Annotated in this window: 80 protein-coding genes, 1 tRNA gene and 1 pseudogene (1 of these 82 cut by a window edge); 65 read left to right on the top strand and 17 right to left on the bottom strand. The window is 29.4% G+C overall.

All coding sequences use genetic code 11. From position 1 onward, the window contains the following. Positions 1-582 precede the first annotated feature (582 nt). From ltrA to F594_RS0106315, 16 genes are all read left to right on the top strand, one after another. Complete coding sequence (gene ltrA, locus F594_RS0106385) at positions 583-2,442, top strand: group II intron reverse transcriptase/maturase (protein WP_019034969.1); 1,860 nt, start codon at positions 583-585, stop codon at positions 2,440-2,442. A gap of 105 nt (positions 2,443-2,547) precedes the next feature. Next, complete coding sequence (locus F594_RS09525) at positions 2,548-2,694, top strand: Maff2 family mobile element protein (protein WP_000504426.1); 147 nt, start codon at positions 2,548-2,550, stop codon at positions 2,692-2,694. Between the two features lies 1 nt (position 2,695). Beyond that, positions 2,696-3,559: a VirB6/TrbL-like conjugal transfer protein, CD1112 family gene (locus F594_RS0106375; RefSeq protein ID WP_025194490.1), complete on the top strand. Its 864-nt coding sequence runs from the start codon at positions 2,696-2,698 to the stop codon at positions 3,557-3,559. Between the two features lie 17 nt (positions 3,560-3,576). Continuing rightward, complete coding sequence (locus tag F594_RS0106370; protein WP_019034968.1) at positions 3,577-3,834, top strand: hypothetical protein; 258 nt, start codon at positions 3,577-3,579, stop codon at positions 3,832-3,834. After that, positions 3,834-4,172 (top strand): PrgI family protein, encoded by a 339-nt coding sequence (locus F594_RS0106365; protein WP_004837294.1) that lies wholly within the window; start codon positions 3,834-3,836, stop codon positions 4,170-4,172. Before F594_RS0106370 ends, F594_RS0106365 begins: the two co-directional genes overlap by 1 nt. Beyond that, positions 4,169-6,664, top strand: coding sequence for a VirB4-like conjugal transfer ATPase, CD1110 family (locus F594_RS0106360; protein WP_019034967.1), 2,496 nt, complete (start codon positions 4,169-4,171; stop codon positions 6,662-6,664). Before F594_RS0106365 ends, F594_RS0106360 begins: the two co-directional genes overlap by 4 nt. Then, complete coding sequence (locus F594_RS0106355; RefSeq protein ID WP_004828995.1) at positions 6,636-7,601, top strand: DNA-methyltransferase; 966 nt, start codon at positions 6,636-6,638, stop codon at positions 7,599-7,601. The genes F594_RS0106360 and F594_RS0106355 overlap by 29 nt, the downstream gene beginning before the upstream one ends. A gap of 9 nt (positions 7,602-7,610) precedes the next feature. After that, entirely contained in the window at positions 7,611-10,577 is a 2,967-nt protein-coding gene (locus tag F594_RS0106350) for a C40 family peptidase (RefSeq protein ID WP_019034966.1), read from the top strand. 17 nt (positions 10,578-10,594) lie between these two features. Next, entirely contained in the window at positions 10,595-10,852 is a 258-nt protein-coding gene (locus F594_RS0106345) for a hypothetical protein (protein WP_019034965.1), read from the top strand. A gap of 29 nt (positions 10,853-10,881) precedes the next feature. Then, positions 10,882-13,203: a leucine-rich repeat protein gene (locus tag F594_RS0106340; RefSeq protein WP_407675532.1), complete on the top strand. Its 2,322-nt coding sequence runs from the start codon at positions 10,882-10,884 to the stop codon at positions 13,201-13,203. Positions 13,204-13,218: 15 nt separating this feature from the next. Then, positions 13,219-14,097, top strand: a complete 879-nt coding sequence (locus tag F594_RS0106335; protein WP_019034963.1) for a CD1107 family mobile element protein — start codon at positions 13,219-13,221, stop codon at positions 14,095-14,097. A gap of 416 nt (positions 14,098-14,513) precedes the next feature. Then, positions 14,514-16,220 (top strand): DNA topoisomerase 3, encoded by a 1,707-nt coding sequence (locus tag F594_RS0106330; protein ID WP_019034962.1) that lies wholly within the window; start codon positions 14,514-14,516, stop codon positions 16,218-16,220. 341 nt (positions 16,221-16,561) lie between these two features. Further along, a complete protein-coding gene (locus F594_RS09245) occupies positions 16,562-16,888 on the top strand; it encodes a type III toxin-antitoxin system ToxN/AbiQ family toxin (protein WP_019034960.1) in 327 nt (108 codons plus the stop codon). Between the two features lie 1,032 nt (positions 16,889-17,920). Beyond that, entirely contained in the window at positions 17,921-18,379 is a 459-nt protein-coding gene (locus F594_RS10050) for a TnpV protein (protein WP_407675525.1), read from the top strand. Next, entirely contained in the window at positions 18,265-28,041 is a 9,777-nt protein-coding gene (locus F594_RS0106320) for a helicase-related protein (RefSeq protein WP_407675524.1), read from the top strand. Before F594_RS10050 ends, F594_RS0106320 begins: the two co-directional genes overlap by 115 nt. A 33-nt stretch (positions 28,042-28,074) precedes the next feature. Then, a complete protein-coding gene (locus F594_RS0106315; protein WP_019034958.1) occupies positions 28,075-29,217 on the top strand; it encodes a transposase in 1,143 nt (380 codons plus the stop codon). Positions 29,218-29,408: 191 nt separating this feature from the next. On the opposite strand, the gene F594_RS0106310 is transcribed toward F594_RS0106315, so the two are convergent. Together F594_RS0106310 and F594_RS0106305 are read right to left on the bottom strand one after the other, a co-directional pair. Then, positions 29,409-30,779: a relaxase/mobilization nuclease domain-containing protein gene (locus tag F594_RS0106310; RefSeq protein ID WP_019034957.1), complete on the bottom strand. Its 1,371-nt coding sequence runs from the start codon at positions 30,777-30,779 to the stop codon at positions 29,409-29,411. After that, entirely contained in the window at positions 30,779-31,147 is a 369-nt protein-coding gene (locus F594_RS0106305) for a plasmid mobilization protein (protein ID WP_019034956.1), read from the bottom strand. Before F594_RS0106305 ends, F594_RS0106310 begins: the two co-directional genes overlap by 1 nt. A 500-nt stretch (positions 31,148-31,647) precedes the next feature. On the opposite strand from F594_RS0106305, the gene F594_RS0106300 reads away from it, so the two are divergent. The 27 genes and pseudogenes from F594_RS0106300 (at position 31,648) to F594_RS0106170 (ending at position 64,247) form a co-directional block, all read left to right on the top strand. Next, positions 31,648-31,896 carry a hypothetical protein gene (locus tag F594_RS0106300; protein ID WP_147285949.1) on the top strand — a complete coding sequence of 83 codons (249 nt, stop codon included), beginning with the start codon at positions 31,648-31,650 and terminating at the stop codon, positions 31,894-31,896. Between the two features lie 107 nt (positions 31,897-32,003). Further along, positions 32,004-32,642 (top strand): TetR/AcrR family transcriptional regulator, encoded by a 639-nt coding sequence (locus F594_RS0106295; protein ID WP_004830157.1) that lies wholly within the window; start codon positions 32,004-32,006, stop codon positions 32,640-32,642. Between the two features lie 141 nt (positions 32,643-32,783). Beyond that, positions 32,784-33,380 carry an MptD family putative ECF transporter S component gene (locus F594_RS0106290; RefSeq protein WP_004830159.1) on the top strand — a complete coding sequence of 199 codons (597 nt, stop codon included), beginning with the start codon at positions 32,784-32,786 and terminating at the stop codon, positions 33,378-33,380. Between the two features lie 2 nt (positions 33,381-33,382). After that, the gene (locus F594_RS0106285; protein WP_004837756.1) at positions 33,383-34,084 is read left to right on the top strand and encodes an energy-coupling factor transporter transmembrane component T family protein; all 702 of its coding nucleotides are present in this window, start codon (positions 33,383-33,385) and stop codon (positions 34,082-34,084) included. Beyond that, the gene (locus tag F594_RS0106280) at positions 34,069-35,535 is read left to right on the top strand and encodes an ABC transporter ATP-binding protein (protein WP_019034954.1); all 1,467 of its coding nucleotides are present in this window, start codon (positions 34,069-34,071) and stop codon (positions 35,533-35,535) included. The genes F594_RS0106285 and F594_RS0106280 overlap by 16 nt, the downstream gene beginning before the upstream one ends. Further along, entirely contained in the window at positions 35,525-37,315 is a 1,791-nt protein-coding gene (locus F594_RS0106275) for an ABC transporter ATP-binding protein (protein ID WP_019034953.1), read from the top strand. The genes F594_RS0106280 and F594_RS0106275 overlap by 11 nt, the downstream gene beginning before the upstream one ends. After that, positions 37,308-39,053: an ABC transporter ATP-binding protein gene (locus F594_RS0106270; protein ID WP_019034952.1), complete on the top strand. Its 1,746-nt coding sequence runs from the start codon at positions 37,308-37,310 to the stop codon at positions 39,051-39,053. The genes F594_RS0106275 and F594_RS0106270 overlap by 8 nt, the downstream gene beginning before the upstream one ends. Positions 39,054-39,084: 31 nt before the next feature. Continuing rightward, a complete protein-coding gene (locus tag F594_RS0106265; protein WP_019034951.1) occupies positions 39,085-40,428 on the top strand; it encodes an MATE family efflux transporter in 1,344 nt (447 codons plus the stop codon). An 810-nt stretch (positions 40,429-41,238) separates the two neighbouring features. Further along, entirely contained in the window at positions 41,239-41,643 is a 405-nt protein-coding gene (locus tag F594_RS0106255) for a sigma factor-like helix-turn-helix DNA-binding protein (RefSeq protein WP_072469600.1), read from the top strand. A 451-nt stretch (positions 41,644-42,094) separates the two neighbouring features. Then, positions 42,095-42,262 carry a hypothetical protein gene (locus tag F594_RS0106250; protein ID WP_000332792.1) on the top strand — a complete coding sequence of 56 codons (168 nt, stop codon included), beginning with the start codon at positions 42,095-42,097 and terminating at the stop codon, positions 42,260-42,262. Positions 42,263-42,360: 98 nt separating this feature from the next. Beyond that, complete coding sequence (locus tag F594_RS0106245) at positions 42,361-44,079, top strand: recombinase family protein (RefSeq protein ID WP_019034949.1); 1,719 nt, start codon at positions 42,361-42,363, stop codon at positions 44,077-44,079. Beyond that, positions 44,072-45,814: a recombinase family protein gene (locus F594_RS0106240; protein ID WP_019034948.1), complete on the top strand. Its 1,743-nt coding sequence runs from the start codon at positions 44,072-44,074 to the stop codon at positions 45,812-45,814. The genes F594_RS0106245 and F594_RS0106240 overlap by 8 nt, the downstream gene beginning before the upstream one ends. Continuing rightward, positions 45,807-47,327 (top strand): recombinase family protein, encoded by a 1,521-nt coding sequence (locus tag F594_RS0106235; RefSeq protein WP_019034947.1) that lies wholly within the window; start codon positions 45,807-45,809, stop codon positions 47,325-47,327. The genes F594_RS0106240 and F594_RS0106235 overlap by 8 nt, the downstream gene beginning before the upstream one ends. 189 nt (positions 47,328-47,516) lie before the next feature. Then, on the top strand, positions 47,517-48,320 hold the full coding sequence (locus F594_RS0106230; protein WP_019034946.1) for a KilA-N domain-containing protein: 804 nt from the start codon (positions 47,517-47,519) through the stop codon (positions 48,318-48,320). Positions 48,321-48,401: 81 nt separating this feature from the next. Further along, positions 48,402-48,764, top strand: a pseudogene (locus tag F594_RS09955) (ABC transporter ATP-binding protein); the annotation flags it as partial. A 33-nt stretch (positions 48,765-48,797) separates the two neighbouring features. Next, entirely contained in the window at positions 48,798-49,661 is an 864-nt protein-coding gene (locus tag F594_RS09950) for an ATP-binding cassette domain-containing protein (RefSeq protein ID WP_322785902.1), read from the top strand. Positions 49,662-50,048: 387 nt separating this feature from the next. Continuing rightward, on the top strand, positions 50,049-50,186 hold the full coding sequence (locus F594_RS09730) for a hypothetical protein (RefSeq protein ID WP_004838640.1): 138 nt from the start codon (positions 50,049-50,051) through the stop codon (positions 50,184-50,186). Positions 50,187-50,241: 55 nt separating this feature from the next. Further along, positions 50,242-52,107, top strand: coding sequence for a recombinase family protein (locus tag F594_RS0106215; protein WP_019034944.1), 1,866 nt, complete (start codon positions 50,242-50,244; stop codon positions 52,105-52,107). A gap of 591 nt (positions 52,108-52,698) precedes the next feature. Then, the gene (locus tag F594_RS0106210; protein WP_019034943.1) at positions 52,699-53,487 is read left to right on the top strand and encodes an alpha/beta fold hydrolase; all 789 of its coding nucleotides are present in this window, start codon (positions 52,699-52,701) and stop codon (positions 53,485-53,487) included. A gap of 110 nt (positions 53,488-53,597) precedes the next feature. Further along, the gene (locus F594_RS09240) at positions 53,598-53,912 is read left to right on the top strand and encodes a GNAT family N-acetyltransferase (RefSeq protein WP_211208582.1); all 315 of its coding nucleotides are present in this window, start codon (positions 53,598-53,600) and stop codon (positions 53,910-53,912) included. A 169-nt stretch (positions 53,913-54,081) separates the two neighbouring features. Next, on the top strand, positions 54,082-54,699 hold the full coding sequence (locus F594_RS0106200) for a DNA alkylation repair protein (protein ID WP_019034941.1): 618 nt from the start codon (positions 54,082-54,084) through the stop codon (positions 54,697-54,699). Positions 54,700-54,908: 209 nt separating this feature from the next. Next, on the top strand, positions 54,909-55,994 hold the full coding sequence (locus F594_RS0106195; protein WP_019034940.1) for an alpha/beta hydrolase family protein: 1,086 nt from the start codon (positions 54,909-54,911) through the stop codon (positions 55,992-55,994). A gap of 623 nt (positions 55,995-56,617) precedes the next feature. Next, positions 56,618-57,154, top strand: a complete 537-nt coding sequence (locus F594_RS0106190) for an LOG family protein (RefSeq protein ID WP_009344917.1) — start codon at positions 56,618-56,620, stop codon at positions 57,152-57,154. A 619-nt stretch (positions 57,155-57,773) separates the two neighbouring features. After that, a complete protein-coding gene (locus F594_RS09945; RefSeq protein ID WP_019034938.1) occupies positions 57,774-57,896 on the top strand; it encodes a hypothetical protein in 123 nt (40 codons plus the stop codon). A gap of 279 nt (positions 57,897-58,175) precedes the next feature. Then, positions 58,176-58,361: a DNA/RNA helicase domain-containing protein gene (locus tag F594_RS09940; RefSeq protein WP_232202567.1), complete on the top strand. Its 186-nt coding sequence runs from the start codon at positions 58,176-58,178 to the stop codon at positions 58,359-58,361. A gap of 103 nt (positions 58,362-58,464) precedes the next feature. Continuing rightward, complete coding sequence (locus F594_RS09230; protein ID WP_009344912.1) at positions 58,465-58,869, top strand: GIY-YIG nuclease family protein; 405 nt, start codon at positions 58,465-58,467, stop codon at positions 58,867-58,869. Positions 58,870-59,054: 185 nt separating this feature from the next. After that, positions 59,055-64,247 (top strand): S-layer homology domain-containing protein, encoded by a 5,193-nt coding sequence (locus F594_RS0106170; RefSeq protein WP_019034937.1) that lies wholly within the window; start codon positions 59,055-59,057, stop codon positions 64,245-64,247. Positions 64,248-64,701: 454 nt separating this feature from the next. Here the strand turns inward: F594_RS0106170 and F594_RS0106160 are convergent, their stop codons facing one another. Continuing rightward, the gene (locus tag F594_RS0106160; RefSeq protein WP_019034935.1) at positions 64,702-65,604 is read right to left on the bottom strand and encodes a DMT family transporter; all 903 of its coding nucleotides are present in this window, start codon (positions 65,602-65,604) and stop codon (positions 64,702-64,704) included. A 963-nt stretch (positions 65,605-66,567) separates the two neighbouring features. Between F594_RS0106160 and F594_RS0106155 the strand changes: the two genes are divergently transcribed. The 4 genes from F594_RS0106155 (at position 66,568) to F594_RS0106140 (ending at position 71,366) form a co-directional block, all read left to right on the top strand. After that, positions 66,568-68,271: a copper amine oxidase N-terminal domain-containing protein gene (locus F594_RS0106155; protein WP_019034934.1), complete on the top strand. Its 1,704-nt coding sequence runs from the start codon at positions 66,568-66,570 to the stop codon at positions 68,269-68,271. Positions 68,272-69,103: 832 nt separating this feature from the next. After that, a complete protein-coding gene (locus tag F594_RS0106150; protein ID WP_026302314.1) occupies positions 69,104-69,742 on the top strand; it encodes a DUF6796 family protein in 639 nt (212 codons plus the stop codon). A gap of 84 nt (positions 69,743-69,826) precedes the next feature. Beyond that, on the top strand, positions 69,827-70,654 hold the full coding sequence (locus F594_RS0106145; RefSeq protein ID WP_019034932.1) for a class I SAM-dependent methyltransferase: 828 nt from the start codon (positions 69,827-69,829) through the stop codon (positions 70,652-70,654). Between the two features lie 55 nt (positions 70,655-70,709). Next, complete coding sequence (locus tag F594_RS0106140; protein WP_019034931.1) at positions 70,710-71,366, top strand: L-2-amino-thiazoline-4-carboxylic acid hydrolase; 657 nt, start codon at positions 70,710-70,712, stop codon at positions 71,364-71,366. A gap of 157 nt (positions 71,367-71,523) precedes the next feature. On the opposite strand, the gene F594_RS0106135 is transcribed toward F594_RS0106140, so the two are convergent. From F594_RS0106135 to nadA, 4 genes are read right to left on the bottom strand one after another with little or no spacing between them, the layout of a single operon-like run. Beyond that, the gene (locus tag F594_RS0106135) at positions 71,524-72,036 is read right to left on the bottom strand and encodes a transcription repressor NadR (protein ID WP_019034930.1); all 513 of its coding nucleotides are present in this window, start codon (positions 72,034-72,036) and stop codon (positions 71,524-71,526) included. 7 nt (positions 72,037-72,043) lie between these two features. After that, a complete protein-coding gene (gene nadC, locus F594_RS0106130; RefSeq protein ID WP_019034929.1) occupies positions 72,044-72,889 on the bottom strand; it encodes a carboxylating nicotinate-nucleotide diphosphorylase in 846 nt (281 codons plus the stop codon). After that, the gene (locus F594_RS0106125) at positions 72,861-74,123 is read right to left on the bottom strand and encodes an L-aspartate oxidase (RefSeq protein ID WP_019034928.1); all 1,263 of its coding nucleotides are present in this window, start codon (positions 74,121-74,123) and stop codon (positions 72,861-72,863) included. The genes nadC and F594_RS0106125 overlap by 29 nt, the downstream gene beginning before the upstream one ends. 1 nt (position 74,124) lies before the next feature. Continuing rightward, positions 74,125-75,042, bottom strand: coding sequence for a quinolinate synthase NadA (gene nadA, locus F594_RS0106120; protein WP_019034927.1), 918 nt, complete (start codon positions 75,040-75,042; stop codon positions 74,125-74,127). A 534-nt stretch (positions 75,043-75,576) separates the two neighbouring features. Between nadA and ahpC the strand changes: the two genes are divergently transcribed. The 3 genes from ahpC (at position 75,577) to F594_RS0106105 (ending at position 78,875) form a co-directional block, all read left to right on the top strand. Next, on the top strand, positions 75,577-76,146 hold the full coding sequence (gene ahpC, locus F594_RS0106115) for an alkyl hydroperoxide reductase subunit C (protein ID WP_004824574.1): 570 nt from the start codon (positions 75,577-75,579) through the stop codon (positions 76,144-76,146). Beyond that, positions 76,146-77,663: an alkyl hydroperoxide reductase subunit F gene (ahpF, locus tag F594_RS0106110; RefSeq protein WP_019034926.1), complete on the top strand. Its 1,518-nt coding sequence runs from the start codon at positions 76,146-76,148 to the stop codon at positions 77,661-77,663. The genes ahpC and ahpF overlap by 1 nt, the downstream gene beginning before the upstream one ends. A 273-nt stretch (positions 77,664-77,936) precedes the next feature. Beyond that, positions 77,937-78,875, top strand: coding sequence for an alpha/beta hydrolase (locus F594_RS0106105; RefSeq protein ID WP_019034925.1), 939 nt, complete (start codon positions 77,937-77,939; stop codon positions 78,873-78,875). A gap of 132 nt (positions 78,876-79,007) precedes the next feature. On the opposite strand, the gene F594_RS0106100 is transcribed toward F594_RS0106105, so the two are convergent. Genes F594_RS0106100 through F594_RS0106090 form a run of 3 tightly spaced genes read right to left on the bottom strand, consistent with a single transcriptional unit; the run spans position 79,008 to position 81,368 of the window. Beyond that, positions 79,008-79,712: an ABC transporter permease gene (locus F594_RS0106100; RefSeq protein WP_019034924.1), complete on the bottom strand. Its 705-nt coding sequence runs from the start codon at positions 79,710-79,712 to the stop codon at positions 79,008-79,010. A gap of 8 nt (positions 79,713-79,720) precedes the next feature. Further along, positions 79,721-80,473 (bottom strand): ABC transporter permease, encoded by a 753-nt coding sequence (locus F594_RS0106095; protein ID WP_026302312.1) that lies wholly within the window; start codon positions 80,471-80,473, stop codon positions 79,721-79,723. Between the two features lies 1 nt (position 80,474). After that, positions 80,475-81,368, bottom strand: coding sequence for an ABC transporter ATP-binding protein (locus F594_RS0106090; protein WP_019034922.1), 894 nt, complete (start codon positions 81,366-81,368; stop codon positions 80,475-80,477). Between the two features lie 128 nt (positions 81,369-81,496). On the opposite strand from F594_RS0106090, the gene F594_RS0106085 reads away from it, so the two are divergent. Both F594_RS0106085 and F594_RS0106080 read left to right on the top strand, forming a co-directional pair. Continuing rightward, on the top strand, positions 81,497-82,195 hold the full coding sequence (locus F594_RS0106085) for a response regulator transcription factor (protein WP_009344928.1): 699 nt from the start codon (positions 81,497-81,499) through the stop codon (positions 82,193-82,195). Further along, the gene (locus tag F594_RS0106080; protein WP_019034921.1) at positions 82,195-83,490 is read left to right on the top strand and encodes a sensor histidine kinase; all 1,296 of its coding nucleotides are present in this window, start codon (positions 82,195-82,197) and stop codon (positions 83,488-83,490) included. Before F594_RS0106085 ends, F594_RS0106080 begins: the two co-directional genes overlap by 1 nt. Before the next feature lie 139 nt (positions 83,491-83,629). Here F594_RS0106080 and F594_RS0106075 read toward each other — a convergent pair whose 3' ends face one another. Further along, entirely contained in the window at positions 83,630-84,388 is a 759-nt protein-coding gene (locus tag F594_RS0106075) for a YfjL-like protein (RefSeq protein ID WP_019034920.1), read from the bottom strand. Between the two features lie 236 nt (positions 84,389-84,624). On the opposite strand from F594_RS0106075, the gene F594_RS0106070 reads away from it, so the two are divergent. Continuing rightward, entirely contained in the window at positions 84,625-84,882 is a 258-nt protein-coding gene (locus F594_RS0106070) for a DUF4177 domain-containing protein (protein ID WP_004824601.1), read from the top strand. An 83-nt stretch (positions 84,883-84,965) separates the two neighbouring features. On the opposite strand, the gene F594_RS0106065 is transcribed toward F594_RS0106070, so the two are convergent. Beyond that, positions 84,966-86,360, bottom strand: a complete 1,395-nt coding sequence (locus F594_RS0106065) for a sodium-dependent transporter (protein WP_019034919.1) — start codon at positions 86,358-86,360, stop codon at positions 84,966-84,968. A gap of 246 nt (positions 86,361-86,606) precedes the next feature. Here F594_RS0106065 and F594_RS0106060 point away from each other — a divergent pair, with 246 nt between their 5' ends. Together F594_RS0106060 and F594_RS0106055 are read left to right on the top strand one after the other, a co-directional pair. Further along, positions 86,607-87,176 (top strand): TetR/AcrR family transcriptional regulator, encoded by a 570-nt coding sequence (locus tag F594_RS0106060; RefSeq protein ID WP_019034918.1) that lies wholly within the window; start codon positions 86,607-86,609, stop codon positions 87,174-87,176. Then, a complete protein-coding gene (locus F594_RS0106055) occupies positions 87,169-88,236 on the top strand; it encodes a DUF2871 family protein (RefSeq protein WP_019034917.1) in 1,068 nt (355 codons plus the stop codon). Before F594_RS0106060 ends, F594_RS0106055 begins: the two co-directional genes overlap by 8 nt. Positions 88,237-88,457: 221 nt before the next feature. Here F594_RS0106055 and F594_RS0106045 read toward each other — a convergent pair whose 3' ends face one another. Together F594_RS0106045 and F594_RS0106040 are read right to left on the bottom strand one after the other, a co-directional pair. Continuing rightward, positions 88,458-89,015, bottom strand: a complete 558-nt coding sequence (locus F594_RS0106045) for a DNA-3-methyladenine glycosylase I (RefSeq protein WP_019034915.1) — start codon at positions 89,013-89,015, stop codon at positions 88,458-88,460. Next, complete coding sequence (locus F594_RS0106040; RefSeq protein WP_019034914.1) at positions 89,012-89,551, bottom strand: methylated-DNA--[protein]-cysteine S-methyltransferase; 540 nt, start codon at positions 89,549-89,551, stop codon at positions 89,012-89,014. Before F594_RS0106040 ends, F594_RS0106045 begins: the two co-directional genes overlap by 4 nt. A 270-nt stretch (positions 89,552-89,821) precedes the next feature. Here F594_RS0106040 and F594_RS0106035 point away from each other — a divergent pair, with 270 nt between their 5' ends. Further along, positions 89,822-90,325: a methyltransferase family protein gene (locus tag F594_RS0106035; RefSeq protein ID WP_009344925.1), complete on the top strand. Its 504-nt coding sequence runs from the start codon at positions 89,822-89,824 to the stop codon at positions 90,323-90,325. 118 nt (positions 90,326-90,443) lie between these two features. Continuing rightward, positions 90,444-90,929, top strand: a complete 486-nt coding sequence (locus tag F594_RS0106030) for a PaaI family thioesterase (protein WP_004824519.1) — start codon at positions 90,444-90,446, stop codon at positions 90,927-90,929. A gap of 310 nt (positions 90,930-91,239) precedes the next feature. Here the strand turns inward: F594_RS0106030 and F594_RS09805 are convergent, their stop codons facing one another. Then, entirely contained in the window at positions 91,240-91,398 is a 159-nt protein-coding gene (locus F594_RS09805; protein WP_211208581.1) for a hypothetical protein, read from the bottom strand. A 114-nt stretch (positions 91,399-91,512) separates the two neighbouring features. Further along, on the bottom strand, positions 91,513-92,181 hold the full coding sequence (locus tag F594_RS0106020) for a Crp/Fnr family transcriptional regulator (protein ID WP_019034912.1): 669 nt from the start codon (positions 92,179-92,181) through the stop codon (positions 91,513-91,515). Between the two features lie 134 nt (positions 92,182-92,315). Between F594_RS0106020 and F594_RS0106015 the strand changes: the two genes are divergently transcribed. Continuing rightward, the gene (locus F594_RS0106015) at positions 92,316-92,663 is read left to right on the top strand and encodes a Spx/MgsR family RNA polymerase-binding regulatory protein (RefSeq protein ID WP_019034911.1); all 348 of its coding nucleotides are present in this window, start codon (positions 92,316-92,318) and stop codon (positions 92,661-92,663) included. Between the two features lie 89 nt (positions 92,664-92,752). Here F594_RS0106015 and F594_RS0106010 read toward each other — a convergent pair. After that, positions 92,753-92,828, bottom strand: a tRNA-Trp gene (locus F594_RS0106010). Between the two features lie 149 nt (positions 92,829-92,977). On the opposite strand from F594_RS0106010, the gene F594_RS0106005 reads away from it, so the two are divergent. The 7 genes from F594_RS0106005 to F594_RS0105975 form a co-directional block, all read left to right on the top strand. Continuing rightward, the gene (locus F594_RS0106005; protein ID WP_019034910.1) at positions 92,978-93,679 is read left to right on the top strand and encodes a response regulator transcription factor; all 702 of its coding nucleotides are present in this window, start codon (positions 92,978-92,980) and stop codon (positions 93,677-93,679) included. Then, positions 93,679-95,790 carry a sensor histidine kinase gene (locus F594_RS0106000; RefSeq protein ID WP_019034909.1) on the top strand — a complete coding sequence of 704 codons (2,112 nt, stop codon included), beginning with the start codon at positions 93,679-93,681 and terminating at the stop codon, positions 95,788-95,790. Before F594_RS0106005 ends, F594_RS0106000 begins: the two co-directional genes overlap by 1 nt. Positions 95,791-95,884: 94 nt before the next feature. After that, positions 95,885-96,568 carry a response regulator transcription factor gene (locus F594_RS0105995; protein ID WP_009344938.1) on the top strand — a complete coding sequence of 228 codons (684 nt, stop codon included), beginning with the start codon at positions 95,885-95,887 and terminating at the stop codon, positions 96,566-96,568. 73 nt (positions 96,569-96,641) lie between these two features. Further along, the gene (locus F594_RS0105990; RefSeq protein ID WP_019034908.1) at positions 96,642-97,559 is read left to right on the top strand and encodes an ABC transporter ATP-binding protein; all 918 of its coding nucleotides are present in this window, start codon (positions 96,642-96,644) and stop codon (positions 97,557-97,559) included. After that, positions 97,552-98,376 (top strand): hypothetical protein, encoded by an 825-nt coding sequence (locus tag F594_RS0105985; RefSeq protein ID WP_019034907.1) that lies wholly within the window; start codon positions 97,552-97,554, stop codon positions 98,374-98,376. The genes F594_RS0105990 and F594_RS0105985 overlap by 8 nt, the downstream gene beginning before the upstream one ends. Beyond that, the gene (locus tag F594_RS0105980; protein WP_019034906.1) at positions 98,373-99,239 is read left to right on the top strand and encodes a sensor histidine kinase; all 867 of its coding nucleotides are present in this window, start codon (positions 98,373-98,375) and stop codon (positions 99,237-99,239) included. The genes F594_RS0105985 and F594_RS0105980 overlap by 4 nt, the downstream gene beginning before the upstream one ends. A gap of 184 nt (positions 99,240-99,423) precedes the next feature. Further along, positions 99,424-99,798 carry the 5' portion of a PhnD/SsuA/transferrin family substrate-binding protein gene (locus F594_RS0105975; protein WP_019034905.1) on the top strand. Its footprint extends 684 nt past the window's final position, so 375 of the gene's 1,059 nt are visible here — the first part of the coding sequence; it begins with the start codon at positions 99,424-99,426; the stop codon falls past the right edge of the window.

The raw sequence follows: 99,798 nt of genomic DNA, 5'->3' as shown, positions 1-99,798 counted from the left end.
ATTGTCAAAAGCTCGGTGAAGTCGGCAGAGAGTAGCCGTAAGACTGATATTAACATCAGACACGAAAGCTGTTCAGAGGTGGACGGTGCTACCTATATGTCGGGTGTCGAATACGCATGGTGAGAATGTGTATACCAAAGTACTGACGTACTTCCGAATGTAAGGGTCTAAACGTTTGAATTTGCCTAACGGCAATTCCCATCAAAGATGGGGTGTTTGTGGATGAGTAAGAATGGTTGTTATGAAAATCCATATATCGTTACAGGCGATATGGTGAAAACTAAACACAGGCTTAGAGGAAGAACCTAAACGTATTCAAAGATAAGATTGTCGGAACGTGGTAAGCCAAGAGCATGGAAGCAGTCTAATGCTAATGAAGTGTTGAATGGGAAAATGACTGAAAAAAACAGCATATAACCGTTCTTTATCTTGGTGAAAGCGGTGGCACAGTACCTATGAAGCGAAAATAATAAGTTCGTGGAGGGATAGCCACCAGTCACAGGAAAGTACAAGAACTGAAATTAAGACAAACACAGCTTCGAGTATGACAAAGAAAATCAAATCCGAAAGGAGATGGTGACTGTGTCCACTTCGAAACAAACACTGAAACAAAGCAAAATCCGTTATACGGAATACTATGACTTGCAAAAAGTCCTTGATGATTTATATGAAGATAGCAGTAAGAATAAAGTATTTTCAAATTTAATGGAGTTGATAACTTCAAGAGAAAATATAAAACTTGCCTATCGCAGTATCAAAGGGAACAAAGGAAGTCATACAGCCGGAGTAGATGGCAGAACAATAAAACATCTATCAAGGCTAAATGAAGAAGAATACATTTCTCTCATACAAAAACAGTTTCATTGGTATAAACCACGCCCTGTAAAGAGAGTGGAGATACTAAAGCCTAATGGGAAAATAAGACCTTTAGGAATACCGACTATTGTAGACAGAATTGTACAACAATGTATCTTGCAAATATTAGAGCCGATATGTGAAGCCAAGTTTCATGACAGCTCCTATGGGTTTCGACCTAACAGGAGTACGGAACACGCTATTGCAGAATGTGCGAGACTAATGCAGATACAGCACTTACACTATGTAGTTGATATTGATATACAAGGATTTTTCGACAATGTATATCATGCAAAGCTCATAAGGCAACTTTGGAATTTGGGTATCCAAGACAAAAAGCTACTTTGTATCATTAAGGAAATGCTGAAAGCAGACATAGTTATGCCCGATAAAAAGGTAATTACACCAACAAAGGGAACACCACAAGGCGGTATATTATCACCGCTACTATCTAATGTAGTCTTGAACGAATTAGATTGGTGGGTTTCTTCTCAATGGCTGACAATGCCCACGCATTATCCATATAAACAGAGAACGAACAGTCAAGGAACAGAGATAAAAAGCCATACCTACAGAGCTTTAAGAACAAGCAACCTAAAAGAAATATACATTGTAAGGTATGCTGATGATTTTAAGATATTTTGCCGTAATTACTACGATGCAAAAAGAACCTATCAGGCAGTTACAAAATGGTTGCAAGACAGATTAAAACTAAATGTAAGTGAAGAAAAATCTAAAATAACAAATCTAAAACAAAAGTATTCGGAGTTCTTAGGTTTCAAGCTGAAGGTTAAACCAAAAGGCAAAAAGTTTGTTGTACAGTCGCATATAAGTGATAAGGCACTGAAAAATGCAAAAGAAGATATTTCTAAATGTGTTGCGGATATAAAAAGACCTGCAAACAAAAAGGAACAGTACAAAGCAATAGCCAAGTATAATGCCACTGTTTCAGGCTTGCATAATTACTACCAAATAGCAACAAATGTAAGTTTGGACTTTGCTAAAATAGCCTTTCACATTAAAAAGCAGATGAACAACAGACTTGATATTAAAACCAGTGGAACGCTAAACAAAGGATTTATCAAAGAAAAATATGGAAAAAGTAAACAGCTTCGCTTCCTTAATGGACATCCGCTAATTCCAGTTGGATATATTAGGACAAAGGACGCAAAACACAAGAAAAAGGTTGTAAATAAATACACTGTAAAGGGCAGAGCTTTTATTCATAAAAATCTGCAAATTGATGTAGATACACTTGTTTGGTTGATGAGACATCCTGTGCTTGATAAAAGCATAGAGTTTGCAGACAACAGAATCTCGCTCTTTGCAGCTCAATATGGCAGATGTGGAGTAACAGGTGTAAAACTTATACCAAACGACATACATTGCCATCACAAGATACCGCTTGAACAAGGCGGTACAGATAGTTACAGCAACTTAATTCTTGTTACAGAAGCAGTTCATATACTCATCCATGCAACAAAAGTAGATACAATCCAAAAATATATAAAAGAGCTTGGGTTAACAGTCAAGCAGATTGAGAAATGTAATAAGCTTAGAAAAATGGCAGAACTGCCACTAATTTAGAGAAAAAAATAATTTGTTACGAAGTGTGTAAGTCTTAGTTAAAACGTGAAAATCTTTCTTGTGATGGAACGCCGTGTGCGGTGAAAGTCGCATGCACGGTGTGAAGTGGGGGAAAATCCGGAGATAACATCAAAGGATTACCTATCACTATCTGGTGCTAAATCTCAAGGTATTAAGCAGCTTATGGCTGGAGGGGGAATTGTACTCATAGGTTTAAAACTAATACCGCTATTAGCAAACGTGTTAAAATAAAATGTTTAATATAGTAGATAAGATCAAAGAGTTTTTTTCGGAGATACTTATTGATATGATCAAGGAAAATTTAAGCGGAATGCTCCTTGATATAAATGACAAAGTATCAACGATAGCAAATGAGGTAGGAAAGACTCCGAGTGGATGGAACTCGGAGGTTTTCCACTTCATAAAGTCTATTTCAGAAAATGTTATACTTCCCATAGCAGGTCTTATCATAACGGCTGTACTATGTATTGAATTAATTCAAATGGTAATGAACAAAAATAATATGCATGACACAGATACCTTTGATTTTTTTAAATATATGATAAAAATGTGGATAGCAGTATGGCTTGTATCTCATGCTTTTGACTTTTCTATGGCAGTATTTGATGTGGCACAGAATTTAATAGGAAAGGCAGCAGGTGTGGCAAATGCTAGTGCAAAAGTTTCTCCAGGTGATATAGCTAATATGGTAGATAGCCTAAAAGGAGAGTCAATAGGAAAATTAATGACTATAGTATTAGAGACAGCAATTGTAAAGATGATAATTCAAGGGATATCAATACTCATTACAGTTATTCTATACGGCAGGATGATAGAAATATATATTTATACTTCAGTTTGCGCCATACCTTTTGCCACAATGGGTAATAAAGAATGGGGAAGTATTGGAACAAACTATATAAGAGGGCTCTTCGCACTTGGCTTGCAAGGTTTATTCTTACTTATATGCGTAGGAATTTATGCCGTACTTGTTAAGACTTTAAATATATCAGACATACACAAAAGTATTTTTGAATTACTAGGATACACCTTAATACTTGGTATAACTATGATGAAATCAGGAAGTATTGCAAAATCAATTTTAAATGCTCATTAATAAAAAAGGAGAAGATGATGAAAATTAGAAGAAAAAAGGACAAAAAAATTAATCTAAAAACACTTGGAATAATAGGACTCCCAATACTTTTAATAGGGGGATATATTACAAGAGAAATACAAAATAGAATGATTATAAGAAAAATATCGGAAGTTTTAGATAATAGAGAAGAAACGAATGAAAAAGTCTTAGAAATAGCAGTGAATTTGGGAAAATCATTAGAAGATCTGAACAGAGAAAATATATATGGCTTTTACTTAGAGGGTTTAGAATAATGGCTTATGTAAATGTCCCAAAGGACTTAACGAAAGTAAAAACAAAGGTAGCTCTAAATCTAACAAAAAGACAATTAATTGGCTTTACAATTGCAGGTCTAATAGGATTTCCAGTATATTTAATGACAAAAAAAGTGCTGCCTAATGACCTATCTATGTTAATTATGATAGGTGTGTCTTTTCCTATAATATTTGCAACTCTTTATGAAAAGGACGGGATCTATTTTGAAAAATATTTAAAGTATATTATAGATAAGAAAAGACAGACAAGTATAAGGATATACAAGACAGAATGTATTTATGATATAAAGAAACAAAGAAAGGAAAGGAGTAAATGAATCAAATACAGAAAAAACAACAGAAAAAATTAAATCAAGAAAAAAGAAATTTAAAAAAACAAAAAGAAGATTTAAAAAGCATTAGTATAAGTCAAAAAAAGATGAAAAAAGCAAATATTTCTAAAGAAAAAGGAAAGCCCAAAAAGAAGCTTTCCTTTTTTGGTGGGAAGAAGAAAAAGAGCGTTCAGGAAACAATCCCTTATTTAAGAATGTTGAGAAATGGGATTTGCCAAGTTGAGAAGAACAAATTTAATAAAATGATACGTTTTTTAGATATTAACTACCAGCTTTCAACAGAAGAAGATAAGGAAAGTATATTTAATGAATTTTCAAGTTTTTTAAACTATTTTGATCCAAGTGTTGATATAGAACTTTCATATATTAATCGCATAGGAAAAAATGAAGAAGTAGAAAAAAACATCAATGTTCCGGATAGAAACGATTCATATAATGAAATACGAAAAGAGTACAGGGAAATGCTAAAAAATCAGAGTCAAAAAGGAAATAATGGACTTACTAAATATATGTATATCACCTTTAGCTTACAAGCACAAGATTTAAAAGAGGCAACTACAAGACTTGAAAGAATGGAAATGGATATATTAAATAACTTTAAGCAGATGGGAGTAAAAGCTTATGTATTAAGTGGATATGAAAGGTTAAAGGTTATTCACGATATCTTAAATCCAAATAAGAATTTTGTTTTTTCATTTGAAGACCTAAAATATAGTGGACTATCTACTAAGGATTATATAGTACCAGCATCATTTAACTTTTCATCTAACAATCAATTTAAAATTGGAGAATACTTTGGAGAAGTAAACTTTCTACAAATTCTAGCACCTGAATTATCAGATAGATTATTATCAGAATTTTTAGGAGTTGAAGAAAATATGATTGTAACATTTCATATAAATTCCATTGATCAAACAGAAGCTATAAAGATGATTAAAAGAAAAATAACGGACTTGGATAAAATGAAAATTGAAGAAAATAAGAAGGCTATAAGATCAGGATATGATATTGATATTCTTCCAAGCGATTTAATTACCTATGGTAATGATGCTAAGAAACTATTGGTAGAACTTCAAAATCATAATGAGAGAATGTTTGTCATAACTATTTTGTTTACAAATATGGAAAAAAGTAGAAAGAAATTGAGTAATATAATTTTTCAACTAAATTCAATAGCAGGTAGACATAATTGTGTATTGAAAAATCTTAACTATAGACAGGAACAAGGACTAATTTCCTCCCTGCCACTTGGAAAAAATGAAATCGAAATAAAAAGAGGACTTACAACTAGCTCTACAGCAGTCTTTATTCCTTTTACAACAGAAGAGCTGTGCTTAGAAGGAGAGAGCTTATACTACGGATTAAATGCTTTAAGTCGTAACATTATTATGACAGATAGAAAGCTTTTAAAGAATCCAAACGGTTTAATACTTGGAACGCCTGGTAGTGGTAAATCTTTTTCGGCTAAAAGAGAAATTACCAATGCTTTTTTAATCACACAAGATGACATCATTATATGTGATCCGGAAGGGGAGTATGGAAATTTAACTAATGCACTAGGTGGAGAAGTTATAAAAATATCGCCAACAAGTAAGGATTATATAAACCCGTTGGATATAAATGTAGACTATGCCGATGAAGACAATCCCTTATCTTTAAAGTCTGACTTTATTCTTTCACTGTTTGAACTTGTAGTAGGAAAGGAAGGGTTAAGTGCAGAAGAAACTTCAGTAATTGATAGATGCCTTCCAATATTATATAAGGATTACTTCGACAATCCTATTCCTGAAAATATGCCAATTTTAGAAGATTTATATAATTTACTTTTAAAACAAGAAGAAAAGGTAGGGAAAAAATTAGCAGTAGAAATGGAAATTTATGTCAAAGGTAGTCTTAATGTATTTAACCATAGGACTAATGTAGATACAGGCAATAGAATTCTTTGCTATGACATTAAGGAATTAGGAAAGCAACTTAGAAAAATAGGTATGTTAATTGTTCAAGATCAAGTATGGAACAGAGTAACTATTAATAGGAATAAGAAGGAAACCAGATATTACTGTGACGAATTCCATTTGCTTTTAAGAGAAGAACAAACAGCCTCATATTCCATAGAAATCTGGAAAAGATTTAGAAAATGGGGTGGGATTCCAACAGGATTAACACAAAATGTAAAGGACCTTTTAGCCAGTCCTGAAATAGAAAATATATTTGATAACACAGATTTTATCTTAATGCTTAATCAAGCTAGTGGTGATAGGGAAATTTTAGCGAACAAGTTAAATATATCTCTTTATCAGTTATCCTACGTAACAAATTCCAATGAGGGAGAGGGATTACTATTCTACGGAAACACAATAGTACCTTTTGTAGATAGATTCCCTAAAGATACCAAATTGTATAAGTTAATGACAACTAAACCAGAAGAATTAAAGGAAGGGATAGAAATTGATAGACAGAGAGAAGTTAAAAACTAACTATATTATTAATTTAGATGCAATTTCTGCTCTAAAGGAATTTCCAGATAAAACATTTGATTGCTGTATTACATCTCCTCCATATTATGGACTTAGAGATTATAAAGCAGAAGGACAAATTGGAAGAGAAGAAAGTCCGGAGGAATATTTAAATAAATTAATTGAAGTCTTTAGAGAAGTAAAAAGAGTATTAAAAAAAGAAGGAACACTTTGGATAGTTATTGGAGATTCTTATGCAGGCACAAGAAGCAAAAAAGAATATAAAGATCCTAAAAACATAGAAGGAAGAAGTGGTCAAAAAGAGTCTATTACAGAAAAACTCAGTGGCTACAAGGCAAAAGACTTAATGGGGATACCTTGGCAACTAGCTTTAAAATTAAGAGAGGACGGTTGGTATTTAAGAAGTGATATTATTTGGCATAAGGAAAATGCCATGCCTGAGTCTTGTAGAGATAGACCATCAAGATCCTATGAACATATCTTCCTACTATCAAAAGCAAGAAAGTATTTCTATAACTTTGACGCTATGAAAGAACCAATAAAAGAAATAAGCAAAAAAAGATATATGAGGGCAAGGGGAAATAATAATAAGTATTTACAAGAAGGCACAGGAGCTAAAAGACAGAGCATAAATGAAGCAAGAGAGTATGGAGAATATATAGGAGATAATGTCCCTAAGTTTAGAAACAATAGAGATATTTGGACTATTAACACCAGTGCGTTTAAAGGAAAACACTATGCGGTATTTCCACCAAAACTGGTAGAACTTTGTATAAAAGCAGGATGTCCTAAAAAAGGCTTAATTCTTGATCCTTTTATGGGTTCAGGAACTGTTGGAATGGTAGCTATTAGGATGGACAGAGAATATATTGGAATTGACATAAACAAAGACTACTGTCAAATAGCTAAAGAAAGGATAGAGAAAAATATGAAATAGGAGGTATATATGAAAAAGAAAGGGAAAGTAAACCCAAGAGATGTACCAAAGACCAAGCTTATATCAGAAAAGAAAGAAGAAAGCAATGAAAAATCCAGTAGTACAGAGAGACCATCAGATTTTTCAAAAAAAGAAATTAATAAAGAAAAAAGCAAGAACAACATAGACAATAATGCTGAAGACTCTAAATATTATTCATCTCATTTGCAAGAAAATAGTCAGGATTTACTCAACGAAAAAGATAAGTCAAATAGAGGAAGAAGACAAAGAAAAAACCATGAGGAAAAATTTTCAGAAACTTTCTATCATAATGAATATCAGCCAGAATATTCGCAACAGCAGCATAGAAAAATGGAAGAAAATGAGGAAAGTAGATATGGTGAATATTACGGGCAAGAAACAGAATACAGGCTAAGTAACTTTAAAGAAGATTTTAATGATAGACCAAATTCAACTAGCTCTAATTTAAAAAGTAGCACTTCTCCCCAAAAAAATTACAAGGGGAATAGTAATTTAAAATGGAAGAAAAACGTTGAGAGTGAAAGTTTTAATGGCGTGCAAGAGAAAAAAATAAGGAGATTTAGAAAAGAAGAAGATAAGAATTTTAATATAGAGGTAAGTTCAACATATGATCCCTTATCGCAGGACTCAGATAATGATGGTGTCATAGATCGCTATGACATGAACTTTAGTGATAGCAATGTATCATATAGGGACACAAGAGATGACTATAAGTATTTACCATCTTCTGATGTGCAAAGAAAAAATTGGGATGGTTCTTCTATTCTTGGTAATAAAGGGAAAGAAAGCTTTCAAAAAAACACCTTAAAAAAACTTTATCAATCTCAAAGTCAGTTTAAGGACAAAGGAGAAAAAGCAGAATTAAAATCTTTAAATGGGAAGTTTAGAAGAAAAGACTTATCATATAAGGCAAATGAAGAAGATAAAAAAATAATTCAAGATCTGAATACTAATAAAAAACAAAATAGCAAATATTTCAAAGGCAAAGTTAGAAATTTAGAAGAAAAAAATATGCTAATGGGTAGGGTTTCTAGTGGGAAATTTAGACAGGATAGCCTATCTGAAGGATTTAAAAGTGAATCTGAAAAAAATAAAGATAAATATAATATAAATAAAAAGAATCAAGAAAAAATAGGCACGAAAAAAGAAATCTTCAAACAGGAAAAAAACGTAATAAAAAATGAGAATCTTGAAGTAGATGAACTTGATTTAAATCATAGTGGAATTTCTAATAAAAACAAGGGAAAGAAAAGACAAATAAAAGACGCTTTTGATAATACTATAAAGAAAAGCAACTTTGATCCAAAGAAAGAATACACCAGGACAAAAAAAGAAGTACAGGATTCTAAAAATGTATCTGAAGAAAATAAGGTAGATACAAAAAATAAAACTAAATTCCATTCTAAAAAAGATAACAAAAGTGAAAAAGATAAGTTTTATAAAAAGGAAGATAAAATATCAAAACTATATGAGAAAAAGAATAAAAAGGAAAAAGAGTTAATTAAGGATAAGAAAAAGTCGAAAAAAGCGGGTATAGAAAAACCTATTATTTTTGCAAGTGCTATGACGGCAAACTATCTATATAGTGGGAAAGATGATAATGCAGGCGTTAACGCTGCTTATAAGCTTAGTAGAACTACCGAAGCTATTGGCAGAGAAATTAGCCATTTTAGAAGAAAAAAACCTTTAAAAACTCAAAGAAAAATAAAATCTTTAGAAGGAAAAATTTATAAGAAAGAAAGTAAACTCCTCTTTCAAAGAAATTTTGAAGAATTGAAGAAGACTAAAGATTATCAAAACTCTAATAAATTGAATCGATTTTTTATGAAAAAGAAGTTTCAGAGAGATTTTAGGAAGAAACACGGGGAAGGTTTAGTAAATAGAATAAAGAAATCTTTCGCTAATATTGGAAAGAAAACATTGGAAGTTTTAAAAAACAAAGGATATAAGCAAATTTTAATTGCCCTTTGTATTTTAGGACTTTTTTTTATGCTATTTCAAGGAATTAGCAATGTTGGCAGTCTTACTTCAGGATTAACAAGTAATGTTATAGCTACAAGCTATCTATCAAAAGAAGAAGTTTTAATGGATATTAATAATGAATTTACAAGTTATGAATATGCATTACAAGACGAAATAGATAGTATTAAAGAAAATTATCCAAATTATGATGAATATCATATAAAAGGAGATTCTGTTGGTCATGATCTACATGAGCTTTTTAGCTATTTAACAGCAAGATATGGAGAGATTAAGTCAGCTGAAGAGATACAAAAGGAATTAAAAAAACTATTTAATCAAATGTATGAGAAAAAATATACTTCAAAGTCTATTACAAAATATGACAGTGAAGGAAATCCATATACCTATAGAATTCTAACCTTAACTATAAAAAAGAAAAGCATTGATGAAATAGCAAGAGAAGAATTTGCAAACTATGAAACAAATATGGCTCATTATTTAGCATTACTTGATAGTCAGGGAAATATGAGTGGATATTTTGGATCAAGCTATGGGAACTTGGGAGAGATTATAGACAATCCAAACTTTGGAAATCCCGGTCTTGCTTTTGATTCTGAAACTGCCAAAGCCTTATTTAATGAAGCAGAAAAACACATAGGCAAAAGATATGTGTTTGGCGCAAGCGGACCTAGTAATTTTGACTGTTCAGGATTTGTATGTTGGTCTTATACAAAGTCTGGTGTAAAAAGAATGCCAAGGACAACAGCTTGGCAAATTTATAAAAATTATTGTAATCCAATATCTCCAAGCGAGGCAAAACCTGGGGATATTATTTTCTTTAAAGGCACATATAATTCTGGTACGCCAATTTCTCACGTAGGAATATATGCCGGAAATGGAATGATGCTCCATGCAGGAGATCCTATCCAATATACCAGTATAAACTCAAGGTATTGGAAAAATCACTTCTATTCCTTTGGTAGACCAAAATAAGAGGGGAGTAAAAATCTATGAATAAAAAATTAATCAGAAACATAGAAAAACAGAAGAATTTAAGAAAGAAAAAAGAAGAAATTGAAATAGAACTTCAGTTATTAGCAGAGGAACAAGAAGAAATAGAAAATTTAGAGATCATCAAGGAATTTCGAAGTAGAAAAATATCTCTTGATGAATTTTTATTTATTGTTAGAAAAAATAAGGAAGAAGAAAATAGAGAAAGACAAGAACTTAAAAGAAAAGATACAAATGAAAGTGAGGAAAATTTATGAAAAAAATAACCAGTGGGATTTTAGCTGTAATGATGCTACTTGTAAGTCTAGTGAATATAGTTGCTGTAAGTCCTGTATATGCAAAAACAGATGATAAGGTGGAGTGGACGGAAGATGATTTTATGTATTCCTCTGAGGGAAATATAATTGCCTTTAGTGATAAGGGCTTAGAAAAGAAAGAGAAGACAAATATTCTAGTATTTCCTGAAGGAACGAAGTCTGTAAATGGAAATTATTCTTTAAGTCATTCAAACGATGAATTTAGATTTAAAAGAGAATTTGGACGCGGTAAACATTGGGATAAAGTAATTATTCCTGATTCTGTTAATCATTTAGGCTATGCTGCCTTTTATGAAGCAAGTATAGACGAGGTAAAACTATCAAGTAGTCTAACTTATCTTGGTGGTTTAGCATTTTTCAATTGTGGACTTAGAGAAGTGACTTTACCTGATACTTTGGTAAATATTGAACATAATGCTTTTGAAAGAAATAATCTTCAAGAAATAACTATACCGAAGTCTGTGAAGACAATTGAACAATATGCTTTTTCAAGAAATAAATTGCACACTATAAAAGTTTTAGGCAATCCAAATATTAACAGTAAGGGAGTATTCCATAATCAAGAAGTTGAGTATAGACCAAAACAAAATCCATTTTACGAAAATCATTTTGGTTTCAACGGAAATCAAGGATTCAAATCTATTCCTAATGGATTAAGGTTTGAAAATGGAGAGCTTGTCTTTGATAAGAATGTAGATAGTGTAGAACTTGAATTTGATTATAACAATGATATGTATCAAGGAAAGATGACTATTTACAATCCAAATAAATATTCCATTGATACTCAAACAGATTTAACAGGACAAGATATTGATGAAAAGGACAATAAGATTGATGATTTAACTAAAAACATTAAGGACTTAGAAAATCAGATCAAAGACTTAAATGATAAGAAACAAGAAGACCAAACAAAGATAGATGAATTAAAAGAAAAGTTAGAATCTTGCAAAGATAATGGAGAGAACTTAAAACAAGAAAAATCTAAGTTAGAAGAAGAGATTAGAGATAAAGATAATAAGATTGCTCAATTGAATAAAGAAATTGAGGATCTTAAAAACTCCAATAATGATGAACTAATAGCAGAAATTACTCAGCTTAAAGATGAATTAAAAAGATTACAAGATGAAAATGCAAAACTAAAAGAAGATTATTCATCTACAAAATGGGAGTTAGAAGCTGAGAAAGAAAAGACCGACAAAAACGAAAATAAAATCAAAGAAATGCAAGAAAAGCTCGAGTCTTTAGAAGGGGAACTTGCAAAGAAGACTAAAGAAATTGAGGATAAAGATAATAGAATTAAGGACTTAGAAAAAGCTCTTGATAAAAAAGATACTAAGATAAAAGAACTAGAGTCTAAGAAGAAAGAAATAGAAAATTCTAAGTCAGAATGTTGTAAGAAAATTGAAGAGCTTCAAAAGGATATTGATAGTTTAAAAGAGTCTTCTGAAAATACAAAAAAAGAATTAGAAGAGAAGATTAATGAACTAGAAGAAAAACAAAAAGCTTCAGAAGAAGAAATTAAAAAGCTAAAAGAAGAATTAGATAAGAAAATTGAAGAAGCAAAGAAGTTAATCGAGGAAGCAAATAAAAAAGCGAAAGAAGAACTTGAAAAACAAGCTAAAAATGAAAAAGATAAAAATCTAAATCAAGACTTATCTAAAAAATTAGATGAACTTCTAAAACTCCAAAAAGAAAACAAAGAGAAGAAAGAAGATAAGAAATCTCAAGATAAGAAGTGGGACGAACTTTTGAAAGCTGATGACAAGAATATTCTAAATCAATTTGATCTTAACAAGATGAAAAAGCAAGAGGAACAACAAGGTAAAAAACAAGTTAAAGATGAAAAAGAATTTGCAGTTTTTCAAGTAGACAAAAACTTTTATAACATTATCAATAAAGATGGTAAGACAACAGTCTATATGGATGTAAAAGCATATATTAAGGATAATCGCATTATGTTACCTGTTAGATATGCAGCCTATACTCTTGGGTTTAATGTAGAATATGATGATAGTAAGAGAGAGGCTATCTTTTCAAATAAAGAAAATACAGCCTTACCTAAAAAAACTCTAAGATTAAATATAGATACTGGTGTTATGAAAGATAGTCAAGGAAACATTTATCATTCTGACACTAAACCTGTAATTATAAATGGAAGAATTCACGCATCTATTTCCAATATAGCTAAAGCTTTTAATGCAAGCTGTGGGGATATAAGAGATGAAAAAGATCAAAGTATAGAATGGGATAATAGCAGAAAGGCAGTTTATGTCTTTAAGAATATAAAGTAAGAAAAGGAGATAACTATGAAGAAAAAAAGATTAGGGGTAGCCTTAGTGCTACTCCTTTTACTATTAAGTATGCCAAGCATATCCATAGCTAAGAGCAATGATAATGAAATAAAAAATCAGTCAAATGATATTTATTTGCCAGAAAAAAGTAAAGAATTAGAAAGCTTATTTGATGAAGATATATATGAACCATCTAATGAGAGTCAAAAAATTCCTTATCAGGAAGTGCCCAAAATACAAGAAAATAACATAAAAAATGAGCAAGTAGATAAAAAAGAAAAGCCATCTAAACTTGTTAAAGGTGGCAATACTAAAGCAATTAATCCATTAGCTACAAAAGAAAATAAGGCAAGAGGAACAGTAATAGAAAATGTAGATAAAAATGGACAGGATATTACACCGAAAGTAGAAGATCAAACATCAAGAGATGAAAAAAAGGAAAATCCAATAGATGTTAGACAATTTTTAACCTTTCAAACAAAGAGTGGAAAAACTATGCACCTCATTGTAGATCATTCGGAAAATCAAGAAAATGTACAATTACTAACAGAAGTTGGAGAACAAGATCTACTAAATATGATTGAAGGAGAAAGTGAAGTAAAGCCAAAAGAAGAAGTAGTGAAAAAAGAAGAACCGGTGGAGGAAAAACCGAAGAAAGAGGAGAAAGAAGAAAAGAAATCAGGGATAGGACTCTATTTATTTATGGGTTTAATTATTGTTGGTGTAATGGGTGCAGGATATTACTTCAAAATCTATAAAAAAAATGAAGAGGCAAGTTTTGAAGATGAGCAAGATTATAATGAATTAGAAGATGATTATGAATCTGAAGGGGAGGATTATGATCTTGAAGATAAGGAAGATACAGAAATTATTCCAGATGAAGATGAATTTTAATCTTCTCAATGATTTAAGCAGTAGATTAAGGACAACAATAAACTCAATTATCGTGTAAATTTATAAAAAAAGTACAATTAGAATTCTGGAACTTTAATAAAAAACGATGAACAAAACGACAGCACAAACTTAATATATAAGTAAGGCTAAGTTGAAATGATTGATTGTATAATTAAGAATTTGATATAGATAAAATCATAAGTTTAATGAGAATGCTAAAAACGGATCAAGCTTTTTTATACAGATGGAATTCTTATTCGAAGAAAAATCTTTATGTTAGAGACATAAAGTTTTAAGATGTAATAGATAATGGAATAAATATTATAGAAAAAATAAAAAATCAGTAGAGCTATAAAAAGATGAGGGATTGAAAATTTAATCTCTCATTTTTTTATTAAAAAATTAAAGGAGGAAAAATGAAATTAGTAATCGCAGAAAAACCAAGTGTTGCAGCATCAATAGCAAAAGTTATAGGAGCAAAAAATAGAAATAATGGATATTATGAGGGGAATGGATACATTGTTTCATGGTGTGTTGGGCATTTAGTACAAATGGCAAATCCTGATGTGTATGATGAAAGATATAAGAAGTGGAGAATTGAAGATTTACCTATTATCCCAAAAGAATACAAGTATGAGGTAACGAAGACAACTAAAAAACAGTTTAATATTCTTAAAAGACTAATGAATAGTAATGAAGTTGACACCATTATTAATGCTTGTGATGCTGGTAGAGAAGGAGAAGCTATCTTTAGACTTGTATATATGATGGCAAATTGTAAGAAGAAAATGAAACGTCTTTGGATTTCCTCAATGGAAGACTCTTCCATAAAAGAAGGATTTAGCAACTTAAAAGATGGAAGTAATTATGATAATCTTTTTGATTCAGCTAAGGCTCGTGCCATAGCTGATTGGCTTGTTGGAATGAACATAAGTAGACTTTACTCCTGTCTATATAATGAAAATTATAGTGTAGGCAGAGTACAAACACCAACTTTATCAATGATTGTGAATAGAGATGATGAGATAAATAGTTTTAAAAAAGAAAAATATTATACAGTTGAGATTTATATGAATGGATTTACACTGTCGACAGATAGAATTGATGACAAGATAGTGGCAGAGCAGCTTAAAAATTTAATCGGAGAAAAAATTGAAATAACCGATGTAATTAAAAAAGAAAAGATTACAAAGCCTAATCTGCCCTTTGATCTAACAACACTTCAAAGAGAATGTAATAAGTATTTTGGATACAGTGCAAAACAAACCCTAGATTATGCCCAAAGCCTGTATGAAAAGAAGTATATTACCTATCCACGAACAGATTCAAGATATTTGACAGTAGACATGATAGAAAGCACTGTAAATAATATTATAGGGAAAAATTATTTTGATACAGAAAGAATTAAGGTTGTTTTTAATACTGAAAAAGTTACAGATCATCATGCAATAATTCCAACGATAAGTTCGTTAAATAAGGATATTTCAGATCTTCCGGAAAGTGAAGCCAAAGTATATAGACTTATAACAAATAAACTCTATGCAAGTTTTGGATACCCACTTGTAGAAAATACAACAAAGATAGTGGCTGAATTTGACGGGTTTGAATTTATAAACACTTATAAAATAATTGCTGAAGAAGGATTTACAAAATATTTAGAAGAATATAAATCAAAGAAGAAAGAAGATATACAACTTCCTGATGTAAAAATAGGAGATTTTTTATATATTGAAAATAAAGATACAAAAGAGAAGTATACAAATCCACCTAAACACTTCACTGAAGACACACTCTTAAAAGCAATGGAAATAGCTGGGAATGATGAATTAGTTAAGGATGTTGAAGTTGAGAGAAAAGGACTTGGTACTCCTGCTACAAGAGCGGGAATAATAGAAAATTTGATATACAAAGGTTATATAAAAAGAGAAAAGAAAAACCTAATATCAACTAGAAAGGGATTAAACCTAGTGACTATAGTTATAGATGAGTTTAAATCTCCAAAGACAACAGCAAAATGGGAAATGAGATTAAGTGATATAGCAAAGGGTAAGGAAGATAAAGAGAATTTTTTAAAGGAAATTGAAGAAGAAATAAAAAATACCATAGGTAAATACTATAAGTAAATTGATTATAAAAACTTGAATATAATTATAGGAATGAAGAAAGGAATGATTTATGAAAGAAATAGGGTATAATATAAGTGATAAAAGAGTAGGCATTAGGAAATTTGCTTATTTGACATTACTATAAATATACGTTATACTCTTATAAGATAAAGATGGTGTCCCGCTACCGTTAAAGGTGGAGCATTAAAGAAGGTGTATAACTACCTACATCCCAAAGGTAAAATATTAAAGCAAACAGAGAGGTTAAAACCTTTCTATTTTTTTATTCCAATTTCTTCTGCAAAGGAAAACGCAAAAAATGGAAGAATGTTTCTGATGAGCATTTTTTAATTTATGAAGTGATCGATAATAGTATTACTATAGATGGAGATATTTACAAATATTATTCTGATAAAGAAAAATTGCACATATTATCTATATTGGATATTAAGAAAATGATTCCTGTACCGACTGATTGTTATGAAAGAATTGATTTTAACGAACTTGAAGATATCAGATATAAAGACTTATTTCAAAAAGAATATGCTTTTTGTTTAAAAATAAAAACAAAGATCTTGATAAAGGTAGAAAAAATATACAAAAATCAAAAGAAAACAGGAATTATAAGAAGAGCAAATTGTAATTTTTCAAAGTTAGAAAAAGCAATGTTGGATTGGAAGCAATAGGATAAAGGCAGTTAAAGCGATTTGAAAAGTAAAAAATTCTAATCGTTTTTTTATTGCAATAAAAAGATAGAGTAAATGACATGCTAAAGTTATCTTTTGCTTACAGAAATTTAAAAAATAGAAAGAAATAAAGTTTAATAAATAAATATATAAAAATTTAGTTCATTTTTATCACTATAATGAGGAGGGATAAAATGCCAAGATATGATATAGTAGATTTAAGCAGAACAATCTATCTTGCAAAAGAAGAATTTAAGAAAGATATAAAAAAATATGAGGAATATTTAAAGGTATCAGGCAATAACTATAAGTATCCATATATACATCAAATATCTATATACAATATGGATCCAAAAGCAACAGCCTGTGCAGAATTTGATTATTGGAAAAGTATAGGTAGAAGCGTTAAAAGAGGTGAAAAAGGAATACCACTTTTAGATATAGATAGTGGAAGGATAAAATATATCTTCGACATAAGGCAAACAGTAAGTATTAATCATAATATTTCTGAGGTAAAGTTATGGAAATATGATAGCAAAAAGCATTTAAACTTACTAGATGACCTGATAGATAAGTTTAAAGAAAAAGATAGTAAGCTTCTATTAAGCCAAGAAGATAAAATTGATGCCTTAGTAGAAAGTAATGTTAGAGGAAAATTCAATAAAATTTTAGAAAGTCTATCTGATGAAAGTTTAAAAAGCATTCAAAAGGTAGACCTTTTTAATTTGTTAAAAGAATCCGTAAAAATTTCCATAAGCGAGAGAATGGAGGTCTCATATCAGCTAAAAGGAGAAAACTTATCTTTACTGTCTAAAATATCAAGTTCGGACATAGACAAAGTATTAAGTATAAGTGCTAATATAAGTAAAAATATCTTACTTGATTTGGGAAGGGAAATAAAAAGATTAGAAATTTTAGAGAAAATTCAAGAAAGAAAAGATTTGGAGCAGACAAAAGAGCTTAAGGAGCGTTATAATAAATTAAGTTCTGATATAAACGGTGAAATAAATTTAAAAAAAGGAGGCTTGGAAGATGAACGAGAAAGTAACATTGGCAGGCAAGGAATACCTCATGGAGGAGGGAATTTACACACCAATCGTCAAGGAGAATTCCTTCGAGAGACAGGGAGGGACATACAAGATGGAAGAATTGGAGGAAGGCATGGAAGTCCTAATACCCAATATGGCAATTCCCAAGGAAATAGATTTAAAGAAACTCAACAGATGGGGAAGGATGAGATTGAACTTTCTCAAGGAGAACAAAGAAGAGGATTATCAGATAATGTATTTGCAAGGGATATTGATGGATCATCTTCTATCAAAGGAAAAAGAGATAGAGGCCTTTATCACGAGGGAAGAAGTCAAAATGATGGAAACTTGGGGGCTGACAGAAGAACTGAAAGAAGAGGACTATCTGAAATATCTGAGATTGAAGAAGAACATGGATATGACCCTGCAAGAAATAGGGGAAAGGGAGATAATCTTAATCTAAAAAATGAGGAAGTAGAGTCTACTTCCTTTTTTTCTGCTAAAAATCAGGGAGAGCAAATATCCTTCTCAAATCCAATAAGTCAAAGAGAAATAGATACGTTTTTAATTCATGGAGGAAATCATGAAGATGGAAGATTGGCAGTAATAGCAGAATTTTCTAAGGGTAAATCTTTAGAAGAACAGGCAAACTTTTTGAAAGAAATATATAGGGGAGCCAATGGTCTTGAAATTGAAGGAAGAAAGATATCTGCATGGTTTGGAAAGGAAGGAGCAATTTTTAAAGATGGAGATGAGGCAAGATATAGAGAAGGGCAAATAGTTTCTTGGAAAGATTTAGCTAATAATATTAATAATTTATTAGATAGAGGAGAATTTGCTAGCAATGTTGAGATTGTAGAAAGTGCTGCATATGAAAGAGAAAAAATAGCAGAAAAATTATTGTATTTAAAGAGAGATCTTACTGATGAAACTGATGACAGATATCTAACCAGTCTTAATGATATAAAAGGAAGAGGCTTCCCAGATGAAAAAGAAAATCTCGGGAAAAAACTTGAAGATAAAAATTTTATAAATAAACTCAGAAAAGAATACGAGGTATTTTTAGAAGAATATAAGATTAATCCTGATATTTTAAGATTTCATCATTATAAATTATCTAGAATCTATAATGATATCAATGATTTAGAAATAGAAAGAAAATTATATAGGTCAAATTTAAAGGATATTGCACCTATTCAGAGTTTTATAACACAAGATGAAATAGATGAAAGCCTAAAAAGAGGAAGCGGGTTTTCTGATGGAAAGAAAAGAATATATGAATTTTTTACTGAAAAGCATGATTTAAAAGAACAAGCAGATTTCTTGAAAAATGAATATGGCGTAGGTGGAAGTTCTCATGCACTATCTGCTGCAAGAGGAAGTGGTGAGTGGCACGATGCGAAGGGAATAAAATATAATAAAGGTAATGCAAAAGAAATACTACTATCTTGGTCTAATGTTGCAAGAAGAATCAATGACCTTATTAAAAAGAATAGATATATAGATGAGGAAAGTTTTGAAGAAAATAGGGAGAAAAAAACAGATCAGGAAATAAATAAAACAGAAAAAGAAAGCCAGGAGTATATAAATTATCAAGATGATTTGCCTCCAACTGATAATGATGTATATATAGAAAGAACAAATAACAGTTCTATATATTATTATCAAGGACAGTCCGTAGCAAGTATAGGTGATGATGGAAAACTTATCATTTATGATGAATTTATACCAAACTTTTTAAAAGAAGAAATATATTCCATAGCCTTTGAAAAACAATTAGATATACCATTAGACCAGTTAGACGATGGAATTATTCTTGAGGGAATACATGACACTTTTTATATTAAAGAAAAGGAAGAAATAGAAGGAAGAGAATATTACCTTTTAGAAAGTCAAAGTCGATATGATGATATTCCAAATATTGTAGTTAATTCTAACAAAGAAGTTATAGATGATGATATAGTAAATGGTTTTGAAGAATTTAAGGAATTTTATACTAATAAAAATAAAGAGAATATAGATTTTGATATAGATAGCCATATAAAAGATGATTATTGGATAATTGAGTTTAATGAGGGTTCGAGTCTAATAGAAAAAGATTATGCAGGACAAAGGCTGACTAAAGAACTATTAGATGAAATAAGGGAAATAGATGAAAAGATAAGACTTCATAATAAGACCTTAGGAGAAGACGAATATGGGCAGATGACTGAAAAGTGGGAGGGGTATTCCAAATTCTATTTTAACCATATAGTAGATGGGAAAATAGTTGATCACTATAAGATAGACATAGGTGATGGAAACGAGATCAACCAAAGAGACTTTGAATTTCTTTATGAACAAATAGGAAAAAGTCAGATAGAACTTAATCAAACTATAGAAGAAAATAAGATAGAACTTAATCAAACTATAGAAGAAAATAAGATAGATGAAAAAATAATTTCCATAGACCAAATTGAAGATATACTTTTCGATGTATTAGTTAAGGATAAAGTTTTAGAAAATGAAATTATAAAGGCAAGAGATAACTTAGGAAATAATACCTTAGCAAGTTTTAATTCTGTATTTCAAAGAGAATATGCGAAAATCATGAGAGAAGTTGCCGATAAGCAGGGAAATCTTCCAGATGATATGAAGTCAATAGATAAGGTTAAAGAATTAGGCATTAGAATAGAACATAGATATAGAGAATATTTAAATAATTCACATGAAAACAATATAGAAGATGATAAGGAGATACTCTCTATAAAAGTGGGAGATATAGTTAAAACAGAGGATAATAAATATTTAAAAATAAAAAATATTTCCAGTGGATATGATAATAACCATAATCAAATAACATATTATTCATATGATGCCTATTTTGATAAGGACTTAAAACTATTCTCACATTCCTTTAAAGAAAGCGATTTAAAAGCTTTAGAAGTATTAAGAAATGAAGTAGAAGAAAAATTAACAAAAGATATTGTAGAAGATAAAATAGCAGTAAAAGTAGGAATTTATTACGCTTTAGTAGATAAAGAGAAAACAAAGGATATAGAACTAGAAGAGACAGGAATTAGAGTTTATCCAAGAAAGGAAAACTCACAAGGAAAGATCTATACTTTATATAAAGGGAAATCTTTTGAGGATAGCAGAAAAATAGACAGTTTGTTTGATGAAATTACTGTCAAAATGAAAGAAGTAAACCTTACAAATTTAAATGATGTATTAGAATTGGAAAGAGAAGGATTATTTGAAATTACTGATGATAAAGTTACAAAATTTGAGGAAGGCTATGATATAGATGTTCAAAGCTTTAATCAGCAATTTCCAGATTACTATAATGATATATATGTTTTTAATAAAAATCTTGAAATCAATGGAGCATATCAAAATTTAGCACATATAAATGAAAAAAATAAAATTACTTTTAATATAAATTTATCTCAAGAAGAAAAATCAAAAATTGAAGAAATAAGAGATAAAAAAGAAGTTCTTTCCAAGTTAATAGATAAAGATATCAAAGAAAAAGGGGAATACTATTTTGATCCTCAAAATGAAGAATACTTACTACTATCAAAGAAAATAGAAGATGGATTATTAAAAAAACCAGAAAATATTATAGATGGAAAAGAAGGGTATAAGGTAGAGCTAATCTTAGATGTTAAGGGGAAATCTCTTAAACAAAATTTACGATACAATGGGTATATTTTAAATTCTAATCAAGCTATAAAATATAAAAGTTATAAGGACATATTAAGTAACTTACCTTATTTACTTGATGACAAACATAGAGAAGTGCTTTTAAATGGATATTTAAATCAGCAAATAGAAAATGATAGAACAAGGCAAGAAGAAAATCCATTTAAAGAAGGTATGAGTGTTAGATACAAAGAAAAAGAATACACTATAACCGCCATTAACGATGCTACAAGTCCTAAAACTATAGAATTAGAAGATAGCACAGGACTAATGAATGGGTTTATTACCGGAAGTGAAACAATTCTTTTTAATGACTACAAAGATCTTGATTTAGAAGTTATAAAAAAAGAGGAATTAATTCCGTTAGAAATAGAAGATTATAGTCTTTTAGGATTACCAGTTCAATTTAGAAATAAGGAATATTTTATTAAAGAGAACGAATTTAATGAAGCTGGAATGGGTAGATTAGCTTTAAGTTCAATAGATAAGAGTGTTATTACTGAAGTAATATATAGTAGAGAAAGACCTGTTTCTAATATTTTTGTAAGAAAGGAAGATTTAGAAGAATATAAATCTAGTGAAAAAGATAAATTAAGTAAAAAACAATCTATCGATAAAGAGGAATTAATAGAACAAATTAGCTTTGAAGATATTGACAATAAAAACGAAGAAAAAGTTAAAAAAGACAATTCAGGGCTTTTACATAAAAGCCTTGATGTAATAAATAATAAATCTTCTCTTGTTGCTGATCAGTTTATAGTAAGAGTAGATAATGAAAATGAAGAATTTTTAGTATATAGTTCGTCTAATCCAAAAAATTATAGGGAATTTACTCTACCTTTTTCTTACCTCAAAGGAATTGACAAAATTGACGGAGATGGTAATTCATTAAAATTAACCACTCATAGAAAAGAAACTATTGATAAGAAGTTAGAAGAATATAAGGAATGGAAAGAAAATAATGATTTAATAAGGACTGATAGAGAAAATATAGAAGGGGTTTCTGAAGTTTCTTTAGAAAACTATAAAATTATTAATGAAGAAGAAAACCTACCACCTTCACAGAGATTAAAAAACAACATTGAAGCTATAAATGTCTTAAAAGCTTTAGAAAAAGAAAATAGAAGTGCAAGAAAAGATGAACAGGAAATTTTAGCAAAGTATATCGGCTGGGGAGGACTTTCTGATGTATTCGATGAAGAAAAGGAAGGTCAATGGCTTGATGCAAGAAATTTTTTAAAAGAAAATCTAACTGGGGAAGAATATAATAGGGCGAGAGAATCAACCTTAACGGCTTTTTATACGCCAAAAGTAGTTATAGACTCTATCTATGAAAGTCTTTCTAATCTTGGCTTTGAAAAAGGAAATATATTAGAACCAAGTGCTGGGACAGGGAGATTTATAGGAAATCTACCTGAAGAAATGAAAGAGTCAAACTTTTATGGAGTTGAATTAGATAGGATTAGTGGACAAATTGCTAAAGAACTTTACCCTAATGCCAATATACAAATAAAAGGATTTGAAGAAACCAATTTTTCTAATAACCTATTTGATGTGGCTATAGGAAATATTCCTTTTGGAGAATTTAAAGTAGCAGATCGTGAGTATGAAAGAAATAACTTTCTAATTCACGATTATTTTTTTGCTAAAACTTTAGATAAGGTTAGAGATGGCGGCATCATTGCCTTTATAACTTCATCTGGGACTATGGATAAAAAAAGTGAAGATGTTAGAAGATATATATCAGAAAGGGCGGAGTTTTTAGGCGCAATACGACTACCTAATAGAACATTTAAAGGAGTAGCAGGAACAGAAGTAACTTCAGATATAATCTTTTTAAAAAAGAGAGATAGGCTATTAAAGATAGATGAAGAATGGGTAAAGCTAGATGAAAACGAAAAAGGACTACTATATAATAAATACTTTGTAGATAACCCTCAGATGGTAATAGGGACTATGGAAGAAATATCGTCAAGATTTGGGACAAGCCTTGCATGTATTGAAAATAAAGATATTTCTTTAGAAGAAGGACTAAAAAAAGCCATTAAAAATATTCAAGGTAGGTATGAAGAAGCTCAAATAAATGATGATTTAGGAGAAGAAACAATACCAGCTGATGATAGTGTTAAAAACTATTCTTTTGCTTTAGTGGATGATGAAATATATTTTAGAGAAAATTCAATTATGCAAAGAATATCCTTAAACCAAAAGGATAAAGATAAGGTAAAAGAATATTTAAGATTAAATGAAAGTCTAAGGAAAGTTATAACCTATCAAAGAGAAGACTATTCAGATGAAGAGATAAAAAAAGAACAAGAAAATCTAAATAAATTCTACGATGATTTCAATAGCAAACATGGAAGATTAAATTCAAAAACCAATAAAAAGTTATTTAGAGAAGATGCCAATTTTTCTTTAATTTCAACTTTGGAAAAATTAGATAAAGAAGGCAACTTTATAGGAAAATCTGATATCTTTAACAAGAGAACTATAAAAAAAGCTGTCATAATAGATCATACAGATAGGGCAATAGATGCTCTGGTACTCTCTATTAGTCAAAAAGGGAAAATAAATTTTGATTATATGGAAGAATTGACAGGAAAAACAAGAGATAAATTAATAGAAGAATTAAAGGGAGAAATATTTTTAAATTTAGATTCCTTTGAACCTAATGATATAAATCCATTTAAGTCTGCTAAAGAGTTAGGAGATTTTTCAAGACCTTATGTAAGTGCTGATGAATATTTGTCAGGAAATATAAGAGATAAAATTAAAGTTGTAGACTCTTATATTAAAAATATTGAAAGAGAATTAGAAAAGGAAGAAAATTCAGCAGATAGAGAGGTGTTAGAAGAAGAGTTAAAGGAGTTACATTTTCAAAAAGCAAAACTAATGGAAGTTATGCCTAAAGCACTAGATGCAAGTGAAATTACAGTTAGAATGGGCGCAACATGGATACCAGAACAAGATTACAAAAAATTTATGTTTGACTTGTTGAAAACACCAGTTTCATCAAGGTGGAATATAGATATTAAGTATTCTGACTTTACAGGAGAGTATAGAGTTGAAGGAAAAAGCTCTGATAGGGACAATGACCTTGCTTCTTTTACCTATGGTACAAATAGGGTAAATGCCTACAAATTGATAGAAGATACTTTAAATTTAAGAGATACTAAGGTATTTGACCAAGTAGAAGACAGTGATGGAAAGAAAAAATCTGTGCTTAATCAAAAAGAAACAATGCTTGCAAGAAGTAAGCAAGAGATGATAAAAGAAGAATTTAAAAGCTGGATATTTGATGATGTGGAAAGAAGAAATAGATTAGTAGAAGATTATAACGAAAGATTCAATTCCATAAGACAAAGGGAATATGATGGATCTAATCTTACTTTTGAAGGAATGAATCCTGAAATAGAATTAAGAGCACATCAAAAAGATGCCATAGCAAGAGGTTTGTTTGGTGGAAATACTTTACTTGCTCATGAAGTAGGAGCAGGAAAAACCTTTGAAATGATAGGGATAGCCATGGAGTCAAAAAGACTTGGTATGAGTAATAAGTCAATGTTTGTTGTTCCTAACCACATCGTAGAGCAATTTGGAAGAGAATTTAATGAACTCTATCCAGGAGCTAATGTATTATGTGCTACAGAAAAAGACTTCACACCAGATAGACGAAAAAGATTTTGTAGTCGTATTGCTACAGGAAGTTTTGATGCTGTTATTATAGGGCACAGTCAATTTGAAAAAATTCCTATATCAAAAGAAAGACAAGAATATGAATTGCAAGGTCAAATTGATGAAATAATTGACTATATAGATGAATATAAAAGAGAAAGGGATCAAAGATTTACTGTAAAGCAATTAGAAAAAACAAAGAAAAAATTAGAGACAAAGTTAGAAAAACTAAATGCTGATTATAAGAAAGATGACGTTGTAACCTTTGAGGAACTGGGAGTAGATAAGTTATTTGTAGATGAAGCCCACGCATACAAAAACCTCTATCTATTTTCTAAAATGAGGAATGTAGCAGGAATTACTTCTACAGATTCACAAAAATCATCAGATATGCTTATGAAATGCCGCTATATGGATGAAATAACTAATGATAAAGGATTAGTATTTGCCACAGGTACACCAGTAAGCAACAGTATGGCTGAACTTTATACCATGCAGAGATATTTACAGTATGATGAATTAAAAAAGATGAAATTACAACATTTCGATTCTTGGGCGTCTACTTTTGGAGAAACAATAACGGCAATAGAATTAAATCCTGAGGGTAATGGTTATAGGAGCAAAACCAGATTTGCAAAATTTTATAATCTTCCTGAACTTATGAATACTGTAAAAGGATTTATGGATATTAAAACAGCTGATGTTTTAAATCTTCCTACACCAATTGCCCATTATGAAACTATAAAAACAAAGCCTACCGAAGAACAAAAAGAAATTCTTGAAACTTTTTCCGAGAGAGCAGATAAGGTTCGTGATAAGCAGGTAGATTCAAGTGTTGATAATATGCTATTAATAACAAATGATGGGAAGAAGATGGCATTAGATCAAAGATTAATCAATCCTTTACTTCCTGATGATCCTAATAGTAAGGTGAATACCTGTATAAAAAATGTGTTTAGCATTTGGGATAAATATAAAGATAAAAAATCTGCTCAATTAATATTTTGTGATATGTCTACACCAAGTAGTGATTTTAATATCTATGATGATATTAAAACAAAACTTATAGATATGGGAGTACCTGAAAATGAAATAGAATTTATTCATAAGGCAAAAAACAATATGGAAAAAGACGCTATCTTTGATAAGGTAAGAAAAGGAGAAATAAGAGTCTTACTTGGTTCAACACAGAAAATGGGAGCAGGTACTAATGCCCAAGACAAACTAATTGCAATTCACGATCTTGATATACCATGGAGACCTGCTGATCTTTCTCAAAGGGCAGGCAGGATTGTGAGGCAGGGAAATGAGAATAAGGAAGTCCATATATTTAGATATGTAACAGAAAATACTTTTGATGCCTACCTATTCCAAACCTTAGAGAATAAACAAAAATATATTTCCCAAATTATGACGTCAAAGACTCCTGTAAGAGTTGCAGAAGATGTAGACGAAGCCACATTAAACTATGCCGAAATCAAAGCTCTTGCAACAGGAAATCCATTAATAAAGGAGAAGATGGACCTTGATGTTGAAGTTTCTAAACTTAAAATGCTAGAGTCCAATTTTAAATCAAATCTTTACAAGCTGGAAGATAAAGTAGTTAAATTTTATCCAAAGGAAATAGAAAGATTAAAAGAAAGTATAGAGAACTTAAAGGAAGATATTAAAAATGTTGAGCCTTATAGAGAAGTAGATAAAAATTTAAAAGAAGATAATAAATTTACCTCTCTAATTATTGACGGAAAGAAGTATATAGATAAGAAAATAGCTGGAGAGTTTTTGTTGAACAAAATTAAGGGAGTTAAAATATATAGGGAAATGGATAAAGATGGAGAAAAAATAGGTGAATATAGAAATTTTGATTTATCCATAAAATATGATTCTTTTTTCAATAAATATAACTTTATATTAAAAGGTAAGGGAGAATATAGAGGAGAGTTTGGAACAGATGAAATAGGTAATATAACAAGAATGGATAATGTATTAGATAAATTACCAGAAAGATTAGAAAATACAATTTCAAAACTAAAAGATACAGAAGAGCAATTTCAAACAGCCAAAATTGAAATACAAAAGACATTTCCACAAGCTGAACTTTTAAAGGATAAGACACTAAGACTTGCAGAAGTTAATAATTTACTAGATATGGGAAAAAGTGAAGATATAAGCCAAGATAATCCATTACTAGAAGAAGTAAAGGAAGAATTGATAGACTTCCTTAACAGAGAATATGATGAAGAAAACAGGTTAGAGGACTTTGATACTATATTTCCTGACTTAACAGATATAGGAATAGCTTATACAACTACACCAGATGAAAAACATGAAATACAAGTAAGTTTAGATTTAATAAATTACAAGATGAACACCTATGTAGATAAGAACCTAATTGACAGCTTTCAATACACCTATGATCCCTTAGATGCAAGTGATTTAAAAGAGCTAGTACAGATAAAGACATCTATTGGCTTTTGGAATTTTAGTGAGCTTGTATCAGTAAATGAAGAAAAACTGAGAGAAGTAATGGGACTTGAAATAGATGATGATGGCAACTTCTATGATCCATTATCTAAAGATATGGATTTAGATGGAATAATAGATAGAAATGATGCTGATTTTAGAGATAGTAAAGTGCAGGAAATAGGAGATTTTGAAAGGAAAGAAAAAACATCTATTATGGATAAATTAAAGGAATATAAGGGAAATTTAGCAGTAAATAATAATATAAAAGAAATAAATAATAGTGAACCATGTGGCAGATAAAACTTTAAATGAGATTATTAGAGGACAAAGAATATGGAATTTGATAGAGATAGATTTAATGAATTTATTCGAGAAAATTTTTCTTTTGATGGTGCTACTCATAGAATAATTAACAATATAGTTGAATATGGAATTAAAAATTTTGCCACTTCAGAAGATAAATTAGTTGAATTTATTCAGACTACAATTGATGATCCAACAGTTGAAGAAATAAAACAATTTATTATTAGTGATGAGAAGGAAGAAGAAATAAAAGATTTCACAGATGAGATAGATAAAAAAATAAAAGGAGGAATAGCAATGAATATAAAAAAGGGAAATGTAATTGAAACTGAATTTGGAGACACTATGGTACTGGATGTGAAAGATAATCAAGCGACCTTATTTGACGGGAATCAATTTATTTTAGCCACAGGAGTGGAGTTTAATAAAGAAAGTGGAAAGTATGAATGGGATTCTGTTAGATACGCAAGTGATATAAAAACAATAGCAAACATGGAAAATACAAATTTTGAAAGCATGAAAAATACAATAGATTTTTTAGCAGAATATAATCATAAAGAATTTGTAAAAGGTATTATATCTCTTGAAACAGGAGTAGGAAATGAAAATGTTCTTAATAATGCCTATGATAATTATATGAACGATTCAGTTATGGGTCTTATTGATGAAAAGTTTATTGAATATATAGACGAAGAAGAGTTAAAAGAAAACTTAGAAGCTAATCAAGAACAAGGAGATAAAGAAATGAAAGATATAGATAATAAAGAGAAGGATACATTAAATATAGATGGAAATATAGCAACTGATATAGAAATTAAAGATTTAAAATCAAAAGATGGGAGGGACTTTAAAGTAGCCTCCTTATCTATTGCTGAAAATGACAAGGAAGGAAATGCAAAATTCATAAGCTGCTACGCCTATAATGACAAAATCAATCAAGTAAAAAATTTGAAAAAAGGAGATTTTGTACACCTATTTGGCAAAGAAAAGAAAAGTATGGGAAAGGATAATAAGGAATACACAAGTCTAAAAGTATACTCTGCAAAGTTATTAAAAGCTAAAGAGCATACTAAAGCAAAAGCATCAACAATAGGGAAATTAAAGGAATTTAAGGCTAAAGGGGATATGAAAGTGGATGAAAAGAAGAAAAAGGATAATAGCATAGAAAGGTAAAAGATTATAGGGGGCAGGTTTTAGTCTGCCTCCTGTATTTTTTTATTGGTTGTTTTTAAGGGAAAATGATGGGTTATATTGAAAAAATATCAGCCACAGCCTATCAGGAGGGCTGATACACAAAACTTTACACAGTCTCACAAAATTATTTACAGACCCCACACTACCGGAGAAGCTGATACACCAAATCCTTACTTATACAATTCATTATAAATATACTTATCAGTATTCTTTCTTAATTGGGTTAATTCATTTATCAATATATTCTCGTTGGCGTAGTCATCCATAAGAATATCTTTTTTATTTTTGTATTCATCATATAATTTTGACAACTCTTTTATACTTAGATTTTTATATTGACACTTTTCTAAAGTATTTATTGCTTTTTCATATGCGATAATTTGAGGCTTATATTCACTATAAAAATCTTTATCATTTGTGTTTTCTTTATAGGTTTTATAAATAACCTTATTTATTTTTATAGTGTTAATGTCTTCAATAACTGTGTAAATTTCACTCATAACTTTTTCAACATCTTTAATCTTATTTAAGATTTCTTGCCTATTAACAGCCTCTTCTTGGAGTTTAGTTTCCAAATCCATACTAGATGATAGACCGTATTTTCTAAGCTGATTTAAGGTCTTCGCCATAGTATTCATATTATGTTTTCTAGCCCATATTTCATAACCTTTAGAAGATTTAACCTTTTCATTGCTTTCTATGTCTATTATATTATCAAATTTCTTATAAGATTTCTTAGCATAATATACTTCACTATTTTTGTAATTTTCATTTACCTTATTTTCAATTCTTTCTTTTATTTTCTCTTTTGTATAATCTTTTCCAAGAGTAGTTTCCTTCGCACGAATGAATCGCCCCTTTTCTCCTTGTTTTTTATGTCTGAAAGAAAGATATTTTCCAAGTTTAATTTCATAGCCATATTCTTCCATAAGCTTTAAGAAATTCTCATAGCTATTTGCTTTATTAATAGCATGATCAATAGAAATTTGAAGTTTATGTTTCCAAGATTTTCCTTTATTAAATTCAATATATTCTTTGTAGGATTTACCATTGGTTTTATACTTTTCTTTAAATTTTACATAATCTTCATCTATAACAGAGAGCTTATATTTTCTACATAAATCATCACTATGATTTCTAATTTGGTGGTAAGTTTTTTTGTTACTTTGATATGCTTTACCAGTTTCAAAAGAAACATTATTAAATAGTATATGGTTGTGAATATGCCCCTTATCTATATGGGTAGTAAGAACATATTCATACTTTCCTTTTAAGATTTTATCGCATAGTTCTATGCCTATTTGATGAGCCTCTTCAGCAGTAGTTTCTCCAGGAAAAAAAGATTGAATTAAATGTCTTGCTAAAACTTTTGCTTTAGAATTACATTCTATTTTTGTTTGTTCAAATTCTAAATGAGCAGTTATAGGGTTACAGTTTAGGGAGGAAATTAGAATTTTTTCATCTGTTTTATCACTATTCATAATATAATCAAGTGCTACTTTTAAAGTGGATTTTATAGGATGAATTTTAGTAATTGCCATTATTCTTTCTCAGTATTTATGCTATTAGAATTAGTAAGAGAGTATATTTTTTTACGCATAGAGAAAATATCTTTTGCTTGATTTTCTAATAAGCTTTTTAAATCTACTACATCATCTTTATATATAATTGATGTAGTATTTACCCTTTTAGCAATTTGATTTATATTATTTGAAGTACGACTTATATTTGTTGACATTTCACGAAAGACATCCATATCTAATACATAAATATCTTTTTCTAAAATACATTTCATAATAAATTGCCTAAGAGTTTTACACTTAGATGCTTTATATTTTTCATTTAGCAATTCTAACTCCTCATCAGATAACATTAAATAGATTCCGTTATTTCTAAATCTACTTGTCATAATTTAACCTCCTCGTATATTGTAGTTGTAATAATAAATACTACATTTTGTTCTCAATCCCTATTTATTATGTGATAATAATTGTATATATAGAGCTCGTAGTAAACCTCATTGAAGTTCGTCTACCTAATAAATTTATTAATAGAAATAAAAAAGAAAAACCTGTAAATTCAAGTAGGATTACTTGACTTACAGGTTTAATTTATTCTATATATTTCGTATGGAAATCTCCTGATTTAATTTTTTATTGCTTATATTTTATCATTTTTTGAGATAATATTCAAGTTTACGTTGAAGCTATTATAAGCGTTTGTTGCTGAATTTAATTATTATAAATTTAGGGGTTTGGGGATATTCCCCAACAAGTAAAATGGAAAAAATAAGCGATATAATTGTAGCATTCTTATTCCATTTTTAGTAAGTGCATATGCACTTACTGTGCTTGCTATTTTTGCTATTTTTGCTATTTTTGCTATTTTTATATAAAGAACGGAACTGTATTGGAGAATGTGAGAGTAGGAGATTATGAATATGAATTGATAATGAAAGAAAAAAAACACATTAAAAAAAACAAGTTTCAATGGAAATTTCTGATTAATCTTAATAGAGATAAAATTTTACAAAGACAGATGGTATATACATTGGAATGGGAAAATATAGATAATGAATGTATTATTAATGAATTACATAAATTTGGAATTAAAGGGGTTCAGATATCAAATAATTACATTATAGCATATAGGAATTAAATTATTTATATTAAAGGTATAGTACCTACATGTATTAGCATTGAAATTAAAAGCAAGGTGTGTTATAATATAACTAAGTTATATTTGAAAGGAGAATGTAGTGAATAGTGGCTAATGGAGATTATGAGGTAACTCACTCAAAGATATTAGATTGTGGCAAAAAAATTTTCAAAGAAAAAGGATTTGAAAAAGCTAATCTAAGAGCAATATGTAAAGCTGCGGGCGTGACAACAGGTGCTTTTTATGGACATTTTGAAGATAAAGAAGATCTTTTCTGTAAATTGGTTGAACCTCTTATAGACCAAATAAACATATATTATACAATGTATGAAGACAAGAGTTTTGATGTTTATAAGAAAGAAAGCCCAATAAGTAGAGAAGCTATTCAGAATGTTTTGGAATCAAAAGCACAAGGTGCTATTGAAATGGTACTGTATTTCTTTGAACATAAAGATGTGTTTGAACTTTTAATATTCAGTTCTTATGGAACAAAACATAATAACTTTTTAGATAGTATCATTGAGAGAGAAGACAAAAATCATTTTAAAATTCTAAGTATGATTTATGGCGAAAATAATGTCAATGATGTAATAACTAATAGAGGAATACACTTGCTGAATCATGCATATTTTTATGCTTTGTCAGAAGTAGCAGTTCATTCGCAAAATAAAGAAGAAGTAAAATTAAATGCAAGTTTGATTTCACAGTTCTTTAATGAAGGATGGAGAAAAATTCGAGGATTATAAATAAATTTTAGCTAAATATAACTTAGTTATAATTGATTTTTAACTTAAATATAACTTAGTTATATTGGTCGTGGAGATTATGGAGTTAAAAATTAATATCTATGTATTAGACATAAATAAAATTTTAAGGAGGATTAACTTATGAATTTAAAAAGTGTTGTAAAAATAGCTGTTTTTTCAGTTATTGGATTTGTTTTGACAATGGGATTAGGATTTTTGACGGGATCCTTTGGAATGCTCCCAAGTTTATATTTATCGTCAGCCTTGCCAACAATTATTGTAGCACCGGTTTTTGTTATTATGTGTAAACAGGTTCAACAAAGAGGTACAGCATTTTTATATTTTCTATTGATGGGTGTTTTCTATGTTCTCATGGGAATGTGGCCAGTAATCGTTGTTTGTGCTATTGCAGGAATTTTAGCAGAACTTGTAATTGGTAAAAAGGAAAATTATGTGAATAAAAATATGAGGATTGGAACTGCGTTTGGAGCAGGTATGTTCATATATTCCTTACATGCTATGTATTTTATGTTTGTATTTGGTGTAGAAGGACTTGCAAAGCAATTTCCAAAAATGTTTACAAAAGATTATGCAACATTCCTTTATAATTTTTACACTCCTAGAAACATATTGATTTGTCTGTTGATTTCACTTGTAGCTTCAGTCATAGGTGCTTATTTTGGGACATACATTTATAATAAATTTTTTAGCAATAGGAAGAAAAAAAGTGTTTTGTAGAGATGAAAAAAAATAATAAAAACAAACACCAACTATCAGATAAAATCAACCCACTTACTATAGTTGGGTTGATTTTATTGTTTTCAGTTATTTTAACGGTAGGAGAACAATCGCAATACCTATTTTCCCTTATTTTTGTTTTAGGGTTATTATTTTTATTTTCTATCAAAAAAGCATTTAGAACGATATGTTCATTGCTTATAGTATGGGGACTTATTTATTTACTAAAACCTCATTTAGGAAATGTTTTGATTGGCTCTATATATACAATGCTACTTGTAGTGTTGAAGTTTGCTCCACTTTTCATATTGGGAAGAGTTCTGTCATCATATAGCTCCTCGCATCTAATTGCTGCATTTAGAAAAATTGGAGTTGATGGTGGAATAGGTATAGGAATCACAGTATTTTTTCGTTTTATTCCAGAAATCTCTATTAGGATGAAGGAAATAAACAACGGCATGAAAATTAGAGGATTTAAAGCAAGTATTTTCAAACCAATTAGAACATTTGAGTTATATTTTGTTCCTCTTATGTATAAGTGCATAGACATAAGCGACACCTTAACTTGTTCAATTATATCAAAAGGAATTGAATACGATGGGGAAAAAACAAGTTTTCATGAGGTGAAAATTACTTTTATTGATATCGCAATGATAGTCGGAGGGATGATTTTGTTGGGGGCGAGTTTATGGAAAAAATTTTAGAGGCAGAAATCAAATCTTTTCATTATGGAGAAGATTTGATATTAAAAAATTTAAAAATGTCCGTAAACAAAGGCGAAATTGTAGTCTTAACGGGTCTTTCCGGATGCGGAAAAACGACACTTTTAAGATTACTAAACGGGCTTATTCCATCCTTTTATGATGGTGATTTGGACGGAGAAATCAAGATTTTAGGGAAAGATATAACGGCATATAAAAAGGGAGAGTTAGCTAAATATATTGGCAATGTATTTCAAAATCCTAAAGATCAATTTTTTTGTGATGTTGTTGAAGATGAAATTGCTTTAGTGGGTGAAAATTTGGGCTTAGACAGGGATACATTAAAAGAAAAGGTTGAAGAAGCAATGGACTTATTAGGAATAAGCCATGTCAGCAAAAAATCCATTTTTGAATTATCAGGAGGAGAAAAGCAAAAAGTAGCTATAGCTGGAACTCTTATCTATGATACAGATATTATTTTTTTTGATGAGCCATCAAGTAGCCTCGATTACGATAGTATAAAACACTTCAGTGAAATACTTCTCAGATTGAAAGCGATGGGGAAGACAATAATTATAGCGGAACATAGACTCTATTATTTAAAAGAGATTTTTAACAGGTTGATTTATATAAAAGATGGTACAATATGTGGTATTTTTCCGAATGGGAGTCTTAGTAATGATAAATGTAAGGAACTTGAGTTAAGAACACTTAATGAAAGAGAATTGGTATCAGAAATAGAACCGATTGTAGCTGAAAGCTACATAAAACTAAATAACGCTTGTATCCATCAAGGGAAAAGAACCTTGATAAAAAATTTAACTTTTGAGCTTGGGAAAAGCGAAATAATGGGAGTTATTGGTCCTAATGGTATTGGGAAAAGTACTTTAGCAAAAGCATTATGCGGATTATCTGAAAAATATTTAGATGTAAACTATGGGCATAAACAAAAGGAAAGGCTCAGAAACTCATACTGTGTATTACAGGATGTAGATGCTCAGATTTTTTTAGACACAGTAGAAAATGAACTGATATTTTGCAAAGATAAAAATTCAGAAAGTGATTTAGAAGAAATCCGTAACTACTTAAAAGATACAGATTTGTGGAATAAGAAAACCAATCACCCACAGAAATTATCAGGGGGACAAAAACAACGATTGGCAATTATCACTTCATTTTTATCAGGTCGTAAGCTAATAATTTTGGATGAACCAACATCAGGGCTTGATTATAAAAGTATGAAAATTATGTCCGAATTAATGAAAGAAAAAGCAAAGGAGATTCCAATTATAATAATTACTCATGACTTAGAGCTGTTATTTAAAACCTGTCATTCCGTCTTAATGCTCGGTGATAAGGATTATAAAAAAATATCTGTAAAAGGAAATGAAGAGTTGATCATGGATTTTATGGATAAAAAAATTTTATGGAAGGAGATAAACTATGTTAAATAAGGTTTTCGAATATGCTGGTACGCATAAAAAATCAATTCACTTAGCAAGTTTTATTATGCTTATTAGTGTAATTATGGGTGTGTTACCCTTTCTATTTGTATATAAAATCATCAATCCACTTGTTTTAGGTAAACAATTGGAATTTGAAAGAATTGTTTTTTTATTGATAAGCATTTTAGTTTGTTTAGTATTACAAGCTGTCTTAGGTGGAGTAGGTCTTAATGTCTCACATAAAGCAGCATACAACACGTTACTTGGACTTCGAACATCTTTACAGAAAAAAATGGAAGCTCTTCCATTGGGTGTTGTTGAAGAAAAAGGGACGGGTACAATCAAAAAAATGTTCGTGGATGATATTGGTAGTTTAGAAGTGCTTTTAGCTCATTCGCTTCCTGAAGGAATAGCTAATTTAATTGTACCTATTATGGTTTATGTTTCAATGTTTTTTATTGACTGGAGATTAGCTTTAATGTCATTAGCTTCTATTCCGATTAGCGTTCTCGCAATGATGATTATGTACTCTGTAGGTATGAAACAAATGGGTCCATATTATATGGCAAGTGGAAAAATGAATAATACCATTATTGAGTATGTAAACGGTATGGAAGTTGTAAAAGTATTTAATAAGCAAACAGAGTCTTATGAACGCCTTTCTAAAGATATCAGTAATTACAGAGATTATGCACTTGCTTGGTATAAGACGGCATGGCCATGGATGGCGTTATACAGTGCCTTACTTCCATGCACAATTATTTTAACATTGCCGCTTGGTGGCTACTTTGTATATATGGGCTATGCAAGCCTTTCTAACTTAATATTAATATTATGCCTTTCTTTAAGTATAGGCTTACCACTACTGAAAGCTCTCGGATTTTTACCAACTATGCCGCAGTTAAATTATAAAATTTCTGCTTTAGAACAAGCCTTAAATATGGCTCCTTTAAAACAGGGAGAAAATGATTTTAAGGGAACAGGACAGACTATTTTATTTGACAATGTTACCTTTGGCTATCAGTTAAGCAAAATGGGAGAAAATGGGCAGCCTGAAACCTATATTAAGAATGTTATTCATAATGTTAGTTTTACGGCAAGAGCCGGCGAAAAGACAGCGATTGTTGGCGAATCCGGTTCAGGAAAAAGTACTTTGGCTAAACTTTTAATTCATTATTATGATGTTTTAGATGGAAGCATAAGTATTGGTGGACAAGACATACAGGATATAAGATTGGAATCACTCAACAAACAAATTTCTTATGTAGCACAAGACCAATATCTGTTTAATACCTCGCTTTTAGAAAATATTCGCATTGGTAATTTAGATGCCAGTGATGATGATGTTATAGAAGCAGCTAAAAAAGCCCAGTGCATGGAGTTCTTAAATAGACTTCCGAATGGCATTTATTCTTTAGCTGGAGAAGCAGGAAAGATGCTTTCAGGTGGAGAAAGGCAAAGAATATCATTAGCAAGAGCCATTTTGAAGAATGCTCCGATTGTTGTGCTTGATGAGGCAACAGCTTACGCAGATCCGGAAAATGAAGAAAAAATGGAAGCGGCTATTCGTGAACTTGTAAAAGACAAAACCTTAATTGTTATTGCACATAAGTTGCCGTCTATTGTAGATGCAGATCAGATATTGGTTATGGATCATGGTCGTTTAGTTGCGAATGGAAAGCATAAAGATTTATTAGAATCTTCGGTAGAATATCGCAAATTATGGGATGCGACACTATTTAGTAAAGATTGGAAAATCAGCAGAAAGAAAGGTGAAATGAATGTTTAGACTAATTTCAAGAATTTTAAATTTATCAGGTAAATACAAAAACAGAATAAAGTCCGCATTTATATTTGCCTTTGTTGAATCTATATTAAGTAAAATGCCTATATTTATTGCATTTACCGTTTTGATTGGATTTTATGAAAAAACGAATACCCCCAAAACTTTTCTATATGTCGGAGTAGGACTTGTTTTAGTGGTTTTATTACAAGCTGTGGTTCACTTCTTAAGCGATAAATTACAAAGTGCAGCTGGCTTTATGATTTTTGCTGATAAAAGAATGGAGCTTGGGAATCATCTTAGAAAGCTTCCAATGGGATATTTTACAGCAGGTAATTTAGGAAAAATAAATTCTGTTTTAAGTTCGGACATGGCTTTTATTGAAGAAGTTTCCATGAGTACGATTGCAAATATGATGAGCTATGTATTATCAACGCTTGTACTAACAATATTCATGTTTGTTTTAGATTACAGAATTGGACTGATTGCGATGTGTGTAACACTGGTTGCAACACTGCTTGCAAATAGCATGAACAAAATGTCTTTATCTGAATCGGTTATTAGACAAGAACAAAGTGAAAAACTAACAGATGCAGTTTTGTCATTTGCTGAGGGGATCAGTGTTATTAAAAGTTACAACCTTTTAGGTGAAAATTCTAAATCTCTTACAGATAATTTTATATCCTCAAAGGAGACATCTATAAAATTTGAAAATAAAATAACACCATGGACAACCGGTTTAAATATTATTTATGGGATTGGAATTACATTTATTTTGGCAGTGGCTTTATATCTTAATAGTAAAGGAACTTTGGGACTTCCATATATGTTGGGTCTTATTTTGTTTGTGTTTGACTTATTTAGCCCTTTAAAAACACTTTATGGTGAAGCTACAAGGCTTACTGTAATGAACGCTGCTTTAGATCGCATTGAAGAAGTGTTAAATGAAACCGAACTGCAAGATGTGGGCAAAAAACAAATTTCAAATTCTGATAACTCAGAACCTGATATTTGTTTTAATCATGTTAAATTTTCTTATGGTGAAAAAGAAGTCTTGCATGATATGAGTTTCAAAATGAATAAGAATACAATGACGGCTTTAGTTGGGCAGTCCGGTGGAGGGAAATCCACAGTGGCAAATCTTTTGGCAAGATTCTGGGATGTAGACTCTGGAGAAATTTTGATTAGAGGTGTGAATATAAAGGATGTTTCACTGTCTGAATTGATGTCAGAAATCAGTATGGTTTTCCAGAGAGTTTATTTATTCCAAGATACAATTTTTAATAATATTGCTATGGGAAAAGAAAATGTAACTAAGGAAGAAGTTATAGAAGCAGCCAAAAAAGCAAGATGTTATGATTTTATTATGGCACTTCCTGATGGATTTGACACAATGATCGGAGAGGGAGGTGCAACTCTATCTGGTGGTGAAAAACAAAGAATTTCTATTGCTCGCTGTATATTAAAAAATGCTCCTATTGTAATTCTTGACGAAGCAACAGCAAGTGTTGATGTGGATAATGAAAGCTATATACAGGAAGCAATCAGTGAATTGGTAAAGAATAAAACATTATTAGTTATCGCTCATAGATTAAATACTATTAGAGATGCCGATAATATTATTGTAATCAAGGAAGGCAATATTGTAGAACAAGGAACCCATAATGAACTAATTTCTTTAAATGGGATTTATAAAAATATGGTAGAGCTGCAAAATAAAAATAATGGCGTAAAAATACTGTGAGAAAATATTTATTATAAATGGAGGTAAGTACGTGAAACAGGATATGAAAGAACAACTTCTTACAAAAAGTCCATTATCTTTAATGTTTCAACTATCAATTCCGGCCGTAATCGGAATGATAGTTATAGGATTATATCCATTAATGGATGGAATTTTTGCAGGAAATATTATAGGACAAAGTGCAATGACCGCTTGTGGAGTTGCACTTCCACTTACATTTTTTAACAGTGGTACATCAACTTTACTTGGAGTGGGAAGTGCATCAATTTTATCTAGATCTCTTGGAAAAGGTGATAGAGAAACCGTAGATAAGATTATGGGAAATTTGATTTATTTTGTAATTTTATTTTCCGTAATAATTACAGTTGGAGGAATAATTTTAGCTCCACATTTTCTAGACTTAGTAGGTGCAAGTGGAGAGATTAAAGAACTTGGAGTTAGGTACTTAAGGGTAATATTTTTAGGCTCTATTTTTGTAAACTTCACACAATCAGCTAATATGGTTATGCGTGGCGAAGGTCTTATGAAAAGAGCCATGGGAATTATGGCAATGGGAGCCTTTATAAATATTATTCTTGATCCAATACTTATGAAAGCTATGGGAGAATATGCCATAGAAGGGGCTGCCATTGCAACCGTAGTTGCTCAAATTATTCAAGCTATTGTAACTTTATATTACTTTAAAAATAAAAGTGAAAATGTAAAAATAGGAAAAATTAGAAAGTATAAAGAAGTTTATAAAGAAATGTTTGGTGTAGGAGTTTCTGCAATGATTATGCAAGTTTTCTTTATGATTCAACAGACACTTTTATATAAACAAGCCTTTTTATACGGAGGAGAGACAAACGGCATATTAATGGCAGCAACTCTAAGAATTTATGCCTTTTCATTCATTCCACTTTGGGGAATGAGCCAAGGACTTCAACCGGTCGTTGGAACAAATTTTGGTGCTAAAAAATTTGATAGGGTAAGAGAAACTATGAAAGTATTTTCAATAGGCGGACTAGTTCTTGCTGCAATATTTTGGATACCTGTACAAATATTTACAAGAGAAATTCTATCAGGATTTAATGTAAGTGAAGAAATAATATCACAAGGATTGAATAATCTTAGATTATTTTACTCAGTATTTATTTTATACGGAGTAATGGTTATGACCATAACATTTTTCCAAGCTATTGGTGATGGCAAAAAGGCAGGAAAGATTGTAATGCTAAGACAACTTATTTTATTTGTTCCAGCTATGTTAATACTTCCTAAAATTTTTGGTAGTAGTGCAGTTTGGTGGGCAGAGCCGGCAGTTGATTTATTGATGATTATAGTTGGATTAATAATGCAAGGAAAAGCTCTTTCAAAAATGGTAAAAGGCAACTAAATAACATTTTAAAAAATAATATATTTAGACTTTGAAAGGAGAGATTTTCATTGTGAATGAAAATTCAAAAAGATAAAGATTATCCGTCAATCAAAAAAATTACAAATACAAAAAAATTGGGAAAAAAGTATTTATTTCCAAAAGGTTTAATAAGTCAACAATGATATATAAGCGGGAATAAGTACAGGATGCTTATATAGTTATTATAAAAGAAAAGAGGATATTTTATATGATTTAATTTCTGAAAAATTTAATTTTGTGAAATTCATAGAATTTGTATTAAAGGATGTAGACAGTATTATTAATACAAATATTATAGAAATATTAATAGATAAAATATTCAGTTGTGAAGAATTCAGATCTATATATGCTATTTTTTAGTTGAATCTAAGGATGATAAAAAATTTAAGAATTTGAAAGAACAAATAAAACTCAGATTTATAAATTATTTTAATAATAATTTAGATAATCACACAAGCATGGAAGCTGATAAATTTCATGACAAGCTTTAGTTATTAATACTTTTAATAAAATATTTAGATACTAAAAAAGATAATTATGCTCATATCAATATTTAGAAAGATATATGTGTAATGGAGGTAGATACTTTAATGATAAAAAATCTATATAAGGAAATAATAAGTTTATCTACCTATTTAAACATCATATTTATTTTTATTTTTTAGATTTAATAAAAAACTGCATTTAGTTTTTAAACTATTATTTTTTAGAGGACGCGGCATGTCTAAATGTCGCAGTCCTCCTTTTTTTATTTTCAAAAAAGAATTTGAAAAAGAAAAGGAGGACAAGATGTCTAAAGAAAAATATATTTATGTGGATGGAAAGAAAATATATGTAAGCGATGAAATTTATAGAGAATATAAGAAACTAAAGAATCGTGAAGAGTATCTATCAAGACTAGATAGAAAGTATAGAGATCTTTATTTTACAAGCGAAAATGATGCTATAGAAAATATAGTAGATAAAAGTGTAAATGTAGAAAAGATAATTGAGACTAAGCTTAGAATAGGGGATCTATATAAGGCACTTGATAACTTAAATGAGGAAGAAAGAAAGATAATCGATGCTTTATATTTTGAAGAAAAAACAATCCGAGATCTAGCAAAAGAAAAAGATGTATCTTCCAAAAAAATTTTCACATCAAGAAATAAAATATTACAAAAACTAAAAAAACTACTCGATGTAGAAGATTAGGGAATTACTAAGGATCTTCTTGTTTTATGGGAAATTAAAAAATACTTCAAAAAAATGGAAACAAGAGGCATAAAAATTAAGGTTTATATATAGAGGGACTTTTAAAACCTCGTTATATATAGATTTGAACCTTGACAACTGAATAGACCAAGACAGGACATTAACCATTTGTGGAGCTTTATAATTTCTTCGCCATGACTTTTCTGCTGATAAGAGTTTCGGTTTAAATAAATACTCTAGTTAAAAGAAGGATAAAAGAAAACGAGCGACAAAAAGAAATTATATATTCAGCCTAGGAAACTGATGCATTGAAGCAAATGGGGATAATGATACTTCTACAGTTGTTGCCGGCTCATCTTGAAAAGGGGCGGTGGTGAAATTCCAATGTCGTGACCTACACGCCTGTTAATGTCAAAAAACTTAAAAATATTGAAGATAAGGAGAAGGTATTATGTGTGATGAACATAATATAAATACAGAAATGAAAACAGATAAAAAAGATAAACAGATGATAAATCAAATTGATGGTTGGAATATAGAAGTTAAATTTAATGAGAATGGATTTAGTTTAGAAAATTTAGTAGAGGAATACATCAAAGAAAAATTTTCTGTCTATTAGGGGCTGACAAAAAATATAAGGAGCGTTATAATATTTTTGTGGAAGCCTAACCTTGGTTCGATTTATTGTATGTAAATTGAATTAAAGGAGGCTTTTTTATGTTTAAAAACAATTTAGCAAAAGAAAATTTGGCAGTTATGTATTTAAGATTATCAAAAGAAGATGGCGAAAAAACAGAAAGTAACTCTATATCCAATCAAAGAGAAATTATAAACTCTTATGCAAGAAAAAATCAAATTACAATGATCAAAGAGTATGTTGATGATGGATATTCAGGTGCAAATTTTGATCGTCCCAATTTTAAAGAAATGATAAAGGCTGCCTATGATAGAAAGTTCAATACAATTATTGTAAAGGACTTATCAAGATTCGGAAGAGATTATATAGAAGCTGGAAAATATATTCAAAGAATATTTCCGGAAAATGGTATAAGATTTATATCAGTAAATGACAATTACGATAGTAAAAGTGCAGATATAAACGATACACATCTTATACTTCCTATAAAAAACTTCATCAATGATAGTTATTGCCGAGATATTTCCAATAAGGTAAAAAGCTCTCAAAAGATAAAAAGAGAAAAAGGAGATTTTATCAGTGCTTTTGCACCTTATGGATATAAAAAGTCTGAGGAGAATAAAAACAAGTTAGTGATTGATAAAAAGATATCGGATATTATCAAAAATATATTTGATATGAAACTCTTGGGATATTCCTCAAAGGCAATTGCAGATGAACTAAATCATTTAGGAGTTTTAACTCCAAGAAAATATAAAGAAAGTCAAGGATTTAAGTGTAATGGATTTCAAAATACAAAAGGTGGAACTTGGTCAGCAAAGACAGTAAATAGAATTATAGAAAATGAAGTATATATTGGAAATACTTTACAAGGAAAGAGTGTTACTTTAAGTTATAAAAATAAAAAGCAGATAGAAAAAGAGAAAGAAGAATGGATAAGAGTAGAAAATACACATGAAGCAATTATAAGTAAAGAAGTTTTTACTATTGCAAATACAATGCTTAAAAGAGATTTGAATAACTCTCGTGGAAAGGACAAAATTGATATTTTTACAGGAATGCTTTTTTGTAAAGAATGTGGAAGTTCTTTGATTAGAAGGACTGTAAAGTATAAAAAAAGAGAAGAGATATTCTATATCTGTTCAAAGTACAACAAGGAAAAATCTTGCACAAGACACAGCATAAAAGAAAAAACCTTGATAAAAGCAGTATCTAAAATAATGAAGTCCTACATTGAATTTAATGAAAATCTATATTCTAAAGTTCAGCGTATAGATATAAATAAAAATTTGAAAGACAATCAAATTCCTATACTAAAACGAGAAAAAGCAATGACAGAAGAACTCTTATCTTCCCTATACCTTGATCTAAAAGAAGATGTTATTAGTAAAGAAGAATATCAACTTTTTAGAAAAAACTATACAGAGAAATTGACTAAATTAGATGAAAGTATCGAGTATAGATTAAAAAAACAGGAAGATACTAAGGAGAAGATTGACAAAAATAAGAGTTGGATCATTGACATTAACAAGTATAAAAATTTATCTAAAATAGATAGATTGTCTGTTGTGATGCTTATTGATAAAATTTTTATTTCTGAAGATAAGACGATAGATGTTAGGTTTAATCATACTGAAGAATTGTCTTTACTTGAAGAAATGACAAAAATGGATAAGTCTGACATTAAAGCCAACACTATAAAAAAGAAAAGTATCGATAAAAGCAGGAAGTCAAAAACTATACCCACTGTTATGAATAAAAGTCTTGTAAGCGCTGAAAGTGAGGTATGCTATGGCTAGAACAAAAAATAGGCATATATCACAATCAGAAACAGAAGTTGTAAAAGTGATTGAAAAAATATACATTGCCGGTATTTATGTTAGATTATCACAGGAAAGAAAGGAAGCTTACAGGGATAAAAGTAATTCACTTGAAATGCAGGAAGAACTTTGCATAAAAGCTGCAAACGAAAAAGATATAAAGATTTTAAGAGTGTACAAGGACTATGAGTATTCTGGAACAAATTTTAAAAGACCTGCATTTATTGAAATGATGGAAGATATTCGAACAGGCAGGATAAATTGTATCATAGTAAAAGATATGTCAAGGTTTGGTAGGGAGTATTTAGAAATCGCAAACTATATCGAAAAAGTATTTCCATTTTTGGGAGTTCGATTTATTTCCGTAAATGATAATTTGGATACTAAAGACGGTATAAAATCAGAACAGAGTTATGAAATAGCAATAAAAAATATCTTTAATGATTTATACGCAAAAGATATTTCAAAGAAAATAAAAGCCTCTAAAGAAGTAAAAATGAAACAAGGGTCTTTTATAGGAGCGATGGCTCCGTATGGCTATAAGGTTGATAAAATTGATGGAAAAAGAGTTCTGGTGATGGACGAAAAGGCATCAGATGTAGTAAGACTTATCTTTTATATGGCAGGTCAAGGTAAATCCAATATGCAAATAGCAAGAGAATTGACTAAAACATATACGACACCTGATGAATATAAAAGAACAGGTAAAATTTTTAAGGATAAAGAAGATACAAAACAATGGGATATTTCTTATATATCAAAAATGCTTTCTGATGAAGTATATATTGGGAATTTGATTCAAAGAGTATACTCAAATAGACATGATCCAAGTAGGAAAAGTAAGTTTCGTGATAAAGAAGAGTGGATTATAATAGAGAACACCCACGAAGGGTTAATAGACAAAACTACATTTGAAAATATCAGAGAGATAAAGGAGAAAAAACAAAACTATCTACCTTACCATTCACTGAAAAACATAATAAAAGACGGAAAAGAAAATGTTGGAGTAAAAATTCAAAGAGATTATAAAAAAGAAGGAAAGTATGACGACCTCATACAATGCAGTGTTTGTGGTAGAAATTTGAAAAAACAATATGGACCACGAGGACTGAAATATCATGATGAGATTTGCTATTGCTATTATTGTAAAGGTGGAGACAGATTAAAATTGGAAAAATCTCATGTCAGAATATATGAGACAGACCTCGACAAAATTTTAGTAGATACCTTAAAAAGACTGTTTTCAAGCTTTTATAAAAAGGATAAAAGATTACAACTAAAAATATATTTAGAAAATATAAGTGCTGAAAAGATAAATCAAGTTTTTATAAAAACAGATGTAAATAATAAAAAGATTGCTTCTCTTAGTATCAATCTACAAGAACAATATGAAAACTATGTTAAAGGAGATGTTCTTTTAAGTGATTTTAAAATAGAAAGTAAAAAAATAAATAATCAAATAAAAACCTTAAAAAATGAGTTAAAAGTTTTTGATGAAAGAATAAGAAATATAAAAAAGAAAAAAAGAGAAATTATAGAATTTATAGATGTACTATTTTGCTGCTTGGATGCTAAAAGCATAGAAGTTGATAAAGAATTGGTCGATACATTAATTAGCCATATAGAAATATCAGAGTATAAGCAGGTTACCATATATTTTAAGTTTAAACTTGATAAAGATGTGGGAAAGCAGTTGGAGGTAGAGCATGAATAAGATAGCTATATATTTAAGACTTTCTGAAGAAGATTATCACAAAGTAGATGAAAGTGAAAGTATAGCAAATCAAAGAGATTATATAAAAAGCTACATTGAAAATGAAACATCTTTAAAAAGTTGTGAAATAGAAGAATATGTAGATGATGGATATTCTGCCACTAATACAAATAAACCTTCATTTTTAAGGCTTATTGAGGATATAAAGAGTGGTAAAGTAGGAACTATAATTGTAAAAGATATGTCTAGGTTTTCAAGAGACTATATTTTGCTTGGGGATTACTTAAGCAATATATTACCATTTCTAAAAATACGATTTATTGCTATTAATGACAACTATGATTCTTTAAAAGAACAAGGTAATGGCTTAGATACAGATACACAGTTTAAGACATTGTATTATGATTTATTCAGTAAGGAATTATCTGAAAAGGTAAGAAGTTCTATTAGGCAAATTAAATCGCAGGGGAAAAATATAAATTGGGCAGCACCTTTTGGATATATTAAAGATCCAAAAGATAAACATAGTATCATCATTGATGAAAAAACAGCTTTTATAGTTAAAGAAGCTTTTGATTTATTGCTAAAAGGATATTCCTGTATTCAAGTAGCTAATATATTTAATGAAAAAGGTTATATTACACGCTCTGAACGAAAAGAAGAACTGAAACTTTCTGATTATACTGGAAATTTAATTACTGGAAGTGAGGTAAAGAAAAGAGTTTGGACAAATGCAGCTATCTCACAGATTACAAGGAACGAACTATATACAGGAGATTATGTATATAATAAATTCAAAGAAACAAAAATAGGTGGAAGAAAAAGAATTTTACTTCCTGAAGAGGAGTGGAAAATTCTTCCAAATACCCATGAAGCGATTATTTCAAGAGAAGTATTTGATGAGGTAAAGGAAATAAAAGAAAAAAGAAGTTTTGGAGGATATACAGGAAACAAAAATCGTTCTATTTTTTCTGATAAGATTTTTTGTAAAGAATGTGGTAGACATATGAGTTTTCGCAGTGATATTAGACAAAAGAAAAATTCGGATAAAATATACAAGTATAAAAGTTATTATTGTAATTTATGTAAAGCTGAGAAAAAACCAAACAATATCAAAGAGAAAGATATTATTGAACTTATAAAACCCAAATTAAAAGATTTTAAGATACAAAACACATTAAATGAAGAGAAAGTCATAGAACACAAGAATGTGAAAGAAGAGATTCTAATGGAAATATCCATATTAAACAGTAATTTACAAATCATCTATGAAAACTATAAAAAGAAAAATATTTCAAAAGATGACTATTTAAAGGAAAAAACTTTTATCCATGATAAAAAGGTATTACTGGAGAGTAGGTTGAAAGAATTAAAATCAGAGAAGATTGATTCAAGGAAAGAAACGGATATTACAGTCTTAGACGAAGAAAGTTTATTGAAGGCTTATTTAGACAATAAAATTGATAAAATAATTGTATCAAGAAGTGGAGAAATAGAAATTTTAGAAAAATAGATGAATAGCATTAAAAGTAACTCATAATCTCGCCAACTTTAATTTTAATACGCCAAAGTGAAAATAATGGCGAGGAAATTTGCGGAAATAAATAGTACTGTTTACTATGAGTTGATAGGGTAAATATTTAGGAACAAATAAAAAAATGATATAATTATAGTTAAAATGAGATATTGTGAGGTGATTTTTGTGTCTAAAATAAATGTAGAAGGATCAGAAATTAGCATTATTGCCATAGATAATAGAGATTATATTTCTTTAACCGAAATGGTTAGAAATGTTGAAAATGGTGTGGCACTAATAGAAAAATGGCTAAGGAATAAAAATACAATTGAATTTTTAGGAATATGGGAAGAAATGTATAATGCGAATTTTAATTCCACCGAATTCGAGGGAATTAAAAATGAAGCAGGTTTTAATCGTTTTATTTTATCGGTTAAACAATGGGTCAATAAGACGAATTCTATCGGAATTGTTGCCAAAGCAGGAAGATATGGTGGAACATATGCACATAAAGACATAGCTTTTGAATTTGCGTCGTGGGTATCACCTTATTTTAAGCTCTATCTTATTAAAGAGTTTGAGCGCTTAAAAGAAGAAGAACAAAAACAATTAGGTTGGGATATCAAGAGGAATTTAGCTAAGATAAATTACAAAATTCATACAGATGCAATTAAGAATAAACTTGTCCCTGAAAAATTATCAAAGGAAAGAATAAACTATATCTATGCAAGTGAAGCAGATATATTAAATGTAGCTTTGTTTGGAATGACAGCAAAAGAATGGCGTGAAAATAATCCGGAGTTAAAAGGAAATATGAGAGACTATGCTGATATATCACAATTAGTGTGTTTATCAAATCTTGAGAACTTAAATGCTGTTTTCATAAATGAGGGAATGGATGCAACTGAAAGGATAGAAAAATTAAATGCAATTGCTATTGAACAAATGAGGATTCTAACAGAAAGTGAACGTATAAAAAAGTTAAAATAAAAGTTTTATTTATAAATTAGGCGATAGAAATATCGTCTAATTTTATGTAACAATTGCTTGACATTGTAGGGAAAGTCGACTCTATTAAAGCTTATGAACGGTATAATACCTGAGTTTTATAATGGGGACATTTCTGGCAGTGTTATGGTCAATGGTATGAATACATTTACCACACCAATTTATAAATTATCTAAGGATGTAGGTTCAGTTTTTCAAAATCCTAAAACACAATTTTATACAACAAACACTACAGATGAGATTGCTTTTGGTTTAGAAAATTACGGAATAGAAAGAGACGTAATTAACAAAAGGGTTAAAGAGGTAGAAAAAGAGCTTCATCTTGAAAACTTGATGAATAAAAATATATTCAATCTTTCTGGAGGAGAAAAGCAGAAAATTGCTATAGCAAGCATTTACGCATTAAACCCTGAGATATTTATTCTTGATGAACCATCTTCAAGCTTAGACATAAAGTCAATGAAAGAACTATCGCTTACAATAAAAAAGCTTAAATCTTTAGGAAAAACTATTATTATTGCAGAACACAGGTTGTGGTATTTAAAAGACATTGTTGATAGAGCAATATACTTAGAGGATGGAAAAATCATCAGAGAATATAGTATGGACGAAATTGAAAATCTAAGTGAAGATGAACGAATGAGAACAGGACTTAGGCATTCTGATTATAAAGCTATTGAAAGATTTGATGATTTTGAAACTTCAAATGAAGGGACTTTATTAGAGTTAAAAAATCTGATATTCAAAAGAAATACCAAAATATTTTTGTCCATCAAGGATCTTAAATTTTGCTATGGGAATATTATTGGGATTGTTGGAGAAAATGGAATTGGGAAGTCTACATTAGCAAAAATCATATGTGGCTTATACAAAGCAAATAAAGGTAAAATTTTAAAAGATGATGAGAATTTAAATATAAAAAGTAGGCTAAATGAGAGCCTGCTTATTATGCAGGAAGTGAACTATCAGTTATTCACGGACACTGTCAAAGATGAAATAGTATTAACATCAAATATTAAAGATGATTATGTTTTAGATACTTGGCTAAAAGATATGGAGTTGAAAAATATCAGTGATAGGAATCCTCACACCTTGTCAGGAGGACAAAAACAGAGAGTAATTATCTTATCCGCTTTACTATCAGACAAGAAAATTCTATTTTTCGATGAACCAACCAGTGGATTGGACTATAGAAATATGAAAATAGTAGCTAAAAACATAAAGAAAGTAAAAGAAGAAGATAAGTTAATTTTAATAATATCCCATGATGTTGAGTTTTTAGAGTCAGTTTGTGATAAAGTGATTGATTTCACTTATTTATGAAAATGCATACATTAGTAAATTAGAAGAGGGACATATGATAAACACGCAAGAAAAACGAGAAGTTATGAATAGTATTTTTTTGAATACTCCATAATATAAACTTTATAATATTTTTTTATTTTTGAGGATTTATGCCCAATAGCATAAGTCCTCTTTTTATGTTCAAATTAATCATTAAAATTCAAAAATACTATAAAAAAATAAAAATTCTGGTTACCAAAGAGGACAAATTTCACTTTATAAGGTGAGGGGTATTTTGTCATCTTTCTATAAAAATCAAAATACTTTGAAGTACCAATATTATTGAGGTTGCTTAGGTGGGTTTAGCATATTTTAAATTTAAACAACTTACTAAGGTAAAAAAATTAACTTACATAGGAGGTAAAAATGCAAGCAATAAAGATTTATAGTATGAGAGTTGCTATGTTATGTAGACTTTATGATCTTAAATTAATTAATGATAAGGAATATACAAAAATAAAAAATAGAATAGAAAATGATTATAAGAAGAGAGATAGAAAGTAGTTAATTTTGTGATATAATAACACTGTAGAAAGATACAAAATGGGAAGGAGGTAAAATGAATACTAAAGTAAAATTAATAAAAGCTTCAAATACAGGAGCTAGAAATAGAAATGCACTACATTTAGATTTAAAACGAGTTGCAGCATATTGTCGAGTTAGCACTGATAGTAAAGACCAACTTGAATCATATAAATCGCAAGTTGATTATTACACAAATCTAATAAAAAATAATAAAAACTGGACTTTGGCTGGTATATATGCAGATGAAGCAACAACAGGAACAACTGCTACTAAAAGAGCAGATTTCATGAGACTAATAAGTGATTGCCAAAATGGAGATATAGACATGATAATTACTAAATCTATATCAAGATTTGCTAGAAATACATTAGATACCTTAAAATATGTAAGACTATTAAAGGAAAACAATGTTGGTGTAGTATTTGAAGAAGAAAATATAGATACTTTGACAATGGATGGAGAGTTACTATTAACAATATTAAGTTCAGTAGCTCAACAAGAAGTAGAAAATACCTCAGCCCATGTAAAAAAAGGACTGAAAATGAAAATGGAAAAGGGGGAGCTTATTGGCTTTCAAGGTTGCCTTGGATACGACTATGACCCTATAACAAAAAGTATCTCTATAAATGAAGAAGAAGCCAAAATTGTCAGATACATCTTTAAAAGATATTTAGAGGGCAATGGTGGCTCAGTCATTGGCAGGGAACTAGAAGAGCAAGGATATCTCACCCCGAGAGGTAAAACAAAATGGTCTGATACTACAGTGTTAGGAATAATTAAAAATGAAAAGTATATTGGAGATATACTAATGGGAAAGACCTTCACAGTTGATCCCATAACAAAAAGAAGACTAGCAAACTTTGGTGAATCTGATAAATACCACATTGAAAATCATCACGAGCCAATTATATCAAGAGAAGATTTTGAAAAGGCACAAGAGATTAGACTCAGGAGAGCACAAAATAGAAACACCATTGCTAATAAGGATAGAAAGAGAGAGAAACTATCAAGGCAATATGCTTTTTCAAGTATGCTAGAATGTGGATTTTGTGGTGAAATACTTTCAAGAAGAACATGGCACACTAGTTCAATTTATAAGAAAATTAACTGGCAATGTGTAAAGTCAACTAAAAAAGGTAAAAAATATTGCCCTCATTCAAAAGGAATACAAGAAGCAGCAATAGAAAAAGCATTTGTTGAAAGCTATAGGCAATTATGTAATGCAGATTCAACAGTAATAGATGACTTTTTAAAAATTGTAGAAGAAGAAATAAATGATAATACCTTAGTCAAAGATTTGAAAAAGATAGAAAACCAATTAAATAGAATTATTAGTCAAGAAAGAAAGTTAGTTGATCTTCATTTAGAAGACAGTATAGACGAAGAAGTTTATGCTAAAAAGTATAAAAAACTTACAAAACAAAAAGAAGAATTACTTGATGAAAAGAAAACACTGGAACTAACGATAAAAGATGAAAACTCTATTAAAGAAAGACTAAAGCAATTTAAAAAGATCTTAGAAAATAGAGAAATTATAGAAGAATTTAACAGAACAGTATTTGAAAGCATAGTTGATAAAGTCGTGGTTGGAAGAATTGACAAAGACGGAACAGTTCATCCTTATGACTTAACATTCTATTTCAAAACAGGAGTTAAAGATAGTCAAGATTCTAATAAATTCAAAGATAAAAGAAAAAATGCCAAAGACAATGACATTAATAAATTGTGCCCCTACAAGAATGACGAGGATAAAAAATTATGTTCCCAAGCAAAAGACAACGCATGTGGAGTGCATAGCGTTGATACAAAGAGTGAAATCGTGAAAATCCTGCATTTTAAGCAGTTTTACAAGCATTATGTCTTTAATGAAGATGGCGATGGAGGACGAAAAAAGTCCTGAAAAATTATATTGATGTTTATGTTTGTATTGATATGGTGTGTGGAGATACAAAGAACGATTTAGGAAGCGGGGAATAAGCAAAGCTGAAAAGCTCTACTATACAGCCCTTATAGGATATATCTGGTATGAAGCTCCATTTAATTTGATGTATAGCAGCAGTATGGGAAGTATACAAGCTGCTATAAAAAAATTGCTTAATTGTGGATATATTAAGTATGAAGAAGCTATTGAAAATGGGCGATATAAAAAAATTATTCAATAACGGATAGTGGAAAACAAAATTTCATTGAGTGGGTATCCGCTCCAATGGAAATACAGAACAGCAAAAATCCTGAATTGGCTAAATTATACTTTATGGGCTTTTCAACAAAAGAAAAACGTGAGTCGGGATTACAAGTGTATATTTTAAAGTTAAAAAACACTATGATATGTTGAATGCACTTTGTAAGGAAGCAGTAAAATTCAAAGTTTTGATGAAAATAAGGATATTCTTCATTATCAGTTTACTGCAACTCGATATGGAAAAGATCTTATGAAATTCAATATCGAGTGGTGGCAAAAACTTCTTGATGAAATGAAAGGAAGCAAGATATGAAATCAATAAAGTTAGTTAATTCACCAATCACATATTTTATCAGTGGAAGAGATTATACTGAATGGATACTTTTTATTCACGCTGCTTTTGTCAATCATAATATGTTCAAATCACAGTTTGAATACTTTCACAACAAATACAATATTTTGGCTGTTGACATTATTGGTCATGGGCAGTCAACGGATACCCAAAAAGGGGATGGCATAGATAAAATGTCAGAATGGATATTCGAAATCTTAAAGGTGGAAAATATTAAAAAAGTACATATTGTCGGTGTTTCATTAGGAGCAGTATTGGCACAGGATTTTGCGAATCATTATCCAAACTTAGTAAGTTCAATGGCTTGCTTTGGAGGATATGATATCAATAATGTTGATATTAAAATGCAAAAGCAAAATGGTGCGAAACAGAAGATTATGATGTTGAAAGCTCTCTTTTCGATTAAGTGGTTTGCAAAAGAGAACAAGAAAATTTCTGCATATACTTTACAGGCACAAGATGAGTTTTTTGATATGAACATACTTTTTCCTAAAAAATCATTTATATTTATGGCAAGGCTCAATAGTATGATAAATAAGTATAAAACTGGAAAACGAAATTACCCTTTGTTGATTGGATGTGGAAGCTTTGATATTCCAATGGAATTAGAGGCAGTAAAACAATGGAAAATAAGTGAGCCAAATTGTAGGGTAGCCATTTTTGAAAATTCAGGACACTGTGTCAATATGGATGTGCCACAAGAGTTTAATGAAACTGTAGAGGATTTTTGGACAAGTGCAGAATAAATAGACTGAAAGGATATTGTTTTTTATGAGAAAAATTGAATGCTGTGAGAAAACAAATCCCAGTTTTTCTAACTGAAAATATAAATTAAATAATACAATAGAATATTATTTTGAAAACAGTTAATGATCTAACGGAACTCTATAATCTACTTTCAGATGAAGATGTCATGGAATTTATAGAACCGCCTTTTTCATGGGAAAAAATAGCGGATTTTCTAAACAGTGTCGCACTGATTGACCCTCCTTTGATTTATGCGGTGGAAGATTTTAGTCAGAAGTTTATCGAATATGTAATATTTCATGAGTATGACAATGACTCCTTCGAATTTGGTTGGATACTAAATAAGATATACTGGGGGAAAGGATATGCTAATGAATTAACAAAAGCCTTTATAAAGCGTAATTCAAATATAGGGAAAACTTGATTATTGAATGTGCCCCGAACCAGGAAAATTCCAAACGAATTGCGATGAAAAATGATTTTGAATTTATTGGAGAAAATGATGGCTGCAGTGTATTCAAAAGAAAGCTGATTAATAAGATTTAAAAAGGTGGAAAAGTGAGAAATTGGAAGTTAGGAGGAGATGAAGCTGCATGAAAGAATATATCGTGAGTTTAGAAAAAGAATTTTCGTTGATAGAAAATGGCTTCAAAGAGGAGGAAAAAAGAGCCTTTGCAGATTATAAATCTAATGATAATGAGTATATAAGAAAATTAGCATTTTTAGCATATAAATCTGATGCCTATCAAGTTAGAATGTATGGTGTATTTCTTTTTGGATACTTATCAGAGCAAGATGATATTTTAGCATTTATGAGAGATGAAGTTTCCAAAGATGATAATTGGAGAGTTCAGGAAGTATTGGCGAAGGCATTTGATGAATTTTGCAAGAAAATAGGATATGAAAAAGCACTTCCAATAATTGATGAATGGTTAAAAAACAATAATCCTAATACAAGGAGAGCAGTTACAGAGGGACTTAGAATATGGACAAGTAGACCATATTTCAAAGATAATCCGAATGAAGCTATCAGACGAATTGCTGCATTAAAAGAAGATACGAGTGAATATGTTAGAAAATCGGTAGGGAATGCTTTAAGAGATATTAGTAAAAAATTTCCAGAGTTAATTAAAGCTGAACTCTGCAACTGGAAGTTAGAAAGCAAAGAAATAAATCAAGTATACAAATTAGCGAGTAAGCTTGTAGGCTGACAACTCCCAGTTTGTCGAGGTAATACCTTTTAACGATAACCTTAAGCTATAGTTAAAAAGTTCATGGATATATTCCCACATACGAGGCTTTTTAAAAAATTAAAATTTTATCCATACTGACCACTCAAGCCATGTTGAGACGGTGGTATTGCTTGAAAGGATATTATTGAAAAGCACATACTAAAAGGGAAAAAAGTAGGTGAATACTAATGAGAAACTCAAAAAAATCAAGAGTAAGAATGATTGTGCTCACTGTACTCGTACTAATCGTAGGTGCTTTGTGGGCTTTTTCAACAATGATATACAATGATAACATCAATCAGCGATTTGAAAGTTACAAGCCGCTAATGTATAAAGTTGAAGACTTTGAAAGGCTTAAATGCACAAATTATAAGTTTCCTTCAGATAAGGGGCAAATGCTCATGGGATACTGGTACAGTGCAGGTAGCAAGCAGCGAGGAATCATTATTCTCGCACATGGTTTTGGCGGCGGTGGTCACAATTCGTATATGGATTGTATCAATTACTTTGCGCAACATGGATACTATGTATTCGCCTACGATGCGACAGGAAATGATGAAAGCGATGGTGAAGGCGTAGGCGGATTTCCACAAGGTGTGATTGATTTGGATTATGCGATATCCTTTATCGAAGATAGTGGAAATTTCCCAAATTTACCGATCGGTTTGTTCGGACATAGCTGGGGCGGTTATTGCGTTTGTAGTGTACTTACGTATCACCCTGAGGTGAAAGCGGTGATCGCATGTTGTGGAACCAACAGTTCTTCGGATATTTTTGAGGTCGGAGGAAAAGAAGAAGCGGGCAATTTTATTGGCGTGATGATGCCTTTTGTAAAACTCCATGAGTGGATTAATTTTGGAAAGTACGCTACGAATACAGCGATGGATGGTTTTAAATCGAGTGATGCGGCAATCTTGGTCGCACACAGTGAGGATGACAAGACGGTTCCTATACAATATGGATACGATTTATACTATGAAAAGTATAAAGACGATCCGAGATTTACATTTCTTTGCTTCAAAAATAAAGGACACAGCGATTTCTTTGTTGATGGCGACAACACTTACAAAGAGGAGTTCAATGATGCATTCAAAAAATGGACCGCAAGCCTGGACTATGATTATAAGGCGGAGAAAAATAAAGAGCGCTTTATGAAAGATAAGGCCAAGTATATTGAGCTTCATCTTGATAGAAAGCGATGGAGCAACAGGCTGGATGTCGATCTGTTTGAACAGTTTGTCGACTTTTATGATGAGTCTATAAGCTCAAATTAAATTGACATTTCGAGATAATGATTTAATGAAGCCTTTTACAAAGAAAATGATAATATTAGTGATCTCCTATATGTCCTTGATATCAAATGCTAGTAGGAATTTAATTAATTAATTAATCTTATTTAATATGTTAGTATTGGTCTTGTTAATACTGGGGCAAATGAGAAAAATGACTAGTACTGATAAGAAATTTATCCATTTAAGAGCTTCAAATTAATAAATGGTTTGATATCAAAGAGAACTATGGATTTATTTCCACATACAAGGCTTTTGAAAATTTGTTAGTTTTATTCATACTGACCTCTCAAGGCATGTTGAGAGTGTGGTGTTGATGTAAATAAAAAATGGGTAATCATTAGAAAGTGGAGTATTTTGGAGTTTTTGGGAGCATATTTGTAGCCAAAATATTGAAAAGATTGGTTTTTTTATATAAAAACATATCTACGGCAAAGTATGTGTCAGCTATTAACCTAAGATTAGATGTAATTTATGGGGAGTGAGTTTTGAAAAAAGGAAAAGACTTACAATCAATCCAATAACTCGACAGTTTTAGGTTCTTGTAGGCAGTGAAATTGAAGCTAGTAGATATTAGATAATTCGGAATTTGAAGGAGAGAATTTTTAATGAATATTACAGTTTATCTTGGAGCAAACGAAGGAAGTGACCCATGTTTACGAAAAGCAGTTGAAGAATTAGGGGCATGGATTGGAAACAGTGGAAATGCACTAGTCTATGGCGGTTCAAAATCTGGTCTGATGGGTGCAATTGCTGATAGTGTTTTGAAAGTAGGAGGAGAAGTAACTGGTGTAGAGCCGGAATTTTTTATAGAAAACGAATTTGAGCATGACGGATTAACTAAGTTAATCGTGACTAAGGATATGGCGGAGCGTAAAAATAAAATGATTGAGTTGGGAGAAGTTTTTATTGCTTTTCCAGGGGGTACGGGAACACTAGAAGAAATTACAGAAGTAATATCAAAGGTGTCATTGAAACAGCTTGATGCACCGTGTATTATCTACAACCTGAACGGGTACTACAATGATTTGAAAGCACTTTTGAATCATATGATTGAAAAAGGATTATCTTCCAATGAGCGACAAGAGGGAATTTATTTTGCTGAAAATCTCAACAATATAAAACAAATTTTGGAATCGGTTTAAATTACCCCCAATAGAACGTTAAATCACAATTTGAAATAAAACTTGGTGGTGATAAATCATCGTTTGTGATGGTATTATGCAACAAAAAACCTTCTTCCTATAAAAGAAATGATGGCATTCGTAATACTTATTACTGCTTTAAGAGTATAATAATTTTAGAATTTATAAGTCTACTCCCACATACAAAGCTTTTGAGAAATATAAATATGATATTTATTTATATAAAAATTTTAATAACCTTCTTTTAAAAAACATGTGATGTTTTATGTAGGATAGTAGTAAATTTTTTATTAAAAAAGACCAAGGGGAAAATCATAGTACTTATAAAAAATCCGTAGAAAAGATAGATGGAGAGCTTGCTACAATTATGACTCTTGATAGACCTATAATGTGTGCTAATGATACAAGTGAACATGGTTATGAAGATAGAGGATTGATTGTTTTCTAACTTGGATACTTTTTATTAAAAGGAGAATATAATATGGAGATATTAAGAATAATATTACCTGTATTTTTAATATGCGTTCTTGCTGTTTATGCGGTTTTTAGTGCTAAGAAAAAAACGGGATAAAAATCTAATGAAGACAAACAAAAAAGTGAAAATAATATTTCTGAAGGTATGGCAATTGGTATGTGTCTAGGAACTGCTGTGGGAATAGCATTAGGTAAAGAAAATTTAGCCGTTGGGATGTCTATGGGGATGTTATTAGGTATGATAATAGGAATGAATAGCAAAAAATAGAAATAAATAATTATAATATTAATCGGTCTATTCTCAATCACTAGGCTTTTGACAAATATGAATTTTTATTCATACTATATCTTTAAGTCAAAGAAAAGCATTTTATTGATTTTAAGATTATTAAACAAAAGTAGCACACAAGTTTAGATTAAACTCATATTATGAAGATAATATTAATAAATTTGTAAACAGAGATATTGATAATATCCTTGGGATAATTAGTAGTAATAATTCATCTGCGAGACTAAGCTTCAACAAAAAAACACATGGATACAGTAGATTAATTTTTTAAAAAATGAAGATAAATTATTTCTTAAAAATACGTACAGAGTACTTCTCACAAGAGCAAGGCAAGGAATGATAATATTTATACCGAAAGGTTTTCGTGAAGATATTACTAGACAGCCTAAGTTTTATGATGGTACATATAATTATTTGAAACAAATAGGATTAGAGGAAATATAAAAATTTATTTATAGATATTTAAAACATGAAAGCTGGAATTTATACAGCTTAAGGTAAAAGATTGCTTTTATTGATGACAATAAAATATACAAGGAGCTAAATAATGAAAAATAGTAAAAATTTTAATCTTTTTTTAATGGATGGGGAAGTTACTGGAAGAATAAAGTGTACTTTATCAAATTGGACAGGTATTGCTTATAAAATTCCAAGAACCTATCTTGATAAATGTAAGGATAGACTAGATTTAAAGCAAAGTGGAGTATATTTTTTATTTGGCAAGAATGATGATGGGGATGACGAAGTATATATAGGTCAAGCTGGTATAAGAAAAAATGGTGAAGGTGTTTTATTTAGAGTAGCAGAACACTTAAAAGATGAAATTTATTTTTCTGATGCAGTTATGTTAACAACACAAAACAACTCATTTGGGCCTACAGAAATTTCTTATTTAGAGAATAAATTCACTAACATGGCTATCGATGTAGATAGATACAAAGTAAGAAACTAAAAAACTACTAAAAAGCATAGCAAACAAAATCTCTAGGGGTTTTGTGAAATTTTCTACTGTGAAATAATTAGTGCATAAAAATTTATTTTACAGTCTTTTATATGAACACTAAAAAAATATGTATATATAATTTTTTGTGTTATAATCAAATAACAAATACAATTAAGAAAGGGGTGTCCGTTTGTATGAGAAATAAAATTATTTCTTTATTTCTATCAATATTAATGCTTATAGGTATCATAGGACCATCTATAGAGGTGGTTTATGCTGAGGGTAATAATTTACCGATTAATAATGAAAATATAAGCACTAAATCGTTTGATGATTTTAATACTAAGGAAAGTAGTGCAAAGTTAGAAGAAGATAATATTATTAAACCTACTGATGAACTAAGTGAGAATAAAGATAAAGTTAATAAGAAAGATATTTTTTTAACTGAAAATCTAGAAAAAATGAGTGGTGCAGAAAAAGCACCTGGAGGAAATAATCTAACAGAAGTTTATTTAGATTCTGCAAAAGGCGATGATAATAATGACGGTTCAGTAGAACATCCGGTTAAAACTTTTGCTAAGGCAATGGAAGTAATCAATGATGGGGGAACTCTCAATGTTCTTAGCTTAGCTGAAAAAAATATAACAGTTAATAAAAAAATAACATTAAAATTTCTTGAAGATGTAACTATGCAAGGTAATGGAACTGGAATTGAATTAGTAGAAGGAAGTCATTTAACTGTTGCTGATGGAACAACATTAACAATGTCAGGCTATAAAACAGCAATTAATGTTAAAAAAGGAGCAGAGATAAACGACGGAAATTATGTTTTAGATAAAAATGAAATAGCTTTTAGTTTGGCTGACGGAGCTAAAATTAATGGTAAATCTAAAGATAAGTTACAAATTTCTGCTAAAGAACAAACTGGTAGAGGATTTTCTTATTCTTCTGATTCTTGGTTTATTGGTTGTACAGTTTATGTTGAAGGTAAGCTTAGATCAAGTGAGCAATATTCAGGACTTTATATGAAAGATGCTTCTCTTACAACTAAAGATGTGTGGTATTATTTTGATCCATGTAAACAAAAGGATGGAACATTAAAAGGAGGATTACATTTAGATAATTCTGAATTTTATGTGTATAAAGCGAAAGGAGTTTCAGGATATAAAAATTCATTTGCACTTCTAGGACCATCAGAAATAAAAAACAACTCGATAGTAACAGCAGATGGCTCAAGAGTTACGGTTTCAGAAAAATTAGTCGTTAAAGATTCAAAATTCATAATAAAAAACAGCACTGACGGTGGACTTAATATTAATTATAAGCCGGGAGAAGTTATTTTTGAAGATTCAACTTTTGAAACTACAAATATGCAATGGACACCATCTTATGGAACAGGCAGAACAAGTGGACCTTGTCATTTAACTTTTAAGGGAAATTCTGTTGTAAATACAGATGCAATAGATAAAAATGCTGATTGTGGTGGAGCAAATCGCGGAACTGGAAGTACCTATGTAGTAACAGGTGGATCATATTTAATAGCCTATGATTCTACTTACAACTATAATATTACAACTCCAACAAATGGTAAAGAAAATGGAGATGAATATTTATCTTATTTTACTCTTAAAGACAGTAATATAAATGAATTAAAACCAATAAATAAAAATGGTCAAGAATATATTTATCCAGTAGTTAATCCATCAAAGGATAATAAAAAACACGTTTTTGTACCAGGAGCTAAAGTAACTTTTAAATTAAATAATGCTGATGCAAGTTTTTCTGATAATACTAATGCAGACAAAGAATTTAAAACAATAAGAGGCTATAAACTTGATGATGTAGTAGGAAATGTTAAACCTGAAAATCCAACAGATAAAAATGGTGTTAAATTTTTAGGCTGGTTCTACAAGACAGCTAATGGTGAAGAAAAAGCATATAATTGGGACGAAAAACTAACTACTGACACAGAAGTTTATGCAAAATGGCAAAGAAAAACAGTTATTTACCATAATGGAGCCGGAAAAGACTATATTTCTTCTGCAGGTGAAGATGCACAAAATATAGAAGTTTTATCTTTTGAAGATATAGTAAAAGAAAAAGCCGACTTCAATGTAGAAGGTAAAAAATTTGCAGGCTGGACAACAGCTCCTGACGGAAGCGGAAAAGTTTATAATGCAAAAGAAAAAATAAACTTTACTGAAGGCCAAAGTCAAATAGATTTATACGCAAAATACACTGATAATGAATATAAAGTTTCTTTTTCAGCAAATGGGGGAACTTTTAGCGAAGGGTCAATCTTTAAAACTAAAACAGATGTCTTTACAATTGAAAAAGATGCAAATGGTGGCGAAGTTGCAGTATTAAATAAAAAGGCTAAATATAATGATAAGTTATTTGATTTATTAAACGGACTTGACCATAACGAATTAAAACCGGATAAAGATGCAACAAAAACAGGTTTTGTGATTTCAAATCTGGATTATTTTTCAGATAGAGCAGAAGCTGGCGGAAAAGCAATAAGATTTGATGATTATAAATTCTTTAGCTTTATTATGAAGGGTGAAAACCCACAAATAACTGCTGATACAACTTACTATTTGTCTTGGAAAGATGATCCGAATATTCCTAATGAAAATAAAATTTCTTCACAAGAAACAATTGACTCTGATATTTGGTCAGACAGCAAAGAAACAAGTAAAGATATAAAAATCATTTCTGAAAATGAAGAATTTGCTTTGACAGGTGGAGTGAATGTATCTTCTATTAAAAATAAAATGAATTTAATTGAAGGAATATTTAATAAAGAAGAAAAAGACTTTGATAAAATTTCTTTAACAGGAACAAAATCAACATTTACTGCCACTTTAACTTTGCCTAAAGAAGTAGAAGCTCCTAAAAATTTACAAGTAGAAGCTAAGGGACTTGGCAATTGTTTTGAAATTAGTGAAACAAAAGTAAAAGGACAAAAAATAACTGTAACATTTAAGCTTAAAGACGGAATGACTGATTATAAAAAATTAAAAGATGCAGTTTTTTCAACAGGTGATAAAGATAATACCCTTTCAGTAACAGTTAATGGACTAAAATTAAAAGATTTTGATAAAATAAAAGACGGTGAAAAATTCACGATTAAAGGAGAAGTTAAAGGGAATTTTTCTGCAGTAGCTAAAGATGGCAATACAATTAAAAAATTCGACTTTAAGTGGATTGGAAACCAATCAATAGAGGGAAAAGATTCAGAAGCAAAAGATGGTTCTTCTATCCAATATACAATAATGGTTTCAAAACCCGTTCAATTAACTCTTGGTGGAGATTTACTTGTTAAAAAGGCTAATGAAGACTATGACACAGAACATGATAGCATTTATCCAGTAGATAAAGAGGACCTTTTAACATTTGATGGAAGACTTGATGTTTCTTCAATTAAAAATCAAATACAATCTTTAAAAGATGACTTTGATAAAAACAATAATAATTCTTCAAATGAAATAACAACAAAAGATATAAAAAGTGAATTTATAGCAAAGCTTACAATTCCTGAAGGTTTAGAAATACCAAAAGACTTAAAAGCTACTTTAACAGAAAATAATCTTTTTAAAGTCGAAAGTACAGAGGTTAATGGAAATAAAATCATTGTTAAAATGACACTTAAAAAAGACTATACTAAATTTACTGACTTATATACAGATGTAACAAGTGTAAATGACAAATTAGACTTAGAAATTTCAAATATTAAAGTAAAAGACACAGCCCAAGGTAATTTAACAGTAAAAGGAGAAGTATCAGGGACATTTATAGGTGTTGCAACAAAAGATTTAAAAACAAAAGTATTTAATTATCAATGGACTGGAAAACAAACAGCAGACGGAAAAGACTTCACTCAGAGTGAAGATGATAATGACTCAATTAATCTTACAGTTAATCTTACAGTTAATCTTCCACAAGAACTTACTTTAGGTGGAGATATTTTAATCGGTGATGATACTGAACATAATGCCTTACATGAAGTTAAGGCTGGCGATGTTCTTGAATACACTGGCAGACTTGATGTAAGTAGTATTAAAAAGCAAATAAAACTTTTAAAAGATAATTATGCAGGAGATTCTGACAATATAACAACAAAAGATATAAAAAGTGAATTTATAGCAGAGCTTACAATTCCAGAAGGATTAGAAATACCTGCTGATTTAAAAGCAACATTAACAGAAAATAAACTTTTTGAAGTTAAAGCTGGAGATCTTAAGCGTGATGGAAATAAAATCATTGTAAAAATGACTTTAAAAAACGGCAATTACACTAAATTTACTGATTTATATAAGGATGTAACAAGTGTTTCAGATACCTTAGATTTAAAAGTTCCTGGAATTAAAGTGAATGATAATGTATCCGATGGAAGTAAGTTAACAGTTGTAGGTAATGTCTATGGTAATTTTAAAGGAAAGGCAACTTCACAATCTGGTAAAAAAGAAGTTTATAATTTTAAATGGAAAGCAGAACAAACTGAAGATGGTAAGGATTTTATTATCAAAGATCAAAAGGATAATAAAACAATCCAATATACAATACTTGTAAAAAATCAAGTTAAACCTTTACCAAATCCGGAACCAAAGCCGGAACCAAAGCCAGAACCAAAGCCAGAACCAAAACCTGAGCATAAATATTATTATTATGAAAAAATAGGAGAACCAATCCTAAATATTGATGACCATTACGCTTATATGAAGGGTTATCCCGATAAAACTTTTGGACCTGATCAACCAATGACTAGGGCAGAAGTAACTATGATGTTTGCGAGATTGTTAAAGGAAAGACCAGAAAAGGGCAGAAAATATATTATGCCTTATAAAGATATTAAAGAAAATGACTGGTATGCTTATGCAGTGACATTTATGAGTGAAAAGAAATTAGTTTCTGGTTATCCAGATGGAACATTTAAACCAAATGCTCCAATAACAAGAGCAGAGTTTGCTTCAATAGCATCAAGGTTTGATAGCTTAGCTGATAAAGCTGACCTTAAGTTTAGTGATGTAAGTAAGAATCATTGGGCATATAAGGTAATATGTTCAGCAGAAGCAAAAGGATGGATAAGCGGATATCCAGACGGTACTTTTAAACCTGAAAAAAATATAACAAGAGCAGAAGTCGTAAGTTCAACAAACAGGATTTTGAATAGATATGCGGATTTAGATTTTGCGAAGGCTCATGTACAAGAACTTGCACCTATGATTGATATGAATGATAGTCATTGGGCATATGGTCCAATAGTTGAAGCCATGAATGGTCATGACTATAAAAGACTTTCTGACGGCAAGAGTGAAAGATGGATTAGGTTAAATGGAAAGAGATTTACTTTTCCAATACCACCTTATGGTGAAGAAAAATAATTTAATATGATCTAACAACACTTATTGAGGTATATCTTAAAATTTTAGCGGTTAAAAGTGTTGTTAAGGAAGAAGTTATAATATATGGTCTAAGGGATAAAACTTGGACCATATATTTTTTTATGATGAAAGCAAAAAAAGGTAGGTGTAAAAAGTATTTTCAACTCTTTTAGGTGTACCAGGTCATTTACCCTATCTATATAACTGTTCACATTCTTTTTTGAATTCATAGATATATTTCATAAAAATACCCTCCTTATTGGTCCTTCCACTAAAGATGATAGATATCATTTGCTACAGGTTTTTTATTGAAACATTTTAACGGGTTTTAATTATAGGTATTTAAACCGATGCTTTATGCGTTAAAAAATTAAGAATTAAATTGTATCCAAATAGAGAGAGTTTGAGAAATGTCTAATAAAAATTTTTATTAGATATTTTTTATAATACTTTACTAATTTTCTCTATCCTTGTCCTTGGCAGATAAAAAGACTGTCAACAAAATGCAAAAAAATCCTCCTAACTCTACTAATGAAAATCTCATTCCCAAAAATATAGCTGCAAGTAGGGTTGCCGAAGCAGGTTCTATACATCCTATTAAAGTTGCCTTGACAGGTCCAATATGTTTTACACCTTCAAGGAAAATTGAGAATCCTCCAGCAGTACCAATTACAATTATTATTGCAATCATGAGCCATCCCATAAAATCCATTTCTTTTGGAATAATCCAAGCCTTTGTAATGATTGATATAACAATGCCTCCTATAAGCATACCCCATCCAGTTACTATTATATTTCCCCAACTAACAATAATAGGTCGAGAAAAAAGCGTGTAAGTTATAACACCAACTGCAGAAAGTAATCCAAAAATTAACCCATATGTAGATATATTCATGGTGCTTGGATTTCCTCCAGTAGAAATTAGATAGGTTCCAAAAACAGCTAAAAAGACTGCTATTATTTGAGAAAATTTCATCATAGTTTTTGTTACAATGGACATAAAAACAATCATTATAACAACGTTAAGACTTTGTAAGACTGTTGCAGTAGCAGTGTCTGAGTATTTTATTGCACTGATAAAGGCGTACTGAACCATCAAAAGTCCTAGAATAGCAAAGGCAAAAAGCCAGAACACATCTTTTGGAACAGTCCAAATTTTTATAAGCTTATCCTTATCTTTAATACCCCCAAAACCTAAAAGTAAAATACCAGACAAGACCATTCTAACTGCTGTTACCCAAGAGGAATCAACATCATAATTCATAAAAAGATACTGACTGCATATTCCAGAAATACCCCAGCCCAAAGCACCGAGTGTTGCATAAAATAAACCCTTAGTATAATTCTTATTCTTCAATAAATCTTCCTCCTATATTGACTAAATAAAGATATTGAATTTTATTTAATAAGTTAATTTCAACTCATCTCATCTAAGAAATTTCCAAGTTATCAACTTGATATTATCTTTTAAGTATGAATGTGAAGACTAAAACCCTAAATGTAAAAATCGACTATAATTGAGATTATATTATAATCTTATTAAAAAGACTAGGAGTTTAAATTTATAGAATAGACCAAGCTAAATAATGTATATGTTTGGGTTTACGATTATTTACAGATGTTTTAGACGACTACATCTAAAATAAAAGGAATTGGAAATTTCTAAGGACGGTCAATTGAGGAAGTGGAAAATATATATTTGGACAATATCTCAACCACTGGGACCACTTTTATTTGTCAAAATATATCGGATATTGCACCGAATGCAATTATTACCATCCGTTATAGGGACGATGTTTTTAATTTTTCGCCATTCATTAGTATGAAGGATGGGAGCATGGTTTTGCCAACTGGAGTGACAGACGGAGAAGCAATATAGGATTGGAAGAGTTTGGTTGAAAAAGAAGCTTATTCACGAGATATGTTTGACCGCATCAAATCTATCATGGGAGTGGGTTAACATGTTAATCGTGGATTTTATGATGAAAAAGACGAAGGATTTTTATTTTCCCTTGTCTTTTTCTTTTGAGACTTTTTCAACAAATATATTTTTTATAAAATTATGAAAAATTAAACAAGTTCTAAGAAATATATATTATTTATTTATGAGAAATATTTTTTATTTACATTAAAGTAAATATATGCTAATATTTTTCTTGGTGTCTTTACATTAAGTTAATAATATTTTCTTATTTGTTATTTAGGTAATTTAAGATAAAGTGGTAGACAATTTATTTTAATTTATTTTTACAAATTTTACCTTAATTTAATGTGTTTAAAAAATTATAAGAGATACTAAAGATTTAATATGGAGGAAAATATGAAAAAAGTTGTAGCAACTACTATGGCTACTTTGTTATTTGGGCTTTCATTTCCGGTTAATACCTTTGCTTTGCCCGATAATGAGGTTAGTGTAAATTCTCAAATAATAGAGAGGGTAAGTCTTTCTAAGAGTGTAGATGGTTCTCAGAGCGTAGGTGAAGGTCTTCTTCAAGCTAATGAGGATACAATTGCCAAAAAGATTGGAGATAATTTAGAGGCTAAGGATATTACTGTATGGGAAGAAGATGAAGTTAATTGGAAAGATGGCGTTAAGTTAAAAGTTCAAAATGAAGAATTCGAAAAATATTTAAAAGATGCTGTTGTCACTGATCTTGATAAGCGTAATACTTCTGCAGGTTCAGAGACGAATAGGGAGGGAAGACTTAAGGTCAAATTTTCAGATAAATCAGAAGTGATATTAAATGCCCAAAACTTACTCGTTATAAACAAGGTTACATCTTCCAACAATATTAATGCACCTAAGGATGCAATTAAGACTAATTTCTTTTTAGGTGAAGGAGTTAAGGTTTCTATAGGTGAGGAAGAAACAATTGGCGACAAAGAAAAACCAGTGCCTTTTAAAACTTATAAGGTTAAGCCAGGGACTGATGTTTCTAAATATAAGTTATTAGCGACAAAGCAAAATATTTTTGATACTATAAGTGCTAAACCCATTAATGATAATTACACTGATGTGAAATGGCAACCTGAATATGGCAAGGTTAGTGAAAATAATAAGACTTTTACAGCTACTGCAAGCAAGTTATTCACCATGACTTTTAAATTTGTTGGCTTTGATAAAGATTCAAAAAGCGAAATTAGTTATGATAAAATGCCTGAATCTATAAAGGATAAACTACCTCAAGTGAAAAAAATTAAAGAGGGACAAGCTTTTGAGCCTGAAAAGTTTGGAAAGATAATAGAAAAAAGTGGAAAAAATAAGTATGAGTGGAATTTTTCAAGTTGGAATCCTACAAGATCTCTTTCTGTAAGTGAAAATAAAAATTTTGAGGGAACATGGACTAGGAGTAAGGTAGTAGAAAATTCTAATTCTGAAGTAAAGCCCAGTCCAGGTAAAAAAGAGGACAAGAAGGAAAGACCACAAGAAGGAAACAAGCCAAAGGATAATTCTAGGGAACAGGACAATAAAAATAAAAATAATAGCAAGTCTTATAATTATTTCCCAAGAATAAAATCAAGTGAAAATAAAAATAATTCTAACAAGAATTACACTAGAACTTCTAAGGAAGAACCTAAGAAGGAAACTACTTCTAAGGCTAAAAAATATACCTTGAATTTAAATAGCGGAGAATATGAAGTCCTTATAAATGGAAAAGTTATTAAAAGACAAATGGATGTTAAGCCTCTTATAAAAAACGATAGGCTTATGCTTCCAATGAGAAATCTTGCCGAAATGATCGGTGCCAAAGTGGAGTGGGATTCAAAGACTAGGACTGCAAGTTTTACAAATAATGGACTTGTTGCAAAAATTCAAATTGATGGAAATGAAATTGTCCTTTCTAACGGAAAAGTGATAAAGATGGACTCTAGACCACTAAACGTCAATGGAAGAATTTTACTTTCTGTTTCTTATGTTGCCAATGTTTTTGGGCTTACAAATGGAAATACTAAAGATGGTATTGACCAAAACATAGAGTGGAATAGCGACAACAAAACTGTAGAGATAAACTTAAATAAGTAAAATGACGAATTTTAAAATAACTCGCTTTAATTAAGTCGAAGTCAGTATAGTATTTTATATAACTTGTTCGGAATATCGAGGTGTCCAATATCTATAAGAAATATCAACTTATTATTTTGTAGAGGAAAATAATTAAGATATCCCTATTAACAGATTATTTCTATATTTCTTATGAATCTTTTTGGTTAAAAAAATTGATAACTAAGATTTTCTAAGAAATTTAAGCTTTATTTAGTTATTTGGTATAAGAAATTTTTTGTAATGTATCTTTAAAACTTTGGAATGAGTATTTTTAAGGACATGGTTTTTATATATTGCAAGTGGAACAAGTTTATTTTCACATCATCTTATTACTTCAACTTGTAGCCTTGGGTTTAATTCCAAAGAATTTGTTTTCTTTTTAGAAAAAAAGCTAAGCTGTGAGTAAAGTTATATAATGAAAGTAAGTAGAACTATTATATTTAAAATAGGAATAGATAATCAATCAAGCCTTGGAGATTTAATCTTCAGGGCTTTTATGATCTAAACAAAAATTTATAATTTTGGTGGAGATAAGATTCATTTTTTCAAATTTTATATTTATCAAAAAGCGAATATCTATACTTTTAAAGAAGGATAGGACAGGGGAAAAATCTACAGAAAAAAATTTGTTGTGTAATTTTTAGAAGCCCACATAAAAAACTAAGAGATAATAAATTAATATAAATAAAAAAATGTAATGTCAAATTCGAGTGACTAGCTAGTAAACATCTTTTTTATTGATTTTAGCAACTTCAGGTGGTACAATTAAAGTGATAATTAATATCATCTAAGTTAAAGAAGGTGTGTGATTGTGACTTTATATAGGAGTATATTGGTAGGTATTTTAGCTTCATTTTTGATGTTTTTGGGAGATATGACCCTATATTATGATTCAAATGATTACGATGGCAAGGATACTATAAATAATATTATTGGCATAATGAAAAATGTCAACATAAAAAGATTATACATTGGTGGTCTTTTAGGACCCATTTGTGCCTTTATATATTGTATTGGTTTTTATCATATTGTTTTGGGCATAGACGAAAAGTTTTTAAACTTTGGTTGGTTTGTATTTTTATTAAATGTTTTGGGAATGATACTAGGGGGAACTTATCATATTCAGTGTGCCTACTTAGGTCTTTTGTCAAGATACGAAAACAAGGAAGCTTTTGATGAATTTTTAAGATTTTTAAAATTTCAAGCAAAAATAGTTTTTACAACTATGGCACTTGCAAATATATTAACGGCATTGGTAATTTTATTTGGATTAACAATATTTCCAAGATGGCAAGCCTTATTTACACCCATATTTCTTTTGATTTTTACACCAATTGCTGATAGATTACCAAAGGGACTGCATATGATTATTCGTGGAGGTTGGTTTAACTTAATATATTTTATCTACTACTTATCTTTATTGATAAACTATACTAATATTAATTTATAAGATTATATAGTAAGTGATTAAAATTATTGTTTTAGTTTTTAAAGGGAAATTTTATATAATTTATTATTTACAGGAGGAAATATTATGAAACAAGTAAATTTTATGGATGACGAGAAAACAAAGGCAGACTACAAAAATTGGGTTCCCAAAAGCTTGTTAAAGAATTTAATATTTGCTAGCCTTATAGCTTTAATTCTATTTATAGTCTTTGGTGTCAGTGATTTTGTATTTAGTGGAAGAATTCGTCTGATATGTGCCATTATTCTAGGATTTGCAACGTTGATACTTATCTTCTTTGCAAGCTGGATGAGATTTTTATATAGGGCTTTTGATTACAATGGAAAAAGAAAGCTTGCCAAAATAATTATTGAAAAGACTGCCGATTATGTAAAAATTCCAGATGGAGGTGTGGGACTTGACATCGGATGTGGCAGCGGTGCACTTACCATAGCTTGTGCTAAGAAAAATCCAAAGGCGACTATGGTAGGTTGTGACATATGGAGCGGTTCATATAAAAGTGAATTTTCTAAGAAAGTCTGTGAAAATAATGCAAAATTAGAGGGACTAGAAAATGTGAGATTTGAAGAAGGAAATGCAGTGATTCTTCCTTTTGAAGACCAAAGTTTTGATGCAGTGACAAGCAACTATGTTTATCACAATATTGCAGGGAAAAATAAACAGAAACTTTTACTGGAAACATTTCGTGTACTTAAAAAAGGTGGAGTTTTTGTTATCCATGACTTGATGAGTAGGTCAAGATATGGAGATATGAATAAATTTATAGAAAAGTTGAAAAAAGATGGCTACCAAGATGTGCAATTAATTGATACAACAAGGGGTCTTTTTATGGGTCACAAAGAAGCTTTATTGTTAGGGCTTCATGGCTCAACTATTCTTATTGGAAGAAAATAATATTTTATATAAATTACTATAAAATATTTTAGAAAATTGATTGGGGGGGTGCTATATGAAATATAAGTGTTTTTATTTCTTGTTTTTTAAAAGACCGATGAAAAAAGTTCTTATGGAGAAGTATGATAAAGCATACGCTTCAGAAATTATTAGAAAGAGCAAAAAAGTTTATCGAGAACTTGTAGAAAATATGGATGATATCGGCGAGGATAATCCCATGGCATACAATGAGATGTTTGCCCTTGCCTTTGTTGCTCCATATATAGCAAGTGAGAAAAAAATTCCACCAGAAACCATCCAGGAAATGATGCGTCGCTCTCTTTATACTTTCAAATGGTTTTTTTCCTTGATTAATCTCAATACTAAAAAGGGAAAAGAGGCCAATAAAAAAAATATTCTTAAGTATTATAAATGGTATACAGAAGAAAAAGAAAAACTATATCCTACATCCTTTAAAGTTGATTTTGTGGGAGAACCCTATAAGGGTGCTTGTTATTATAGGATTACTCGTTGTCCTATTTGCTCTTACACAAAGAAGCTTGGAGTTGGGGAATTAATGCCACTATTGTGCGAGCTTGATGATGTTATGATAAAACTTCAGCATGGAGTTTTGTATAGAGAGGGAACAATTGCAGATGGAGCAGATTATTGCGACTATTTTATTATAGGAGATAAGGAAAAACTAAGTGATTTTCAAGATAAAAAATTTTAAGAATTGGAATAAATATGAACTTTAGTAAAGTTATTCTTGTTACAATATTAAAGCAATTTAAAAATAAGGGAAAGTCTTCTAATTTTAATTAATAGTACATATATTAGGAAAAATAATCTTTAATTTCAATAGAAAAACCACCGGATGGGCCGGTGGATTATTCTTCTTCTATCAAAAATCCAAGTTCCTTTAAAACGACCTCTATTTCCTCGATGACTTCTTTATTCTCTGCAACAACTGTGTGATAATGGATACCACCAGTTAGCACATCTAAAGGCTTGGATTTTTCTTTACTCATTTTATCTAAGAAAATTTTTACATCTCGTCTAGATGAGCAATTTAGATCTTTTTTTATCTCTCCATAGACTTTATGGTGGACAATTACATCTTTAATTGTTCCGCCTAAATCTACAATTGAATTTAACTCTTTTCTTATATCTCGGTCGCTGTGTTTAACTTTAAAAACTTTTTGAGTTCTTTCCTCGTTTAGGTAGTAGCCTCTGTTAGTTGAAATAATATTTTTTCCACCAGCCCTAAGAATAGCTATATCTTGAACTATTACTTGCCTGGTAACATCAAAGTTTTTTGCTAAATTTTCACCTGATATTGGTTTTTGATTTTCATATAAAAATTTAAGTAAATTTTCTCTTCTAGATTTTGAATTATTCATATCTTCCTCAATAAATTTTTAAATTTTTCATTGACAAGTCTAAGACACCTGCATTGTAAGTTATAGAACCAGAAGAAATATAGTCAATGTCTAAATCTCTATAATTTTTAATATTTTGAAGGCTAATATTTCCTGAACACTCAATAATAGCCCTCTTATTAATAATCTTGCAAGCTTTTTTTATATCTTCTATTTCCATGTTGTCTAGCATTATTATATCAGCTTTTGCATCAAGTGCCTCTTTTATTTGATCAAAATTTTCTACTTCAACTTCAATCTTTTTTACAAAAGGATTTGCACTTCTGACTCTATCAACAGCATTTCTTATTCCGCCAGCAGCATCTATGTGATTGTCTTTTATCATAATTCCATCAGATAAGTTATATCTGTGATTATAGGCTCCACCTAATGTTATTGCATATTTTTCAAAAATTCTCATGTTAGGTGTTGTTTTTCTAGTATCTAAAATTTTCACATGACAACTACCAAGGGCATGAACCATTTTTTTAGTATAGGTGGCAATTCCACTCATTCTTTGTAAAAAATTTAAGGCAGTCCTTTCAGCCTTTAGTATTGCACTCGCTTTTGCATCTATTGTTCCTATTAAGTCAGATTTATTGACTTCATCTCCATCTGAAAAATTAAATTCAAAATATGAATTTGAATCTATTATTTCAAATACCCGTTCAAATACATCAAGACCAGCTATAATACCCTTATCTTTTGCGATTAGATTTATTTGAGCATTTTCATTTTTTAAAATCGAATCAGTTGTAATATCTCCACTGTTCATATCTTCCTTTAGGGCACATATTATATACTTGTCAATTAGAAATGGATTTAGCTTTTTCATCCTCTCTTATCCTTTCAAAAATAATTTCACTTGTCTTTTCTTTATCAATCTTTTCATCGGTAATTTTAAAATCTATTTCTTTATCTTCAAATTTATTTTCATTTAAATAATCTGCTAAGATTCTACCAAAAACCACACACTCAAGAAGTGAATTGCAAGCAAGCCTATTTGAACCATGAATGCCAACATTTCCAGCTTCACCAACTGCAAATAGTCCTTGTAAATTAGTTTTGCCATTTATGTCGCACTCAATACCGCCCATAGTGTAATGTTGACAAGGCACTATAGGAACATTATCATATCTTGCATCTATACCCCTATTTTTTAATTCCTTAAAAATCATAGGAAATCTATTAGGAATCCTATCTTCTCCAAGTGGCTTCATTGATAAATATTCAAAGTCCACTCCTTCTTTTTCCATTTCTTGTAGTATAGCCTTTGCCACAATATCTCTAGGCTTCATTTCATCAGTAAATCTCTCAGATTTATGATTTAAGAGTTGGGCTCCTTCGCCCCTTGCAGACTCAGAAATTAAAAATTGTCTTTCAACATTTTCCTCATAAAGAGAAGTAGGGTGGAACTGAATATAAGAAATATCTTTTAACTTGACACCATTTTTTATTGCCATAGCATAACCATCGCCACATATATGAGGGAAATTTGTGCTTTTCTTAAAAATTCCTCCAAGACCACCTGTTGCAAGAACAACATTTGTTGAAACAAAAACATCATCTAAAGATCTTGCTCCATAACACTTACCATTATTTACAATAATATCAACAATCGGCGTATCTTCAAATATATCTATATTAGATCTTGATTTTACTTTTTCATATAGGACATCTAAAATTCCTTTTCCGATTTCATCATCAATATGAAGTCCCCTGGCGATAGAATGACCACCTTCTTGTGCATATTCAAGTTTTCCGTCCTTCTTTGTAAATTCAACACCGAGATCAATTAAAAATTTTATTGCATCTTGTGACTTATCAACCATCATCTCAACAGCTTGCAGGCTATTTTTATAATGACCTGCCTTTAAGGTATCTTCAATAAAAGTTTTTCTATCAGACTCATCCTTTAAAACATTTATGCCCCCTTGGGCAAGATAGGAATTAGAATCTGCTAATTTTTTCTTTGTTACAAGTCCAATCTTATAATTCTTACTTAATTCCAAGGCAGTGCTAACTCCAGCAAGTCCTGAACCGATAATTAAAACATCATATTTTTTCATTTTATGCTCCTAATTTCAACATTCTTTTTAGAGGTATTAAAGCTTTACTACTGATTTCTTCACTAACATTCACCTGATTTTTATTATTTTCTATTACGTCTATAACTTTATCCAAAGTTAATTTTTTCATATCATTACAAATTGGTCTGTTTATTAACCTTCTATAATTTGTGTTTGGAAATCTTTTCTTTAATTCTGTGAAAATTCCTTCCTCTGTGACAACTAAAACATCATCATATTTGCCACTTTCATTAATAATAGCTTTAGTAGAGCCAATAAAATCAGCTAAGTCCAAAACTTCCTTTCTACATTCAGGATGGGCAAAAATTTTCACCTTACCCTTATAAGCCTTAATATCACTAGCATCAATTTCATCATGAACGGGGCAATAGCCGTCATTTAAAATGATGTTTTTATCTGGCAAAGATTTTTTTACATAATCACCAAGATTTTTATCCGGAATAAAAAATATATTTTTTTCCTTTAACTTATTTACAATTTTTGCAGCATTCGAAGATGTAACACAAATATCTGAATAAGCCTTAATTTCAGCAGTAGAATTTATGTAAGTTACAACTGCCAAATCATCATATTTTTCTCTAACTTCTTTAATTTTTTGAACACTAACCATGTGCGCCATAGGGCAATCAGCATCAATATCAGGCATCAATACATTTTTACTTGGATTTAGAATTTTCACACTTTCTCCCATAAAGTAAACACCAGCCATAACTATTGTCTTTTCTTTAAGCTCAGTTGCTTTTTGAGCAAGAAAAAAAGAATCTCCAATATAATCAGCTACAGCTTGTATATCCTCATTGACATAATAGTGGGCGAGAATGACAGCGTCTTTTTCAGCCTTTAACCTATTTAGTAATTGCACCTTTTCATTAAACTTTAAATCTTTTAAATTTTCCAATTTCAGTCTATCTCCTAATAAAATTTAATTAGAATTATATTACACAAAAGAATATAAGACAAGTCAAGTGTATATACAGATAGTGCTTATATTAAATTTATCCAATGAAAAAATTTGAAAAATATATAAAAATCTCGATATTAAATTAAATATGGAAAATTTAAAACCCTCACAAGATTAGCCATAACTTTATGTAATAGATATATTGAGGTTCAATAAAATTATAATTTTGCTTTAATTATCCAGATTTTAAATTTTATTATGTTTAGAATTATTTTATAAGGATATATAATAATAGGTTAAAAAATAAGATTAATATCTTAATATAGAAATAAATTGATGTAAGGGATTCATTTATATATTTATGGCATCTAGATATATTTCTAATATTAAAATATATAGTCTTATAAGTATTCATTTAAAAAAGTTTATATAAATTTTTTAAGTGGGTAAAAAAGTTTATCTTGGGTATAAATACAAAGATAAAAAGTATCAAAAAATTTTATATAAATTAAAATTAAAAGGAGGACATAAATGTCACAAGTAGGAAAGAAAATGCCAGAGTTTGTTACTAATGGCTATAATCCAAAAAAAGAAGAATTCGTAACAGTATCAAATAAGGATTTTGAAGGTAAGTGGAATGTTCTTATGTTCTACCCAGCAGACTTCACATTTGTTTGCCCAACAGAACTTGAAGATATGCAAGATCAATATGCAAAATTACAATCACTTGGAGTAGAAGTTTACTCTATGTCTTGCGATACACATTTCGTGCATAAAGCATGGCATGACCATTCAGAAGCTATCAGCAAATTGGAATTTACAATGTTAGCTGATCCTCACAAATCAATTGCTAGAGATTTTTATGTTTTAGATGAAGAAGCAGGACTTGCTCAACGTGCAACTTTTATTATAGATCCAGACGGAGTTATTCAAACTGTAGAAGTTAATGCTGACGGAATCGGAAGAGATGCAAGCCAAGTTTATGATAAAATTCGTGCTGCTCAATTCGTTCGTGAAAATCCTGGACAAGTTTGTCCTGCAAAATGGAAAGAATCAGGCAAAACTTTGACTCCAGGTCTTGACTTAGTTGGTAAGATCTAATGTTAGACCAAAATTTAAAAAATCAGCTAAAAGAGTATTTGAAACTTCTTGAAGGAGAAGTTGTATTTACTCTAAGCTTGGATGATTCTGAAAAGTCAAAAGAAGTTAAAACTTTTGTAGAAGAAATTGTTTCACTATCAGATCTTTTAAAAATTAAAGAAAAAAAATTAGACCTAAGCCCATGTTTTAGTCTTTCATCAAATGGAAGATCTGGAATAAGCTTTGCTGGAGTTCCACTTGGTCATGAATTTGAATCTTTTGTGTTGGCACTTTTACAAATAAGCGGCCGCCCACCTAAGATTGATGATAATCAAGTGAGAAGAATTAAATCAATAGATAAAGAACTATCTTTTGAAACAGTAGTCAGCTTAAGTTGTCACAACTGTCCGGAAGTAGTTCAAGCTTTAAATATTATGGCTGTTTTAAATCCAAAAATCAGCCACCGTATGGTAGATGGAGCAAGCTTCCAAGAATATGTTGATGGACTTGGAGTTATGGCAGTTCCAGCAAGTTTTTTGAATGGTAAAAGTTTTTACAATGGAAAAATTAACCTAAACAAAATTCTTGATTTGGTAACTGGACAAAAAGAAGGACCTTCACTAAAAGATAAGCCAGTTTATGACCTTCTTGTAATTGGCGGTGGTCCAGCTGGTGCTACTGCAGCAATTTATGGAGCAAGAAAGGGAATCAAAACTGGACTTATAGCAAAAGATTTTGGAGGACAAGTAAAGGAAACTTTAGCCATTGAAAATATTACAGGTTTTGCCTATACAGAAGGTCCAAAATTTATGGAAGCTGTAAAAGAACATGTTTTAAAATATAAGGTTGATATAATAGATGAAGTTGAAGTTCAATCTATCCAAGAAGCTGATCCTATAAAAATTAAAACAGATTCAGGTGAGCTTCAAGCTAAATCTATAGTTATAGCTACAGGCGCTAAGTGGCGTTTGATTGGAATTCCTGGAGAAATTGAATTTAGAAATAAGGGAGTTGCCTACTGTACTCACTGCGATGGTCCACTTTTTAAAAACAAAAGAGTTACTGTTATTGGTGGAGGTAATTCAGGAATAGAGGCTGCAATTGATCTTGCAGGACTAGCAAAAGAAGTTTTAGTTTTGGAATTTTTACCAGAATTAAAAGCGGATTCAGTCCTTCAAGAAAAATTAAAAACTTTGAAAAATGTTCGTGTAGTTACTAATGCACAAACAAAAGCCCTAGAAGGTAAAGAAAAACTTGAAAGCATTGTTTATGAAGACCGAATAGGTGGACAAACTCATAAAGAAGCGACTGATGGATGCTTTATTCAAGTTGGATTGGTACCTGTTACAGAATGGATTGACGGAATAGAAAAGAATAAAAGAGGCGAGATAATTGTAGATCAAGTTGGAGCAACAAGTATGCCTGGAGTTTTTGCTGCAGGAGATTGTACTAACAGCGCCTTTAAACAAATAGTAATTGCACAAGGAAGCGGGGCAACAGCAGCTCTTGGCAGTTATCAATATTTGATGAGAAAATAAAATAAAAATCAAGAATGGACTCATGATGAGTCCATTTTTTTAAATTCCTTATTATGTGTAACTTGTCAAATTTTTTGCAAAAGAAGGAAATATTATTTATGTTTTTGGTAAAGCTTTTAATTACATTTATTTTTTTAATAAATCATTAATTTAATTGTAAGTAAAGATGGTATAATATAGATGATAAATAATATCAATGTGAGGGTCAAATGTTTAAGAGTTTTTTTGAAAATTAATTAAAAGCTAAATATTTATGGTAAGCGGAGGTGAAATATGAGTTTAATTTATAAAATTGCATCGACAATAGTAAGACTTGTCGGTGTCAAAAAAATGTTTTTAAAGAACAAGAAAGAAATACTTGAGTATGCAAAGAAAGAGAATGCAAAGGCGGTATTTGATTTAGATAAGGCAAAGAAGAAAGCTGAGAGAAATAATTATTTTCTTTTTGACAAAGATGTCATGGGTTATAGGCTTCTTTCGTATCAAAAGAATAAAAAACCAGCAGAAGGAGTAGTCTTTTATCTTTTCGGCGGAGGAATGATTACAGGACCTGATAAATTGGATTTTTCTTTGGCTGAAAGAATAATGAAAAAAACAGGTAAGGATGTTTGGTTCTTATTTTATCCTCTGTGTTCAGAAGATGTAAAGGTGGATACTACATATGAAGTTTCTTTTGAAGCTTATAGATTAATGACAGAAACTTATAGGGCAGAAAACATTAGTGTCCTTGGTTTTTCATCGGGAGCTTGTATTTCTATTGGAATTTTTTCACATAATAATGCTTTAGGAAGACCTCTTCCAATGCCTGGCAAAATTATAGCAGTATCTGCTGGTTGTATTCCTGATCTAAGTCTTGATGAAAATAAAAAATTATGGGAAAAATTAAAAGAACTTAATCATAAAGACATCATGATTGATCCAGCATATATTAAAACTGCAAGAGAAATCGGAAAAGGTGATAAAGATTTACCTGAGTATATGTTAGATGGCTCTGTAGGAGATTTTACCGATTTTCCAAAAATTTATTTTTATTATGGAGATAATGAATGCTTATATGTCTTTGCGGGAGAATTTCAAAAAGCTATGGAAAAATACCATGTTCCCTATGAAATTATTGTGGGCAAGGGAATGTGCCACTGTTATCCCTTGGTGAGATTTTTTAGAGAGGGTAGAGAGGCACAAGATGAAATTATTGAATTGTTGAAGGCTTAATGAGGTTAAGTTAATTTTTAAAAATTTAATTAAAATATAAGATGGTTTTTTTATATAAGCTAAAGTTATTATATAAAAAAATTAAGGGACTTTTTGAACTATTAATAATTCAATATAAGTCCCTATTTAAAATTATTTATTCTCATACCTTAAAAATTTGTTTGAAAGATATATAAATATTATAAATTCTCCTATTGCAAAAAGACCTAATAATATAAAATCATATGAATTTATAAATCTAAAGTTATTGGCTTCAATTGCCAAAAAACTCAAGCCTATTATTTTTAGAGATTTATAAGCTAAAGCAAATCCCACCATGGTAAAGATTACAGATAAAAGAACGATTATCCCAAATGACTTTATTCTTATTGCAAGGGATGAAAAAATTGCAATAATCGGTAGTGCCAAAAATATGCTAAGGATTATATAGTAAAAATATATACCAAAGTCTGTCCTAGAGAAATTTCCTATAAATTTTCCTCCTATATAAAATAAGATAAAAAAATATATTTGACAAAGGCTTATTATTATAAAGGCTAAAATAATCTTTGCTGTTATAAATGCCATATTTTTCTTTGGACTCATTCTAATAAATTTAAGTCCAGCCTTGTGTTCTGATGACCATAAACTGGCAATTACAATTGCAATTAGGGGTATATAGAAAAATGAAAAGTAAAATAAACTTACCTGTGTCCACAGACTTTGCCACTGATGAGTTAAGATTTCTCTATTTGCCATGTAGTTTATAAGTCCAAAAGCATTGGCTAGTAAGGGTATTATAAGGCTTGCCAGCAAAATATTTATAAATTTTATTTTTTTTAATTCTATTCTTAACATTTTTCCTCCTAGTACTTGTATAAATTGTAAGATTTCATTGTTTTTAGATAAATAATGCCGAAGATTAAAAATATAAGGGCAATTATTAAGGTATAGAAATTTATTGGATTTAAGACCTGAACAAATTTACTCCCTTCTTTTACATAAGAAATATTTAAAAGGCTTGCCATCCAAGCAAAGGGATTAAAAAATGTTAGGATGTTTGATGTTAGCATGGTAATAATCCCTGTAAGTCCTCCTACTATAGAAATAAAGGACAGGGTGTAGACTTTTTTTGTTTTCATTTCTATTATTATAAATAAGACTAATAAAAATAAATTTATTAGTAGAGCTGTTAGGTTTACTAGACTAAATCTTAAAATTATTTCTCTATTGACAATGAAATTAACAGATTTTTTTGCAAGTAATATAAATACAATAGATTCTGCTATTTGTAATAAAACTAAGGAAAAAGACAAATTTTTAAATTTATCAATAAGTATAGAATTAACTTTTTCTCCAAGCATTATTTGCATCTGCCACATATTATTTTTTTCTTCAATTTCCATGACTTTTTTTACCAGCGACGATATCAATATGGGATTTATGAGTAAAGATATAAATAAATAAGTATCAATGATATAAAAAAGCGGATATTTTCCTTGTGCAAAAGTATTTGAATGACTAATTCCACCTACTATTAACATTTGAGCAAAAAATACTATTATTATTAAGAAAAATATTCCAAGTCTTTTATTTTTTTTTCTTTCTAAATTTTTCATATTATGACCTGCTTTCTTGAATAAATAATTGTTCAAGGCTTTCTTTTTCTTCCTCAATCCTATATATATCTACTTTTCCATTCAAAAATTTTACTATATCTGCAATTTCTTGGTTTGATTTTTTACCTAAAATTATCTTTTTACCATCCATTCTATTTTCATCAAGATCTAATAGAAGTAGAGTTTTTTTGTTATCTGATGTAATAATAGAAATATATGGAGGGTGGAGTTTTCTATATTCTTCCAAGCTTCCCTTGTAGGTTAATTTTCCTTCTTTAAGTATTCCTATGTGAGTAGATATTTTTTCTATTTCATCAAGAATATGTGAAGATATTAGGATGCTTGTGGACGTATTTTTTACAATATTTTTAAAAAGATTTCTCATTTCTTCGATTCCCTGAGGATCTAGTCCGTTTATAGGCTCATCTAAAATCAAAAGTTTGGGATTACCAATTAGTGCCATGGCTATACCAAGTCTTTGCTTCATACCCAGTGAATACTCTCTTAATCTCTTCTTGCCAATATTTTTAAGACCAACAAGGTCTAAAGTTTTTGAAATATCATCATTTTTTATTCCCTTTAGCTGACAAATTATCTCTAAGTTTTCGTAGGCACTTAGATGGTCATAAAATGAAGGATTTTCAATTAAAGCACCGAGATTTTTGTTTATATCTTTTTGATTTTTTGAATTTAATTGACATCCAAATACTTTAATTGTGCCTTGGTCTTTTTTTACAAGTCCAAGTATAAGTTTCATCAGAGTGGACTTGCCAGCTCCATTTTTTCCTATCAGACCAAAAATAGATTTTTCTTCTATCACTAAGGAATCTAAATCTAAGACAAGTCTATTTTTATAGGATTTTTTTAAATTTTTTATTTCCAATATTTTTTCCATTAATATTCCTCCTAAAAAAAATAATAGCAATCGTTGATAAAAATAAGGTTTAACCAATCTCACTTTTACATCACAAAGGAAAAGAAATATAATAAATGTTGTATAATAACCATAATGAGGGTGATTTAATGGATTTTAGAAACAATTTTTCCATATTAATAGTCGATGATGAAAAAAGTTTATTGGAAAATTTATATAATTTTTTGAAAAATAAGGGTTTTAAAAAAATCTATACTGCTAAAAATTTAAAGGAGTCAAAATTTAAATTAGAAAACAATGAAATTGATTTAATAGTTTTGGATTTGATGCTTTCTGATGGAAGTGGTTTTGATTTATTAAAAGAAGTTAGAAAGAGCTCTGATGTGGCTGTTATAATTTTATCTGCCCTTGATGGAATTGATGATAGGAGGGAAGGTTTTGAAAATAAGGCAGATGACTATATAGTAAAGCCCTTCTTTCCAGATGAACTGCTTTGGAGAATTGATGCAGTGTTGAGGAGGAGTAAAAAAATAAAAAAAGAAGATAAGATATATTTTTCTAATGTGATTTTTGATAAATCTAAGGGAGTTATCGAAAAAAATGGAGAAGAGATTGCACTAACGGCTACGCAATTTAAAATTTTAGATTACCTATGTGAAAATATGAATATGATAGTGTCAATTGATAAAATTTTAGAATATATATGGAAAGACTCTTACGGATACGAGAATACACTAATAACCCATATATATAGGCTTCGTGAAAAGCTAGAGGATAATCCAAGAGAGCCAAAAATTTTAATTACTATAAAGGGACTTGGCTATAAGCTAGTTAAAGAGGATGAATAATGTTTAATTATATAATAAAAAGATTTAAAAAAATTGTTATCAGAATACTTTTTTTGATGTTTTTGCTAATATTTTTACTTATGACTTTTCTATATCTAAACTACAGATTATATAATAAATATCCAAAACCTGATGATGTTTATTCCTATGTAGAAAATAATAAAAGTGATCTTTACCTAAGCGAAAAAAATAAAGAATTTTTAAAAAGAGAAAATATTTGGGCAATAAGGCTTGATAGGGAAGGCAAAATAATTGAAAGTTTTAATAAACCAAAAGTAGTTAAAGATAAGTTTGAACTTAGAGATGTTGCAGGATTCACAAGGTATTATTTGAATGACTATCCTGTATTCACCTACATTGTTGGAGATGGATTGCTTGTATTTGCCTATCCTAAAAACTCTTTAGATAAGTTTCCTTTTAATTATTATAATTACGAGAACTTTATTTTTAATATAAAGCTGATTGCATTCTCTTTACTTTTATTTTTAGTCTTTGTCTATGTCATTTATAAGATTGACATTAAAGAAATTTTTAAAAACATCTTACCCTTTCAAAGAGCAATAGATACTCTTTACGAAGATGACTATCAGAAGTTAGATGAATATGGAGAATTGAAAGAACTGGCTTTTAGCATAAATCAAGCAAATGAAAAATTCAATAATTTAAAAGAATCTCAAAGCAAGTGGATTCGAGGTCTTAGTCATGATGTGAGAACGCCACTTGCAAAAATTTCATGGGAATTAAGTAAAGAAAATAATGAAGATTTAGATACACAAAATATGAAAGACCAAGTTTTAAAAATTTCAAATATCTTAGAGGGATTAAATCTCACCTTGTCCCTTTCAAATATAGATAAGGAAAACTTTAAGCTAGAAAGTCCCTTAAAAGTTATACGAAAACTTATAGTGGATAAACTAAATGAAAACCCTGGCAGAGAAATTATTTTTGAAAGCAAGGTAAAAGACCAAAATATAAAGATTAATATGGATGCAAATTTATTTTATAGGATGCTTGAAAATATTTTAAAAAATGCCCTTATTTATACAGAGGGTAAAATTCAAGTAAGAATTTCAGATGATAATAATAACTTATTGATCAGCATATTAGATGAGGGTGGAGGAATATCTGAAAATAGTATAGAAAAAATAAAAAAAGATGACCTAACCAACATTACAAGACATGGATTGGGTATTTTTATATCTAAACAGATTGCCGAGTTGCATGATGGAACTTTTTCCATAAAAAATAAAGATAAAGGACTTGAAGTATCTTTTATCTTTAAGTTTATGAATTGATTTTTTAAAATTACAAAATAAATTCATATTATTTATTTACAAATTACACTTTAGATTAAGAAAAGATTAAGTAATTGGATTAAAAATTATATCCTAAAAAATTAAAAATTATGTTAATTGAAATTAATTTTAACTTCATTTATTTTTTTACGGTTTCAGACTGAATTTTATATAATTTTTCAAGTTCATTTATCTTATTATCTCTTATTATATAATCAGGTATATCAAAAATGCTAAGGGAATTTTTCCAACTTTCTGCTTGTCCATCTTTTTTCTTATTTTCTTGTGGAATCATAATTATGCTGTATTTTGTAACTTTTAAGTCAGTAGTATCCATAATTTTTTGAGTGTTTTGCAATATCTTAATTGCTTCTTCTATATTAGGTTTTTTTGAATATGTGATTGAATTTACTTCTACATCAGCAGGAAAATTCTCTATAAGAAATTTTTGGTCTAAAGAAAGCTTGCTTTCCAAATCGCTTTCTTCAGTCGGGTATAAAGAAATCTCATATGATAAATTATTTTTTTTTTCAAGTTTTTTGCCATAGTTATTAAGACTATACAAAAATCTTCTATAAGTATTAGAAATTCTATCACCGTATGTATCAAATTTTAATCTTCCAAAACTGTCAAAGGAAAGGGTGAAGTTGGAATCAATGCTATTTTTATCCTGTAAATTAATATCATAATAGCCATCCTTAAAATTATAAATAACTTTATTTGTTTTTAGGTCTAGACCCTTGTAATTTTCAGCAATGTATTTATTGGCATTAATATTTACTATGGTTTTTGAGATGGGATTTCCAAAAAATAAATTTGTTATAATTAGTACAATTAGGATAAGAAATACTGAGATAAATTTTAATATTTTATTTATTTTTATCTTGTCTTTATTCATAATAAACCTCCCTAATGATTATAGCATAGTAAATTAAATAAAACTTTTGTTGAAAAATTAATTAATAATAATTTCATAAAAAACTATTCAACTGTCACTATAATTTTATTATATATTTTTTTAATTAGTTATATTTAGAAAAATAATAAATTAACTTGTCAAGAATATTTTTTAAGTTTAAAATCAAAATATATTAACTTATTAGTAATTAAAATTTTTAAAAGAGAGGTGATATTATGGTATGGGATGAAAAAACAGGAAAAGCAGTTGGTGGAAATGATGACAAATATGTGGTTTTACAAGTTGTTCTAACAGAAAAATTTTTAGGTACTGGTTCAGGAACATCAAGTTTAACAAATCTTCAAGCAGCTATAAATAAACAAGCAGCTTTAGGTTATAGATTGCATACTATCACAACATCATCTTCAGGTTCAAAAGGTTTTCTTGGTGGAGATAAGATTCAAGCTACAATGGTATTTGAAAGGATTGATTAAAACTAATATATAAAAAAGTGATGAAGACAAAAGAATTGACTGTTTTGTTTCATCACTTTTATTTTTGTATAAAAAATCCTTAATTAGCCTTTAAAATAATTAAAAAGACCAGTAGATTGAAGAAATAGAATAAACATAATTATAGGTAGACAATATTTTACGACAAAGGTATAAAGCACCTTGCGATTAAAGGCTTTGTTATTTCTTTCCACTTCTTCAATAATCCACTTTGGACCTATAACCCAACCGATAAATATAGAAGATAAGAAGGATATAAATGGCATCATAAAACTATTGGAAATATAATCCATAATATCAAGCAGTTGACCTGTAGAACCGTTTGGCAGGATAACTTCAACATAAAATACACTATACCCAAGGGCAATAATAGCAGTTGCGATCAAATAAATAATAGAAACTACTACAGTTGCTCTTTGTCTTTGTGCATTAAGTATTTCAATATAATTTGCAACAAGACTTTCTAAAACTGAGATGCAGGAAGTAAGAGCTGCAAAGGCTGCAAGAACAAAAAAAACAAATCCAATAAATCTTCCTGCCAACATTTGAGAAAAAACTTTAGGCAAAGAAATAAACATAAGTCCTGGACCGGCTGACATACCATCGACGCCGGAGAAAACATAGATAGCTGGAATAATCATAAAACCTGCAATAATTGCAACACCTGTGTCCATAAGCTCAATCAGCGAAACAGATTTTTGAAGATCAACATCTTTATTAACATAAGATCCATAAGTAATCATAATTCCCATAGAAACACTAAGTGAAAAGAAAAGTTGACTCATGGCATCAAGGCTAATTTGTAAAAATCTACTGATATTCATTCCATTAAGGTCGGGTTTTAAATAAATTGCAAGCCCTTGAAGTCCAGTTCTAACTTGTCCGTTATCAGTAGTTGTTTTAAGAGTTAAAGAATAAATTGCAATTCCAATAATCATAACAAGAAGTATTGGCATTATTATTTTTGAAACTCTTTCAATACCTTTGTCAACACCACTATAAACAATAATTGCAGTAAGAGCCATAAAAACTAAACTATAATATACAGAATTTTTAGATGAAATAAAATTTGAAAAACAATTATTTTGAGCAGCAACATCAACATTTCCATTCAAAAACAAAGCAATATATTTTAAAATCCATCCACCAATAACTGCATAGTAGGTCATTATAATAACTGGAACCAAAAAAGTAATTATACCTAAAAATTTCCATTTTTTTCTTATGCTTTCATAAGCATAAATGGCACTTCTGCCAGTTCTTCGCCCAATAGCAAGGTCATTTGTCAAAAGTACAAAGCCTACAGTGAAAACCAAAAGGAGATAAATGAGAAGAAAAACCCCACCACCATCTTTTGCTGCTAGATATGGAAATCTCCATAGGTTACCGACACCTACAGCAGAACCGGCTGCAGCAAAAATAAAGCCGAGTTGACCAGTAAATCCTGTCTTTTTTTTCATCTTATTTTCCTCCCTTGTAAAAATTGAAATATGAATAGTATTTTACCATGATTAGAAAAATAAGCAAATAAAATTTACTAATATTTCAAGTAATTATTATAGGTCAAAGTAAGAGTTATAAAATTAAAAATAAACAATTCCGTGTATAAGAATTTTTTATTTCTTGACTAAGGTTAAAAAAAATTGTATATTATTTATGACACAGTGTCATAAAAATTATGCGATTCTTGTAGGAAGGAATAAAATATGCCGAAGGAAACATTTTTCAGGTTGAAAGAAAATAAACAAAATTTAATTACTGAAGGTCTTATAGAAGAATTTAAAGATAAAAATTTATATCAGGCAACAGTCAAAGATATTGTTCAAAAGCTTCAAATTCCTAGGGGAAGTTTTTATCAGTATTTTGAAAGTTTAGAAGATGCGTATTTTTATGTATTGGATAAAAAAATTAATTATATACATTTAGCATTTTTAAAACTATATTTAAAAAATAAGGACAACTTGAAAGATGTTCTTCTAACTTACAGAGATTTTTTATCTGAAGAAATTTATAAGGACGAAAATTACAAGTTGCTTCACAATAGGTATCTGAGCTGGAATTCTCAGCTTGAACGTAATTGGCGTAAATATCAAGGTTCTAAAAAAGATTCTTTAGATATTAAATTGATGTATGAGAATAAAAGGCTAAATATAATTGGCTGGCTTATTCATATGCTTATGCAAAAGTTATTTGAAGATAGTTGGGATAAGGATAGGTTTATTTGTGAATATGAAGAATTAGTAAAATTTATTATGGGAGGGATAAATTATGTATAAAATTATAGAAGTATATTTTGATCTGTTTTATTTGTTATTGGTCATGGGTTTTTCAATTCGTTTGCTCTTGGAGAGGGGTAAAAGACCAAGAGTTTTAGCTATTATGTCCTTTCTATTAGTTATTGGTGATGCTTTTCACCTATTACCAAGAATTTATGGTCACCTCTCAGCAGGGGGGCTTGAAGCTAATAGAGTCTATTTATCCTATGGAATGATGGTTACTAGCTTTACTATGACTATATTCTATATGATTTTTTATTATTACTATAAGTTATCTGGTGGTAAGACTAATAGATTTAGAAATTTAACTTTATTTCTTTTCTTTATTTTAAGAATAATATTTTTACTTTTACCGGCAAACAATTGGGGCGGTGTAAGCCCATATTATATGTCAATATTAAGAAATGTTCCTTTTTTAATAATGGGTATTTTATTAATAACTTGGATATATAAGGATAAAAATTTGTCATACATGAAAAATATATCATATTTAATTGCGGGAAGTTTCTTTTTTTATTCCTTAGTTATAGTATTCTCAGAGGATTTACCTATTTTTGGAGCCTTTATGTTGCCAAAGACAGTATGCTATATTTTAATTGTTTACCACTTATATAAAATAGAAGTTCCTGAGTTTGAAAATCAAGAACTTTTTAAATCTGCAATCAGTTCCTTGATATTAAGCATGATTTTAGGCGTTTTTTATAGAGAATTTACAAAATTATTTTCTTATCAAGCCTTTACCAGTCTTTCTTTAGCCCATGGGCATACTTTAATCTTAGGATTTTTATTTTCCTTTATTTTATATATTTTATATAGAATTGAGGATTTAAATATAGAAAAAATTAAAAAAATATATGGGATTTATATTATAAGTCTAGTTTATTTTATATCGTCATTTATAGTAAGAGGAATCTATCAAATAACAGCTTCATCTGTGAAAATATATTCAGAAGAGCTACTTGCAGGTTTTGCTGGCATAGGTCATATAATTTTGGCTGTAAGTTTAATATCAATCCTCATAAAGTCTTGTAATAATTTGCAAAAAAATGTTGCAAAATAATAAATTTATACTGAATACTATGTTGAATTTAATGAAAAGATGTAAATTCGATAGCATGAAAAATAAAGTCATGTATAAGCATTAGTTAGAAAGTCCTTTTAAAAAAAATAAAGACGACTGGATATAAAATAATTTATAAAATAGTAGAACTAAAAATTAATTTGTGGTTTGGATATTCGTTCAAACCACATTTCTTTTTATATTTTATCTTATTGTTAATATTATAAATTTTTTTCATTACTTTTCCTATATAAGAAACAATCTTTTTCATGGGAGTATATAAAACCTGTCCCTTGAAGGTAAGAATAAATAATAGTGGGTCCGACAAATTTCATTGATTTTTTTCTTAGGTCTTTAGATATGTTTTGCGAAAATTTATTGGAAGTTTGTCCTATTTCATAAATTATCTTTTCACCAGTAAAACTTTTTAGATAATTATAAAAACTCCCATATTCTTTTTGAATATCTTTAAAAATTTTTGCGTTAGAAATGCTTGATTTTATCTTAAGTTTATTTCTGATTATTTTCTTATTTTCTAATAATTCCTTTATTTTATCTTCATCATAATATATTATTTTTTCAATATCAAAATTATCATAGGCTTTTCTAAAATATTCCCTTTTGTTTAACACAGTTTCCCAGGATAAACCAGCTTGAAATGACTCTAAAATTAGCATTTCAAATAAATAAGAATCATCATGATTTGGCACACACCATTCATTATCATGATACTCTACATATAATTTATTATTTAAATTACACCACTTGCATCTTTTCATAGACAAGTCCTCATTTTTGGAATAAAGAATTTACTCATATCATTGTTTTCATGTTTTAATAAATAATACTTATTTTTAATCCCGCCACCGTAACCTGTTAGACTTCCGTTTTTTCCAACAACTCTGTGGCAGGGAATTATCAGGGAAATTGGGTTAAAACCGACAGCTCCACCAACAGCTTGGGAAGACATTTTATTGATCGTTGTTTCTCTTGCTATTTTACAAGCAATATCTGAATATGTAATTGTTTTGCCATAGGGAATTTGTGCCATTATATCCGATACTTTTTTCCTGAATTTAGTTAAATTATTAATTTTAATCTTAGGTGTAAAATTAGGAAGAGAGCCGGAAAAATATTCATCAAGCCATTTGCAAGTATTATCAAATATTGGTAAGTTTTTAATTTGCAAATCTTCTTTTACTTTATAAGGATAGCAAGAGTTAATAAAAAATAAAGCAGTTAAATTTTCGCCATCACTAATCATCATCAGGTCATCAAATTGTTCAGGGGTTTTGTATTTCCACTTAAAAGACATAATACCACCATTTTCTAAATTTTTCTAAGATTAGTATAGCATATAAAAAATCTTTATTTGTAAATTTGTTTTTGAAAATGGAAAATTATTTTATAGGAGAGAAAGCTTTATAATTACTCATAAATACATGATTAATGAAATTCTTTATTTTATATATTTCTAGAAAAGAACCCTAGAAAAATTTTTAAAATAATTACGATATGCTTTTGTAATAATTTGAAATTTATTAATTTTATAATAAAATTAAGAAAAATATAGGGGTGATAAATAATGAAAAATAAAAATAATTTGCCGATTTTTGGGGTTGGACCTTTTTATGTGATCACTTGTTTGATTATTACTTTATTATCATTATTACTTATTAAAAATGGTCACTTCAAATTCGCTACAATAAAAAAAGAAATGATGTTACATAGTATTTTTAACTTATTGGCATATGTTTTTATAATATTTGGGATTTACTTGTGGGTTAGAGCTGTCATAATACAAAAAGTAAATAAGAAAGTTCAGCAAGGAATACTTTTAAAAGATGGAATTTATAGTATAGTTAGAAATCCAATATATTCAGCTTTTTTATTTATTTTTACTGGAGTTTTATTTTTATCTATGAATTATATTTTATTAGTTTTACCTTTTTTCTTTTGGATATTTTTAACAGTTTTGATGAAAAATACTGAAGAAAAATGGTTAAGGGAAAAATTTGGCAAGGAGTATATAGATTATTGTAAGGACGTCAATCGTGTTATACCTTGGTTTGCAAAAAATAAATATTAAAATTTATTAGAAATAATTATATAATGATGTCTTCTGGACTCAATTTATTTAAAATCAATTATAAATATGGTAATATATTCATTGTGAGACTATGTAGATTTTTATAAAGGAGTAAATTATGTCACAAGAAAATAAAAAAATTGCTATTCAAGAAACTTACGGACCTAGATTTCAATATTGCTGGGGTTGCGGTCCTAAAAATGAAGATGGTTTACATATGAAGTCTTATCCTAGCGAAAGTGGGGATGAATGTATCTGCACAGTAAGACCTGATAAGATGTATACAGGCGGGGTTCCAAAAAATCTTTTTGGTGGAATGATTGCTATGATTTTCGACTGTCATGGAACCGCTTCAGCCGCTTGGTTTAACCACAGAAATAAGAATCTTGAACTTACAGAAGAAACTGTAATCGGTCGTTATATAACAGCTAGATTAGAAATAAATTTCAAAAAACCTGTACCAATGGAAGAAGACATTACTGTAATTGCTAAAGCTGAGGAAATTGGGGAAAGAAAAATAATAGTTAGCATGGAAATGCACGCTGGTGGAGAAATTAGAGCTGAGGCAAAAATGGTTGCTGTCGGCGTAAAAGATAATATGTAATTTTTATTTAAAAATAAAAAAAGACTTAGTAGGGGATTATTCTTTTTGAATTATCCCCTATTTTTTATCTGATTTTATGATTAATTACATAAAAATATACTGATAAAATATTTTTTAATGCTTAATTGTGTGTTTTTTTAATATATAAGAAGCCTATTTTTAGGAAGTGCCTACAATCTGCATTAGCAAGTTTATACCTCAACAGAAATTTTTAAATATATTTCGTTTTCAACAGGATTCTATTTTTGATATAATTATTTATATTTAAAGGAGTTCTTATGAAAAATAATTTTTTTAAAAGTTTGCATATTTATAGTTTTTTGTTTGGTCTTGTGATTTTATTTGTTTCATTTTTTATTCCTATTGATAATTTTCCAACTTTAAAACCTATTGGTATGTCTACAATGATAATCTGCCCAATGTTTGGTTTTTTAGGGATAATATTTTCTATATTGAATAAAAAATACATTTATATTTTTTTAAATTTATTATTAGTTTTTTCTTTTTTCATTGTTATGAGTTTGGGATTAATTTTTTTAGGACCATAATTTTACAACCTATCTTAGATGAAAATGCCACCATTTTATTTGGTGGCTTTTTTATGTATTATGAAATGAGATTTTTTTGTTGTTATCAGCCCTTCTTTTTGCATTTTTCCTAGTTCATTTGATAGGCAACTGCGGTCAATATTTAAGTAATCGGCAAGTTGCTTGCGGTTGAAGGGGATATTAAATTCATTGGAATTTTTCTTCAATGATATGAAATTTAAGTATACAAGGACTTTTTCTCTTATTGTTTTTGGTGAATTGGTAAAAATTTTATTTGACAGAATTAAATTTTTATTGGAAGATATCATGAGTAAATTCATAAGTAGTTTTGTTGACCAATCTTCTTTTGCATTTATTATATGTTGAAGGTTTGTAATATTAAGCATTAAAACTTTAGAGTCTTCGTTTGCCACAACTGAAACTAGCATCGGTTCATTTTTTAATATTGCATATGTTTCTGCAAATATATGTCCTGGATTAATATTGCTTAAAATTGTTCTGTTTCCGTATATATCATAACTTTCAATATTTACATTTCCAGATAGGACAAGTCCCATACTTTCTGTTATTTGACCGGCACCAAGTATTATAGATGATTTTTCAAAGTTTTTTTCCCTTGCATTTAATGCTTGCAGGCATTTTTCTATTTGCTTATCATCCATATTTTTAAAAATTAAGCTTTTCTTTAATATTTCTTTATCCATAACCCTATATCCTTCTTTATATGTGAATTTTATCATATTAAATAATTTGTCTCAATAAATATACTTATATTAACTATCTTATTTATTTTTAATTTTAATATTTTGGGTATGAAATTAATGAATGGAGGTTATTTATGATTTTTATTGGTTATAAAAAATGTTCAACTTGCAAAAGAATTTCAAAACAAATGGATGAAAAAAATATTTCTTACAAATATAGGGAGATTGATAAGGAAAATCCTAGTAGGGAAGAACTTGAGTCTTGGTACCAAAAATCAGGTTTAGATATTAAAAAGTTTTTTAACACAAGTGGTAAAGTTTATAGGGAAAATAATTTGAAAGATAAGCTTAAGACTATGAGCCTTGATGAAAAGTTAGATTTGCTTTCTAAGGATGGTATGCTTGTGAAAAGACCAATTTTACTTGATAGCGACAAAATTTTTGTTGGAAATCAAGTAGAAAAATATGTAGAAAGTTTCTAAGCTTTAAATTTAATATTTGCCTATTTATATTTAATAAAGACGTTTTTAGATATAAAAAAAAGGCAAGTAATTATGCCTAGAATTTAATATGGCAGGGGTAGCAGGACTCGAACCCACGACACCTAGTTTTGGAGACTAGTGTTCTACCAACTGAACTATACCCCTGTACGACAATAGATAGTTTAACAAATTTTTAGGGAATTGTAAAGAGAATTTACAATTCTTTTTTATTTATGAAATTTCTTAATAAGTTTGTAATAATTAAGAAAGAATATTGTTGAAATTATTTGTTATTATAATTGCAAGGAGGATTTATGAAGGATTTTAAAATTTTAGTTTGTGAAGATGATAAAAATATTGCAAATTCTATAGGTCTTTATTTAGAAAATGAGGGTTTTTCTGTTATTTATGCTTATGATGGTTTAGAGGCTATTGAAGTTTTCAAAAATCAAGGAGCAGACTTAATTATTATGGATTTAATGATGCCTAGGCTCTCAGGTGAAGAGGCTATAAAAAAATTGAGGGATATTTCTTTTGTGCCAATAATAATATTGTCTGCAAAAAGTGAAGACTATGATAAGGTTATAGGCTTAAATATTGGAGCTGATGATTATATTACTAAACCTTTTAATCCTTTAGAATTAATTGCAAGGGTTGGCTCTAACCTTAGAAGATATCATTCATATGATAATTTAGCTTCTAGTGAAATTATTCAGATAGGTAACATTAAACTCAATACTCTTGAAAAGACTTGCAGTGTTGATGATAAAATTATCAATTTAACTTCATTGGAATATAAAATTTTGGAATTTTTAATGAAAAATCCTAACAAAGTTTTTTCTATTGAAAGTATTTATGAGCATGTATGGAATGAGCCGGCTATTGAAGCTAAAACTGTTACTGTTCATATAAGAAGGATTAGAGAAAAAATTGAAGTTGACCCTAAAAGACCAATGTATATTCAAGTTGCTTGGGGTCTTGGTTATAAATTTGTTGATAATAAAAGGAGGAAATAATGGAAAATTCAGAAAATATTAAAATTGAAAAGAAATACACAATTTGGAAATTTTTTGGGATTTTATTCCTTGTGGCAGCTATTTCTGTTGGGATTGCTTTTCCTTTAAATAATTTTTTAGACCCAAATACTGCAAATATTAATTCTACAGTTGCTGACTATGTTTCAAGAACTATAATAAATTCCTTATACAAGGAAGATAGTTACTATAATTTAGATAATTTTGATTATTTTGTTAAATCTTATAAGGTAAAGTATTATGATTCTCTTGGTAATAAAATTCCTGATGATGATATAGAAAAAAGACTTGAATTTAAGGAAAAAAAGGAAAAATTAATAAGTCAAGGTTTAAATCCTTCTGATTTTATGACTTCGGAAGATTTAAAAATTGCAGATATAAATAAAAGATATGAAACTTTTTACATTAATAAGGAGAATAATAGAGAAATTGATCCTGAAAGTATAAGCTCCAATGAAGACACAATTTTTGCTATATCGGGTTCTTATAGCAATGGTAATTTAAAAACAGATATAGAAACTTCTAGTGATGAATATTTATACACAAGAAAACTAAAGGATGAATTTTTAAGAAGATTATCTAATAATTTTTCGCAAGATAATGAATTGAAAAATATTATAAATTTGAGATTTTACTATAAGGTTGATTTAAATTCACCAGCCTATATGCAAATGGTTAAGGATGCAGAAAGACCTAACTATTATGCCTTTGCTTTTTCGGCTGTTATTGTCAATTTTATTCTAATGTTCTTAGTTTCTATATTTTTAAAATATAAGAAAATGATGGATTGTAAAGAAATTAAAAATTTATTCTCACTACCAATTGAGGTGGTTATAGTTCTTTTCTTTATATTTTTATTTGTATCCTTTGCATCTATAGAACCATTTGATAATAACAGTATACCTGTTGAATATTCCATTGGTATTTATTCAGTATTATCTGTTATAGCTAATGTAATTATATCTTTATGTGTAAATTATGTAGTTTTAGCTATAAAATCTTTTCATTATGATGGGGCAGATAATCTACTTTTGGAAAATTCATTAATTAGAAGATTATTTAGTGGAGTATTTTCCAATATAGGGAATGCAAAAAATCAAGCAGATTTGTCTAGGGCCAAAAATAGATTTTTCCTTGCCTATATATTAATTATATTTTTGGGTTTAATGTATATGCTAGTATTTATGATGCCCTATTCCCATATGAGATTTTTAACATTTTTCTTATATTTTCTAGTTTTCAGTCTTATTTATATTTTATTAAGTAAGGCATTAGATGAAATAGGAAGAATAAATATAGAGTCTACAAAAATTGTAAAAGGAGATTTTGACTATAATATACAAAAACATTATAGAGTTTTTGACAATATAATTGATAATTTCAATTCTATAGGTTTAAATCTTGATAAGGCTGTTGAGGAAGGTATCAAAAGTCAAAAGATGAAAACAGAATTAATAACTAATGTAAGTCATGATTTAAAAACTCCTCTAACATCAATTATTAATTATTCTGATCTGCTAAATAAAGATTCTTCTAACAGCCAAAAGGCTAAGGAATATTCAAAGATTATTTATGATAAATCCTTAAGACTTAAAACTTTGATTGAAGATTTATTTGAAGTTTCAAAGGCTTCTTCTGAAAATATTCAATTAAACTTGGAAAAAATTGATTTTAAAGCTTTGATTTTACAGGCTATGGGTGAATGGGAAGATAAATTTAAGGAAAAAAACATTGAATTTGTAAGTACCCTTCCGGAAAATCCACTTATCTTAGATTTGGATGGTCAAAAGATTTCTAGAGTTCTTGATAATATATTTTCCAATATATATAAGTATGGGGCTGAGCATTCAAGGGTTTATATAGATTTAATAAGTGATAATAAAGTTAAGCTTTTTGTTAAAAATATTTCTAAATATCCTTTAAATATATCTGCTGAAGAACTTATGGAGAGGTTTACTAGGGGAGATAAGTCAAGAAATACAGAAGGTTCAGGGCTTGGCCTTTCTATTGCAGATTCCTTAATTAATGCTCATAAAGGAGAATTTCATATAGAAATAGATGGAGATCTATTTAAAACAATCATAATTTTATAAACAAAAATTTACCTCAAAGAAAAAAACTTTGAGGTTTTTTTCATTTCTTAAGACTTTATTTAGAAATATTTATTATAATATTTTTGGTGATATGATGAATAAAATACTTGTAGTTGAAGATGATAAAGATATAAATAATTTGTTAAAGATTATTTTAGAAAGTAATGGTTATGAGGTTTGTCAGGCTTATAGCGGTAAAATGGGTATTGAAATGTTAAATGATGATTTTGATCTTGTGCTTTTAGATTTAATGATGCCCCTTGTTAGTGGTGAAGAAATGGTTGTAAAGATGAGAGCAAAGAATTTTAATATGCCTGTAATTATTATTACTGCAAAAATTGACGAGAAAACTAAATTTTATACTTTTGATATTGGTGCTGATGATTTCATTACAAAACCTTTTGAAAAAGCAGATTTATTAAATAGGGTTAAGGCTAATATTAGAAGGTACAGGCACTTAAATTCAAATATGAGCAAAAATTCTATTTTAGAATTTAAAAATTTAAAGTTATATGAGGACGAGAACAGGATTTTGATAAAGGGAGAGGAACTCAAGGTGACTCCAATTGAGTTTGAGATTTTAAAGACTCTCTTAAAAAATCCAAATAAAATTTTTTCTAAGGAAAATTTGTATAGATCTGTATGGAATGATGAGTATTTTTTCGAAGATGACACTATAAATGTCCATATTTCAAACTTAAGGTCAAAAATTAAAAAGCTAGACACGGAAGAATATATTGAAACTGTGTGGGCAGTTGGCTATAGGCTAAAAAAATAGTTTTTATAATTAATTAAGTTTAGCTTAATAATTTTTTAAGTTTTCTTTTTTATTATATTGACAAGGAGGAATTATGGAAAAAATTATAGAATTAACTGATGTAAATAAATCTTATGATAAAAAGCATAAAGCACTGGAAAATATGAACTTAAATATTTACGAAAATGACATTTTCGGTTTGGTAGGCTCTAATGGTGCTGGTAAATCAACAATTTTAAAACTTTTATCAGGTGCAATTTTAAAAGATTCCGGTCATATAAGTATTCTTGGCAATAGCGATGATGATTTAATTAAATCTTTTTCAAAAATGGGATTTTTAATTGAAAATCCGCTATTTTATGATGAACTAAGCGGCATGAATAACTTAATTTATCTATGCAAATTGAGGGGTATGAAAATTGATAACGCCTTGGAAATTGCTAAAGAATTTGGTATTTATAAACATTTATCTAAAAAGGTAAAAAGTTATTCTACAGGTATGCGACAAAGACTGGGACTTGTTGCTGCATTTATGGCTAAACCAAAAATAATTTTACTTGATGAACCTATTAATGGTTTAGATCCCGAAGGAATAACTTTTCTAAGAAATTATCTGTTAAAAATTAACAAGTCATGGCAATCAACAATTATTATATCTTCTCATATTTTAAATGAGCTATCTCTCATAGCAACAAGATATGCTTTTATAAAAGATGGAAAACTAATTGAAGAAATTTCTAAAGAGGAGTTTGAAGATAAGTCTAAACAATTTATTTCTATAGAATTAGAAAAAGAAGATTTAGAAAAAGCAGCAGCTCTTTTGGAGATGAAATTAAATGTAAAGGATTATAAAGTTTATCCAGATGGTGAGCTGAGAATTTATGAAAATTTTAATACAAAAGATTTGCAAAAATTTTTGGTAGAAAATGCAATATTCTTAAAGTCCATAAAGGTTAAAGAAAAATCTTTAGAAGAATATTATTTGGAAAAGGTAGGTGAAAATAATGATTAATTTAATAGATGCAGAACTTTTTAAGATAAGAAAGATTAAAGGACAAAAGGTTTTAACTGCTTTAATTTGGCTTTTCGCCTTGTCGCCAATATTTATGTTATTATTTTGTATAAGTACAGGTAATGTTGCTACCATTACTGTACCTGATAATTTTGGATTAAGTGAAGCTATATCAACAATGCTTTTAATGATATGTTTTTGTGCCAATTTCTTTGTTATTTTTCCTGTATCTTTTGCTTTTTCAGGTGAAATAACAAAGGGTAATGCTAGAAGAGCAGTGGAAGCCTCTCATTCAAGGTCAAGTATTTTAACCTCAAAGATAATTAGTGAATATTTATATTCTTTATTTCTGATTATTACAACGCTTTTTATTGGAATAGTTTCAACTGTTATATTATTACAAGTTATTGGTAAAATGAATTTTGGTAATGCTCAGATAGTAATAGCTTTAAAGGCACTATTAATAAGTTTTGTACCAGTAAGTGCAAGTCTATGCTTTTTAAATTTAGCCTATATAGTTTTAGGTAAAGATTTTTTGGTAGTTATTACTTATATAATATATTTTTCTCTAAATCAAATTTTAGAATTTATACAAATGATTTTATATAAGTTCCCCACAGGATTTATAGATTTAATAAAAGATTACACACCATCAGCATTATATTTAGATGTTATCGGGTATTTAAGTAGTGTTGAATTTAATAGAGCTTTACCTATATCAACAGGTGTATATAAAGATATATTATTATTAACTATTTATATTATAATTTTCACAGGACTTTCTTATTTTCTTATAAGAAAAAGGGACTTTAAATGATTATACTATTAATATTATTCATAATCTTATCTATTTTTTACGCATACAAATATTACACCATTAAAATTAATATAAAAAAAATAGACAAAAACTTAGATTTTAGAAAAAATAAAAAATCAGAAGTAGAAGCTGAGCTAAGTACAAAAAATAAATCCTTATTAAATTTATATGAGAAGTACAATGAAATGAGTAATAAATTGATGGAAAAAAATGAAAGAATTGACGAACTTAAAGATAATTACGGAAAACTTCTTTCAAATTTATCTCATGATTTAAGAACACCCCTGACTTCAATTATAGGTTATTTGAATTTATTAGATATAAAGGATGAAGAACAGGAAAAAATTCTTGATATTGCCGTTGATAAGGCTTATTTTCTAAATAATTTGGTGGAAAAATTTTATCAACTTTCTCTTATCAATGAAAAGAATTCCTTAGACTTTGAAAATTTTGACCTTGTTCAATTAATCTATCAAACTTCATTTAATTATTTTGATAAATTTAAAAAAATTGATCAGGAAATAGAAATTAAATTGCCACAAAAATATATAATATCTTCAAATAAAAATTCTTTTGAAAGTATTTTAACCAATATTTTAGATAATATGTATAAATATTCTAGGGGAAACAATAAAATTGAGTTAGAAGATTCTCATAAAATGAAGCTTATATTTTCAAATGATATAGACTATAAAGATGGGCAACTAAATTATTTATTTGAGAGGTCAAAAGTTCTAGACCCGTCTAGAAAAAATGCCACAGGACTTGGACTTTCAATTGTAAAAGCTCATTTAGATAAGCTATTTCTTAAGGCTAATATTTTGGTAAAAGATAAAAAATTTTATTTAATTATAGAAGAATAGATTCCATTTGGAGTCTATTTTTTTATTTCTAAATTCTATAATATAATTTGAAAAATTTTCAGCATTTATATAAAAACAATTAATTTAAAATATTTATATAAAAATCTAAAAACATATTGTATTAATTACACATATATTTTAATATTAATAGGTAAGATATAAAATTTTTTCAAGGGAGGACATAATGAAAAAAATTTTAAAAGTCGTGATGGCTTTAGGTTTAATTTTTGCTTTAACAGCATGTGGCGGTAAAAATACTGCTAATAGCTCTAATGGTGAAGGTGAAAAAGGGGAAAGTAAAAAAATTGAAAAATTAACAGTTCAATTTGTTCCATCTAGAGATCCTGAACAAATAGTGACTCAAACTGAACCTCTTAAAAATATCCTTAAAGAAAAATTAAAGGAAAAAGGTTACGAAGTTGGAGATGTAGATATTTCAGTAGGAACTAACTACGAAACTACAGGTGAAGCTTTAAGTGCTGGTTCTGTAGATGTTGGATTTATTCCAGGAGGTACTTATGTGCTTTATTCTGATGGATGTGAAGCACTATTAACTGCA

The organism is Peptoniphilus lacrimalis DSM 7455 (genome assembly GCF_000378725.1).
In the GTDB taxonomy this organism is placed as follows: Bacteria; Bacillota; Clostridia; order Tissierellales; family Peptoniphilaceae; genus Peptoniphilus_A; species Peptoniphilus_A lacrimalis.
This window is presented reverse-complemented; position numbering and strand designations above follow the sequence as displayed.

What these genes read in the sequence shown, in the direction of transcription:
- F594_RS0106030 (WP_004824519.1), top strand. Translation starts at nt 90,444, where the DNA reads ATGTCACAAGAAAATAAAAAAATTGCTATTCAAGAAACTTACGGACCT.
- F594_RS09950 (WP_322785902.1), top strand. Translation starts at nt 48,798, where the DNA reads ATGAAAGAACTATCGCTTACAATAAAAAAGCTTAAATCTTTAGGAAAA.
- F594_RS09805 (WP_211208581.1), bottom strand. Translation starts at nt 91,398, where the DNA reads ATGTATTTTTTATTCAATATAGAAAATATTATCCCTAAAAAACCAAAC.
- F594_RS0106370 (WP_019034968.1), top strand. Translation starts at nt 3,577, where the DNA reads ATGAAAATTAGAAGAAAAAAGGACAAAAAAATTAATCTAAAAACACTT.
- F594_RS0106250 (WP_000332792.1), top strand. Translation starts at nt 42,095, where the DNA reads ATGTGTGATGAACATAATATAAATACAGAAATGAAAACAGATAAAAAA.
- F594_RS0106095 (WP_026302312.1), bottom strand. Translation starts at nt 80,473, where the DNA reads ATGAAAAATTTAGAAAGAAAAAAAAATAAAAGACTTGGAATATTTTTC.
- F594_RS0106125 (WP_019034928.1), bottom strand. Translation starts at nt 74,123, where the DNA reads ATGAAAAAATATGATGTTTTAATTATCGGTTCAGGACTTGCTGGAGTT.
- F594_RS0106000 (WP_019034909.1), top strand. Translation starts at nt 93,679, where the DNA reads ATGGAAAATTCAGAAAATATTAAAATTGAAAAGAAATACACAATTTGG.
- F594_RS0106135 (WP_019034930.1), bottom strand. Translation starts at nt 72,036, where the DNA reads ATGAATAATTCAAAATCTAGAAGAGAAAATTTACTTAAATTTTTATAT.
- F594_RS0106195 (WP_019034940.1), top strand. Translation starts at nt 54,909, where the DNA reads ATGAGAAACTCAAAAAAATCAAGAGTAAGAATGATTGTGCTCACTGTA.
- F594_RS0106285 (WP_004837756.1), top strand. Translation starts at nt 33,383, where the DNA reads ATGAAAAAAAATAATAAAAACAAACACCAACTATCAGATAAAATCAAC.
- F594_RS0106345 (WP_019034965.1), top strand. Translation starts at nt 10,595, where the DNA reads ATGAATAAAAAATTAATCAGAAACATAGAAAAACAGAAGAATTTAAGA.
- F594_RS0106290 (WP_004830159.1), top strand. Translation starts at nt 32,784, where the DNA reads ATGAATTTAAAAAGTGTTGTAAAAATAGCTGTTTTTTCAGTTATTGGA.
- F594_RS09730 (WP_004838640.1), top strand. Translation starts at nt 50,049, where the DNA reads ATGCAAGCAATAAAGATTTATAGTATGAGAGTTGCTATGTTATGTAGA.
- F594_RS0106040 (WP_019034914.1), bottom strand. Translation starts at nt 89,551, where the DNA reads ATGTCTTTTAAGTGGAAATACAAAACCCCTGAACAATTTGATGACCTG.
- F594_RS0106075 (WP_019034920.1), bottom strand. Translation starts at nt 84,388, where the DNA reads ATGAATAAAGACAAGATAAAAATAAATAAAATATTAAAATTTATCTCA.
- F594_RS0106015 (WP_019034911.1), top strand. Translation starts at nt 92,316, where the DNA reads ATGATTTTTATTGGTTATAAAAAATGTTCAACTTGCAAAAGAATTTCA.
- F594_RS0106310 (WP_019034957.1), bottom strand. Translation starts at nt 30,779, where the DNA reads ATGGCAATTACTAAAATTCATCCTATAAAATCCACTTTAAAAGTAGCA.
- F594_RS0106210 (WP_019034943.1), top strand. Translation starts at nt 52,699, where the DNA reads ATGAAATCAATAAAGTTAGTTAATTCACCAATCACATATTTTATCAGT.
- F594_RS0106190 (WP_009344917.1), top strand. Translation starts at nt 56,618, where the DNA reads ATGAATATTACAGTTTATCTTGGAGCAAACGAAGGAAGTGACCCATGT.
- F594_RS0106155 (WP_019034934.1), top strand. Translation starts at nt 66,568, where the DNA reads ATGAAAAAAGTTGTAGCAACTACTATGGCTACTTTGTTATTTGGGCTT.
- F594_RS0105990 (WP_019034908.1), top strand. Translation starts at nt 96,642, where the DNA reads ATGGAAAAAATTATAGAATTAACTGATGTAAATAAATCTTATGATAAA.
- F594_RS0106360 (WP_019034967.1), top strand. Translation starts at nt 4,169, where the DNA reads ATGAATCAAATACAGAAAAAACAACAGAAAAAATTAAATCAAGAAAAA.
- F594_RS0106100 (WP_019034924.1), bottom strand. Translation starts at nt 79,712, where the DNA reads ATGTTAAGAATAGAATTAAAAAAAATAAAATTTATAAATATTTTGCTG.
- F594_RS0106090 (WP_019034922.1), bottom strand. Translation starts at nt 81,368, where the DNA reads ATGGAAAAAATATTGGAAATAAAAAATTTAAAAAAATCCTATAAAAAT.
- F594_RS10050 (WP_407675525.1), top strand. Translation starts at nt 17,921, where the DNA reads ATGAACGAGAAAGTAACATTGGCAGGCAAGGAATACCTCATGGAGGAG.
- F594_RS0106335 (WP_019034963.1), top strand. Translation starts at nt 13,219, where the DNA reads ATGAAGAAAAAAAGATTAGGGGTAGCCTTAGTGCTACTCCTTTTACTA.
- F594_RS0106085 (WP_009344928.1), top strand. Translation starts at nt 81,497, where the DNA reads ATGGATTTTAGAAACAATTTTTCCATATTAATAGTCGATGATGAAAAA.
- F594_RS0106140 (WP_019034931.1), top strand. Translation starts at nt 70,710, where the DNA reads ATGAAATATAAGTGTTTTTATTTCTTGTTTTTTAAAAGACCGATGAAA.
- nadC (WP_019034929.1), bottom strand. Translation starts at nt 72,889, where the DNA reads ATGAAAAAGCTAAATCCATTTCTAATTGACAAGTATATAATATGTGCC.
- F594_RS0105980 (WP_019034906.1), top strand. Translation starts at nt 98,373, where the DNA reads ATGATTATACTATTAATATTATTCATAATCTTATCTATTTTTTACGCA.
- F594_RS0105985 (WP_019034907.1), top strand. Translation starts at nt 97,552, where the DNA reads ATGATTAATTTAATAGATGCAGAACTTTTTAAGATAAGAAAGATTAAA.
- F594_RS0106200 (WP_019034941.1), top strand. Translation starts at nt 54,082, where the DNA reads ATGAAAGAATATATCGTGAGTTTAGAAAAAGAATTTTCGTTGATAGAA.
- F594_RS0106365 (WP_004837294.1), top strand. Translation starts at nt 3,834, where the DNA reads ATGGCTTATGTAAATGTCCCAAAGGACTTAACGAAAGTAAAAACAAAG.
- F594_RS0106240 (WP_019034948.1), top strand. Translation starts at nt 44,072, where the DNA reads ATGGCTAGAACAAAAAATAGGCATATATCACAATCAGAAACAGAAGTT.
- F594_RS0106070 (WP_004824601.1), top strand. Translation starts at nt 84,625, where the DNA reads ATGGTATGGGATGAAAAAACAGGAAAAGCAGTTGGTGGAAATGATGAC.
- F594_RS0106330 (WP_019034962.1), top strand. Translation starts at nt 14,514, where the DNA reads ATGAAATTAGTAATCGCAGAAAAACCAAGTGTTGCAGCATCAATAGCA.
- ahpF (WP_019034926.1), top strand. Translation starts at nt 76,146, where the DNA reads ATGTTAGACCAAAATTTAAAAAATCAGCTAAAAGAGTATTTGAAACTT.
- F594_RS0106340 (WP_407675532.1), top strand. Translation starts at nt 10,882, where the DNA reads ATGATGCTACTTGTAAGTCTAGTGAATATAGTTGCTGTAAGTCCTGTA.
- F594_RS0106005 (WP_019034910.1), top strand. Translation starts at nt 92,978, where the DNA reads ATGAAGGATTTTAAAATTTTAGTTTGTGAAGATGATAAAAATATTGCA.
- F594_RS0106170 (WP_019034937.1), top strand. Translation starts at nt 59,055, where the DNA reads ATGAGAAATAAAATTATTTCTTTATTTCTATCAATATTAATGCTTATA.
- F594_RS0106105 (WP_019034925.1), top strand. Translation starts at nt 77,937, where the DNA reads ATGAGTTTAATTTATAAAATTGCATCGACAATAGTAAGACTTGTCGGT.
- F594_RS0106350 (WP_019034966.1), top strand. Translation starts at nt 7,611, where the DNA reads ATGAAAAAGAAAGGGAAAGTAAACCCAAGAGATGTACCAAAGACCAAG.
- F594_RS0106215 (WP_019034944.1), top strand. Translation starts at nt 50,242, where the DNA reads ATGAATACTAAAGTAAAATTAATAAAAGCTTCAAATACAGGAGCTAGA.
- F594_RS0106305 (WP_019034956.1), bottom strand. Translation starts at nt 31,147, where the DNA reads ATGACAAGTAGATTTAGAAATAACGGAATCTATTTAATGTTATCTGAT.
- F594_RS0106060 (WP_019034918.1), top strand. Translation starts at nt 86,607, where the DNA reads ATGCCGAAGGAAACATTTTTCAGGTTGAAAGAAAATAAACAAAATTTA.
- F594_RS0106235 (WP_019034947.1), top strand. Translation starts at nt 45,807, where the DNA reads ATGAATAAGATAGCTATATATTTAAGACTTTCTGAAGAAGATTATCAC.
- F594_RS0106375 (WP_025194490.1), top strand. Translation starts at nt 2,696, where the DNA reads ATGTTTAATATAGTAGATAAGATCAAAGAGTTTTTTTCGGAGATACTT.
- F594_RS0106245 (WP_019034949.1), top strand. Translation starts at nt 42,361, where the DNA reads ATGTTTAAAAACAATTTAGCAAAAGAAAATTTGGCAGTTATGTATTTA.
- F594_RS0106020 (WP_019034912.1), bottom strand. Translation starts at nt 92,181, where the DNA reads ATGGATAAAGAAATATTAAAGAAAAGCTTAATTTTTAAAAATATGGAT.
- F594_RS0106065 (WP_019034919.1), bottom strand. Translation starts at nt 86,360, where the DNA reads ATGAAAAAAAAGACAGGATTTACTGGTCAACTCGGCTTTATTTTTGCT.
- F594_RS0105995 (WP_009344938.1), top strand. Translation starts at nt 95,885, where the DNA reads ATGAATAAAATACTTGTAGTTGAAGATGATAAAGATATAAATAATTTG.
- F594_RS0106080 (WP_019034921.1), top strand. Translation starts at nt 82,195, where the DNA reads ATGTTTAATTATATAATAAAAAGATTTAAAAAAATTGTTATCAGAATA.
- F594_RS09230 (WP_009344912.1), top strand. Translation starts at nt 58,465, where the DNA reads ATGAAAAATAGTAAAAATTTTAATCTTTTTTTAATGGATGGGGAAGTT.
- F594_RS0106055 (WP_019034917.1), top strand. Translation starts at nt 87,169, where the DNA reads ATGTATAAAATTATAGAAGTATATTTTGATCTGTTTTATTTGTTATTG.
- F594_RS0106275 (WP_019034953.1), top strand. Translation starts at nt 35,525, where the DNA reads ATGTTAAATAAGGTTTTCGAATATGCTGGTACGCATAAAAAATCAATT.
- ahpC (WP_004824574.1), top strand. Translation starts at nt 75,577, where the DNA reads ATGTCACAAGTAGGAAAGAAAATGCCAGAGTTTGTTACTAATGGCTAT.
- F594_RS0106280 (WP_019034954.1), top strand. Translation starts at nt 34,069, where the DNA reads ATGGAAAAAATTTTAGAGGCAGAAATCAAATCTTTTCATTATGGAGAA.
- F594_RS0106035 (WP_009344925.1), top strand. Translation starts at nt 89,822, where the DNA reads ATGAAAAATAAAAATAATTTGCCGATTTTTGGGGTTGGACCTTTTTAT.
- F594_RS0106270 (WP_019034952.1), top strand. Translation starts at nt 37,308, where the DNA reads ATGTTTAGACTAATTTCAAGAATTTTAAATTTATCAGGTAAATACAAA.
- F594_RS09945 (WP_019034938.1), top strand. Translation starts at nt 57,774, where the DNA reads ATGGCAATTGGTATGTGTCTAGGAACTGCTGTGGGAATAGCATTAGGT.
- F594_RS0106315 (WP_019034958.1), top strand. Translation starts at nt 28,075, where the DNA reads ATGGAATTTGATAGAGATAGATTTAATGAATTTATTCGAGAAAATTTT.
- F594_RS0106145 (WP_019034932.1), top strand. Translation starts at nt 69,827, where the DNA reads ATGAAACAAGTAAATTTTATGGATGACGAGAAAACAAAGGCAGACTAC.
- F594_RS0106045 (WP_019034915.1), bottom strand. Translation starts at nt 89,015, where the DNA reads ATGAAAAGATGCAAGTGGTGTAATTTAAATAATAAATTATATGTAGAG.
- F594_RS0106255 (WP_072469600.1), top strand. Translation starts at nt 41,239, where the DNA reads ATGTCTAAAGAAAAATATATTTATGTGGATGGAAAGAAAATATATGTA.